Below are 115,343 nucleotides of genomic sequence, written 5' to 3' on the forward strand. Positions count from 1 at the left end.
GCTGTGGTTCCGCCCCGGGGGGGGTGGGGGGCTTTTTGCACACCGCCTCAAAATCTCCCCGGGGGGGGCCCCCCCTTGGGGGGCGCCCCTCGACTGCGTTAGCGTTTCTGGCGGAAACGCCATCAGGAAGGATGCACCTGTGAGCTCTGGACCGCAGGGCGGGGACCGCCCCCGTCGCTACGAGGATCGCGCCGACCGTGGCGAGGGGCGCGGCGACGCCCGCCGCGATGATCGCCCCTCGTACCGGGGCGGTCGCGACGACCGCGCCGGCGGCACCCGTGGTGGTGACCGTCGTGAGGGCGGCTTCCGCCGCGATGACCGTGCCGGTGGTGCGCCGAGCGGCGACCGCCGTGAGGGCGGCTTCCGTGGCGGTGAGCGCTCCGGTGGTTTCCGGGGCGGGGACCGTGACAGTGGTTTCCGGGGCGGGGACCGTCGCGAGGGCGGGTTCCGTCGCGACGACCGTGCCGGTGGTGCGCCGAGCGGCGACCGCCGTGAGGGCGGTTTCCGTGGTGGCGAGCGCTCGGGTGGTTTCCGGGGCGGCGACCGTGACGGCGGCTTCCGTGGCGGTGAGCGCTCCGGTGGTTTCCGGGGCGGGGACCGTGACAGTGGTTTCCGGGGCGGGGACCGTCGCGAGGGCGGGTTCCGTCGCGACGACCGTGCCGGTGGTGCGCCGAGCGGCGACCGCCGTGAGGGCGGTTTCCGTGGTGGCGAGCGCTCGGGTGGTTTCCGGGGCGGCGACCGTGACGGCGGTTTCCGCGGTGGTGACCGTCGTGAGGGTGGTTTCCGCGGTGGCGACCGTGACAGTGGTTTCCGGGGTGGTGACCGTCGCGAGGGCGGCTTCCGCCGCGATGATCGTGCCGGTGGTGCGCCGAGCGGCGACCGTCGTGAGGGCGGTTTCCGTCGAGACGACCGTGCCGGTGGTGCGCCGAGCGGCGATCGTCGTGACGGCGGCTTCCGGGGTGGTGACCGTCGTGAGGGCGGTTTCCGCGGCGGTGAGCGCTCCGGTGGTTTCCGGGGCGGGGACCGTGACGGTGGCTTCCGGGGCGGGGACCGTCGCGAGGGCGGCTTCCGCCGCGACGACCGTGCCGGTGGTGCGCCGAGCGGCGACCGTCGCGAGGGTGGCTTCCGAGGCGGCGATCGTCGTGAGGGTGGCTTCCGGGGTGGTGACCGCGAGGGCGGTTTCCGCGGTGGTGACCGTCGCGAGGGTGGCTTCCGCGGTGGCGACCGTGACGGTGGTTTCCGGGGCGGCGAGCGTCGCGAGGGCGGCTTCCGCCGCGACGACCGTGCCGGCGGTACCTCCGGTGGCGACCGCCGTGAAGGTGGCTTCCGGGGTGGTGACCGCGAGGGCGGTTTCCGCGGTGGTGACCGTCGCGAGGGTGGCTTCCGCAGTGGTGACCGCGAGGGCGGCTTCCGTGGCGGGGACCGTCGTGAGGGCGGCTTCCGCCGCGACGACCGTGCCGGCGGACCCACTGGTGAGCGTCGTGAGGGCGGCTTCCGCGGTGGCGAGCGCTCGGGTGGCTTCCAGGGTGGCGAGCGCTCCGGTGGTTTCCGGGGCGGCGACCGTGACGGCGGCTCCCGGGGTGGTGACCGTCGCGAGGGTGGCTTCCGCCGCGACGACCGTGCCGGTGGTGCGCCGAGCGGTGACCGTCGTGAGGGTGGCTTCCGTCGAGACGACCGTGGGGATGACCGCCGGGAGGGCGGTTACCGCGGTGGGCGTACCGAGCGGGATGGGGAGCGCCGTGGCTACGGCGACCGGCCGGACCGGGACGACCGTCGGCCGGGCGGCTACGGCCCGCAGCGCGAGCGTCAGGACGAGCGGGGCGAGGGACGTACCGGAGAGGCGCCGGAACTGCCGGACGACGTGGTCGCGAGCGACCTCGACTCGACCGTACGGGCGGAGCTTCTCTCGCTCGCCAAGCCGGTGGCGGAGACCGTCGCCCGGCACCTGGTCGCGACCGGCCTGCTGATCGACGAGGACCCGACGCTGGCGTTGGCGCACGCGATGGCGGCCCGACGGCTGGCCTCGCGGATCGCTGCGGTGCGTGAGGCGGTCGGGCTGGCCGCGTACCACTCGGGGGAGTGGCAGACGGCCATCGCCGAGCTGCGGACCTACCACCGGATGACCGGCCTGCAGAGCCACCTCGCGGTGCTGGCCGACTGTGAGCGGGCGCTGGGCCGGCCGGAGCGGGCAATCGACCTGTTCCGCGGTGCGGATCAGGCCAAGCTCGACCAGGCCGTCGCCATCGAGCTGCTGATCGTGGCCGCCGGCGCGCGTGGCGACCTGGGCCAGAAGGACGCGGCCGTGGCGATGCTCCAGGTCCGTGAGCTGACCGCCGAGTCGGCCGAGCCGTGGGCGGCCCGGCTGCGCTACGCGTACGCGGACGCGCTGCTCGCGGTGGGTCGGCGCGAGGAGGCGCGCGAGTGGTTCTCCCGCGCCTCCGACATCGACTCCGACGGTGAGACCGACGCCGCCGAGCGGCTGCTGGAGCTCGACGGCGTGGTCATCGAGGGCGACGACGAGGACGACGAGTCGGACGACGATCCGACCGGCGCGGACTCCTCGGCCACGCACGGCGACTCCGACGACGAGGACGACCTCGACGAGGACGACGAGGACGAGGACGACCTCGACGAAGACGAAGACGAAGACGAGGACGAGGACGACGACCTTGACGAAGACGACGAGGACGACCTCGACGAGGACGAGGACGAGGACGACGACCTCGACCGAAACGGTGACGCCGGCCCGAACAGCGACCGCGCCGACACGTCCGGTGCCGGCGACGCGGCTCGGGCCGGTTACCGGGACCGCGACGCCGCCGACCTGACCGACGACGAGCTGACCGACGACGAGGCCGGTTCGCTCGCCGCCACCGGCGACGCCCCCGCCGACCAGGCGGAGAACCGGCCGACGGCCGGTGGGCACGCGCCGGGCGGGGACGAGGCGGCGGAGCGCCGGTGAGCGGGCACGCCGGGGACACCGACACCGGTTCCGGGGTGGAGCGGGCTCGTGCCGACCACGCCGGGGCGGACGGGCGGCTGGTCGACGGGTACGCCCTGGTGGTCTTCGACCTGGACGGGGTCATCTACCTGATCGACCGGCCGATCCCCGGCGCGGTCGAGGCGGTCGGCCGGCTGCGGGCCGAGGGGCGGGCGGTCGCGTACGCGACGAACAACGCCTCGCGCCGGTCCAGCGAGGTGGCCGACCTGCTCACCGGCATGGGTGTGCCGGCCGAGCCGGTGGAGGTGCTGACCTCCGCGGCCGCCACCGCCGAGCTGCTCCGGGACCGGTTGCCGGCCGGCGCGCCGGTGCTGGTGGTCGGCGCGGAGGCGCTGCGGGCGGAACTGCGTGCGGTGGGCCTGCGGCCGGTGTCGACGGTCGACGAGGAGCCGGCCGCCGTGGCCCAGGGCTACGGTCCGCAGGTCGGCTGGTCCGAGCTGGCCGAGGCGTCCCTGGCGGTGCGGGCGGGCGCGCCCTGGTACGCCACGAACACCGACCGCACACTGCCCAGCCCGCGTGGGCCGTTGCCCGGGAACGGCTCCCTGGTGGCGGTGCTGCGTACCGCGCTGGGCCGGGATCCCGACGTGGTGGTGGGAAAGCCGGAACCGGCGCTGTTCGCCACCGCCGCGCGCCGCGCCGGAACCGGGCGCACGCTCGTGGTGGGCGACCGGTTGGACACCGACATCGAGGGGGCCCGCCGGGCCGGGCTGGACAGCCTGCTGGTGCTGACCGGAGTGAGCGACGCGGCCGAGTTGCTGGCGGCGCCCGAGTCGCGCCGGCCGGCGTACGTCTCCTTCGACCTGGCGGGGCTCTTCGACGCGGCGGCCGTGGTGGCGGTGCCCGGCCGACCCGGGACCGGCGGCTGGTCGGTGACGGCGACCGACGGGGAGCTGGTTCTCGACGGCGCGGGACGGGCGTTGGACGCGCTCGCGGCGCTCTGCGCGGTGGCCTGGTCGACGGCGGCCGACCCGCGGGTGCGGGCCGCGTCCCCGGCGGCGGCGGAAGCGCTCGCCGCGTTCGGGCTCGACCGCGCCGACGGCTGAGCCGGGCGGCCGGGACCCGGCTGCGGGCGAGCGCCCGGCGACGGCGTCGTCAGAGCAGTTTGCGGAGTTTCATCAGGTCGAACGGGTTCGCCTTGACGGAGACCCGGCGGGACGCCACCGCCGACATGATGTCGAGGTTGCCGTGCACCAGGGCGATCAGGTCGTCGCCGGCGATGCTCAGCGCGATCTTGGCCTTCGGGTCGTCGCCGTCGGTCAGCCCGACCAGCCGGCCGCCTTCCAGCCGACCGTGGAACGCGGTGCCCAGGTCGGTGATCCGGCAGGCCAGGGTGCGGTCGAGATCGATCTTGCCCTGCGCCTCGGCGTGCCGGTCCAGCCGGTCGGCCAGGTCCTGCAACGCCTGCCGGCATTCGTCCACGCTGGCCACATCGTCTCCTCACCATGAGCCATGCCGTTCCCCGGCACCGTACCGCAATGGTTCGTCCCAGGTGCCCGGTAGCGTGGCACCTGCACACCTCGCCCCGTGGAAGGACTCAGGCATGCAGGACGCGTGGCGCGCCTACCTCTCGCTGGCCATGGGCCTGACGGAGGCGCCCCGGAAGAAGGCGCAGGACGCGGTGATGCGCGTCGTCGGTCAGGGCGGCGCGACGGCCGGTCAGCTCCAGTCGCTCGCCGAGGAACTGGTCGCCACCGGCCTGGCGAACCGGGAGGCGCTGACCAAACTGGTCCGCTTCGAGGTCGACCGGGCCCTGGGCGCGGTCGGGCTGGCCACCGCCGACGAGGTCGCCGAGCTGACCCGGCGCGTGCACGACCTGGAACGGCAGTTGCGCGAGGCGCGCACGCCCGTCGAGCCGACGACCACGTCCGCCCCGGCGTCGACCGCGTCGGCGTCGACCGCGCCCGAGCCGCCCGCACCGGCGTCGACCGCGTCGGCGTCGAGCGGGACCGAGCCGACCGAGGCCATGCCGAGTGCGGCCACGCCTGCCGCGGCCACGCCCGGCGGCACCACGGCGACCAAGGCGGTCGCGAAGAAGGCGGTGGCCAGGAAGGCGGTGGCGCGCAAGCCCGCGGCCACGGTGGCGCGCACACCGGCAAACGAGCCGTCGGCAAACGAGCCGTCGGCCGCGTCGGCCCGACCGGCGCGGAAAGCCACCGGTCGTCGGGCGGACGGCTCGTGAGCGCGCCGTTGCGGCCCGGTCCGCCCCCGGGTCCGCGGCCCGGTCCGCCCCCGGGGGTACGCTCCGCGCCGGTCGAGGAGGTCGGCGAGGCGCGGCACCCGGCGGTGGACGCCGCGGTGCGCGGCATGGCGAACGCGGAGGCGCTCGCCCCGGCGGACCAGATCGCCCAGTACGAGGCGGCGTACGAGACGCTGCGCGAGACCCTGGCCGGCATCGACCAGGCCTGAGCAGAGGCGGAGAACGGACACCGATGGCTCGTCGTACCCGACTGGACGCCGAACTCGTCCGCCGCGGTCTGGCCCGCTCCCGGGAGCAGGCCGCCGCGCTGGTGGAGGCCGGTCGCGTCCAGTTGCGCGGGGTGCCGGCCCGCAAGCCCGCCGCCATGGTCGACCCCGCCGATCCGCTGCTGGTCACCGGCGAGGACCCGGCCGAGGAGTACGTCTCCCGGGGCGGCCACAAGCTGGCCGGCGCGCTTGCCGCGTTCGCCCCGGGCGGGCTGGTGGTGACCGGCCGGCGCTGCCTGGACGCGGGCGCCTCCACCGGCGGCTTCACCGACGTGCTGCTACGCGCCGGCGCGGCCGAGGTGGTGGCCGTGGACGTCGGCTACGGGCAGCTCGCCTGGCCGCTGCGCACCGACGAGCGGGTCCGGGTCCTCGAGCGCACCAATGTGCGTACCCTCACGCCGGAGACGATCGGCGGTCCGGTCGACCTGACGGTGGCCGACCTGTCGTTCATCTCGCTGCGTCTGGTGCTGCCCGCGCTGGCCGGCTGCACCGGGCCCGACGGCGACCTGGCGCTGATGGTCAAGCCGCAGTTCGAGGTGGGCAAGGAACGGGTCGGCGCCGGCGGGGTGGTGCGGGACCCGGCGCTGCGCGCCGAGGCGGTGCTCGACGTGGCCGCCGCCGCCGCGCGACTCGGTCTCGGCCTGGCCGACGTGGCGGCCAGCCCGCTGCCCGGGCCGAGCGGCAACGTCGAGTTCTTCGTATGGTTGCGCCGGGACGCGCCCGCCGCCGACCCCGACCGGGTACGCGCGGTGGTGGCCGCGGGTCCGCAGGGAGCCGCCGCGACGGCGGCCACGACCGAGGAGGTGTCCGGGTGAGTCGCACCGCGCTGCTGGTGACGCACACCGGCCGTCGACGCAGCACCGAGCACGCCCGGGCGGTCGCCGCCGACCTGATCGCGAACGGGTTCGAGGTCCGGGTGGTGGCCGAGGAGGCCGACGACCTCGACCTGCCGGGCGTGGTGCCGGTGACCGGTCCGGAGGCGGCCGAGGGTGCGGAGATCGTGTTCGCGCTGGGCGGGGACGGCACGTTCCTGCGCGCCGCCGAGTTGGCCCGTCCGGCCAAGGCGCCGCTGCTCGGCATCAACCTCGGCAAGGTCGGCTTCCTGGCCGAGGCGGAGATGAACGACCTGGACGCCGCGGTGCGGGACGTGGTCGCGCGTAACTACACGGTGGACGAGCGGTTGACCCTCGACGTGACCGCCGAGTTCGACGGTGGGCCGACCATCGAGTCGTGGGCGCTCAACGAGATCAGCGTGGAGAAGGGCGAGCGGGCCCAGATGCTGGAGCTGCTCGTCGACGTCGACGGTCGGCCGCTGTCCCGGTACGGGTGCGACGGTGTGGTCTGCGCGACCCCGACCGGCTCCACCGCGTACGCGTTCTCCGGTGGCGGGCCGGTGGTCTGGCCCGAGGTGGAGGCGCTGCTGCTGGTGCCGATCAGCGCGCACGCGTTGTTCAGCCGCCCACTGGTCACGGCGCCGACCTCCACGTTCGTCATCACCGTCGATCCGTTCACCACGCTCGCGGTGCTCTGCTGCGACGGCCGGCGGGTCTACGACCTGCCACCCGGCGCCCGGGTCACGGTGCGTCGGGGCGCGTTGCCGGTGCGCATCGTGCGGTTGCGGGACCGCCCGTTCACCGATCGGCTGGTGGCCAAGTTCGACCTGCCCGTGCAGGGCTGGCGCGGCAACCGCCGCTGATCGACGGCTCAGCTTCGGTGCCCGGTACGCCGCGGCGCGTTACGGTGGGCGGGACGGGCCGCGTCGAGGTGAGTCCGGGCGCGGCGGTGAGGCCCGCCGACTCGGAGGTGGCGTGGCCCGACGGTCGCGGGTTCGGCCAGGGGGTGGTCGGAGCCGCGACGGTCGGGGTGCCGGAGCGCCGTGGCCGGCCGCGGCGGGCGGACCGGCACGTCCGGCCCGGTCGGGTGTCGACCCCGGTCGGGCCGACAGGTCGTTGAGCCGCCGCCGGAGGAAGCGGCGGCGCACGAGCTGGCCGACGCCCGGCGCCCCGACTCCACACCCACCCCCCATTGCCGAACGCGCTGTTTCCCGGAGAGAGTGGCTATCCGGCGCCGGATAGCCACTCTTTCCGGGAAAGCGCAAAGCGACCGTCGCCGGTCACCGTGCCGGCTGGTCAACTGTCACCCGGCGGGGCTACTGTCGGGTGCTGTGCTGGAAGAGCTGCGCATCACCGGACTGGGCGTCATCGAGGACACCACGCTGCCGCTGGCCGGGGGGATGAACGTCATCACCGGCGAGACCGGCGCCGGCAAGACCATGGTGGTGACCGGCCTCGGCCTGCTCTTCGGCGGCCGGGCCGACGCGGGTCGGGTGCGGGCCCAGCCGGGCCGCGCGGTGGTGGAGGGGCGGCTGCGGCTGCGGGGCCGGGTGGCCGAGGCGGTGCACGCCCGGATCATCGACGCCGGCGGCGAGCCCGACGAGGACGGCTCACTGCTGCTCAGCCGCACCGTCACGATCGAGGGGCGCTCACGGGCCCACCTGGGCGGGCGCAGCATGCCGGTGGCGACGCTCGGCGAGGTCGGCGAGCAGGCGCTGGCGGTGCACGGCCAGTCCGACCAGTTGCGCCTGCTGCGTCCGGCCGAGCAGCGGGCCGCGCTCGACCGCTTCGCCGGCGCCGAGCACGAGAAGCTGCTGGACGCGCTGCGCGAGACGTACGCGCGGTGGCGGGCGGTGGTCGACGACCTGGCCGACCGGCGGCGCAACGCCCGGGAGCGCAACCAGGAGGCCGACCTGCTCCGGCTCGGCCTCGACGAGATCACCCGGGTCGATCCGCAGCCGGGGGAGGACGACGAGCTGAAGGCGGAGGCGCAGCGGCTGGAGCACGCCGAGGGGCTGCGCACCGCGGCGCAGGTGGCACAGCAGTGCGTGGCCGGCGGTGTGGAGGCGACCGACGACACGCCCGACGTGGCCGTGCTGCTCGGCACCGCCCGTCGCACGCTGGAGGCGCAGGCCGGCACCGACCCGGCGCTCGGCGAGCTGGCGGCCCGGCTGGAGGAGGTCGCCACGCTGGTCACCGACGTGGCCGCCGAGCTGTCCACCTACCTGACCGCGCTGGACGCCGATCCGGCCCGGCTGGAGACGATCTACGAGCGACGGGCCGCGCTGCGCGGGCTCACCCGCAAGTACGCCGACGACGTGGACGGCGTGGTGGCCTGGGCCGAGCGGGCCCGCGTCCGGCTGTCCGAACTGGACACCTCCGACGAGTTGCTGGACGAGCTGGACCGGGAGGCGGCCCGCCTCGCCGGTGAGGTGGCCGACCTCGCCGGTCGGGTCTCCGCCTCCCGGCAGGAGGCCGCCGGTCGCTTCGCCGAGCAGGTCACCGTCGAGTTGGCCGGGCTGGCCATGCCGCACGCCCGGATCGAGGTGGCGGTGCTGCCGCGGGCGGCCGGGCGGTCCGAGCCGAGCCTGCCGGTCAACGGCGTCGAGGCGGGCGTCGGCGCGGACGGCGCCGACGAGGTCGAGCTGCGGCTGCTGGCGCATCCCGGCGCGCCGTCGTTGCCGTTGCAGCGGGGCGCCTCCGGCGGTGAGCTGTCCCGGGTGATGCTCGCCATCGAGGTGGTCTTCGCCGGTTCCGGCGGTCCGCCCACGCTGGTCTTCGACGAGGTCGACGCCGGTGTCGGCGGGCAGGCGGCGGTGGAGATCGGCCGGCGGCTGGCCCGGTTGGCGCGCAGCCACCAGGTGCTCGTGGTGACCCACCTGCCCCAGGTGGCCGCGTTCGCGGACCGGCACCTGGTGGTGGCGAAGGACACCGGGGGCGCGGTGACCACCAGCGGCGTCCGCGTGGTGGAGGACACCGAGCGGGCCCGGGAGTTGGCCCGGATGCTCGCCGGTTTGCCGGACTCCGATCTGGGTATCGCCCACGCCGAGGAACTCCTGGCCGTGGCGGCCAAGGAACGGCGTCCGTGATACCCCGATTGTGAGCGCAAGCACACCGGGGCGCGTCCCGGTGTGCTTCCCTGGGTAGGCGGCCCTGCTCAGGCATGTCGCGACAGCAGAACCTGCCCCACATGCCAGGATGGTCACGATGCGTCTACCCACATTGCGCCGGACCCGGAACGCGGAACCGGGCTCGATCCTCGGCACCGCGCGCCTCGACCGCCGGACGAAACGGCTGGTCGGCCGCCTGCGTCCAGGTGACATCGCGGTCATCGACCACGTCGACCTGGACCGGGTGGCGGCCGACTCGCTCGTCGCGGTCGGCGTGGCCGCGGTGCTGAACGCCAAGCCGTCGGTGTCCGGGCGCTATCCCAACCTCGGCCCCGAGGTGCTGGTCTCGGCCGGCATCCCGCTCCTGGACGACCTCGGCGAGGGCGTCTTCGAGCAGGTCCGCGAGGGCGATCTGGTGCGCATCGAGGGCAACACCGTCTTCGTGGGCACGGATCCGGTCGCGCACGGCGCGCTCCAGGACGCGGAGACGGTCGGCAAGTCGATGGCCGACGCCCGGGAGGGCCTGTCGGTGCAGTTGGAGGCGTTCGCCGCCAACACGATGGACTACCTCCGGCAGGAACGCGACCTGCTGCTCGACGGCGTCGGCGTGCCGGAGATCCAGACCCAGATGCAGGGCCGGCACTGCCTGATCGTGGTCCGGGGCTACGACTACAAGGCCGACCTGGACGTGCTGCGGCCCTACATCCGCGAGTTCAAGCCGGTGCTGATCGGCGTGGACGGCGGGGCCGACGCGCTGGTCGAGGCCGGCTACACCCCCGACATGATCATCGGCGACATGGACTCGGTCACCGACGACGTGCTGCGCTGCGGCGCCGAGGTGATCGTGCACGCCTACCCGGACGGGCGGGCCCCCGGTCTGGCCCGGGTCAACGGCCTGGGCGTGCCCGCGATCACGTTCCCGGCGGCGGCCACCAGCGAGGACCTGGCCATGCTGCTGGCCGACGAGAAGGGCGCCTCGCTGCTGGTGGCCGTCGGCACCCACGCCACCCTGGTGGAGTTCCTCGACAAGGGCCGCGGCGGCATGGCGTCGACATTCCTCACCCGGCTGAAGGTGGGCGGCAAGCTGGTCGACGCCAAGGGCGTCAGCCGGCTCTACCGGCAGAGCATCTCCGGGTCCTCGCTGCTGCTGCTGGTCCTTTCCGCGGTCGCCGCGATGGCCTCCGCGGTGGCCGTCTCCACCGTCGGGAAGGCGTATTTGGGCGTGGTCTCCGAATGGTGGGACAATTTCGTGTTCCAGCTCGGCCAGCTCTTCTAGCTTCCCCGACGATCAAGAGGCTGCAAGCGTGATCAACTTCCGCTACCACGTGGTGTCCCTGACCGCGGTCTTCCTCGCGCTGGCGATCGGCCTGGTGGTCGGCACAGCCGCCCTCAACGGCCCGGTCGCCGACTCGCTCCGGGAGAACGTCAACGGCCTGCGCAAGGACAACTCGCTGATGCGCCAGTCGGTCAACGACATGCAGAAGCAGTTGGAGACCGAGGAGGACTTCGTCGGCGAGATGGCGCCGCTGGTCCTGACCGGCAAGCTGACCGGCCGGCGGGTGGTGGTGCTCACGCTGCCCAGCGGCCGGGACCAGACCGAGGGCGTGGTGAAGATGCTCCGCACCGCCGGCGCGGACGTCACCGGCCGGGTCACCGTGCAGGACAAGTTCGTCAACCCGGACAGCAACAACAACCTGCTGGAGTTGGCCGTCACCGCCGCCCGTCCGAACAGCGCCCCCACCGCCAACCTGCCCGGCAACGGGCACGGCGTGGAGACCTCCAGCGCGTTGCTGGCCAACGTCCTGCTGGAGCGCCCGGCGGGCAGCCCGACGGTCAGCGAGGCCGACCGGCGCAGCGTGCTCCAGAAGTACGCGGAGGCCGGCTACCTCACCCCGGAGGACCGGATCACCGGCCCCGCCGAGGCGGTGGTGCTGGTCACCGGCCAGCCGTACGTGGACAAGGACTCGGCCAAGAAGGACGAGTCGGTGGTGAAGGTCGCCGAGCAGTTCGACCGCGCCGGCGCGGTCGTGGTCGCCGGCATGGGCTCGACCGGCGGCAACCTGGTGGCCGTGGTCCGTGGCGACCCGGTGCTGTCGCAGACCATCTCCACCGTCGACAACGCCAACACCGTGCAGGGACAGCTGGTCACCAGCCTCGCCCTGGCCGAGCAGCTCACCGGGAAGAAGGCCGGCCAGTACGGCGTGGGCGACAACGCCGCCTCCCGGCTGCCTAAACTGCCCGAGTGATCGCGCCCGGACCGTCCGGTCCGTGCCGCGCCGCGTGGGAGATCCGGATCGGAGGGGTCGCGTGAGACTGGGTCGGCTGCTGACCGTGGGCGCGGGGGTGCTGGCCGCCCGCTACGCGCTTCGGGAGGTGCGCACGTCACCGAGCGCGCCGGCGCTGGAGCGCACCAACTTCCGGGGCCGCACGGTGACCCTGGCCGCCGGCCCGGCCCTGGCCGTGGGCGCCGCCACCGCGGGCGCGCTCGGCGCCGGCAGCGCCCCGGCCGGTGCCGCCGCGCTGCTGGCCGGCGTCGGCGCGGGCGCGGTCGGCCTCTACGACGACGTGGTCGGCGCGCGCCCCGAGCAGAAGGCCGCCAAGGGCTTCGCCGGTCACCTCGCCGCGCTGCGCGAGGGCCGGGTCACCGCCGGGCTGGTCAAGGTCGCCGGGGTGGGCGCCGCCGGGCTCGGCGCCGCGGCGCTGCTCGCCGCCGACCGGCGGGTCGCCGCCCATCCGCGCCGCCAGCGGGCCGGCGCGTTCGGCCGCGGGGTCGACGTGCTGCTCGGCGCCGGCGTGGTGGCCGGCACCGCCAACCTGGTCAACCTGCTCGACCTGCGCCCCGGCCGGGCGCTGAAGTCCGGCCTGCTGCTCGGCGCGCCGCTGTCCACCGGCCCGCACGGCGGCATCGCGGCCGGCGCGCTCGGCGCCGCGGCCGGCCTGCTGCGCGACGACCTGGGCGAGCGGGTGATGGTCGGCGACAGCGGCGCCAACGCGCTCGGCGCGCTGCTCGGCGTGAGCCTCGCCGCGCGTACCGGGCCGCTCGGGCGGGCCGGGGTGCTGGCCGTGCTCGCCGCGCTCACCGCGGCCAGCGAGAAGGTCAGCTTCACCCAGGTCATCCACCGGACACCGGGGTTGCGGCACCTCGACGAGCTGGGCCGGCTCGCCGACTGACGTGACGAAACCGGCACCCCTCGCCGCCGTCGGCCGTGTCGCCGGGGCGGCAGCCCTCATCGCCGTGCTCACCGTGGTCAGCCGGCTCGTCGGCTTCGGTCGCACCGCGGTGTTCACCTGGACGCTCGCCCCCACCGACCTCGGTGGCGCCTACCTGGTGGCGAACTACGTCCCGAACGTCATCTTCGAGATCGTCGCCGGTGGGGCGCTGGCCAGTCTGGTCGTACCGCTGCTGGCCGGCGCCGTCGCCGCGGGTGACCGGCGGGCGGTGGCCGCCACCACCGGGGCGCTGCTGACCTGGACGCTGAGCCTGCTGGTCCCGCTGGCGGTGCTGGTGGCGCTGCTCGCCGAGCCGCTGACCGGCCTGCTCGGGCACGGCCTGGACCCGGTCCAGCAGGCCGCCGGGGCACGGATGCTGCGGGTCTTCGCGCCCCAGTTGCCGCTCTACGGCGTCGGCATCGTGCTCACCGGGGTGCTCCAGGCGCACCGCCGGTTCGCCTGGCCGGTGCTCGCGCCGCTGCTGTCCAGCGTCACCGTCATCGCGGTCTACCTCGCCTTCACCGCCGCCGAGGGGCGGCGGGCCGGCATCGGCGAGGTGGGCCGCGGCGGGGAACTGCTGCTCTCCGGCGGCACCACGCTCGGCGTGGTGGTGCTCTCGCTGTCCCTGCTGATCCCGCTGCGCCGCCTGCGGCTGCGACCCCGCTGGGGCTACCGCTTCCCGGTCGACGCCCGGGCCCGGGTCGGCGGCCTGGTGGCCGCCGGGGTGGTCACCGTGACGGCCCAGCAGATCGCCCTGGTCGTCACGCTCAACCAGGTCACCTACGGCCGGGTCGCCGACGTCGGGGTCTACAACCTGGCCCAGACCGTCTACTTCCTGCCCTGGTCGGTGCTGGCGGTGCCACTCGCGGTGGCCGCGTACCCGACGTTGGTGGCGGCCCGGGCCGGCGGCGACGAACGCGCCTACCGGGACACCCTCGCCCCGGCCGCACGCGGGGTGGTGCTGTTCAGCCTGCTCGGCGCCGCCGCGCTCGCCGGCACCGCGATCCCGGTCGGGCACTTCTTCTTCCCCGACCCGGTGGACGCGCGGACCGCCGCGGCCGGCATCGCCGGCTTCGCCCCCGGCCTGCTCGGCTACGGCCTGTTCGCGGTCCTCACCCGGGCGCTCTACGCGCGCGGCGAGACCCGCGCGGCCACGGTCGCCACCGCGCTCGGCTGGCTGAGCGTGCCCGCCCTGGCGGTCCTGGCCGGCCAGGCGTTGCCGCTGGCCGACCGGGTGCCGGCGGTGACGCTTGCCACGTCCGCCGGCATGCTGCTGCTCGGCGCGCTGCTGGTCGCCGCCGTGCGGCGCGCCGCCGGCCCGGAGGCGCTGGCCGGCATCGGCCGGGCCGGCGCCGCCGGGCTGCTGGCCGCCGCGGTCGCCGCCGCGGGCGGGGTGGCCACCGCCCGCTGGCTGGAGCGGCTGGGGGACGGGACCCCGACGACGCTCGCGGCCCTCGCGCAGGGCATGCTGTCCGGGGTCGTGGTGGGCGTCCTGTTCCTCGCCGTCGCCTGGCTGACCGACGCCCGCGACCTGCGGCCGCTGCTCGCGGCCGTGACCCGCCGGCTGCGTCGTCGGCGACCGGCCGACGACCCGCCGGCGGACCAGCACCCCGGCGAGCGGGGCGACGGAAAGGAGATCGTTTCCTCATGACGGACGCCTCGCCGGCATCGCGCTGGCCCGGGTCGGTCGCGCTGGTGCTCGCCTCCAGCACCGGCGGGGTGGGGCAGCACGTCCGCTCGGTCGCCCGCGGGCTGACCGGGGCCGGCGCGTCGGTGCTGGTCTGCGGACCGGCCGCCACCCAGGAGCAGTTCGACTTCACTCAGACGGGCGCCCGGTTCACGCCGGTGGAGATCCCGGCCAGCCCCACCCCCGGGGACGCGCGCGCGGTCGGCGCGCTGCGCCGGGCGCTGGCGGAGACGCCTGTCGACGTGGTGCACGCGCACGGCCTGCGCGCCGGCCTGGTGGCCGCGCTCGCCCGGCCCACCGTCCCGCTGGTGGTCACCTGGCACAACGCGGTGCTCGCCGGCGGGTTGCGCGGCGCCGCGTCCCGACTGGTGGAGCGCGTCGTCGCCCGTTCCGTACGGGTCGCGCTGGGCGCCTCCGCCGACCTGGTCGAGCGGGCCGCCGCGCTGGGCGCCGCCGACGCCCGGCTGGCGCCGGTCGCCGCGCCGACGCTGCCCCCGCCGGGCCGCCGTCGCGCCGCGGTGCGGGCCGAGTTCGGCGTCACCGCCGACCGCCCGCTGATCCTGTCGGTGGGCCGGCTGCACCCGCAGAAGCGGTACGACGTGCTGATCGACGCCGCCGCCCGCTGGCGGACCCGGGTCCCCGCCCCGGTGGTGGTGATCGCCGGCAGTGGGCCCGCCTACCTGCCGCTGGCGGCGCGGATCTCGGCCGCCCGCGCGCCGGTGACGCTGCTCGGGCACCGCACCGACGTGGCGGACCTGCTGGCCGGCGCCGACCTGGCGGTGGTCACCAGCGACTGGGAGGCCCGCCAACTGTTCGCGCAGGAGGCGCTGCGTGCCGGTGTGCCGCTGGTGGCGACCGCGGTCGGTGGCCTGCCGGAGCTGGTCGGCGACGCCGCGGTGCTGGTCCCGGCCGGCGACGTGGACGCGGTCGACGCGGCGGTGCGGGAGTTGCTCGACGACGCGGCCCGCCGGGCCGACCTGGGCCGCCGGGGCGCGGCCCGCGCCGCGACCTGGCCCACCGAGGCGGATACCGTGGCCACGCTCGCCGACCTGTACGCCGAGCTGACGCCGCAGCATTCTCCGGGGAACCGCTGATGCTGCGCAGACTGACCCCGGTGCTGCTGACCCTGGTGGTGGTGGCCCTGGGCATCACCGCGTTGGCCGCCCGCCCGGACGACGGCGGGCCCCGGCGCAGCGCCGACTTCGTGGTGCTGGTCGGCGCGGCGGGCCTGCGCTGGGACGACGTGGATCCGCAGAACACGCCGACGCTGTGGCGGATGGCCGAGCAGGGCGCGATCGGTTCCCTCTCGGTGCGTTCCGCGCACCGCCCCACCTGCCCGGTGGACGGCTGGTTGACGCTCGGCGCGGGCAACTTCGCGGCCTGGAACGGCAGTCGTCCCGGCGGCTGCCCGGCCACCGGGGTGACCGTCGAGCAGCCCGACGGGATCGGCGCGAACCTGCCCGACCAGCCGGGCGTCGTCGCCCACAACCAGGAGAAGCTGGCCTGGGGCGCGGTGCCGGGCGCGCTGGCCGAGTCGGTGCGCTGTTCGGTGGCGGTCGGGCCGGGCGCGGCGGTGGCCGCCGCCCGCCCGTTCGGCCGCGTCGACAGGTACGAGCCGGCGCTGCCCGACGACCCGGCGGAGCTGCTCGGCTCCTGTGTGCTGAGCATCGTCGACGTGGGCACGGTCGACGACGACGACCCGGCCGTCCGCGCCGCCCAGGCGCGCCAGGCCGACGCCCGGCTCGCCCGGGTGCTCGCCGCCCGGCCGCCGCGCTCGCTGGTGCTGGTGGCCGGCGTCTCCGACACCGACACGCCGGCGCGGCTGCACGTCGCCGTCGCGGACGGTCCCGGCTGGGACGGCGGCTGGCTGACGTCGCCGAGCACCGCCCGGGCCGGCTACCTGCAACTGGTCGACCTGGCCCCGACCGCGCTCGCCGCGCTCGGCCGGCCGATGCCGGAGCGGTTGTTCCTCGGCCGGCCCGCGGTGACCGTCGACGACCGGCCGGACGACCTGCCGGACGCGATCACGGCGCCGGCCGACGCGGACCGGGAGGCGGCCGCCCAACGCCGGGTCGCCGGCTGGTTCTTCACGCTGCTCGCCGCCGCCCAGATGGCGCTCGCGGTGGCGGTGCTGCCGCTGCTGCGGCGGGCCCGCCGGCTCGCCGGGCCGCACGGGCCGGAGCCGGTGTCCCGGCGGGTGGTCGCGGTGGTGGAGCTGCTGCTGGTCGCCGCCGCGTTGGCGGTGCCGGCGGCGTTGCTGGCCGACGCGGTGCCCTGGTGGCGCGGGACCCACGCGGGCTGGTGGTTCGCCTCGGTGACCGCCCTGCTCATCGTCGGCGGCACGGCGCTGGTCCGGTTCGCTCCCGGGCACGACCGCACGCTCGGGCCGCTCGGCGCGGTCGCCGGGCTGGCCACGCTGGTGGTCGGCGTGGACGTGCTGACCGGTTCCCGGCTGCAACTCAACGGCGTGGTGGGCTACTCCGCGCTGGAGGGCGGCCGGTACGCCGGCCTGGGCACGGTCGGTCTGGGCGTGTTCATCGCCGGGTCGCTGCTCTGCGGGGGCTGGCTGGCCCAGCGGGTCCGCCGTACCTGGCGGCCGACCGTGATGGTGGCCGTGGCCGGCACCGCGGTGGTGATCGTGGGCAGCCCGTACCTGGGCGCGGATTCGATCGGCGCGATCGCGCTCACCGCCGGGGTGAGCGTGGCCGCGGCGATCTGCGGCGGTGGCTGGCTGACCGTCAGCCGCCTCGCCTGGGCCACCATGGCCGGGCTGGCCGTCACCATCGGCTTCGCGCTCGTCGACCTGGGCCGGCCGGCGGCCGAGCGGGGCAGCCTGGGTCGTTTCCTGGCGGCGCTCGGGGACGGCACCGGCGGCCTGACCGTGCACCGGTCCAGCACCTCGAACTTCCAGACGCTGGTGAACAGCCCGCTGACCGTGCTGGCCCTGGCCGGGGCCGCGCTGGTCTGGCTGGCGCTGCTCCAGCCGTGGGGCGGGCTGATGCGGCTGTTCGGCATCTATCCGGCGATCCGGGCGGCGATGGCCGGCACCGGGGTGGCCGCCGGGCTGGGCGGCGTGCTGGGCGGCTCCGCGCTGGACGTGGCCGGCGCGGCCGGCGCGCTGGTGGTGCCGATGGCGGCGTTGGCCGCGCTGCGGGTGCTCGACCACTCCACCGACCGCACGCTGCCGGACAGCGGCCGGCCCGGGGGAGAGGGCGGCGCGGCGTCGTCGGACGGGTCCGGTCCCGGTGGCGCGGGCCCGGCGGGTCCGGGGGCGACCGCGGTGGCCACGGCGCCGGGGGCAGCCACCCCCACGCACCGGAGTTGATCACGGGCGACGGGGCCCGACGTGCGCCGACAGCGGGTGCGACGCCGGCTCACGGTTCGGATGGTGTTACCGTGGAATCCCGTGGATCGCGTGATCACTTGTCTGATCGGCACGGCGGTTCGCACGACCGCTACGGACGACACGGGAGCAGGCCTTGGCCCCTTCAGCACGGACGACCAGGCACATTTTCGTCACCGGGGGAGTCGCCTCCTCGCTGGGCAAGGGCCTCACCGCCTCCAGCCTCGGCAACCTGCTGACCGCGCGCGGACTGCGCGTGGTGATGCAGAAGCTCGACCCGTACCTGAACGTCGATCCCGGCACGATGAACCCGTTCCAGCACGGCGAGGTGTTCATCACCGAGGACGGGGCGGAGACCGACCTCGACGTCGGCCACTACGAGCGGTTCCTCGACCGTGACCTCTCCGGCAAGGCGAACGTCACCACCGGGCAGATCTACTCGGCGGTGATCGCCAAGGAACGGCGCGGCGAATACCTGGGCGACACGGTCCAGGTCATCCCGCACATCACCAACGAGATCAAGGCCCGGATCCTCGGCATGGCCGACCCGGACGCCGACGGGCAGGTCCCCGACGTGGTGATCACCGAGGTCGGCGGCACGGTCGGCGACATCGAGTCGCTGCCGTTCCTGGAGTCGATCCGCCAGATCCGGCACGACCTGGGCCGGGACAACTGCTTCTACCTGCACGTGTCGCTGGTGCCCTACCTGGCGCCGTCGGGCGAGCTGAAGACCAAGCCGACCCAGCACTCGGTGGCGCAACTGCGCAGCATCGGCATCCAGCCCGACGCGCTGGTGCTGCGCTGCGACCGGGAGATCCCGGAGAAGGTCAAGGAGAAGCTCTCGCTCTACTGCGACGTGGACCGGGAGGCGGTCACCGCCGCCCCGGACGCGCCGAGCATCTACGACATCCCGAAGGTGCTGCACCGCGAGGGCCTGGACGCGTACGTGGTGCGCCGGCTCGGCCTGTCGTTCCGCGACGTCGACTGGACCCGCTGGGACGACCTGCTGGAGCGGGTGCACCAGCCGCGCCACACCATCACCGTCGCGCTTGTCGGCAAGTACGTCGACCTGCCCGACGCGTACCTGTCGGTGAGCGAGGCGATCCGGGCCGCCGGGTTCGGTCACCGCGCCCGGGTGCAGCTCAAGTGGGTGCCGAGCGACGAGTGCGTCACCCCGGCCGGCGCCGCCGCCGCGCTGGCCGGCGTGGACGGCATCGTGATCCCCGGCGGGTTCGGGGTGCGCGGCATCGAGGGCAAGGTGGGCACCGCCCGGTACGCCCGGGAGAACGGCGTCCCGCTGCTCGGCCTCTGCCTCGGCCTCCAGTGCATGACCATCGAGGTGGCCCGCCACCTGGCCGGTCTGGACGGGGCGAACTCGCTGGAGTTCGACGAGGAGGCCGTGCACCCGGTCATCGCCACCATGGCCGACCAGGAGGACATCGTGGCCGGCCGCGGCGACCTGGGCGGCACCATGCGGCTCGGGGCGTACCCGGCGACGCTGGCCGAGGGGTCGATCGTCGCCGAGGCGTACGGCAGCACCGAGGTCAGCGAGCGGCACCGGCACCGGTACGAGGTGAACAACGCCTACCGCGACCAGCTCACCAAGGCCGGCCTGACCATCTCCGGCACCTCCCCGGACGGCCGGCTGGTCGAGTTCGTCGAGCTGGACCGGGACCTGCACCCGTTCTTCGTGGCCACCCAGGCGCACCCGGAGCTGAAGAGCCGCCCGACCCGTCCGCACCCGCTGTTCGCGGCGTTCGTGGGCGCCGCGGTCGCGTACTCCGAGTCCGACCAGCTCCCGGTCGACCTGGACGGCCCGGCGGACGCCGCCGCGGCGAAGAAGGCCGGCCGCAACGGCGGCACGAAGGCGGCGGCGAAGTGAGCGGCGTCGAGCACCGGTACGAGGTGATCGCGCGCCGGGACGTCTGGTCCGGCCGGATCTTCTCGGTGGTCAGCGACGACGTGACCATGCCCGGCGGCGGCACCGCGGCCCGCGACTACGTCCGGCACGTCGGCGCGGTGGCGGTGGTGGCGCTCGACGACGCCGGTCAGGTGGTGCTGATCCGCCAGTACCGGCACCCGGTCGGTCGGCACCTGTGGGAGTTGCCCGCCGGGCTGATGGACGTCAGCGGGGAGGATCTGGCCGCCGCGGCGGCGCGGGAGCTGGCCGAGGAGGCCGACCTGACCGCGGGGCGCGTCGACGTGCTCGTCGACCTGCACAGCTCGCCCGGTTTCTCGGACGAGGTGGTGCGCGTCTTCCTGGCCCGCGACCTCGCCGACGTGCCGGCGGCACAGCGGCACGACCGCCGCGAGGAGGAGGCCGACCTCCAGGTGGTCCGGGTCGACCTCGACGAGGCGGTCCGGATGGTCCTGGCCGGGGAGATCACCAACGCGGCCTGCGTGGCCGGGCTGCTCGCCACCGCCCGGGCCCGGGAGACCGGCTTCACCGAGCTGCGTCGCCCGGAGGTGCCGCTGCCGCGCTGATCGGAACCGACGACGAAGGGGCCGCGCGGCAGACGCCGCACGGCCCCTTTCCGGTTCGCCGTTCAGTCGCGCAGCGGGCGGCCCTGGCCGTCGACGCCGCCGTTGACCAGGATCAGGATGCCGTCGACGAGGCCCCAGATCGCGCCGAAGCCACAGGTCACGAGTGTGACCACGAGCTGGATGACGCCGGTCTTGGTGTCGCCCATGTAGAACCGGCCGATGCCGAAGCCGCCGAGGAGGATCTGGAGGATGCCCGCGACGACCTTGCTCTTGTCCGAGACGCCGTACGGGTGCTGCTGGTAAGGAGTGGTCATGAGCGGACACCATAGTGATCCACTCGCGTTCCGCGCGCGCCGGCACCCCACCGGTGGGAAGATATTTACCGAAGTCTGTCCTGTCGGCTGATGGCGTCTCCACCGGGCAGCCCGGTCCATGCCTGACACTCCGTCAGCACCACCGGGCACCGGATGTCACAGTGTCGGCGTCCCCGCGCCGTCCGCGCGCCTAGACTGCCGCCGGCGGGACCTGACCGCGTCGGCAACGGAGCCGTCGCGGCGCCGCGCTGTCGGGGGTGAGCCGTGCCCCGGAGGAAGGTGTCTGCATCGTGAAGGTCGGAATCCCCCGCGAGGTCAAGAACCACGAGTACCGGGTGGCGATCACGCCGGCGGGCGTCAACGAGTTCACCCGGCACGGTCACGAGGTCTTCGTCGAGGCGGGCGCCGGGGTCGGCTCCAGCATCACCGACGAGGAGTTCGCCGCCGCCGGCGCGAAGATCCTGGCCACCGCCGACGAGGTCTGGGACACCGCCGAGCTGGTGCTCAAGGTCAAGGAGCCGATCGCCGAGGAGTACCCCCGCATGCGCGAGGGGCAGGTGCTCTTCACCTACCTGCACCTGGCCGCCTCCCGGGAGTGCACCGACGCGCTCGTGGACCGCAAGGTCACCGGCATCGCGTACGAGACGGTCGAGCTGCCGGACCGGTCGCTGCCGCTGCTCGCCCCGATGTCCGAGGTGGCCGGCCGGCTCGCCCCGCAGGTCGGCGCGTTCTACATGATGCGCACCGGCGGCGGCCGGGGCGTGCTGCCCGGCGGCGTCTCCGGCGTGTACGCGGCCAAGACCGTGGTCATCGGCGCCGGCGTGTCCGGCCTGAACGCCGCCGCCATCGCGCTGGGCCTGCAGTCCGAGGTGCTGCTGCTGGACAAGAACGTGGCCCGGCTGCGTTCCGCCGACGCCATCTACCGGGGCCACCTGCAGACCGTGGCCTCCAACGCGTACGAGATCGAGCGGGCCGTGCTCGACGCGGACCTGGTCATCGGCGCGGTGCTGGTGCCCGGCGCGAAGGCCCCGAAGCTGATCTCCAACGAGCTGGTCTCCCGGATGAAGCCGGGCAGCGTGCTCGTCGACATCGCCATCGACCAGGGTGGCTGCTTCGAGGACTCGCGCCCCACCACGCACGCCGACCCGGTCTACAAGGTGCACGACTCGATCTTCTACTGCGTGGCGAACATGCCCGGCGCGGTGCCGAACACCAGCACCTACGCGCTGACCAACGTCACCCTGCCGTACGCGCTCGAACTGGCCAACCAGGGCTGGCGCACGGCGCTGCGCGGCGACCCGGCGCTGGCGCTGGGCCTGAACACCCACGACGGGCGGGTCGTCTACGGCCCGGTCGCCGAGGCGCACGGCATGGACGTGCTGCCGCTGGCCGAGGTGCTGAGCTGACCGACCCCGAGGCGCACCGGGCCGGCGCGACACCCGCGCCGGCCCTGCGCCGCGCGGTCCGGAGCTACCTGGACCACCTCACCGTCGAGCGTGGCCTGTCCGGGAACACGCTCGCCTCGTACCGCCGGGACCTGGACCGCTACCTCGACACGCTTGCCGCCGCCGGGGTGAGAGACCTGGCCGCCGCCGGCCCGGCCGAGGTCGAGTCCCACCTGGCCCGGCTGCGGGCCGGCGACGACGACCACCCGCCGCTCGCCGTCTCGTCCACCGCCCGTGCCGCCAGCGCGGTACGCGGCCTGCACCGCTTCGCGCTGCGCGAGGGCCTGGCCGGCGGCGACCCCGGCCGCGACGTCCGCCCGCCGACCCCGCCCCGCCGGCTGCCCCGGGCGCTGCCTGTCGACGCCGTGCTCCGGCTGATCGACGCCACCGGCCCGGCGACCGCCACCGGCGACGACGCGCCCCGCGCGCTGCGCGACCGGGCGCTGCTGGAATTCCTGTACGGCACCGGCGCGCGCGTCTCCGAGGCGGTCGGCGCGGTCGTCGACGACCTCGACCTGGACGCCGGCGCCGTGCTGCTGCGTGGCAAGGGCGGCAAGGCCCGCCTCGTGCCGGTCGGCGGGTACGCCGCCGACGCGGTGCGCGCCTGGCTGACCCGGGGCCGACCGACGCTGCTCGCCGCCGGGCGGGGCACCCCGGCGCTGTTCGTCAACGCCCGGGGCGGGCCGCTCACCCGGCAGGGCGCCTGGGGTGTGCTGCGCGCCGCCGCCGACCGGGCCGGCCTGCCGGTCGACGGGCCGGACGCGGTCTCCCCGCACACGCTGCGCCACTCGTACGCCACCCACCTGCTCGACGGCGGCGCGGACGTGCGCGTGGTGCAGGAACTGCTCGGCCACGCGTCGGTGACCACCACCCAGGTGTACACGTTGGTCACCGTGGACCGACTGCGCGAGGTGTACGCCACCGCGCATCCGCGCGCCATCGGGTGAGCGCGAGGAGTGAGCCGGGGTTGCGAGCCCCGCAGTCGCGAACGGAAGGTGGCTCGGGTGAGCGCGAGGAGTGAGCCGGGGTTGCGAGCCCCGCAGTCGCGAACGGAAGGTGACTCAGCCTGACGGCCGGCCGACACGCCGACCCGCTGCCGAACGTGCTGCTCGCCCGTGGCGTACAGTCGGCATCGGCGCGGGCCTCCAGGTGCGACGGACCGGGGGTGCGCAGCGGCGCCGCGAGGGACGTCGGACGGCTCCGACGCCGGGTTGGTCGTCGGGAGGGGGCAACGAGGACATGGCAGGAAACGGTGACCGTGCCGAGACCTGGACGTCGGAGCTCCGTGAGCAGCAGGCGACGCTCGGCGCCGACCTCGGCCCCGCCGACCCGGCCGCGTACACGATGCGCAAGCCGATCCCGGAACCCATGCCGACCGACCGGCACGGCCCGGCGCGGATCATCGCGATGGCCAACCAGAAGGGTGGCGTCGGCAAGACCACGACCACCATCAACCTGGGCGCCGCGCTCGCCGAGTACGGCCGCAAGGTGCTGCTCGTCGACTTCGACCCGCAGGGCGCTCTCTCCGTCGGCCTGGGCGTCAACCCGCACAACCTCGACCTGTCGGTCTACAACCTGCTCATGCAGGACGACGTCACCGCCGAGGACGTCCTGATCAAGACCGACGTGGCCGGGCTGCACCTGCTCCCGGCCAACATCGACCTCTCCGCCGCCGAGATCCAGCTGGTCAACGAGGTCGCCCGGGAGATGGCCCTGGCCCGGGTGCTGCGCACCATCCGCAAGGAGTACGACTTCATCCTGATCGACTGCCAGCCCTCGCTGGGCCTGCTGGCGATCAACGCGTTGACCGTGGCGCACGGCGTGCTCATCCCGCTGGAGTGCGAGTTCTTCAGCCTGCGCGGCGTCGCGCTGCTGCTGGACACCATCGACAAGGTGCGCGAGCGGCTCAACTTCGACCTCGAACTCGAAGGCATCCTCGCCACCATGTACGACAGCCGCACCACCCACTGCCGTCAGGTGCTGCAACGGGTGGTCGAGGCGTTCGGCGACAAGGTCTACCAGACCGTCATCACCAAGACGGTGAAGTTCCCCGAGTCGACGGTGGCCGGCGCGCCGATCACCACGCTCGACCCGGCCTCCTCCGGCGCGCGCAACTACCGGCAGCTCGCCCGAGAGGTGATCGCCGCCGAGACGGACCGGTAGGGCGTCCACCACCCGCCCACCGCGTCGACTACGGTTTCCCGGTGACCGCGCCGCCCCTCGACCCGCCGCACAGCGTCGGCGACCCCGCCGAGGTCGACACCGGGCCCGCCGAGACCAGCGGTTTCACGGTCCGGCTGGACAACTTCACCGGCCCGTTCGACCTGCTGCTCCAGCTGATCAGCAAGCACAAGCTGGACGTCACCGAGGTCGCGCTGCACAAGGTCACCGACGAGTTCATCGCGTACCTGCGCGCCATGGGCGACCAGTGGGACCTGGACGAGACAAGCGAGTTCCTGCTGGTCGCCGCCACCCTGCTCGACCTGAAGGCGGCCCGGCTGCTGCCCTCGGCCGAGGTGGAGGACGAGGCGGACCTGGCGCTGCTGGAGGCGCGGGACCTGCTCTTCGCCCGACTGTTGCAGTACAAGGCGTACAAGGAGGCGGCGGCGTACATCGCCGGGTTGGAGGCGGTCGGCGGCCGGCGCTACCCCCGGGCGGTCACCCTGGAACCCCGGTACGCCGAGGCGCTGCCCGACCTGGTGCTCGGCATCGGCCCGCAGCGGCTGCTCCGGCTCGCGGTCAAGGCGATGAGCCCGAAGCCGGTGCCCGAGGTGTCCATCGCGCACGTGCACATGGTCCGGGTCAGCGTCCGGGAGCACGCCGGCATCATCGCCGAGCGGCTGCGCCGGGCCGGTGTCGCCACCTTCTCGCAGCTCTGCGCCGACTGCGAGATCACGCTGGAGGTGGTGGCCCGGTTCCTGGCGCTGCTGGAGCTGTACCGGCAGGGCCTCGTCGCGTTCGTGCAGGAGCAGGCGCTGGAGGAGCTGACGGTCCGCTGGACCGGCCCGGCCGAAGGCGACGCCGAGCTGACCGTCGACGAGTACGCCGGCGCCCCGGAGCCGGCCACCGCCCAGGCCGCCGCCCCCGGACCGGATGCCGCGTCCGCCTCCGGCGTGCCCGACGACGCACTCGCTGACGCGGCTCCCTCCGGCGGCACCGTCCGACCCGCTGACGCCGGCTCGCGCCGCGAGGCGGCGGACACGACCGCACCGACGCAGGAGTGACCTGATGAGCGACGAGGAGCGCGGCGACTCCCTGGCCGACCAGGCCGCCGCCTGGATTCCCCCGTGGGAGCGCATTCCGCCCAGGCCCGACCCCACGGACGAGCCCTCGGGACGCGCCGATCGACCCGAGCCCGAGATCTTGGACACTGACCGGCCACCGGAACCGGAAGCTGCCCACGATCTCGATCCCTCCACAGATCTTGGAAGCGATGGGCCCCCCGAGGGGCCGAATTCTTCCAAGATCTCGTCCGTGGGCGAGCCGCACCGAGATCTTGGTACCGGGGCGCCCCTGGAGGGGCGGGACCGTATCAAGATCTCGGGGGAGACCTCGCACGGCGACGAGGAGGGCGCTTCCGGCGTACCTCCGAAGCGTTCACGGCGGCGGGCGGCGCCGGAGCCGGTGCCCGCGCCCGTCCTGGACGACGCGGAGCTGCGCGGCGCGCTGGAGGCGATCCTGCTGGTGGTGGACCAGCCGGTCAGCGAGCTGGTGCTGGCCGAGGTGCTGGAGCAGGCCCCGGAACGGGTCGGCGCGATGCTCGACGAGATCGCCGCCGGCTACACCTCGGCCGGGCACGGGTTCGAGCTGCGCCGCGCCGCGGGTGGCTGGCGTCTCTACACCCGGCCGGAATACGCCACCTACGTCGAGCGGTTCGTGCTGGAGGGGCAGTCGGTCCGGCTGACCCAGGCCGCGCTGGAGACACTCGCCGTGGTCGCCTACCGCCAGCCGGTGACCCGGTCGCGCATCTCGGCCATCCGGGGTGTCAACTGCGACGGGGTGCTCCGTACCCTGGTGGGTCGCGGCCTGGTCGAGGAGTGCGGCACCGAAGCGGACAGCGGTGCGTTCCTCTACCGGACCACCACCATGTTCCTGGAGAAGCTGGGGCTCAACTCGGTGGACGACCTGCCGCCCCTGGCCCCGTTCCTGCCCGACGACGTAGAAGAGCTTGCCGATGCGACGCGATGACCGTGCCCCGAAGCCCGACGCCCCCGTGTACGAGAGCGCCGAGCGCCTCCAGAAGGTGCTCGCCGCCGCGGGGGTGGGCTCGCGGCGGGCCTGCGAGGACCTGATCTTCCGGCGGCGGGTCACGGTCAACGGCCGGGTCGCGCAGCTCGGTGACAAGGCCGACCCGGCACGCGACGTGATCCACGTCGACGGCGAGCGGCTCCAAGCCGACGTCCGCCTGGTCTACGTGGCGATGAACAAGCCGCGCGGGGTGGTCACCACCATGGCTGACGAGAAGGGCCGCACCGAGCTCGCCGACTTCATCGGCGCGCGGCTGGAGCAGCGGGTCTACCACGTCGGGCGACTGGACGCCGACAGTGAGGGCCTGCTCCTGCTCACCAACGACGGCACCCTCGCCCACAAGCTCATGCACCCGTCGTACGAGGTGCTCAAGACCTACCTCGCCGAGGTGGCCGGGCCGATCCCGCGCAACCTGGGCAAGCGGCTGACCGGCGGCGTCGAGCTGGAGGACGGGCCGGTGAAGGTCGACGGGTTCAAGGTGGTCGACACGCTGGGCAAAACCGCCCAGGTGGAGCTGACCCTGCACGAGGGGCGCAAGCACATCGTCCGACGCCTGATGGCCGAGGTGGGACATCCGGTGTCCCGGCTGATCCGTACCTCGATCGGTCCGATCAAGCTCGGCGACCTGCGCACCGGGCGGCTGCGGCGGCTGACCAACGCGGAGGTCGCCGCCCTGTTCAAGGCCGTGGGTGACTGACCCGACGATCGGGGTAGGGCGCGACCGGTAGGCTTCGACGCGGTCCGCGGGCCGGCGCGCACGCGCCCCCGACGGTCGCCCGCGCGGCGCGGGCATGATTGACGACGAGAAACCATCCGCTCAACGGCGTCGCTCCGTGACGACCTGCGAGGTACGGGCTGAGGAGGACAACGGTGGAGGAAAAGGTACCGGCCGGGCGTTGCGTGGTCGCGGTGGACGGGCCGTCCGGTTCGGGCAAGTCCACCGTGTCGCGGCGACTGGCGGTGGGCCTCGGCGCCCGCTATCTCGACACCGGCGCCATGTACCGGGCGCTGACCTGGGCGGTCCTGCGCTCGGGCGTCGAGCTGACCGACACCGAGTCGGTGGCCAAGGTCGCCGGCGAGGCCGACCTGCGCATCGGCACCGACCCCCAGGGGTACGCGGTGACCGTCGACGGCACCGACGTGTCCACCGACATTCGCGGCCCGGAGGTGACCGGCGCGGTCTCCGCGGTGGCCGCCGTGGGCGCGGTCCGGGAACTGCTGGTGGACCGGCAGCGGCGGCTGGTCGCCGAGGCGGGCCGGATCGTGGTGGAGGGCCGCGACATCGGCTCGGTGGTGACGCCCGACGCCGACCTGAAGGTCTACCTGACCGCCTCCGAGTCGGCGCGCGCCCAGCGGCGCAGCGCCGAGGACGCCGCCGACGTCTCGGCGACCGCCGCCGACCTGGCCCGCCGGGACCGGCTCGACTCGACCCGCACGGTCAACCCGCTCCAGCAGGCTCCCGACGCCGTGGTGCTGGACACCACCGAGCTGGGCATCGACGAGGTCGTCGCCCGCCTGCGTGACCTGCTCACCGAGCGGGGTGTGGCATGAACGGGTTCTCGCGGGCGCCGCAGGCGCGCACGAAGGGTGACTCGGCATGACCGACGACTTCGGTGGCTGGGTGGAGCTGCGTGAGCCGGAGGTCGAGGCCGACGAGCCGACCGGCCCGCAGCCCGTGGTGGCCGTGGTCGGCCGCCCCAACGTGGGCAAGTCCACGCTGGTGAACCGCATCATCGGCCGCCGCCAGGCGGTCGTCGAGGACATCCCCGGCGTGACCCGGGACCGGGTGCCGTACGACGCGCAGTGGAACGGCCGGGCGTTCACCGTGGTGGACACCGGCGGCTGGGAGCCCGACGCCAAGGACCGGGCCGCCGCCATCGCCGCCCAGGCCGAGGCGGCCGTGGCCACCGCCGACGTGGTGCTGTTCGTGGTGGACGCCATGGTCGGCTCGACCGACGTGGACGAGGCCGCGGTGAAGATGCTGCGGCGCAGCGCCAAGCCGGTGATCCTGGTGGGCAACAAGGCCGACAACACCACCATCGAGATGGAGTCGACCGCGCTGTGGTCGCTCGGCCTCGGTGAGCCGTTCCCGGTGTCGGCGCTGCACGGCCGCGGCTCCGGCGACCTGCTCGACGCCATCATGGCCGCGCTGCCCGAGGCGCCGCCGATCGTGGAGAACCGGCCGCGCGGACCGCGTCGGGTGGCCCTGGTCGGCCGGCCCAACGTCGGCAAGTCCAGCCTGCTCAACCGGTTCTCCGGCGAGGAACGGGCGGTGGTCGACTCGGTCGCCGGCACCACCGTCGACCCGGTGGACAGCCTGGTCGAGATCGGCGGCGAGACCTGGCAGCTGGTGGACACCGCCGGCCTGCGTAAGCGCGTCGGCAAGGCCAGCGGCACGGAATACTACGCCAGCCTGCGTACCGCCTCGGCGATCGAGGCGGCCGAGGTGGCGGTGGTGCTGCTGGACTCCAGCGAGGTGATCAGCGAGCAGGACCAGCGGATCCTCACCATGGTGGTGGAGGCCGGCCGGGCCCTGGTCATCGCGTTCAACAAGTGGGACCTGGTCGACGCCGACCGCCGCTACTACCTGGACAAGGAGATCGACCGGGAGCTGCGGCGGATCCCGTGGGCGATCCGGCTGAACCTGTCCGCGCAGACCGGCCGGGCGGTGGACAAGCTCGCCCCGGCGCTGCGCAAGGCGCTCGCGAGCTGGGAGACGCGGATCCCCACCGCGCAGCTCAACCAGTGGCTCACCGCGCTGGTCCAGGCCACCCCGCACCCGGTACGCGGCGGGCGCGCCCCGCGCATCCTGTTCGCCACCCAGGCCGGGGTGGCGCCGCCGCGGTTCGTGCTGTTCACCACCGGCCCGCTGGACGCCGGGTACCAGCGGTTCGTGGAGCGCAAGCTGCGTGAGGAGTTCGGCTTCGAGGGCAGCCCGATCGACATCTCGGTGCGCCCGCGCAAGAAGCTGGGCCCGGGCGGTCGCGGCAAGGCGCACGGCTGAGCGGTGCCATGGCGAAGCCGCCGGGGCCCCTACCCCGGCGGCTTCTTTCCTAGGATGCTTTAGGGGGAGTGACGCCGACCCGTGCGTCGCCGAGGGGCCTGTGCGTACGGTGCGAAGATCTTGCGCTAAGCTGTACCGGCTGCCGCGGGGAACGACGCGCGGGGGCATCGGGACGTGGCGCAGCTTGGTAGCGCACTTGACTGGGGGTCAAGGGGTCGTCGGTTCGAATCCGGCCGTCCCGACAGCACGCAAAAGAGGCCACCGGCCGGGCATCAGCCCTGGTCAGTGGCCTCTCTCCTTTGCTGAAACAATGGGGAGTTGGTCGCCTAGACCGCGCGTAGCTGGGGACCAGATGGGGACCGGCGGGCCTTCAGGTGGGCGCTCAGCGCCGTTCCGGCATCCGTGATCGACTGCCGGTCCGGGTGCAGGTATCGCTGGGTGGTGGTCAGTGATCCGTGCCCGGCAATCTTGCGGAGAACGTGCACCGGCACCCCTGCGTCTGCCATCCAGGTCAGCCCGGTGTGTCGCAGGTCGTGCCGGCGCAGGTGTTCGTAGCCCAGCTTCGTGACCACCTCGTCCCAGTGCGTCGCGTCGCGCAGCACGGCGGTGCTGATCCGGCCACCGCGCGGCCCGGTGAACAGCCGGGAGTGCGGTTCGGCGGCGGCGTCCAGGCGGCGGGCGATGATCGGCTGCACCTCTTCGATCAGGGGAACACGCCGCGCTCGCTTGCCCTTGGTGCCCTTGTCGATCAGCCCACCGGGGCCGGTGGTCGTCTGCCGGCGGACCGTCCACAACCAGGTGTCCCGGTCGATGTCCTCGGCGCGGACGCCGGACACCTCACCGATGCGGGCGGCGGTGCAGGCAGCGAAGATGACCACGTCTCCCCATCCGGTGAACTCGTTCGCGGACCGCTCGACCAGGGCGGCGGCGAGCCGGGTCAATGCCGACCAGTCGGGCAGGGCGAGCGTGCGCGGGTCGTCCAGCTCGTCTTCCGCGCGCTGGTAGGAACGCTGCCACCCCGTCACCTGGGCAGGGTTGCGGGCAATGATGCCGTCGCGGACGGCTTGCTCCATCACCCGGACCAGCACGGCAAGGCTGTTCTTGACCGTCGACCGGCTGCACTCATCGGCAATCCAACCGTGGACGGCGCGGTCGACGGCACCATTGCTGATCATCCGGAGCGGGATGTGCCCGAGCGTCGGCACCACCCGCTTCCGCCAGCCGGCCAGGTACGGGTCGAGCGTCTTCCGTTCCAGGCCACGCAGGGCCAGCGTCATCACGCTCTCGCCGTACTCGGACAGGCGCTTGGTGGCGGCGAGCGGGTCGACGCCGCCTTGCGCGGCGCTGACCATGGCACCGATCCACTCCTGCGCTGCCTCGGGAGTGGCGACGCTTGTCGACTTGGACAGCCGGCGCCCGGTCGCGGGGTCGACCCACCGCACGCGCGCCCGGTAGGGCCGCTGCCGGCCCGGCCGGTGCTCCACATCGGAAGCGAGGCGCACGCCGATCGGCGGTTGCTGGGCGGTCGCCATCACGCTGCCCTCGGAACGACTCGTCGGCCGGTCAACCACTGCTCGACGTCGGCAGTCGCGTATTTCACGACCCGGTCGGAGATCTGGATGAACGGCGGACCCTGCACGGGCGAGGCGGTCCGCCACCGCCGGATGGTCGACGGGTCGACGTCGAGCAGTTCGGCAAGTTCCTCGGTGGACATGAACGGCTTGGCTGAGAGCCGGATGACGCGGTCTCCTTCCAGGGTGGTGGACGTCTCTGGCGAGTGATTCTGCGTCACGAGTCGCACGGTGAGCGCCTTTCCGGTGTCGAGCGGGTCCGGGAGGGGTGTAGGGGAGGCGGGTAGGTAGAGGTCGTCAGAGCGGGCCGCTGAGAGCGCCGTAGAGGCAAGATCTTCAGCTCTCTGATGTCTTGGGAAGGATGTGCGGCCAAACATCGGGATATGCCTCTGTTTCAGCAGGTTTGGTTGGGTAATGAGACCGGTACCGCTGTCACCGGAGATGGCCAGGGGGTCTGAGCCGTTCAGAGCCGTTGCGGGGACTCCGGTGACTCCGGTGACAGCGGAGACACCTAGCAGGGCACGCGGTAGCGGCCCCCGGGCTCACAAGCGAGCTGGCCGGCGGAGAGCATCCGGCCGCAGGTCTTCTTGACGTTGTCCGCGCTGAGGCCGGTGCCCTCGGCGATGGCCTTCGGGGTGCTGCCGGGGAAGGTGCGCAGCCACCGCAGGATCGCGGCGCGGGTGTCGCTCACCTCGTGTTCGGCGGCCGGACCGTCGAGCATGGTCCACGCCCCAACGGTCGAGTCGAACGCCAGCGCGTACTCCGATTCGTCGACGTCGCGGCCGGTCACGTGCAGCACCCCGTCGGCCGAGCCGCGCGGGCGTCGCAGCACGAGAGTGGCATCGGCGGCGCCGGCCAGCCCGTTGGTCCCGGACACGGCCTCCAGGAAGTCATCCGACCCGGCCTTGCGGACGTGGTGCACGAGCACCACCGCCACGCCGTAGGCATCGGCCACCTTCTTGGCCCGGCCAACGGCGGCGTAGTCGGCGTCATAGGCGGACATGCCGGGGGCGGACAGGCCGCGCAGCTTGGCGAACACGTCGATGATGACCATGCGAGCGTCGCGGTTGCGGTCCAGCCACGCCGCGATAGCTTCGTCGCCGCCCTGGGGGAGCGGCGGGCAGGTGGTGGCGAGAGTCAGCCCGGCCGGCGCGGCGCGTCCGGCGAGGATCTTTCCCATCCGGGACTGCAACCGGCGCGGGGTGTCCTCCAACGCGAGGTAGAGCACCGGCCCGGGATCGGTGTCGATGCTGCCGAACGCCTTGCCGCCTTCGGCAACGGTCAGGCCGAGGCCGAGGGACAGCCACGACTTGCCCACCTTCGGCGGTCCGGCGAGCAGGTTCACGCCCTCGGACAGCACACCCGGCACCGCCCAGCGGGGTGGCGGGAACTCCATCGCCATCAGGTCGGCGGCGCTCCACGAGGTGCGGATACGCCCCGGCTCCCGCCGGATGGGGGCGATGACCTCGGCGGCGGTGTCGTCACCCGGCTGCACCACGCGCAGGTCGGGTCGCTCGGCCGGGGCACTCATGCCGCCACCGTCCGGGGACGACGCGCACCGGCACGCAAGCCGGATGCAATGGTGCGGGCGGTCTCGGCGGCCCGTAGGCCGGCGGTGCGGGCGGCGTCGGTGAGTATGGCGGTGGCGTCATCCTCGGCGAGCGCGCCACCGGCCACGAGCTGGCCAAGGGCCACCGCGGATCGGTAGAGCGCGTGGTTACGACTACCGGACGCAGCGCCGGTGACCTCGGTGACCTGGGCGCGGATCGCGGCGTCGACGTAGGCGGCGCGGCGGCCGGTGCCGAGATTGACCACGACGGGCCGTTGCGGCGGTAGCGGCGCGGGCGCCAGTAGCGTGGCAAGCCAGTCGGGCAGCGGCTTTGGCTCGCAGTCCAGGGAGACGGTGTAGGGGCGGCCGGCGACGGTGGAGCCGGCGGCGACGACGTAGCCGCCGTGGGCACGGGTGTCGACCTTCCAGCCGAGGCCGCCCCGGTCGCCGGTGGTGTTGCGCAGCGCCGGTCCGCTGGCGGGGTGGCGGTAGTAGAGGTGGCTACCGCCGCTGGGGGTGTCGACGGTGTAGGTGGCGTCGATGCCAGTGCGGGGGCCGGCGTCCGGGCCGATCCCGTCGAACATGTCGATCGGGGTGCCGTGCCGGTCGGCGAGGGTGGCGAACACCGCCCACCCATCGCACGCTCCCTGCCATTCCGGCGGTGGGCTGTCGTCGGGATGCTTCGGGGTGTCGAGGTCGACCACCACGAGGCCGGATGGCCCGCAGGCTATGCCGATGCCGTAGGGGCGGGTCGACCACGCGCGGCGGATGCGGTCCGGGTCGCAGGTCGCGCGCTGTTCCCACCCCAGGTGGCGGCCGGCGGCGGCGCAACGCGGGTCGCGGCCGGTGCAGTCGTCGGCGGTGTGGTCGGGGAATGCAGGTCGCTTGTCGTCGGGGCGTAGCGGGAAGACATGCCAGCCGCGTGCGGCGTGGCCGAGGGCGGCGGCGAGCAGGTCAGGCATAACGGTTCTCCTAGGCGGGTCGGCGGCCGGCGCGGGCGGCGTCGAGGTCGATCAGTGCGCCCGTGGCGGTGTCCTGGGTGCGGGTGGGTCGGCGTGGGGCGGCGGTGATGGTCAGGCGCAGGTAGAGCCGGTGGCGGCCAGCGTCGGCACCGGTCAGAGGCCACCGGGTGCCGTGCTGAGCGAGGTGGCCGGCGGCGGTCAGGGAGGCGGTGGCGGCGTCCAGCTCGGCCGGCGTCCCGGTCAACCAGACTTCGAGACCGCCAGTGAGGTGCGGGTCGCGAGGCGATGCGCCGTCGCGGCGCGGACGGGGCGTCACGCGGCCCGCCTCGGTCGCGGCCGGGCGGCGATGGCGGCGCGGGTGACGGCCTGGCGCAGGTCGTCGAGCAGCCCGACCAACTGCCGGCGGGCGGCCACCTCGCCGGGAGCGAGGGCGACGCGGAGGCGTACCTCGGCGTGTTCACGGCCGGCGGCGGTGCGGACGCGAATCAGGACGGCGCGTGCTTGGCCGGGGATGTCAACGACGATTTCGGGTGACCGGTGCTCGCCGAGGCCGCATCGGTGGTCCCTGCCGCACCAGTCGGTGTGCTCGCTGGGGCGGGTCACGGCTTGCCGGCCCGGTATTCGGCGCGGATGTAGTCGATGAGGCGGCGGCCGATGCGGACGCGGATGCCGGTGCCGTCGCAGCGGAGGCAATCGCGTCGGGTGCCGATGGCGGTGCGGTGGAAGCGCCGGCCGTGGCAGCGGCGGCAGCGTCCCCACGGGGAGACGGTGCAGACGGCGAGGTAGCACAGTGTGTAACCGAGGAAGGTGAGACTAGCTAGCAGCAGGATGGGGGTCACGAAATGCCTCCACGAGCCGGTTTGAGGGTGCAGAGGGCTGGCGCCGCTAGTTGTTAGGGCGCTGGCCAGGGTTGGGATGGGTTGCTAGCGGGGGTGCTAGGTCTAGCGGGGGGTGCCGCTAGACCTAGCGACCCATCGCTGTCCGGGTTAAGCGGCTTTGTCTCCCCGCCGCTTGTTACGTTCCGCTACCGCGTCGGTGATGTGCTGGCGTTCGATGCCGCGCCGGTTGGCGCCCTTGCCCGTGGTCGAGTCGGTGCCCCACACCTGCCCGGTGGTGATGCCGTAGGGCTTGAGTGCGGCGGTCAACTGGTCGCGGGTCAGGTCGGCGTACGCCTGCGGGTTGAGGTCGGCGAGCCGCTCGGTGAGGGTTTCGGCCCACACCTTCGCCTCGGTCGCGGGGACGACGGTGAGGATGTCGTCGAGCAGGGTGTCCCGGCGGGCCGCCGTAGTCGGGGCGGCCTGCCCGATGGCGTGGCCAGTAAGGGTGCCGGCCGCCTCGCGCAGGGCGCGTGCCCGGTCGGTGATCTTCTCGGCGGTCGGTCCGTCGACGTAGAACGTCCGGACGATCTGCGCGTCGTCGGCTGCGCCGACCAGGTAGCCCACGCCCTTGTCCTTCTTGGCGAACATGGTCGCCCGGATGCCGTTCTTGTACGCGCTGGTACCGAGGATCATGTCGTTTTCGATTTGGCCCATGACCCGCAGGCAGAATCGCGTGCCGGCGTTGGCGCTGACGCCGGTGGGCAGGCTCTTGGCGTCGGGTCGCTGGGTGGCAACGACGAGGATGACGCCCAGGGCGCGGCCGAGCTTGATGACCTTCTCGGCCAGCTCTCCAGCTTCCTTGCCGAATTCCGCGTGCGAAAACAGTTCCTGCACCTCGTCCAGCGCTACGACGAGCCAGTGCAGGCCCAGCTTGCGGCGGCGGGCGAGTTCCGGGGTGACTTTGTTGTCTGGGCAAACCGTCTTCGGTAGGCCCTTGATGACGGCGGCACGCCGCTGGCATTCCTTGCGCAGCTCCCGCAGCGCCAACAGCCCTTGCTCGGCGGTGTCGTCGTCCTGCCCAGACGCGTACCGGGCCGACACCTTCTCCAGGGGGTCGAGGCCGCCGGTGCCCTTGAAGTCGAAGCACCACAGTTCGGCGTAGGGGTCGAGGGCGGCGGCGAGCATCGGGACCTGGGTGGCGGCGGTCTTGCCGTAGCCGGGGATCGACCCGATGAGCAGGTTGGTGTAGGGCAGTTCGATGGAGATGACCCGACCTCGCGGGTCGGTGCCGAATGGCACCGGCCGCCCCAGGTCGAAGCCGCCCGTGGTTTTGAGCAGCGGCCACGGCTTGGGTGGGGTGGCGGCCATGTCCTGGTCGCCCACCCACAGCAGCAGCCGGCCCGGGTGCACCTCGGGCTGCCCTTCGGGCCAGACGCAGCCGAGGGGGCGGGTGAGGCCGGCGGCGAGCCGGTCCCGCCGCTCGATCACGTCCCCGGCGGTCACGCCGGGCGGCAGGTCGATGTCGGCCCGCCAGCCGGGGCCGTCGCGGGTGATCGGCGCGGTGAACGCGATGGCCTTGGTGCCCTGCTTGCCGATGGCCTGGGTGATGCCGGCGATGCCGAGCACGGCCAGGGCGCGCACCACCACGTCCGAGGTGAGCCGGGCGACGCGGGGGATGACCACGGCGGTGTCGAGCAGCGGCTTGTCGGCTGGCTGACCGGCCAGCCCGCACAGGGTGACCAGCAGGGCGGGGATGGCCCACTGCGCCCAACTCGGCGCCCATGCCATCGCGGCCCCGCCGACGAGGGTGAGGGAGAGGGTGAAGGTGGCGACGATGCCGCGCCACCGCACGCGGCGGTCACGCTGGCGGGACAGCTTCAGGTACAGCTCACCGTCGCGGGTTTCCGAGGTGACCTGGCGTAGCCGCTCGCCTTCCCAGTCGAACACCCACCGCACCGCCCCACCGGCGAGGCGTGCCGCGCCGCCGGGGGCGCGTAGCGCCACCTTCCCGGCGTACTTCGGTGCGCGTGCGGCGTGGTAGGCGGTGGTGTGCAGCAGGTGTCCGACCGCCCATCGCATCACGTCGACCAGCTCGTCACGCGAGCGCAGCCACGCGGGCAGGATCGGCCGACGTTGCCCCGCGCGAGCACCGTCGAGGGTGAACCGCGGCGAGCGCTGCGCGAGGGGCGAGTCGACCAACGCCGGCCCACCGTCGTCCGGATCGGGGTCGGTGTTGCGGGCGGCGCGGGCGGCGTCCAAGTCGACCACGTCGGCGTCCGGGTTGTTCAGGTCGCGTTCGGCGGCGTGCCAGTCGAAACGGTCGCCGTCGTCGTGGGGGTTGGGGCTAACCACGGCGGGCCTCCTTGCGGGTGGCGGGGATGCGGGAGGTGGGGCGGTGCTCGTTGTCGTTCCAGGTTCGGCCGTTGCCTTTGGCGGTGCCGGTGAAGCCGCCGCGTGAGGTGCGGAAGCCCTTGAACACGTCCTCGCTGGGTGAGGGCTTGGCGGCGGCGGACCGCTTGGGGGTGCTCATCGGCGGTCACAGTCGGCGCAGGTGGCGGGCGGGGTGGCGTTGCCCCAGAGGGTCATGGAGTGCCGGCCGCAAGGGAGCAGGACGGTGCGGGAGTGCGGGTGGGGTGCGCGTCGGGGGATCATGGATGTCTCTCCTGAGGTCGTCAGGCTGATGGGGAAGGGCTGGCGGCGCGGCGAAGGTCGGGAAGCCGGGTGCCGCGCCGCCGGGCCAGCGGGGGACAGGGGGCGAGGGTCAGCGGCGCTTCTTGCGGTCCTTGCCGCTGGTGCTGCCGATGGCGGTCGCGCCGTTGCCGATCGCGGACTGGCCGGTGACGGTGATGCGGCCGGTGGTGACCGTGCCGCCGCTGCTGGCGGTGGCGGGGTCGAAGTTGTAGTGGCCGGCGGTGCAGATGGCGAGGGTGCCGGTGTCGTCGATCGACACGCTCTTGAAGCCCTTGCCGCACTGGTTGCAGGACGAGATAGCCACGGGGATTCCTCCACAGGTGTGAGCGCCGTCAGCGGGTCTGGCGGCCTCCGCGCCCCACCGGACCGCCGGGCGGTGGCCGGGCCGGTGGGGGCGGGGGTGGTCAGACCGCGCAGAACAGAGCGGCGACGAGCAGGAAGCCGTAGTGCCAGGACTGGTCGAGGGCGTACATGCCGCCGCCTCGGGTCAGCCAGTGCGGGTCCTTGCCCAGCAGGTCGGCCAGCCGGCGCAGCGGGGTTCGCCGGTCGGCGATGTAGTGCGACACCGCCGACACCGCCAGCCCGATCCCGACGCCCCACGGATCCAGCCGCAAACCGGTCGCGAGCACGACAGTGGCCAGGGCGACGGCGGCGGTGAGGGTGTAGGTGGTGACGTGGGCGGCGCAGGCGAGGCGGCCGAGCCATCCCGCCTCGGCCTTGTGGTCGGCCTGCCACTGGGTCTGCACCCAGTGGTCGGCGACCTGGTGCGCGACGTACAGCGCGGCGAACACAGCGGCGAACGTGGCGGCGTGCGCGCCGGTCGGATCTGCGAACATGGTGGTCTCTCCCGAAGTCGTTGGCTGAGGGGTTGAGGGCCGGCGGCACGGCATCGGTTTCCTAGGCCAGGGGCCGTGCCGCCGGGCGGAACTAGTCGTGCGTGCGGACCAGGTGGGCGAGTGCGGCGCCCATGCCGAGCACAGCGACCGGCAGGCAGGCCACGGCGGTGGTGATCCACCAGGGGGCCGAGGTCACGCCGGCGGCTTCCAACAGGTGATAAGCGACCTGGCCGAGCGCCCCGACCGCGAGGGAGCCGAGGGCGGACCACTTGGCGAACCGGCGGGCCGGGCCGGGCACCCGGCCGGACAGCCACACGTAGAGCGCGTACGCGCCGTACGTCTCGACCCCGATCGGCAGGGTGATCGCGGAGTTGATGGAGAAGCTGTCCCAGATGCCCGGCAGCGGGTGCACGATGCCGAACCCGGTGAGTCCACCGAGGCCGACCCACCCGGACCAGATCGCGACGAACGCCGGCAGCGCCAGCAGCACCACTGGCCACGCCACCGCCGCCCGTACCGGCGCGGCCGGGGTGGGCGTGCCCGGGTGTCCGACCGTGCTGGCCTCGGCGTCCGCCTCGGCCGGCGTGATCTCCACCGGCTCAGCGGTGTCAGCGGTGGCCTCGGGTACGTCCGGGGCGGTGGCCGGGTCCGGGCCGGGCTCGTCGTCGTCGGTGGGGAACAGCTCGACCGGCTCGGCGAGGCTGCCACGCTTGACCATGTACAGGTGCAGCGCGTCCGCTCGGTCCTGTTCGGCGCGCTCGTCACGCAGCCGCGACAGCAGCTCGTCGGCCTTCGGTGCGCCGATGTGGAACTCGCGCATCAGCCGGTTGCGGCTCGGCAGGTCGTCGAGGGACTTGGTGAGATTGCGGGCGGCCGGCAACAGCGCGTCTACGGGCTGCGGGTAGCGCGTGCCGTTGATGGTCGGGGCGGTCATGCTGCGTCCTCCAGGGGGTAGGCGCACGCGAGGCATTCGCCCAGCGAGCGCGGGATGTAGTAGGGCCGGACCGTGCCGCAGGTCGGGCAGGTGCGGCGGGCGGTCAGCGCCTTGCCGATGGCGGCGCGTTGGGCGGGGGTGGCGGTGCGCTTGGGGCGGGCCATGTCGACCCGGTAGAGGTAGGCGGTGCGGGTGCCGCCGACTCCGTGCCAGAGGATCTGAGCGGCGATCGGCTGACCAGCGGGCCGTAGACCGGCGGCGGTCAGTTGGCGGCGGGTGGCGTAACCGGGCGGGGCACCCCGCCACCAGTAGGTAGGGATGCCGTACCGCGTCCCGTCTGGATCGAAGTAGGCGGTGCGGATGCGGGACATCAGGCCGCGCGGTGCGGGTCGGTGCGGGTGGTCAGGTCGGCGGCGGCGCGGGTGACGCGGGCCTCGGCCCGGCGCAGCCGCCGCCAGTCCAGCGGCGAGGGTCCGCCGTGGTCCTCGGCGTTGAGCATCGTGATCTCGGCGTCGAGCACGTCCAGCTCAGCGGCGATCAGCGGCCATTCCGCTTCGATGGCCGCCAGCTCGACAGCGGCCGGTTCGGCCGCTGCGATGGCGAGACGCTTCAGCACGGGAAACCTCCGGTGGTTGACGTGGTGGGTTCGTCGTATACAACGTGACGTTGTATTTATGCTGCGGACATTACAGCTCGACGTTGTATTCACGCAAGGCTTGGAACCTTGATCAGCGCGGCGTGTTGGGTGAGGGGGTGGCGTACCCTCGCTGTTGATGTCTGAGACGACGGGTGAGCTGCCGACCGACTGGTGGACGACTGCCGACGTACTGGCGTTCCTCAAAGCTGCGGGAGCGCCGGTGAGCCGCGCTACCTGGGCGGCCTACGTCTCACGAGGGCAGGCGCCCGCCCCTGACCGCATGTTCGGCCGGTCGCCGGCCTGGCGGCCGGCGGCGGTTCGCGAGTGGCAGGCATCCCGCCCCCGCCGAGGCTCGATCGAGGTCTGATCTCCACTCAGCCTGCTTCGTTTCCTGCTCGAAAGGCGCTGGCTGCTTCATGGCTCTAGTCAACGTGAGCAGCCGCCGGCTTCCCATGAACCTCATGGAACTGCCGATGCACCACTATGGAACTCAGACGGTGACCGTCATTTGACGCACCGCTAGACTCCGGGGAAACACAGCCTGCGGGGGAGGTGGGCGCATGCACGTCGTCACGGCGTGGACGGGGCGCCACGCGCGGGCGCTTCGGCTGGCGTCGCGGATGACGTTCGACGACTTCGCCGCGCACCTGGGGGTGTCCACCCGGGGCGTGACGAAGTGGGAGGCGCAGCCCGACGCGGATCTGGCGATGCGTACGCAGCAACTGCTCGACGTAGCCCTGAAGCGAGCTGACGATGACGCGCAGGTGCGGTTTACGCAACTCCTTCAGGAGCCGCCTCCGCCCGCTGCCGCGTCGGATCCTGAGCCGCCAACGTCCTTGTTGCTGCCGTCGCCTACCAACCGCACAGCACGCCGGGTGACGCCGGACCTCCTTCAGTTCCTTCGCCGTTCCCTACGTGACCACTACACGGCAGACAACCTGCTCGGTCCCCGCGCCCTGCTTCCAGCCATCACTGCGCATGCCGACTCCATCGAGCAGATGGCGCGGGATGCGTCCGGTCAGACGCTCGACGACTTGCTGCGGGTGGGCGCTGGTTACGCGGAGTTCGCGGGCTGGCTCCACCAGGACGCGGGAGACACGGACGGCGCAACAGCCTGGTACCGCCGCGCCTTGGAGTGGGCCGAGGCTGGCCAGGATGACCGGATGGCTGCCTTCGTGCTCACTCGCCGTGCCGTTCAGGCGATCAGCGCTCGGAACGGCGCCCACGCCGCGCGGCTTGCCAGCGCAGGCCAGCGGGATCGGGGACCGGAGTCGTTGCGGGTACGCGCCATTGCTGCCCAGACGGAAGCGCTCGGGCACGCCGTGTACGGGGAAAGCGGTGCATCGGACCGCGCGCTAGACCTGGCCGAGCGACTGCTCGACGACGGCGGTTCAGCCATCCCGCTACAAGGCGACCCGTCCGATGGCCGGTACTGCGACCTGCGGTTGTACCTAGCGATCTCCCGCGCCAAGTGCCACCTTGAACTTGGCCGGGCATCCGATGCCGTGTCGGCCTTTACGACCGTGCTCGACACCCTTCCGCCGGACTACCATCGCGACCGTGGCCAGTACCTGTCTCGCCTCGCCCATGCCTACGTGCTCGCGGGTAGCCCGGAGCTGGCGTGTGCGTGTGCTGAGGAGTCCTTCGCCATCGCCAGCACTACCGGATCGTCCCGCACGCTCAACGACCTTCGGAACCTGCTCAGCCAGCTACGGCCCTGGGCATCATCTCCAGCAGTAGCAAAGCTGCGCGACCTGCTGACCACCGCCGCCTGACCAGAGAGGCCAACCGTTGTTCTCGCTCGCAACCGATGCCGCGCCCGGCCGTCCCAACGAGGATTTCGTAATCGCCTCTGCCGATTTGGCGGTTGTCGTCGACGGGGCGGGCATCCCCTACGGCGGCTGTCACCACGGCGTGGCGTGGTACGCGCGCCAGCTCGGTGTACGGACGATGGCCGCACTGGTCGCCGCTCCGGACATGCCGCTTGCCGATGGGTTGGCCGAGGGAATTGCGGCGGTCGCTTTTTTGCACGCTGACACCTGCGACCTGACCAACGCGGGAACACCCTGCGCGGCGGTCGGCATCCTGCGGGTGGGGGCGGATCAGGTTGATGCCTTGGCGCTCTCCGACGTGAGCGTGGTTGTCGATCTCGATACTGGACCAGAAGTGACATGCGACCTCTCCATTGAGGAGATCAGCGGCACTGAGCCGGCAGCGGTCGCGGGGATGCGCTTCGGTAGCCCGGAACATGCCGAGGCGCTGGCCGCGCTAGTGGCGCGCCAGACTGCGGCCCGCAATCGCCCGGCAGGGTGGTGGGTGGCTGCAGCTGACCCGAACGCTGCCCAGCACGCCCGGACCGCCAGCTATCCAACCGATGCCATGCGTCGGGCTGCGGCGTGCTCGGATGGCGCTACCCGGCCTGTGGACCAGATGGCGCTGTACGGTTGGTCGGAATACCTTGATCTGCTTGACAAACTCACACCTTCTGGCTTGCTTGATCACGTGCGGGCTATCGAGTCGGACGATCCCCACGGGGATCGCTACCCCCGGACGAAGCGTCACGACGACGCTTCGCTGGCGCAGTTCCTGCGTGACTGATGAGGGAGTCACCGCAGTCACTCGTGTCACCCACACCCTGAGGGCTGGCCGAACCAAGATCGCTCATCGGTGACACTGGCGGAGATCGTGGGTAGTCGACAGCTAGCATGGAGTGACGGCCTGCCAATCAGCCGTCTAGACCTAACTGTTGGCCCCTTGCCTTCCCGGGAGTTGCCTGAACGGCCGGATGTGAGAATGCCGGCGAATCGCTTGAAAAGATTCATACGTTGGCCCTCGTCCTCCCCTAGACTGCCGACTTGCGAGCAAAATCGATCATAGGGGACGAAGCATGGAGATGCCCGTTCGTATCATTGCGGCGAATATCAACGAGCAGGGCGACCTCTTGACGAGGCTCGCGGCAGACTTGATCTTCACGTTAGGTTACGACAATTGCATCTTCGACACGCACAAGACAGGGCGTGAGCTAGACCTAACGGCGACTCACCGGTTCGAGGCGCGGAACGTAGTGGCAGAGTTCAAAAGTGGAGCAACCCCTGCTGGTGGAGCCGACCTGAACAAGTTTTACGGCGTTCTTGATGCCGAGCGTCGGCGACGGGAAGGGCGCGAGGTCCACGGCTACTTCATTTCGCTCGCCGGATTCCGGTCGTCTGCTATCGCCCAGGAAGAAGAGCTTGGGGGGCGTTTCGCCTTACTGGATGGTAGGCGTGTTCGCGATGAACTCGCTGAAGGTAAAATCATAGTTGGTCCGGTCCGCGCGATGGACGCGGCTCGCCAAACGGCGGGATCCGGAAATGATCTAGAATTGGAAGAAAATCCAGACCTAATCGGCCATGCGATCGGATGGATCTGGGCAGTATATTTCAGCCTTCACGGGCAGCGCGCGGCCGTTTGCCTAGTGCACGCGGACGGCACCCCGTTGAGTTTAACTATGGCCAAGCAAGTAGCCGCGACTGCGAAGAACGCCAAGGATTCTCTGGGGATGCTGAGACTCCTTAACAAGGCACCTCAGCCCGACAATCGGGCGACGGTCAAAAGGCGATACCTGAGCTTCTTAAAGCAGGAATTTGGTGGCATCACCCTAGAAGGTCTGCCCGTTGATCAGACGATGGGTTCGGGTCAATTTAAGTTAGAAGCTCTTTATGTGCCCCTCCAGCTTGTAGAAACAGGGATTGTCAGAGGCAATGGCCGAGTTTCCCAGACGACTCAAGGCGACCCGGCGGTCGAGTCTTCGCTGGAGGAGGAGGAGCAGGCTCCATCCCATTACAAGCTCGGAGAGGTGCTAGAGACGCATCAGCATCTCGCGATTCTTGGTTTGCCTGGCTCGGGAAAGACCACGGCGCTGAAGCGCATTGCTGTCGCCTATGCTGATAAGTCTAGACTCGGGGAAAGCGCTGATGGTCTCCCCAAAGCGTCTTGGTTCCCAGTGGTAATTAAATGTAGGCACCTTGCCGGAAGTGTCCGCAAGACCATCCTGCAGATAATCGCTGAGCAGGTCGAGCGCGCTGAAATGCCGGAGTATCGCGATGACTTCGTGAGGCTTGTGTCTGGCGAGCTTCGGAATGGCAACCTTATGTTGCTTGTCGATGGGCTTGATGAGATTGCCTCATCTGCCGACCGCCTTGCTTTCGTGGGCCAGCTTAGGACATTCATCGGCGTGTACCCGAAGTGTAGGCTGATCGTTACATCCCGCGAGGCGGGATTTAGGTCGGTAGCTGCCTCAGTAAATTCTATTTGCCATCAAATGAAGGTGGCCGACCTATCTGAAGAATCCATCCGTACACTCGTAGTTGCCTGGCATAGCGAAGTTGTCGGGAAGTCTGCTGGAATTAAGAAGAAAGCTCTCGATCTAGCTGACTTCATCGTGGAGACGGACCGTGTGCATAGCCTCGCAACGAACCCCCTTCTCTTAACAACTCTCTTGCTAGTGCAGCGCTGGGTTGGTCAGGTTCCACGACGCCGAAGCGTTCTATATGATAAGGCGATTGAAGTTCTCCTTATGACTTGGAATGCTGAGGGGCATCTTCCCCTCGATCCGGAGGAAGCGATTCCGCAGCTCGCCTATACCGCCTACGCGATGATGGCGCAGGGAAAAAAGACGGTCACGCTTGACGAGCTTTCTGACCTTTTGGCATCCGCCCGGAGAGACGTTCCGGAGGTATTAGCCTATGCCGTCACCCCGGTTCGCGACTTTGTGGACAGAGTTGAGGAAAGAAGTAGCCTCATGACTCTGAGCGGGCATGAAGTTGTGGGCGGTAAACTTAAGCCAACCTACGAATTCAAGCACCTGACCTTTCAGGAATATTTGGCGGCTCAGGCGATTGCGGAGAGGCATCTGGATGCGGCATCGAGAGGTAAGTCAATCGTAGAAATACTTGAGGATCGGCTTGATTTGGAAGAATGGCAGGAAGTCGTTACGCTCACTGCTGTTTCATCCAAAATGGAAGCTGCTCAGATTGTGGCGCGGCTATTGGAAAGAGTTCGTGCGGCTTTACTTGATCGAAGGCGGGAACGCTTCGCGGTACAGTTAGATAGCAGCGAGAGCCAGCTGACCGCCAACTTGATCGGATGCCTTCGTGATGAAGTCCAGATCGCTCCAGACCTCGCCCGCGAAGCTATCGAAGTAGGCGTCGTCGCGTTCCGGTACTTTGGCGGCATTGCAGCTGACTCTCTAGTGGGTCAGCTCCATGGAGGACGGTACGACGCCCTTCTGCGTCGTGTTTGTCTGGACAAGTATCGCCTTGACGATGAGGATCTCACGATCTTTGGTTCGGCCATCGCAGATATCACCTACATGGACTACCGCTTGTCAGGTAACAGCGTTCCTCTCGATGAGTGGATCCTTCAAAGGCTTGTCTCAAATGATGAGAAAGTCGCTATCGCGGGCTCTCTTGCGCTTATGGTTACAGCGTTTCGTCAGAGCACTGCAGTCCGAAGCAAGAGCCGATCTGGTCGAGAAGCGGTCACCCGGGTCGATGCTTCTATCGAGAGGCTTATAGCGGGGCTTATTGGGGAGCGGTTGCACCGATGTGACCGCCTCTACTTCTCAAAGATGTGGGCCGCTGCATGGGCCCTTTCTCAAGTGCCAGACTATGATCCTGATATCATCAATGCTCTCCAACTGAAGATGATCCGAGTATGGCGTAATGCGGCGAATGGAGAAGTCGCTCGAATGGCAGCCTGGGTTCTGACGTCGTGCCCGCTTGTGGGATCTTGGAAGCTTGACGAAGTGGAGCGCGCACGAATGATGGCCTTCGCTCGTTCTCAGGTGGGCGCTCGTGGTCAGTTCAAGGATTTTCGTCGACGGGCTGGTCTCGTGATCCATTATTATCTTGACGACTCGTCTGTTGGAAAATCCTTGATTATTGAGGCGCTCACTTCCGACTACTCTAGAAACTCGCATGTTCTGAGAGAATTTTCGGAACGCATGCTTCTTGCACTGGGGGCCGAAGGGCAGCGCGTTTTGGAGGAGCTGCAGCAGCGCTCAACCCGTCGTGCTCACATGACCCGATAGGCGGAATCTGCGGCCAAGCCCGCGAGGTGGCGGTGATCGGAGCTTGTCGTCGTCGGCACTATCACTGCGGTGACGGGCAGAGGCGTCCAACTTGCGGTCGAGTCGGTCGAGAAGGGCAGTCGTCAGTTACCACGCTTAGGCTGGCCGTGAGCCGCAGCGAGGACAGTTGGCGGCTGCGGCTTTCTCGCTCGCGCACGATATCGGGTGAATTAGGACCAAGGCGCAGTCACGAACGCGTTGGCCAGCCACGGGTCAGTAGCTTGGTTCGTCGAACGGGTGACCAAGCGGCATCACCGGGTACCCGAGCGCGTAAGCCCCCGGGGACCACGTGGGGACCACACGTCATGCTTGATGGTGGACGTTGAGCCGTCGGCCGAACAGCTTGATCATGGGAATAGCGTCTGTGACGTGCGGGCACGCTCACCAAATCGTCCTGGGGGTCAAGGGGTCGTCGGTTCGAATCCGGCCGTCCCGACAAAGAAAAAGCCCTGACCAGCGGGAACGTTGGTCAGGGCTTTGACTTTCTTCTATGGAGATTTGAACCGCCCCCCGAAAACCCCCCGTTTACGTGGTGCGGCAACCAAATTCGTCATCGATGTGCATCGTTCTCTCTTGATGATGATCCTTGGTTGCTCGGGTGGCTGCCGAGACGTTCGAGGATGCCGGACACGTCTGGGGCTTGGACCGGCTTGGCGATGTAGTAGGTGTCCGTGACCTCCTCGCTGGAGTGCCCGAGCTGCGCCGCCGCGCTCTTGGTGTCGGTCTCCTCCTTGATCAGGGTGGCGACGGTCTTTCGGAAGGTGTGCGGGGTGACCCAGTCGAGGTCAGCTTCGGCGCGGGCCTGGCGCCACTGACGGCGAACGTTGTTGGGTGAGAGCCAGGTGCCTCGTCGGGAGGCGAAGATCGCGTCGTGCTGGTTGTCCGCGGCGGTGAGTTTGCGGGCCATCAGCATGCCGACCGCGAACCGGGGGAGGACGATCCTCCGGTAGCCGGCGTCGCTCTTGGTCCAGGGCTGTCGGAAGAAGCCTTGCCCCTTGATGAAGACCAGCGTGCCGCAGATCGTGAGGGTCGGTCGTTCGGCGGCGAGGTCCAGGTCCTCCCAGCGGAGGGCGAGGATCTCGCCGATACGGGCGCCGGTGGCGAGCATGAGGTCGACGACATCGGCCAAGTCGCCGCTGTGCCGAGGCCCGGGCTTGCCAGGGATCGGCCGCTGCCATTCGCGGATGGCAGCGCGGACGGCTTGGAGTTGCTCGGGCGAGAGGACGACGACTGTGCGGCGAGGTTTGCGGAGTCGGCCGGTGTCGCGGACCGGGTTGGTGGGGATGGCGCCGTGGCGTACGGCCAGAGCGAACATCTGACTGAGGACGACCTTCACGCCTTTGGCGGCTGAGGGGCGGTCCTTGGCGATGCCGCGCAGGAACCGGTCGAGACGTCCGACGCTAGCTTCCCGGACTCGGAGGTTGCCGAGGGCGGGCAGGATCGAGGTGCGGACGCTGGTCGCGTAGCGGTGGATGGTCTGCGGCGCGATGCGCTCCTCGGCGGTGATCTCTTCGACCCACAGTTCGGCGAGGGCGCTGATGCGGGTTTCGCGGGTGATCTCGTCGTCGGTGGGGGTGGCACGGTCGCGGAGTTTGGCCTTCAGGGTCCGTTCGGCGGCCGGCCCGGTGGTGTCGGTGGCTTCGATGTCGCGGGTGATGCCGTCGTAGTCGCGGAACCTGGCGCGTGCCCGGAATCTTCCTGGGCCGAGTTTCTCGATCCGGATCTTTCCTGAGGTGCCGATGGCCAGCTCAGGTCGGGCCATTGTTCACCGCTCCGCGTCGGTGTGGTCTTCGAGCCAGCGCTCGACCTCGCTGCGCCGGTAGCGCAGGGTGTTGCCGACGCGGATGGCGCGAGGCCTTTGCCTCGGCTGTGCCAGGCGTAGAGCGTGTTCTTGGGCTTGCCCAGCCAGGCCGCGAGGTCGTCGATGGTCAGGAGCGGGTCTGGCCGCCATTCGGTGGCGGCGGGGCCGTTCATCGCCTGTCCAGGATGCTGGTCGAACCGGGCTGCTTGTACTGCGTCGTGCGGCTGGCAGTTGGCCGGCGGTTGTCGGCGCCCGGTCTGAATTCCGGGCCGGGTCGGGGTCGGGGCGGGCATGGGTCGTGCTTCCTTTCGTTGGCCCGGCGTTGCTGGGGCCGGGGGTGAACAGGGTCGTCGCTACGACCCGTGGACGCGGCATCTGACAGCTGTGGCCGTCTATCCATCCGTCGCGTCCGCCAGGGGTCAAGCCAAGGGGCTGGACCACCAGCCGACGGCAGAGCTTCGCCAACGACCTGACCCGCCCGCAACTGATCGCCGTGACCGACAACGTCAACCAGTCCAAGGGCGACCAGGACCCGTCGACGTGGCAGCCGCCGCTGTCGTCGTACCGGTGCACCTACAGCAAGATGTGGATCACCGTGAAGTCCAGCTGGGGACTGAGCCTGCAGTCGTCGGAGAAGTCCGCCCTGCAGAGCATGCTGAACACCTGCAGCTCCTAACCTCACCCACCCGCCTCGGAGCCTGACCCCCGCGAGCGCCGACGATCGGCAAGGCCTGAACCGCGAGTTGCCGCCGCGCCAACGCATCCCGCGAAACGGCGGTACCGACGTGCCGGAGGGCGGGTCGCCATACGGGCCCGGCCTCCAGCGTCACTCAATCGGTCGAGCCGCTAATGGCCGCCAGTTGGGCCGTCACCTCGGTGGGGCAGCGGCACCGTTGCGGGCCCACGGGCTGCCGTCGGCCCAGACGACCGCCGGCTCGTCAACGGCGTGCAGCAGGCCGTCGTCGGTGAGCTGCAGGACGGTCGGGCGCTGCGTCATCACGGCCACCGTGGACAGGAGCCACCACGGTCCGGCCGAGACGTCACATCTCGGCACCCTTCCCAATGGGGCCGGGCGTCGTGTCGAGTGCCCGCTGGTAGGTGCGACTCTTGCGCCTTAGAGGGCGTCTGATCTTGGTTGGCGAGGTTGGTCCGATTAGGTGGTTTCGTTTCGCCAGGTTGGGGTGGATTCTCGGGTGAGGTAGCGGCTCATTGTGTTAGCCATGGCCCAATGGATCATTGCCCTCGTGCGTTGAGGGAGAGTCTCGTAGTCGCGGACGAGTCGTCGGTGCTGCATTAGCCAGCCGAAGGTTCGTTCGACGACCCACCGGCGTGGCTGACGTGGAAGCCCTTGCCTGCCCGGGCGGTGCACCACCTCGGCGTCGATGCCCAGCCGGGGCGCCGTGCGCCCGGACCGCGGTGTTGTAGCCGCCGTCGACCCACGCCTTGACCACGCTCGGATGGTCGGCCGAAACGGTGTCGAGCAGGTGTCGGTCGCCGGCGGACCCGCAGATACCGCAGACCCGTCGCCCGCTGATCCGACCGCCGCAACCCCGCGAAGATCCCCGCCGCGAAGTCCTCCAACAGCGCCCGCACCCGAACCAGATCCCGCTCATCCACGCACCGCAGCCAAACACCGCCACGATCCCCGTACAAGCGACACGCCACAACGACTTAACAAAGCACTACTAGGTTTCTCCCGCAATCACACCGACGGTATTCCTTGCCCACCGGTCCACAAAGGCAACCCAATCCTCCGGCCAGATTTGGCTGCCCAAGGCATATCGGAGCTGCGGGCCGCCGGGCCGTCGCGCAGCCAGAGCCACTGCGAAGTATTGATTTGATTTGAGCTTCCACCATCCCACGTCGAGCTCGGCTTCAGTCTCGATGTAAGGGAGCATCAAGACCAACAGGGTCGCGAGGTGGATCCGATTGCTTGTCGCTTCCAGCACCTCTTCTCCGAGTTCCCACGGAGCGCCGTCATCATTGTTCGCAATCGTTCCAACTTCATCCAACCAACGCCTTCTGTCGATCCAGGGGATCGGCATAGAGATTAGTCGGCTTGCAAGAGCACTGGCCGCCGATTCGGCGCTATCGTTGTTGCCGCCCTCGCCAAGGATGACAGCAGCCGGAAGCCTGCCTCTACCCATGAACACGTATGACATGTAAAAGGGCTCCACGCCAAAGCTTTCCAGAACAACAGTCATCGCAGCCGTATCGCCTGCCATGAATTCTATCAACCCGGACCATGGCTCTAGCGCTCGCCACAACGCGAACTTCTCAAAGCAGTCTTCGAGAAGCTGCTCTCTCGCTTGTAGCCAATGGCTTCGCCGCTCGGCTCGCGCTATACTTCCGCCCAATATAGACGTAAGAACGAGATCTGAGGTCGACTCGCTCTCCTTGATATCCTGCGCCAACTGCTCACGGAGTGCGCGGATTATCAATGAGTAGTTACTGTTCAAGCTTGAGTTCATTAGGAAGTCAAGGGGGGAATCGGCGGACATGGACCGCTTGACCGAATCGGCTCCGTTGAAGAAGCGAAAGCGCTGTGACAGGTTGAATGTGCGGACCGACTCGAGCGCTGTGCTGACGATTCGTCCGATCGCCACGGGTGAAAGCGTGACTTGCCCCGTAGCTTCGGCCAGGAAGAGTGTCAGTAATTCTTTCTTGGAGTCTTGGGCGGCGTTATGTTGTTCCAGCGCGGCCTCCACCACCTGATCCGCCCCATCATCAGTGTTCCGATCTAGTAACTGCAGTGCCAGGTGAGCGACCACTGACCATTGCCCTTGGCTGACGCGGGGGGCGAGGTAGGCCCAAATTGCGTTTGGAGTCGGGTTGTGCCGGACAAGATACTCCGCCGCGAAGTACTCCATGAATGTCCGATGCGCAAAGCCGTAAATGCCTTCTGTCTCAGTGGAGCCGACCTCCGTCAACACCCAAGCCCGACCGGCGCAAAACTCCAAAAACTCCTCTGCCAACGCCCGTGCCTCGTCCTCCTCAAAGCGCTTGGCCTTCAGGTATTTAGCAAGGGACCTCGACACGTGATGCCTTGGCAATTCCGAGACATCGAGCTCCGCGAACATTAACCAGGCCAAGGACTGTATGGCTCCTCGAACGCGACCATCGAACTCGGTCGTCGACTGCACGCCGCGAATCCGGTCCCAGCGGTCGAACACCATGACTGCGCACCGCTCGTAAATTTGAGCGCGGTTGCGCGGGAGGTACTGCTCTGATGCGTACATTGCGCAGAGCAGCGAGAGAAGTAGAGGATTCTCGCGAAGGTCAGGGATTCCTTGGCTTTCACTTAGGAAGGCGTTGCTCAATCGATGGCTCTCGGCGGATTCCCCTTCCTGGTCAAGCTGAAACCATTTGCCGGAGTAGTCGATCACTTGGTTTTCGCCGAACGGCTCAATGACGTAGGACTGGAAGAGTGCTGGATCTAACGGAGCTTCAAAGTAGCCCACCTGCCGCGATGTCGCGATGACTGGCGTGAGTGGGTATAGGCGAACGAAGGCCTCTACCAGTTGAACTACGCGACGGCGCAACGCCACGTCAATTAACTCATCGAGCCCATCTAGGATAACAATTCCGCGACCGTTAAGTAGGTGATATTCCACGGTGGCACTGGACATTTCGATGTTGTACGGGTCCCGCGCCACATTGGTTAACTGTTGAACAAGTGTGCGTTCTCCCAGTCGTAATGCCTCCGATAGGTCCCGCAAGACTACGAGATATGGAACTTGTCCACAATCGGTCGATGCGACATCGTGTGCGAGCTTCGAAGCTAGCGTAGATTTTCCAGCACCCGGGTTGCCAAGAATTACCGATCGCTCGCCGATTCTGGTTAGCCGCCCGAAGGCAACATGCTCGCCAGCCTTTTGATTGGAGGATAGACTTGGTGCAACATACAGCTTTTCCCATGAGAATGTGCGACTCATGCCAATGTGTGCGAGCCGGATAGTGGCATGCGCAGCGGCAACCTGCGATCGCAGACGATCTCCCTGCTCGTGGTGGAGTGATAATTCTTCGATGTCCTTTAGTAGCCGACCATTGCGAGCGCCCATAGCGGCCACGTGTGCACGGCTCGCTACCTCTATGACGCTCAGCTGATCAAGACGTTTCAGCTGGGCTAATGCCGATTCGCAGGCGACGACCAGTGCGTCCATGACGACAGACGCAACCCCATAAAGCACGTCCGGCTCTGGTCGCATGGCATGATGCAAGCTTTGTCGGAGCTGCTCGCGCACCTCAGAGATGATCTCACTCTGATAGGACCCCTCGCCTGCCCGGTGGGCCAATAGTAATTGGAGGGTCAAATGCTCGAACTGTGGTGAGCCTATAAAAGCGGCCAATCCGCTGAGCTGTTCCGGTTTCAAACGCTCAAACAGGGAGTCCGCCACCTGTGTCGATACTACTGGATAGGCTGCCCACCGTAGCTTCTCTCGTCGCCTAACCTCGAATGCTTTGCCGGTCAACTTTGTCAGAAGTTGCCCTGCGGCTCGAGCCGTTTGCCCCTCCAACGTCGTAAGCACTCACAGAAGGTATCGGTGCCACTAACTTTGTGTCATCACCCACCTGGCCTCTTCAGGGGGGCTGCCTGGAGGGGTCCACTGGCAGCTTGATACTCCAACGTTAGCTGTCCTCTGAGCTGATCTATAACTCCGAGGGTCCCGTGGCACCCCTGGCGGCTGGAGTACTAGAACTGCGTGCTCTGCTGTGCGAGCAGCTCGGCCAAGCCTGCGTAACGACCTGGCGCACGGGTTGCTCAACGACTCCAAGTCGTGGAGTGCTGCAGCGGTCTACGCGTGGTGGTTGTGCCTGCGACTGGTGGTCGTGCCCTACTACGGCATGCTCATGAACGCGCTGGCGCCGGCCATCGTGGTGCTGACCAGGTGCAGGCAGAGAACGGTTTTGCGGGTGAGACAACGGACGGGGCGCCCGCTCCGCCGCCGGCATCCCACCCGGTGTAGCCGTGTGCGAGTAGCGCGGCCAGGAGCTGCCTGTCCCATGTCCGCTCATCGGCGTTGTGCCATCGGTGTTGCCGTGGGCACTGCCAGTTCGGTACCGGTTTTTCGGGGAGGAAGCACCCGCCGAGCGCAAGCTCGCCTGCGGCTGCGGCCTCCCTGGCTTGCGGCGCCGGGAGGCCGAAGAGCAGAGGGACGCCCGCCGCGTGGCAGTCGGGACAACACGGAATCACCTTTCCACCCGTACCGAGCCCACCTCAATTCGAAGCTAGCAGCGCTCGCTTCCTCTGCCTGCCCTGCGGGTTGTCGTCGATTTCTACGGTGTGGTTGCGGGCGTACGGCAGGGGAGGGACAGCCATGAGCATCTGCGTCGTGTGCCGGGCGGATCAGCGCACGGTGGTGCTCATCAGCTGCTGGGGCGTCCCGCACGGTGCCTCGGGGCATCAGGTCAACTACCGCTGGAGCAGCGTGGTGGCCTGCACGGAGTGTGGTGCTGGACTTCTGGTGCGCTTTGATCACGATTGCTTCCACCCGCCGTGGGAGGAGTCGTGGGACATGGACTGGTCGTGGCCGGTCGACGCCGACGGGGTCCAGCGGCTGATGTCTGCCATCGTCGGGTGCCCGGACCCGCTGCAGCCGTCCTGCGAATGTCCCGCGCACCGCAGGTTGCGGGACACCACCGAGAGACCGCCACCGCGTGACGTCCCGGTGACGGTCGTGTTGACCGAGGACGGGCTGCCGCAGGTCCGGTCGGTACATGATCTATGAAGCTGGCAGGACCGGTTGATAGACGGTCCAGACGTGGCGGCCGTTCAACCTTGGCCCCCGTTTACCCCCCGAAAACCCAGGCCAAATGTTGGCGAAGAGTGACGAGAGTCGGTGAGGCTTTGGGCGACGTCCTTGCAGCTCAATGACCACCTCAGGCAAGTAATGACAAGCCCCGCTTCGGCTACTTTCCGTTACAAGGGTTTTGGCAACCAATGACAAGTCCTGAGAGGACTCGACAAGAGGTCGTTTTGGGTTCAAGTCACTCGTTTCCCTGAGCGCTTGATGCCGGGTAGGCGCCGCGGAAGGCGCGTCGCGACGAGCTTGGCCGCAGCGGACTGCAGCGAGCGAATGCCGCAGCCCAGCTTAGATGGGCCGCCGGGATGCGGTTCAGGTGCTGTGCTGCCGACGTAGCGAGCAATCTCGATGGGTCGTCTTCGAAGGTGGATGAGGCTGGCCACCGCCGTATCTTTGGTCCACACAACCACGAGACTCAGCGGTGGCTGCTCCATGCCCACGGACAAACCACACCGCCACAGCAGGTCAGAACGGATCTCCTGCTGGGAGTACTAGCTTTCCTGCCCGCCGTCAAACGGGCGGAGACCCGCCAGCGGAAGATCGGCGAGTTCGTCGCGATGCTCGCCCGGCAGGAGACGATCCACCCGCAGAAGGCCAGGACCGCCACGTCGCAGTGATCGACCGCCGGCCGGGCCGGGCCGGGCAGGGTGCCTCGGCCACTGCGCGGCGAACCGTCCGGGCTGGCGGTCACCGGCCGGCCCGGGCGGTCCGCCGCCGGGCCTACTGCTCCAGCGTCGGGTAGTCGGTGTAGCCACGCGGGCCCGGCGTGTAGAAGGTGCTCTGGTTCGGCTCGTTCAGCGGCGCGCCGATCTCCCACCGGCGGGGCAGGTCCGGGTTGGCCAGGAAGTTCCGGCCGACCGCGACCAGGTCTCCAAGGCCACCGTCGACGATGCGCTCCGCGTCTGCCCGGGTGGTCACCGAGGCGAAGCCGTCGTTGGCGATGAACGGACCCCCGAACCGGCGCCGCAGGTCGACGATCAGGTCGCTCGTCGGGTCGGCCAGGGCGTGCAGGTAGGCCAGGCCGAGCGGCGCGATTGCGTCGACCAGCGCGCCATAGGTGGCGGCCACGTCGGCCGCGTCCTCCTCCACCACGCCCTGGATGTTGTGCGAGGGCGAGATCCGGATGCCGACCCGGTCGGCGCCGACCGCCTCGACGACGGCCCGGGTCACCTCGATCACCAGCCGGGCGCGGGCCTCCGGGGAGCCGCCGTACCCGTCGGTCCGCAGGTTGCTCGACGGCGCCAGGAACTGGTGCAGCAGGTAGCCGTTGGCGGCGTGCAGCTCCACCCCGTCCAGGCCGGCATCGACGGCGTTGCGCGCCGCCCGGACGAACTCCTCGACGATCCCCGGCAGCTCGTCGCCGCGCAACTCCCGCGGCACCGGGTACGCCTTCATCCCGTTGCGGGTGAAGATCTCGCCCGGGGCGGCGATGGCACTGGGCGCCACCGACTCCAGGCCGTCCTTGTTGTCGGGGTGGCCGATCCGACCCACGTGCATCAGCTGCATGACGATCTTTCCGCCGCCCGCGTGCACGGCGTCGGCGACGGCCCGCCAGCCCTCGACCTGCTTGGCAGAGTGGATGCCCGGCGTGTTCGCGTAGCCCTGGCCAACGGCACTGGGCTGGGTGCCCTCGGTGATGATCAGGCCGGCCGAGGCGCGTTGGCTGTAGTAGGTCGCGGAGATCTCCTGCGGCACCTGACCCTCGCCCGCGCGGTTGCGCGTCAACGGTGCCATCACGATCCGGTTGGTCAGTTCCAGCTTGCCCAGGCTGAACGGGCTGAACAGGGCTGTCATCGTGTCTCCGCTTCGTCGTCGAACGGACGTCTCGCGTACGCTGGCGTCCCGGCATTGATCAACTGGATAGCTCGGCCGACGATTCCCGGACGCGCCGTGACGCACGTCTCGGACCCTGGCCCCGTCGGTCCCAGGATGGGTGGGACCTGGTTGCGCAGGCCCGAGGCGGGCACCGTACGAGGTGCCGGCGGGCGCTCCGGCCGGCGGAGGAAGAACCATGATCGGCGACAAGCTGCCGGTGGCACCTACCGGATGGGTGACCTCGCCGTCACCCGGTTCGGCTACGGCGCCATGCAACTGGCCGGCCCTGGCGTCTTCGGGCCACCCAAGGACCGGGCCACGCCGTCGAGTGCTGCGCACGGCCGGCGAGTTGGGTATCCGGCACATCGACACGTCGAACTACTACGGCCTGTACGTCACCAACGAGATCATCCGGGAGGCGCTCGCGCCGTACCCCGACGACCTGCACATCGTCACCAAGGCCGGTGCCCGCCGTGCTGAGGAGGGCGGCTGGCCGCCAGCGCGGACGCCGGCCGAGCTCACCCAGCAGTGCACGACAACCTGCGCCGCCTCGGCCTGGACGCGCTCGACGTGGTCAACCTGCGGGTCGGAGGCATGAACTCGCCCGAGCCGGGCTCGATCGCCGAGCAGCTCGGCACGCTCGCCGAGCTGCGCGAGCGGGGCCTGATCCGGCACCTGGGGCTGAGCACGGTCACCGCCGAGCAGCTCGCCGAGGCGCAGTCGATCGCCCCGGTGGTGTGCGTGCAGAACTTCTACAACCTGGCCAACCGGCACGACGACGAACTGGTCGACGGCACCGCCCGGCAGGGCGTCGCCTTCGTGCCGTACTTCCCGCTGGGCGGCCTCTCCCGCTTGCAGTCGGACGTCCTGGAACGGGTCGCGGAGGGCCTCGGGAGCACGCCGATGTCCGTCGCGCTGGCGTGGCTGCTGCACCGCTCGCCGAGCGTCCTGCTCATCCCCGGCACGTCCTCGGTCGGGGCCTGGTGCGCCTCGCCGTGGGCACTGACCCCGACGCCCTGGTCAGTGGCCGTTACGCCAGCGAACGCGACTGGCGCCGGCGCGCTCGCGCATCGAGCGGTTGGCGGACGAGTTGCTCGACCGTTGCGGCGCGCTCACCGGCGTCGAGCTGACCGGGGGCCGTCCGCCGCGTTGCCGGCGGATGACGGAGGTCTGCGCGGCGGACGGTGGTGTGCGGGGAGGTCATCCGGGCCGGGCTCCGCTCCTCGCCCGGGCGTACGCCATCAGCGCCATCGAGAACCGGCGGTCCCGCTGGATCGCCGGATCCGTGCGGGCCAACTCCCGGTAGATGCCGACCGACTCCTCGGCCGGAGCCAGGGCCTCCGTGCGCCGTCCCAGCTCGGTCAGCCGGAGACTGAGGTTGCACAGCGCCTGCGCGGTGGCGGGCAGATAGACGGCCGGGTCGGCTTCGGCCAGGTGCCGGTACAGGTCCGCGGCTTCCCGGCAGGCGGCGAGAGCGTCTTCGTGCCGGTCCACCATCGACAGGTAGACACCCATGTTGTTCAGTGACTGCGCCAGTTCGGGCAGGTACGCGTTGGGAGGTGCGCCGGCCAGCTGTCGGGTGACGGCCACGGCTTCCTCGGCGAACCCGATGGCCTCCTCGCCGCGCCCCACCAGGGCCAGGAAGCCGGCGAGATTGTTCAGCGACTGGGCCAGGTCGGGCAGGTGGCTGGCGGGCTCGGCCCGGACCAGTTGCCGGGCGATGGACACGGCTTCCTCGGCGCAGGCCAGGGCCCGCTCCGGCTGGCCCAGCCTGTCCCACACCAGGCCGAGGTTGTGCAACGCCCTGCCGAGGTCGCCCCGGTGCGCGGTGGGGTTGGCCGCGGCGAGCCGTCGGTGCGCGTCCATGGCTTCCTGGAGGTGGACGAGCGCCTGTTCCTGCCGACCCAGCTCCGTCTGCGCCAGGCCGAGGTTGCCCACCTGCCTCGCGAAGTGCCCCAGGTAGGCGGTGGCCCCGGCCTCGACCAGCCGTCGGCCGATGGCCGCGGCTTCCCCGAAGAGCGCGAGGGCCTCCGTCCACCGACCCGACCCGGCCTGCACCTGACCGAGGGCGTTCAACGACCTGGCCAGTTCGGGCAGGTACGCGGCGGGGTTGGTGTCGGCCAGTTGTCGGAGCACCTCCGCGGCTTCCTGGCTGGGGGCGAGGGCCTCCATCGGCCGGCCCAGTTCGACCAGGGTGTTGCCGAGCGCGGTCAACGACCTGGCGAGTTCGGGCAGGTATGCGGTCGGGTTGGTGTCGGCCAGTTGTCGGAACGTGTCCGCGGCCTCCTGGCTGTGGGCGAGGGCCTCCTCGGGCCGGTGCAGGTGGACCAGGCTGTTCCCGAGGTTCTGCAGCGATCTTGCGAGTTCGGGCCCGTGGGCGGCGCGGTCGGTGTCGGTCAGACGGCGGCCGATGGTCACGGCCTCCTCGGCGAGTACGAGTGTCTCCGCGTGGCGGCCCAGCTCCGCCAGGAGCTTGATGGCGTTGTTCAGCAGCCCGGGGAGGTCGGGTAGGTAGCCGGTCGGGTCGATGTCGGCCAACAGGCGGCCGATGGTCACCGCCTCCTGGGCGTGGTCTAGGGCCTCGTCCCACCGGCCCAGGCTGCCCTGCACCGTGCCGAGGTTGTGCAGGGTTCTGGACAGGTGCGACAGGTAGGTGGCGGGATCGGTCCGGGCCAGCCGGCGATATGTGTCCGCGGCTTCCTGGCTGTGGGCGAGGGCCTCTTCCGGCCGGCCCAGTTCGGACAGCACCTGCCCGAGGTTGTGCAGCGATCGCGCCAGGGCGGGCAGGTGGGTGGCGGGGTCGGCGTCGGCCAGTCGACGGCGGATCGCCACGGCTTCCCCGACGGGTGCCAGGGCCTCGGCGTAGCGGCCGGCGTTGGCCAGTCGCCAGGCGCGGGTGGCGTGCAGGCGGGCCTGTTCCGCCGGATCGTCGGACTTGGTGAGCCGGCGCGTGGTGAGGATGTCGACGATCGCGGCGGCGCCGACGTCGAGGTCGACGTGTCGGTCGCCGGGCAGCAGCGCCTCGACCGCTTCCAGCGCGGTGACGTCGACGTCGGTCATGCCGGCCAGGGCGCTGAGGGTGGCGCTGCCGGCGATGATCGCGAGCTGTGGCCGGTTGCGCAGGAGTGGGTAGAGGTGGGCGGGCCCGAGGTGGGGCCAGCGGGCCGCGGCGGCGGTCAGGAAGGTGACGGCCCGCGCGGCATACGTCGCCGCTGTCGCCGGCGGCGGGGAGTGCCCCGACGCCGGCGACGGTTGCTCGTGCAGCAGTTCGTCCAGCCGGGTGGGGGCCCACGGGTCGGCCGGGTGATCGGAGCCGGGCAGGGTGTGCGCGATGAAGTCCTCGGCCAGCCGGTCCGGGTACAGCGGTTCGAGCACGGTGGCCCGACGGGGGTCGGCGGCCGGGTAGCAGCGGCTGTGGTCGCTGATGATCCGTTCGGCGGGCAGGTCCCGCTCGACCCGGCGCAGCAGCCCGGCGGCCTCGGGGTGCGGGAGTGGGCCGGCGAGGGCGGCGGTGAAGACGGTACGGGCCATGACATCGTCGGGTGTGCCGTGGTTCAGCCCGCGGGCGCGGCCCTCGTACAGATGGGTCCAGTGTTGACGTTCGCGGTCGAGCAGGTAGCGGGTCAGCAACTCGACCTGGGTGGGCGGTTGGGCGCCGGTCGCGCGGGTGTCGACGGCGACCAGCGCGGCGACGTGCACGGTGAGGGTGAGCCCGAACTCCGGATCACCCAGGTCGAGGAGTGGGGGGACGGCGTCGGGACCGGAGAGTCCGTAGACGGCGGCGAAGCTGTCGTGGGCGGCGGTGAACATGGCCCGCCGAGCGTCCTCGTCGTCGGGAAGCGGACCCAGGTAGTGCTCGGACGTGCCGGCCCGGACGCGGGGATCGTCCAGGTTGGCGCGCAGTGCCGGCCACGTGGACGCGCTGCGTGCGACCATCAACACCCGTGCTGGTTTGTCGGCCCGATGGAGCAGGGCGTTGCGCAGCAGCCAGAGCAGGCTGGACAGCGGGTACCGGTCGGCGTAGTCGACGATCAGCAGCACTCCCCGGTGGCGGTCCGGCCGCAGGTCCTCGCTGCCCAGCAGGGCGCTGGGCGTGCCCACGTGGGGCACCGCCGTGACGACCTTCCAGCCCTCGTCGGCGGCCTGGGCGGCGAGGTGGGCGGCCAGCCGGGTCTTGCCCCGACCGCCCGGGGCGTGCAGCCAGCGCACCGCCAGTCGCGGCCCGGTCTCCCGCCAGGTGCGCAGCTCGTCCCGTTCGGGCTCGCGGCCGGTGAACGGGACCACGCGGGCGTGCGCGTTGAGCATCCGGGAGGGCATCTCGCGCAGCCAGCTCCAGTCCGGCGGGTCGGGCCGGCGGTGCTCCTCCAACAGATACAGCGGCGTCCCGTCACCGAAGACGTGCAGGTCGGCGCCGATCACCCCGTACGCGGTGCCGGCGACGGCGGAAACCTGCTGCTGGACGAGGAGGGGGTCAACGGTCATCGGGCTGACCCGGGTCGGGTACCGGGCCGCTCGGGTCAGCTTCCGGCGGGGTGGGGTGGTTGACGATGCTGCCGAACATCACTCCCTGAGCGGTCGCGCCGGAGGCGGTCGCGGTGATGTGCTGGATCCACTGCTGCTGCGCGGTGGGTAGCCGGGTCACCAACTCGTCACGCAGGTCACGCACGCCGTCGGCGGTGACCGGGTCTTCCTCGACCAGGTCTGACAGCCGCGTCTGCCAGGCCGGCAACAGCCGTGCGCGTACCTGGTCACGCTGGGCGGGAGGGGCTTGTTCCACCTCCGCGGCCAGGGCGTCCAGCCGCCGGACCGCGGCGGTCTCCCGTCGCGGGTCACCGCGGCCGAGGAGCCGGGCGAACCCGGAGCGTGCCCCCTGCCACACGTCCGTCGCGGCCGCCTGCACCAAGACCGCCGCCGCGGACGCGCCCAACCCCGCCAGCCAACCGAGATCCACGTTCTCCTCCTCATCCGAAGGAATCGAGGCGTTTCCACGCTAGCAAGCCGGCGCGACGCGGGGTCCGGGCTCGGGCTCCGGGATGAGTCGGGAATCGGTCGGCGCGCTATGCCGGCTGCCGAGGCCGGAAACCCCCAGCCGATCGGCTGGGGTTTCCGGCACGTGCGGGCTCGCTCGACGGACGGGTAACCGCCCTCGCCGAGGAGATCACTACCCTCGACCGGCGGCTGGCACCGCTGGTCCGCCAGACTGCACCCCGCCGCAGCGCCCTATTCGGCGTCGGCGCAGGTTCGACAGGACAGTTGGCTAGCGAGCCCTGTCGTGGCCGCCCTTCTTGTTATGTAGGTATGCGTCCGACTCGGCGAGAAATTGTTCGTAGCTCGCCCGCGCCACCCGTTCGGTATTAATTCGGCTCGCGACGGATCCGCCACCACCCACGCAGTCGTCAAGAAAGCGCGCTAACTGTTCGATGGCTTCGAGGAGCATTCGGATGCGATAGAGTTTCTCGCCCCGCCCAGTCTCAAGGTAAACCTGGATCAAGGGGTCGAACCAAACCCGGGTACTCGGCTTGGACAGCAGGTCGCAGAACTCTCGATAGCTCCGCAGTCGTTGCTCCTCGCGATGCCAAAGATCGTGACCGATGCTGTTCTGCAACACGTATGGAACTCCGCGGCCCTTGAGGAATCCGATCTGGACTCGCAGCAGCAGTTCCGCGAGTCTTGTGTCCCCCGACGCGGTTAAGCGCAGGTGCGGCACGTTGTCCCGAACTCTTCCCGTATGCACGAAAAGACACGCACCTAAGTAGACGGCTGAAATCAGGCGTGCGCCTTCGCCCGTAAACCAGCTTGCAGTCTTGCTGGAAACCTCCTCCGGTAAGGTCACGACGTCCAACTCGGTGAACCGGCCGTCTGCCGCCTCGACGCGTTCTAACGTGTCGGCCAAACGGAAGTGGTTCTCGACAAGATGGAAGCGCAACGGATTTAGGTACGTCTCACGGAGCAACCGGAGCTCGGCGTCCAAGGCGCTCCGTCGTTGTTGGCGAGCAGCCAGGTACGCCGACAAGATCGCGACGGCTAACGATGCGGCAGCGCCAACCGTTGCAGGGACGATGACGTTCATCATGCGTCCTCCCTATGCCCATCGGCCGCCGCGTCTACTCGGCAGCAGCGACGATGACGTTCATCATGCGTCCTCCCTATGCCCATCGGCCGCCGCGTCTACTCGGCAGCAGCGACGACGCTATCGGCCAGACGCAACCGCAGTCGGCGCACCACAGGGCCCCGCTTCTCCTCCCACCCACCGGCAGCGAGGGAAGCGACCATGGCAGGCTGAGGCGGGAAGCAGGCATCAAACGATGTTGCCGCACCGACGTCGTCGGTGTGTTCCCCAACCCCGAAGCTCTGCTCCGCCTCGCCGGCGCCGTGCTGGTCGAAGCCCACGACGAATGGCAGACCGGCGACCGCCATTACCTCGCCGAAGGCACCATGGCACTGATCACCACACCCACACCCACCGTCGCGACAACCGAACTGGCAGCCGCATGACCACCATCGCCTGGCCCGACCGCAGGGCCGACATCATCACAGCCCTGTCCATCCTCGCGACCCTCCGCCCGCACATCCCGACGCCGTGGCCCGGCCTGAACGAAGCCGTGCACTGGCTCATCGACGACACCTTCTGGGACCAGCGCTCACCCAGAAGTGATATCGGCACCATCGTCGGCGACGCCAAGGAGGCCGACGCGATCACCGCAACACTCAAACCCCTGTCCGCCATCCTCGACGAACTCGGACCCACCGCAGCCGACGACGACTACCTCACCCACCCCCGATGGCACGAGGTCACCCACGCCGCAGCCGACGCTCATCAACTCATGGCTGGCCAAACGCCAGCTCGACCCGAACATTGAACAAGGAGCAGAGACTCACGCTCTACACCACGCCACGGGACGTGACGCCATGGCCCCCCGAAAACCCAAGCCAGATGTCGACGAAGAGTGACAAGGAACGGCGAACGGCTAGTGACGTCGTTGCAGCTCAGCGAACACATCAGGCAAGTGATGACAAGGCCGCTCCGGCTACTTTCCGTTACAAGGGGTTTTGACAACCAATGACAAGTCCTGAGGGGACTCGACAAGAGGTTGTTGTGGGTTCAAGTATCCTCGGTCCCAGGCGGGGTGGCACTGGCAAGTGCCGCGTTGCCACGTTAGTCGATACGCGTAGGGGGAGTGAATGCAGCGAGCGTGCCCCTTGAATACCTTGGCGGGCCCCCAGCGGCGACCCCGAAAGGCCTACTAGCTGCCGGGGGACCTCAGGGCCTGGCAACCCCTCGATCCAGGTGGGCACCGGACCGTTCCCGGTCGAGTTCATCTCGGCGGTAGTAGGTGGGGGAGTGGCTGCACAGTTGGCAAGCGAGGACCAGTGGCTGATCGATCCGCCCGGGCGGCTTCTCGCCGCAGCACAGGGGCAGGCTTTCGATCTCGGGCGCTTTCGCCTGCGCGACGACTGCGTCGTATCGCCGCTCGCAGGCTCGTTCTGCAGGCCCGTCGCGGTGCGGGGCGCTTCCGGTCTCGGCCAGGTCGAGGGTTGCGCCGCGTTCGGCCGTGACGGTGGCGTGGGCGTCGGCGGGGATCCAACTGACGCGGTCGCGGTGCCGATACGGCAACCAGGTCCCGTAAAGGATGCCCTCCAGGAGATGGTCCAGGTGAGGGCGTGGGCCGCAGGGGAACATGGCGGTTGTGGCGGCCTTCTGCCGGCTGTAGCTGTGCGGGTTCAACGTCGGGTACAGGTGCAAGCGGCCACACGGCCGGGCCGTGCGGGTGACCGGGCAGCGAGTGGTCCCGGTCCAGAGGTCCGCCCAGCCGCACCGGTGCGGTTCGAACGTGATGGCGCCGGCGCCGATCTCCAGGCGGGTCTCGGATAGGTACATGCGGTGGTCGTCGAGGGCTGGCACGGACAGGTGCGGCACCGGGTGCAGGAAAGCGATGTCGCCGGCGCCGCGGTCGGTGGTCCACACCACCCGGTCGCCGGCCTTGCGGAGCGCTCGCTGCCGCGCTCGGATGGTGCGGGGGGTCTCTTTGGAGTGCTGGATCTCCCCGGCCACGGTCAGGACCGGACCGATGGCCAGGACGTCCGGGCGGCGGCGGGCGCGTGGCCGCCAGACCTCGACCTCGACGGTGCCGCCGACGGACTCCCATGTGCGGGCCTTGCGCTCCTTCAGCGCCTTGTGGGTGTCGGTCTCGGGCTTGTGCTCAGCGTGGGGTGAGCGGCCGTTCTCGTGGCGGAACATCGGCCCGTGCTGTCCTTCGACGAAGGTCAGCCAGACCGGTGCGCGAGGGAGCCCTCTTTGGGCCTGATGGCGCATGCAGAGCAGGCAGAGCAGCTTTTGGCCGCCTGCGCCGTGGGGGCGGTCGTTGGCGAGCCGTTCGCGCAAACCGGGTTGATCGGGGTGTCCCCAGAGCGCGAGCCGCGGCTGCAACTCGACCATGGCCGGCACGTAGAACACACCGTCGTTCAAGGCAAGTGGGTCGAGTTGCTCCCAGACTGGTCGGGTCACGCGTCCCCCGGACGGTAGTCCTACCAAGCAGCCGTTCGAGTCGCTGAGTTACGGATTGCATACTCAAGGTATCGGTCCGCGGCTATCTTCGACAGCGAAGTGAGGGAGCGGCTGTTCGGGCTACAGACGAGCCGGTTGGTACTGTGCCGACGGAGGCTCCCGCTATGTCGACCGATGATTCACCGCAAGAAGCGACCGAAGCTGCCGTCGCCGAGCTGCTGCGTTTAACCTTCCTGTGGATCCGCGCAATGTCTGCGCAGCCGACCGAGGGCCAATCAACGGAAGAGCTCATCAAGCTCCACGATCAGATCCATGATTTAGCGGACATCTGCCACAACTTGCCGGCTCTGCTCATGCCGAGCAGGCGGCACAATCTTATGGCAGGGCTTCGCTACCAGTGGGGCGTATCCGCGCAACGCGAGCGTGACTGGATGACCGCCTGCTGGGATCGTGTCGGTTATGACTACGCCTGGCTAAGTGATCTGGAAGCGGAACAGCCGGCCGCCCGCACCGACAACGGCGCCGCCGGCGAGTAGGGCCCTGAGTCCTACGATACGGGGATGGCCTCCGGTGGCCAGGGCTACTCGCCCCGGGACTCTCGGCAACTCTTGGGATGCCCCGGCCAGTCCGGTGCCCCCCGTTCCGCCGCTCGCCGCACCGGATGGCCGTCGATCAGCCTTCCAGGAGTGCCCTGCCACGAACCGTCGGATTGATGTCGTTTGACGGGCAATGCATCGGCTTTTTGATGGTTGAACGTCTGCGTGAGAGTGACGCTGTGTCGATCGTCGTGCCGGGTTTGGCTGATCTTGGCTGAGTCGTCCTTGCAGTTTGTGCTGCCCCTTGCTCTGGTCCGTTAGTGATCTTTACTGTCAGCGCACTCTGCTGACCTTGAGGAGACTGCGGTGGCCGGTGCGTTTCGTGGATCCGCCATGGGTGTTGCGGCTGTGGGCCGTTGGGCTCGACGCAGGTCCTCCCTCGCAGGCTTGTTGACGTTCAGCATGATGGCGTCGCTGCTGTCGGCGGTGCCCCCGCAGCCGGCGATGGCATCGCCGGCTGCCCCGGCGGGTGCCAGTGCGGTGAAGCCTTCTCAGCGCGCCGGGTCGGCGACGTTGCCATCGCACGAGGCGCCGACCGCGCGGACGTCGTTTGCCGGATCGGCCGGGGGCAGTGCGTCTCGGCCGCCGGTTCCGGGCGCGGTCGGCGCCGAGAAGACGTTCCCTGCGGTGAAGGTGCCTGGGGAGGGTAAGTCTGGGCAGGAGGCGTCGTCTCTTCGAGAGGTGGGGGGCGCTACCGGTGGTGTAGTCGCAGGCCGGTCGGTCGAGCGGTCGGATGCCCGTACGGAGCGCACGACCGAGTTCGCCAATCCAGACGGTACGAAGACGCTGCGGGTCTATGACGGTCCGGCGTTCATCCGAGACCGGGCTGGAGCATGGAAGCCCATCGACAACCGGTTGTCTCGACGGGCCGATGGACGGTACGCGCCCGCGTCCGCCGCGGATGTGACTGTCGCATCGCGTAGCGATGATCCGCAGGTGGCGACGTTGTCGTTCGGCGATGACGCTTCGGTGTCCTTCGCGCTCGCCGATGCGACCCGGGTGTCGTCCTCGGTTGAGGAGTCGACAGCCACGTTCGTTGGTGTGCGTGCGGCGTCGGACGTGAAGCTGACGCCGATGGAGTGGGGCCTCAAGGAAGAGATCGTCCTGCACTCCGCTGCCGCACCGACGACGTGGACCTTCCCGCTGACCGTCAACGGCGTCACTCCGGCGCTTAACGACGCCACCGGTGAGGTGGAGTTCACCGACACCAGCGGCGAGGTGCGGGGTGTCATTCCTCCCGGTTTCATGGTTGATTCGAACGTTCACCCGCGTCGGGGTACGGGGGAGCGGACGGACAACGTCCGGTACTCGCTGCAGCGTCAGGTCTCCGGGTGGACGTTGCAGGTCGACCTGGATGCCCAGTGGTTGCGGGATCCGGCGCGGGTGTTTCCGGTCATCGTCGACCCATCGTTCACCGACAACGCGGAGACCGACGACACGTATGTGTCGAAGCGTGATCACGCGAACCGCAACAACTCCGCCGAGGGTGACCTGTTGGTGGGTACCTACAACGGTGGCACCGAGCGGGCCGCGTCCTACCTGCACTTCAACGATCTGAAGGCGTCGAGGCCGAACCGGTACGTCCTGGGCGCGACGTTGCAGCTGTGGAACTTCTGGTCCTACTCCTGTAAGTCTCGCAGCGTCAACGTGTACGCGGTGACCAAGTCGTGGTCGGGGTCGACGACCAAGACGTGGGCGGGGCCGTCGTACGACTCGGCGAGCCGGGTCGGTACCGGCTCGTTCGCTTACGGCTACTACGACTGCCCGAGCGGGAACTGGGCGGGCTTCTCACTCCCGCCGGACCGGGTGATGAAGTGGCTGCACGGCACCGAGTCGTTCTACGGGCTGACGGTGCGGGCGTCGGAGACCGACAGCTACGCCTGGAAGCGGTTCGCGTCGGCGAACTTCACGAACTCCACGGCCCGCCCGTACATCGACCTGAACTACTCCGACCAGGGCGCCAAGTACTCCCTGCCCTCACCGAGCTTCAACCCGCCGGTCACTGCCGCGTCGGCCGGAAAGATCACCGCACGGGTAACGAACTGGGGCACGACGACCTGGACGCCGACCAACGGCTACCGGCTGACGTACAAGATCCTCAGCGCCGGTGGGACCGTCCTGCGCAACGGGCCGCTTTACACGATGCCGAAGAGCGTCGGCTCGCACCAGTACGCCGACGTGCCCATCCAGGTCGAGTCGCTCGGGTTGGGCACCTACACCCTCCGCCTCGACATGGTGAACCCGTCCGGCGCGTCCTTCAACAGCACCTACGGCATCCCATTCGGCCAGAGCACCTTCACCGTCAGCAACGGCGCACCGACCATCGGCGACGGCGGGGTGTTCCCGCCGCACAACGGCTTCACCGACTCTCTCACCCCGAGCCTGTGGGTGGACTACCTCGACCCCGACAACACCCCGGCCGGCGGCCGGCAGGTGAAGTTCCGCATCTGCAAGGGCACCCCCGCGGCCCCGTCCGGCTGTCAGAGCACGGCGTGGCGGTCATCGACGGCGTGGGCGGTGCCCACCGGGATGCTGACATGGCAACAGCCCGCCCACTGGTACGTCACCCTGTCCGACACGCAGGCCTCCACCCCGGAACTCGGGCCGTACGTGTTCACACCGACAGTGGCGCAGCCAGAGGTGTCTAGCCATCTCGCCTCCGCCGGCAACGACCCGGAGGTAGCCGGCCTCAACCCGTACGTCGGCAACTACTCCACCACGGTGACCGACGCCGCCGTGCCGGTCGCCGGACCCGCATTGACGATGACCAGGACTTACAACTCGCAGGATCTGCGGGCATCCGGGGCGTTCGGCGCGGGTTGGAGCAGCCCAATCGACCAGCGGCTGAGCACCGACTCCGACGGCTCGAACAACGTGCTGGTGACGCTCGCTTCCGGCGGACAATTGCGCTTCGGCCGCAACCCGGACGGCACCTACGCCTCACCACAGGGATCACCCCTGACCCTGGTCGCCGCCGGCAGCCCGACCGTCTGGACCCTGCGCGACTCCACCGGGACCCGGAGAATCTTCGACGCCGGCGGCAGGCTCACCTCCGTCGCGGACGCCGACGGCCGTACCCAGACCTACACCTACAACAGCAACAACGAGCTGACCACGATCACCGACAACGGCAGCAACCGGGCGCTGCACCTGACCTGGACCGCAGGGCACGTCACCTCCGTCGCAACCGACGCCCCCGCCAACGGCCAGCCCGCCCCGACGTGGACCTACACCTACACCGGCGACAGCCTGACCCAGGCCTGCACCCCCCTGTCGGCACAAGCGTGCACCACCTACACCTACACCACGTCGTCGCACTACCGCTCCGTCGTCACCGACGACAACCCGGCCGCCTACTGGCCCCTCGGAGAGCCAACCGACACCCCCGACGCCACCAACGTCGTCGCCACCAAAGCCGGTGACCGCGACGGCTCCTACCAGGACGTCACCCTCGGCGCGGCCGGGGCACTGGCAGGCTCTCCGGACACCGCCGCCGACTTCGGCGCCACCAGCACCACCGCCGTCGAATTGCCCAGAAACCTGACGAACACCTCCATGGGTGTGGCCGTGGAACTGTGGTTCAAGGCCGGCACCGGCGAGAACGGCGTGCTGTTCGGCATGCAGAACACCGACCTCAGCCACACCCCCTCGCAGACACTGCCCATGCTCTACGTCGACACCAACGGCGTCCTGCGAGCCAAGATCTGGACCACCACCCAAAGCCAGACCCAGATGACGTCCGCGGCCCGCGTGGACGACGGGCAATGGCACCACATCGTGCTCTCCGGCGCCGTCGACGCCCAGCAGCTCTACCTCGACGGCGTCAAGATCGGCCAACTGACCGGCCAACTGATCGACTACCGCGACATGGCCCACGCCTCCATCGGCAACGGCCGCGGCGGCAGCGGCTGGACCGGCACCCCCACCGGAAACTTCCCCTTCACCGGCCTCATCGACGAAGCCGCCTACTACAAGCACCCCCTCGGCGCCAGCCAGATCTCCGCGCACTGGGCCGCCCGCACCCCGACCCAACGGCTCACCGCCGTCACCGATCCCGGCGGCCACACGGCCCTCACCGTCGCCTACGACGGTCCGAGCGGCCGCGTCACCACCCTGACCGACCGCAACGGCGCCACCTGGGACCTCGGCAACCCCACCCCGGACAACGGCAACCGCGTCGTCGTCCTCGCACCGGACAACGCCGAACCCATCACCTACCGCCACGACATCGACCACGGCGGTCGCCTCGTCAGCCGCGAGGACACGTTCGGCGAACAGAAGTGGACCTACAACGCCCGCGGATTCGTCTCCAAATACACCGACGCCAACAACAACACCACTACCTACGACACCGACACCCGCGGCAACGTCCTCGGCCGCACCACCTGCAGAACCAGCACCGAATGCAACACCAGCTACGCCGGCTACTACCTCAACGCCACGAACCCACTCGACCCGCGAAACGACGTGCGGACCTGGACGGCAGACGCCCGCTCCGCATCCGCCACCGACACCACCTACCGGGTCACCCACACCCTCGACGCCATCGGCCACATCACCGCCGTCAGCTACCCCGCACCCGCCGGCTACTCCACCTCGCCCACGGAGTCCTACACCTACTCCACCGGCACCGAGGCCGCCGAACCCGCCGGCACCGGCACCATCCCGGCCGGACTGCAACTGACCGCGACCGCCCGCAACGGCAAGACCACCAACAGCTACTACAACTCCGCCGGCGACCTCGTCCGCACCGTCGACCCGGTCGGCTTAACCACCACCTACACCCGCGACGCGCTCGGGCGCATCACCACCATGACCATCGGCCCCGCCACCGGCAACGCCTTCAGCACCACCAGCTACACCTACAACCCCCTGTCCCAGGTCGCCACCACCACCGGCCCACCCGTCACCAACGCGGTCACCGGCATCATCCACCAGGCCAAGACGACAAACACCTACAACGACCTCGGTCTACGCACCCGACAGGTCATCGACGACATCGCCGGCGACGACCCCGACCGCACCTGGACCTGGACCTACGACCCCGCCGGCCGCCCCGACCTGACCACCACCCCCGACACCAGGACGGTCGACCAGGACTACGACAGCAGGGGAGACCTGACCAAGGTCACCCAACCCAGCGGCCTGGCATACGAGTACACCTACGACGAAGCCCACCGCCGCACCGAAACCGCCGCCGTCGGCACCGGCGTCGACCCGATGGACCCCAACGCCACCCGCCTCGTCACCGACGCCCGCGCCTACGACCCCGGCGGCCGCCTCGCCTCCGTCATCGACGCCATGGGCCGCGAAACCGCCTACACCTACTACGGCGACAACCTGCCCGCCACCAGCAGCAGAGTCCGCCGCAACGCGGCCGGCGACATCATCAGCGAAACCCAGCTCAGCAAGAGCGACTACAACGCCGCCGGACAACCCAACCTGCAGATCGCCATGGGCGGCATCAGCACCACGACGATCTATGACAAGGCCGGCTACATCAAGGAAGAACACCTCGACCCCACCGGCCTGAACCGCGCGGTCACCTACAGCCGCAACCTCGACGGCACCATCGCCACCCTCACCCGCACCGGCGCCGCCTCACCGGGCCGAGCCGAATCCACCAGCTACACCTACGACGACATCGGTCGAGTCCTGACCGAGACCGTCGCCAATACCGGCGGCACCCCCGCCACCCTCACCACCGCCTACCAACGCGACACCCGCGGCCTCGTCACCCAGACCACCGACCCTGCCGGCGTCACCACCACCATCACCTACGACCCACTCGGCAACCCGGTCACCACCACCGGTGCCACCCGCACCGTCTGGAACAACGGTGCCAGCACCAACGCCGCACCCGTCACCACCATCGGCTACAACACCTTCGGCGACACCACCCACACCCGCGACGCCAACGGCAACACCACCACCACCAGCGTCGACCCCGCGGGCCGCCCCACCACCGTCAGCCTGCCCACCTACACCACACCAGGCGGCGTCGCCCTCACCGGCACACACCACACCACATACAACAACCAAGGCCTGGTCGACCACACCACCGACCCCCTCGGCCGGATCACCGCCTACACCTACAACCCCTACGGGCAGCCGCTCACCCGCACCCTGCCGGACCCCGACGACGACGGACCCAAAACCACACCAGTCTGGACCTACGGCTACGACCGAGTCGGGGAGCTGCTGTCCGCGGTCGACCCCACCGGCGGATCGGCCTCGGCAACCTACAACGACCTCGGTCAACAGATCACCTCCACGATCAGCGACCGCACCACCGGCAACACGCTCTACCTGACCACCAACCTCGGCTACGACCCGGCCGGAAACCTTACCACCGTTACCACCCCGCTGACCTACGTCACCACGACCGCATACAACGCCGCCGGCGAGCCACTCAAAGTCACCGACCCCACCGGCCGGTTCACCCAGTACACCTACGACATGGCCGGCCGGCCACTCACCTCGGTGAAGGGCAAAGACACCACCTACGTCGACCCGGTCACCACCCAGGCCTACGACCTCGCCGGCCGCCTGACCGCAACCACCGACTGCACCACCACCACAACCGGCGCCTGCGCCACCACCCTTCGCAACGCGACCGCCTCTTACAACGGCGCCAGTCAGCCGCTCACCGTCACCAGCGGCGAAGGACGCATCAACCAGTACGGCTACGACACCGCCGGTCAACTCGCCGCCATCACCCAACGCGTGAACCCCACCGACGCGGCCACGGCCGTGACCGTCGAACTCGGCTACGACCTCGTCGGCCAACGCACCCGCATGGTCGACGGCAACACCAACGCCACCACCTACACCTACACCCCATGGGGCCAGACCGCCTCCGTCATCGAACCCGCCACCACTGCACACCCCGACCTCGCCGACCGCACCTGGACCACCACCTACGACGCTGCCGGGCAACCCGTCACCTACCGACTCCCCGGGAACGTCAGCCGAATCCTCACCTACGACAAACTCGGCAACCTCACCCAGGAAACCGGCAGCGGAGCAGAAGCCACCACCGCCACCCGCCAACTCGGCTACGACCAGAGCGGTCGCATCATCAGCGTCGGCGGACCCAACGGCACCACCAACTACGCCTGGAACGACCGCAACCAGCTCACCAGCGCCACCGGCCCGGCGGGCGACGCCTCCTACACCTACGACGGCGAAGGCAACCTCACCAACCGCACGGACTCCGCCGGCACCGCGACCTTCACCTACAACACCGCCGGCGCCCTCGCCACTGTCGCCGACCCCCTCACCGGAGTCACCGCCACCAACGTCTACAAGAACAGCGGCCAACTCGGCCAAACCACCTACGGCACCGGCGGGCCGACCCGCGCCTACACCTACGACAGCCTCGGCCGCCTCGCCACCGACACCTACAAAAAGCCCAACGGCACCACCACCGCCTCCACCACCTACACCTACGACAAAGACGACCTAGTCCTCACGAAGACCACCACCGGCGTCGCCGGCGCAGGCACCAACACCTACGGTTACGACGGCCTCGCCCGACTCACCAGCTGGAAATCACCAACCAACCAACAGACCACCTACGGCTATGACAACGCCTCCAACCGCACCACCGTCACTAGCCCCGCAGGCACCCGGACCACCGCATACGACTCGCGCAACCGCGCCTCGACCGCCAACGGCGCCGGCCAAGCCGCCGAATCTTGGACCTGGACCCCCCGGGGCACTCTCTCCACCCACACCACCGGCGTCACCGTCGACACCAACATGTTCGACGCCTTCGAACATCTCACCCAAGCCAGCAGCACCGGATACACCGTCAACTACACCTACGACTCCCTCGACCGCCTCGCCCAACGCAACAGCCTGCCCTTCCTGTACAACGACCTGACCAACCAGCCCGTCCGCACCCCTGACACGCCCGGCCAAAACTCCGCGATCCTCCACGACCCCTACGGGCAGCCACTGTCCGATAAGGGCAGCATCGTCGCTGCACGGAACCTGATAGCTGACGGCGTACACGACGACCTCACCGCCGCCACCAATCCCACCACCGGCGACCTCGCCGCGTCTCGCACCTACCAGCCCTACGGCCAGACCACTGCGGCCACGGGGACGCTGCCGCTCGGTTACCAAGGCGGCTGGACCGACCCCGACACCACTCAGACCAACGCCCATGCCCGCTGGTACAACCCAGCAAGCGGAACCTTCTCCAGCCGTGACACCTGGACTCTGGCCCCCACTTCTCCGTCTGCCGTCAATCGGTACGCATACGGTGGCGACGATCCCGTCAATACGACGGACAAGAGCGGGCACTGCATGGATGGCGACCCGATCTATTGCTTCATTGAAGGCGTCGGCACCCTCGGTCAACTGATCTACGAATTTTGGGAGGGTGACCCCGCAGGCGACCCGTGCTACGGACGTAACGGAGCCCGCCCGGATGCCCCAGCGTGGTGTCGAGGAAACGCAGGGGCATCCATCAGCCTCCCCAGCATGCACTATTGCGAAAGGAATCGACACTCGGCGTCATGTAGGTCCTACTACGAGCCTGCGTTGACTGCTCCTGGTCCTGGTCCTGGTTATAGGCCAGGTCCGGGCGGGCGCGGACCGTGTAGCCGCAACTGCACGTCCCCACCAACCGTTCCTCCCTGCGTAACGGCCTCGAGGGCGGCAGGACTGAACAACGGAGAACTCTGCCGCACCCCATGGCTGGTAGATGTCGATGACCGACCCGCTCCAGGCGGCAGTGCCCGACCGGGCACCGAGCCAATGCTTCCGCCCGGTAGTCAAATCGGCAACGATCCGAGCAGTGGCCGGTCCCCCTCCGTGCGCGGTGACGAGCACCAGGAGAGCGCGCCAAATGGAAGTGGATCAAGTGGGCTGACTCCGCACTCGGGTTGGCCCGAAGAACCGATTCCGACAGATTTCTCGCCGAACATCGTTTACCGTGCGATCCGGACCAATGAGGACCCGAGTGTTGGGCTGCGTGCTAAAGGTGAGGGCGACGTGCCTCCTTGGCAACACATCCTAGCTGCACCACAGGACTCGCCATGGATCTCGACCACCAAGGACCCCAAGGTCGCCTTCGGGAAGTATGGTGGTAAAGACGCAAAGAAGAGTAGAGGGGTGGTCAGGATTGACTTGACCAAGATTGACTCCCGCTACGTAGACGCGGCAAACGGTTTGTACGTGCCGGATGGTTACCAATGGCATGGCATAGGCGACACTGCTTTCCGCGATCGGGAGGTTTTGATCCATGGCTACATTCCGCCGGAGGCCATCACTGGATACTGGCCAGCGAGTTGATGTGAGGACGGCGTGGATATCGAAGACGTATCAGAGCGGTTGCGATTCGAGTGGTCTGCTGAAGGCGGATTCCTCTATGGATTGCGATTCGGGGGATTCGAAGAGGAATCCGCGGAACGATTCCTCAGGCTCCTGAGGGAGATTAGTAGCGACGGTCCGGATCGATTCGACCCAAGGGTTGTCGGTAGGGTTTGGATGATCCCTTACTACATGTTGTCACACATCACAAACTCAAGGAGCCTCGGCATGGATGTCGCAGATAGGGAGGGGGTGCTCCGTCAGGCGAATGACATTCTTTCCGTTTTCTTTGGCGGCCCGGTAAAGTAAAATTTTTCGATGCTAATTCGCTATCAGCGCCAGCTATCATATTGGATTTCGGACTGTGATATTGAGGAGCCTGTCGGCCCACTTGATCTGAAGGCTTGAGCCGGAAACCCGTGGGACCAGCTTGTCCATCAAGCTTTCCGCGTAGGAGCGAGACAGATTCGTCGCCACGCACACCGGCCCGGCAGGAGGTCTGGACCTCCTGCCGGGAAGTACCCGGAGTCACGGCGCTTCGGTCCGCGCCTTCGGCGCCGGGGGATGGCGACCGCGGTGTCCTCGCGCTCGGCCACGAGCGGTGCCGAAGCCCCGCACCTGCTGGCGCCCGCGCCCGCTCTCGCTGCCGGCTCAAGTGTCGGCAGTCCACCCGGTGTAGCCGTGTGCGAGTAGCGCTAGGAGCTGCGTGTCCCATGTCCGCTCATCGGCGTCGCGCTATCGGTGCTGTCGCGGGCACTGCCAGTTCGGTACCGGTTCTTCGGGGAGGAAGCATCCGCCGAGCGCGAGCTCGCCTGCGGCTGCGGCCTTCCTGGCTTCCGGTGCCGGGAGGCCGAAGAGCAGAGGGACGCCCGCGGCGTGGCAGTCGGGACAACTCGGAATCACTTCGTCACGGTACCGAGCCCACCTCGTCTCGACCCCTCACAGCGCTCGCTTCCTCCGCCCGCTCCGTGGGGTGTCGTCGATCTCTACGGTGTGGTTGCGGGCGTACGGCAGGGGAGGGGCAGCCATGAGCATCTGCGTCGTGTGCCGGGCGGATCAGCGCACGGTTGTGTTCATCAGCTGTTGGGGCGTCCCGCACGGTGCCTCGGGGCATCAGGTCAATTACCGCTGGAGCAGCGTGGTGGCCTGTCCGGAGTGTGGGGCTGGCCTTCTGGTGCGCTTTGATCACGATTGCTTTCACCCGCCGTGGGAGGAGCCGTGGGACATGGACTGGTCGTGGCCGGTCGACGTCGACGGGGTCCAGCGGTTGACGTCTGCCCTCGTCGGGTGCCCGGACCCGCTGCAGCCCTCCTGCGAATGTCCCGCGCACCACAGCTTGCGCGACACCACCGAGAGACCGCCACCGCGTGAGGTCACGGTGACGATCGTGCTGACCGAGGACGGGCTGCCGCAAGTCCGGCCGGTACACGACCTATGAAGCTGGCAGGACCGATGGATAGACGGCCAGACGTGGCGGACGTTCAACCTTGGCCCCCCGTTTACCCCCCGAAAACCCACGCCAAATGTTGGCGAAGAGTGACAAGAGTCCGTGAGGCCTTAGCGGCGTCCTTGCAGCTCAACGACCACCTCGGGCAAGTGATGACAAGCCCACTTCGGCTACTTTCCGTTACAAGGGGTTTTGACAACCAATGACAAGTCCTGAGGGGACTCGACAAGAGATTGTCTTGGGTTCAAGTCCCTCGTTCCCCTGAACGTTCGATGCCGAGTCGGAGCCGCAGAAGGCGGGCGCGGCGAGCTCGGCCGTAGCGCACTGCAGCGGGCGAACGTCGCGGCCCAGCTTAACTCTGCAGCCTTGCCCTGTGCGGATCTGCGCTGGTGTGTGACGCAAAGTTGCGAGTGCGGTTCAGCCGGGTCAGGTTCCGGTGACCAGGTGATCGAACTGGCACCCGCCGGTGGTGGTTGACTGACCGGGTGGCGTTGGATCGGGAGTTGCTGGTGGCTCGCCGGCCTCGTGATGTTGTCGATGTTGCCGGCCGCTGGATCGCCGAGGCGTTGGGGGAGCACGGTTTCTGCTGGCTCGTGAAGACTCGGACGTGCATCGGCAGGTCGGTGGCGTGGTGCAGCAGGTTGCCTTGCAGGCCGGGTCGTACAACCGTGTCGGGGGGCTCATCTCGATCTCCACTCATGTGGCGGTACGCGACCTGGCAGTGCGGACGTGGCGGCTGGCGCACCCGCAGGTGGTAGCCGAACCCGTCGACCGCGACTTTGTCTGCGGACACCTGCTGGGCTATGCGTCGGGCCGGGCCAACGGGTACGTGTACGGCGATGCTCAGGACGGCGACCTCGACCTGACCGATCCCGCGCAGCGTGTTGGGCACCTGGGGCGGTTCGTGGCGATGGTGCGAGAGGGCGTGCTGCCGTGGTTCGCCGAGGCCAGCGAGCCCGACTCGATCGTCAGCTCGCGCGCCGGCGACTACACCGTCGACCCGGTGGCAGTTCTGGAGTGGCTCGCTTACCACGGCCGATTCGATCTCCTCCACAGCTACGCCGAGCGGTACCGAGCACGCCATCCTGGTACCGAACGACGGTGGGTGGACGGTGCCGCAGCCGCACGTGAGGGACGCCCGTGCCAGCACGCGGGTGACTCGGTCTGGGCCCTGGCGTGGTCGACGACCACGCTCACACGAGCCTCGGTGAACAGCGGCTGAGTGGGTGATCGGTCGCGGCCGGTGAATTTGGCCGCTTGGAGGGCGGCACGCTCCCGCGTTTTCTGATCCGCGCGGCAGTGTGCCGGGGCCTGCATCGGCGGTTACTCTGCGCCGGTGGTAAAGCTACCGGGACGTGGAGCGTTCCGGTGGCACGAGCAGACTTCACCGATGACGCCGTCTGGAGCCGGATCAGGCAGTGGATCGCGGAGCCGACCGAGGAGGGCTTCGGCGCGGATGTCGACTTCGTTGAGGACCGTGCGTTAGACGGCATGGACGATGCCACGATCATTGCCGGCTTCCTACCGACGTACCCGCACGAGTACCGGCATCTGGTGCTGTTCGTGATTGATGCTGTTCACGCCAGAGCGCCGTGCTGGATATCAGCCTTAACTCCGGGGTGGACGCGTGACCGTTCCGGGCACTGCCATGACGGGCGCAGGTGATCCAATACCCTCGATTGAGGGGCATCGAACGCCCTCCCGGGAGCCGGTGAGGCCGCGGTCGACGTCCTCGCAGAACCGCTCGCCGGGCTGCCCACGCCAGTGGACGCGGGCTCTGCCGTCGAGTTCGTGGAGCGCGTTCCCGCAGAATCTCAACCTGTCGGGTAGAAGGTCCAGCCGCCGCGCTTCGCTCCTTGCGTGTCGGGAGCCGGGTGGAGGTATCCGTTGTTGTCACGGAACCACCGGCGTCCTGCGGCGTCTCGGAACTCCACAGCCACGGCGACCTCGTCGCGCAAGGTCGCGTCGGACAGGTTCTCCGTGAAGTCGTTTGGCGCCTTGACGACTCGTGGCTGCTCCAGTGGTGGCACGACACGGCGGGCTTTGACCCTCCGGACCCTCACTGCATCGCCGCCGCCGGTCATCAGCGAGAAGTAGACCGTGAGGTCGTAGACGGGCAGGCGAGAAGCGTTAAGGACCTGCGCAGCCCAGATTGAGCGCCTCTCACCGCCGGTCGCCGGGGTCGAATTCGAGACGATAGTGCCCGACGTCTGTCCGAACCACACCGAGATCAGCTCGGCCTGGCTGCGCCTCTCGTCCTCGGCGTGTTCTCGCCGATCCGCCTCTGCCTGGTCGTCACGGCGGGCCTCGATCTTGTAGACGCGGAAGCTGACGACGCCCGCGAGGAGAGCGAGACCGAGGGTGGCGATGTTCGCGAGCGCACCGACCCACGTCGCGAGGTCGCCGAGCTCGACGCGGGTCACCCAGACCGCGAGGCAGGCGGAGAGCGGCAGCACAGGCTGAGGGTACGGAGCGGGAGCCACCTTCAGGCGCCCGACAGCGTGAGCTGCGGCGTACCGGCCGGGCACTGACCGCGCGACCCACCGGTGCGCCTGGAGGTGAGCCGGTGCCGACCGCTGACGGGAACCTGATGGCCGCCGAAGTTGCGCAGCTCTATGCCCTTGTCGACACGCTGTCGAACATGCGGGAGCAGCTCACTGTCCTTGCTGTGAGTGGGGCGCTCCTCCCTCTGTGCGCCTTCGCCGCCTGGTACGACAACACTGCCGTCGACCTGGCCATGTCGCAGGTTCTCCGTGTCGTGCGACCGGCACAACGGCGCATGGCAGAGGCCACGGATCCACTGGAGAGGTTGGCGCACGTCGAGTTCCAGGTGCGAGTGATGGGCCCCATGCCTACCGCAGCCGTTGCAGCCTTCCTGGGTCGGCTATCTGACGGTAGGTGAGCGGTTGGATACCTGGGTGGGTCCTGTTGGTGGGACTTGTTGGCTGAGTGATCGATGTTGAGATGTGGCTGTGGGGCTAGCGTCAGCGGTTCATGCGTGACACGTAGGGGAATGATCTGTGTCGTACCGTTTCAACGCTCCGCCGAATTGGCCGACGCCGCCGGCGGGCTGGGTGCCGGGCCCTGGTTGGAAGCCCGATCCGGCGTGGGGGCCGCTTCCGCCGGGATGGCAACTATGGGTTGCCGAAGCGCCGCCTGTCGTTACGGTCGCGTCGCAGCAGCCGCCCGCCGCTCCTGTGGTGGCTGCCCCCGTGCCTCCGTCCGTTCCGACGCCACGGGCCGACGACTCTGAGATTCCGCTGTTCGGAGCGCGGGGCAAAGCACGGGAGTTGGCTGCGGAGGTGACGCAGTTGCGGGCGGAGCTGGAGCGGCTCCGTGGGGAGATGAATCGTCTTGGTGTGCTGTCCGCGGTTGAGCTGGAGCAGTATCGAGAGCGGTTGAGGCGCGAGACCGGCGGAGCAGGCTGCGGCGGTGCAAGCGCAGAAGGCGGATCTCGACCGCCAGTTGCGTGGTCTCCGTGAGCAGGTCGTGGTGACTGACGCGAGCGCGCCCGCCTCGACAAGGAGCGTCAGCACTACGCCAACGCCCTCGTCGCGCTGCAGGCCAAGGGCGACGTCGACGGTGCCGCCCAGCTGCAGGAGCGGCTGGCGCAGATCGACACCGCGATCGAGGACGTGGACTACCGGGCCGCCAACGTGCGCGCCGGCTACGTGTACGTCATCTCGAACCTGGGAGCGTTCGGCGAGAAGATGGTGAAAGTCGGCATGACCCGGCGCCTCGACCCGCTCGACCGGGTGAAGGAACTTAGCGACGCCTCCGTGCCGTTCAACTTCGACGTGCACGCCCTGTTCTTCTCCGAGGACGCCATCGGCATCGAAGCCAAGATGCACGCCCGTTTAGCCGACCGGAGAGTCAACCTCATCAACCAACGACGCGAGTTCTTCTATGCCACTCCCCATGAGGCGAAAGAACACCTGCTCGACCTGGCCGGCAGCCTCCTGCAGTACGAAGAGACTCCCGAGGCGCTCGAATACCGGCAGAGCCTGACCCAGGCCAAGGGCCGATGATGGCGACGGTTAAAATCCACACCGGAGCTTAGGAGCTACCTTGACGACCAACCGCATCGGCCGCCTCGCCGTCCTCGGCGGCCGCCGAGGACGGCCCCGTTGACGCCTCCGTCTCGGTCCGGCCATGGACCAGCAGCGCGTGAACACAACCCGGATGGCCGAGTTCGGGAGAGTCAAGCTGACCTCTAAGTTCGATCAGATCTCCATGAACGATGACATCATTCTGCCCAGACGTTGCACGGTCGTGCGCCGCGATCGAAGTACACCCCGGGCATACCGCGGGCCTGCATTCCCGAACGGCATATGGAGCATTTGACCCTCGACGTACGCCAGCGCAGCGGCGCGGTACCAAGATCTGAAACGTGCAGCGGGATGGAGAAAACTGAATGGAAAGCAGCGCTGGCATGAACGAGAACTATGCGGCGCGGGATCGGCTACTGCAGGCGACCATCCGCCAATGGCGTGACAGCCTCATCAACCTCTCCGGCACGAACCGGCTCCTCAACTTCCGACTGAGCAAGACGGGGTCGGTCCGGGTGCTCGACCCCACAGCCGCGGAAATCCTGGCCGGGCTCAGCGCGGGACGTAACTTCCGGTTCCTGCCCTCAGCAGAGGCCGGAGACGAGATCGAAGGTCCGCCGGCCGGATCGAAACCGGCACTCCCCTCACCTGACGGTGCCGCTCCGACCAAAGGTTCTCGGGTCGAGGTACTCCGGACGGACAAGCCGATCAATGACCTGGGTGCGGCGCTCCGCAACCTGATGCGCCGGTCGAACCAGGAGTTTTTGGACCGCGGCCTGTGGATTCTCTATCTGGCCTTCGGTTCGCTCACCTGGACCGACGGCGACAAAACGCGACACACCAGTCCGTTGCTGCTGGTTCCGGTCCGGCTCGACCCTGCCGGACCTCGGCAGCTCCCGTTGTTGCAGCGGGCGGATGAAGACCCCGCCGTCAACCCGGCGCTGACGCTCAAGCTCAACCAACTCATGGTCACGTTGCCGTCCGTTGACGATCTCGACGATGTCGCCTATCCCGACTTCCTGGCCGAGGTGCGAGCTTCCGTGGCGGGACAGACCGGCTGGCGCGTGAATGACGAGGTCACGCTCTCCTACTTCTCGTTCGCGAAGGAGGCGATGTACCGCGACCTGCTGGACAACGAAAGCTCCATCGCCAAGCATCCGGTGATCCAAGGGCTGGCGACAGGCGGGCGAGGCTCCGGTGGCGGGGATTTCCTCTTCGAAGAGCTGACGGAGGACCAGGTCGACCGCGACATGCCGGCCGAGCAAATCCCGCTGGTGCTCGACGCCGACTCATCTCAGCGAGCCAGCGTCGCCGCCGCACTGGCAGGCCGCTCGTTCGTCATGGACGGCCCGCCCGGTACCGGCAAGTCGCAGACCATCGCCAACATGATCGGAGCGCTGCTGCACGCCGGCAAACGGGTCCTATTCGTCTCCGAGAAGGCGGCGGCGCTCGAAGTCGTCCGCAACCGGCTCCACGATGTCGGCCTCAGCGCTTACCTGCTGGAACTGCACTCCCACAAGGCGACGCGAAAAGAAGTCGCCTCGGCTCTGGGTCAGGCATTGGAGGCGGTTCCGGTCGCCCCAAGCGGCATGACCGGCCTCGATCTGGACAACGCGCGGCGCCGGCGAGAAGAGCTGAACGCATATGCCGAAGCCATGAATGCGCCGCGGGCGCCGCTCAACTACTCGCTGCACGACGTCCTCGGCATGATCGCCAACCTGCACAAGGTCCCCGCCGCCCCGATGAGCGGCATCGCGCCGGTCGATCTGACCGTGGAGATGTTCGGGACCATACGGGTCACCGCTGCGGCGCTGGCCCGGGCCTGGCGGCCGGCCGTGCAGGGACGGTCGTTTGTCTGGAGAGGCGTTGCGTATCGCGGTTCCCTAGACGCTCGCCTGTACGCAGCGGCGTCGGCGCTCGATGCCTTGCGGGGCGTCACCGCGGTGAACGCCTTGCTGGCCGACGCGTTCGACGTCAACCGGTTGGGGCAAGCATCTGCTCTCGCGCGTATCGTCGATCACGCCGCCACGTGGCCGGAGGGCCTACCGCAGCAGTGGCTCACTGCTGGCCAGCTCACCTTCGCCAAGGAGTCCGCGGATCGGCTCACCACCGAACTGCGCGAGCTTGCCACTCTGCAGGAGGCTGCCAGTCGTACCGCCGGTGTTTCGTGGTCCGAGCTTCCCACTGCGGACAGCACGCCGGAGCTCGACACCTCTGCGCTAGAACATCTCGCAGTTGCACCTCTGCACCTCGCATCGCTGACCGCGGAGCAGGCCACGGTCCTCGCCGACACGTTTCAGGGCGACGCTGAGACACTGCAGACGGCCAGCCGATCGCTCAGCGGGGTGGCCGTCATGCTGGGCCTGCCGCCGGTTGTGTCGTTCGACGACGCTGCGGCGACGCTGGCCACAGCCGCTCTCGGCTCCAGTGAAGACCGCCCCGAACGTGCGTGGCTGTCCGCCGAAGGCCACGCTGCCGCGACTCGGGCCGCGCACATCCTGCAGCAGGCCATCGCCACCCTGGTGGAGGCAGAGATGGCGGCGGTGGCGCACTACACCGAGGCCGGACTTATCGCGGACGTCGAAGGGATGGCGCACCGCTTCGCGCAGGAACACCGCGGCCTGAAGAGGCTGCGCGGCGCCTACCGCGCCGACAAGCGCACCTTGGCGACGATCACCTGCGCGGGCGTGGAATGGCGGTCGGCCCGCGACCAACTGCCGCTAGCGATCACCTGGAAGCAGGCCGCAGCCGCGCTCCAAGAGGCGGAGACCCAGCACGCAGCGGCCCTCGGCAGCTACTACGACGGCCGCTCGACCGACTTCAACCTCATCACCCGGGCATTGGCGACCGCGGACACCGCGATCCGCCGAGCCCGTACCACTGACTTGCGCAAGCTCGCCGATCACATCGCTCGCGACGCCACCCCCAACGCCAGCGTGCTTGCCGTCGCGGACGAAACACGAGCCAAGCTCCAGGACTGGCAATCCCGCCTGGCGCCGGAACCGCTGCACGCTGCACGACCGGAACTTGTCCTGCTTCCGATCACCGACGCGGCCGGCTGGTTGCACAGCCACGAGGCCCCGCTCAGGACAGCAGCCGTGCTAGCCGGATCCGTCAGCAAAGCAGTGAACCGCCAGTTGACTGTGGCGGAGTCTGGCCATTTGCTTCAGCTGCGTGCGGCTGTCGATGCGGCCTACGCCGCGCTGTCAGCACACGACGATTTCTTCCTGTCGAATCTCGGTCTGCTGTACGACGGGGAAGAGACCGATCTGCCGGCCGTGTACGCGGCCCTGGACTGGGCGACGCAGATGCGTGCCTGCCGAGTCGGTCTCGATCGACGCCTGACCGACACCCAGGTCGAGGCGCTGGGGAGCATCGTTCCAACACCGCAACTATGCGAGATCGAGCGACGGTGGGCCGCAGCCCGTGCCGACCTACTGGCCGCCTTCGATCCCAGCCGGCACGCGGAGCTCAAGGCCGAACTCGACGACTACGCAGAGGCTGACGATCTCATCGCGGCATTGCGTGAGGACAACGCTGGGCAACAGGAGTGGTTCGCCTATCAAGGCGCCCGTACTGATCTCGTCGCCGTGGGACTCGAGACCGCTATCGACTTTTGCATCACCGAGGGACTGAGCGCCGACCAGGTGCCGCTGGTTCTCGAACGCGCCCTGCTGCAGGAATGGGCCGACCATCACCTGCAGCAGGATCCGGCCCTGCGTGTCGCGCGAGCGGAAGATCGGGACTCACTAGTAGCCGAGTACCGCGCTCTCGACCGCGGTCTCATTTCGGCGGCAACCTCACAGATCATCACCTCCTGCAATGCGCGTCGGCCCCGCAACAATCTGGGTGAATCGGGCGTCATCCGCCGCGAAGCCGGCAAGAAAAAGAAGCACATGCCGGTACGGCTGCTGCTGGAGCGCACTCGTCACGTCACCCAGGCGATCAAGCCGTGCTTCATGATGTCTCCACTGGCAGTCAGCCAGTATCTCCCGTCTGACATGCGGTTCGACGTCGTCATCTTCGACGAGGCGAGTCAGGTCGCACCGGCTGACGCGGTCAACTGCATCTACCGGGGCGAAGCCCTGATCACTGCCGGCGACCAGAAGCAGCTCCCGCCCACCAGCTTCTTTACGGCAGGTGTTGCCAACGATGGTGACGAGTGGGACGAGGAGGCTGAGGACGGTGTCGACTTCGAGTCTGTCCTCGATCTCATGAAGGGCTCCGCCGAGTTCCGGGCGCTCACGCTGCGCTGGCACTACCGATCCCGGCACGAGGCGCTCATCGCCTTCTCGAACTCGTCGTTCTACAAGGGCCGGCTGATCACGTTCCCCGGCGCCGAGGATGTCGGGCCCGACGTCGGCGTGGAGCTCTTCTACGCCGCCGGTGTCTACCGGCGAGGATCGTCGCGAGACAACCCGGTCGAGGCAGCCAAGGTCGCCGAGCGGGTCATCCACCACTTCACCACCCGCCCACACCTCACCCTCGGCGTAGTCAGCTTCTCCGAGGCGCAGGCCGCAGCAATCGAACATGCGGTGGAACAGGCTCGCGAGGACCGGCCGGAACTGGACAGGTTCTTCACCGATGACCGGCTCGACGGCTTCTTCGTTAAGAACCTGGAGTCGGTGCAGGGCGACGAGCGCGACGTGATGATCTTCTCGATCGGGTACGGCCCCGACGAGGCCGGCAAGACCACGATGAACTTCGGCCCGCTCAACCGGGCCGGCGGCTGGCGGCGCCTAAACGTGGCCATTACCCGGGCGCGCTACCGCAACGAAGTCGTCACCAGCGTGCGAGCGTCCGACATCGTCGCCTCTGCCGGCAGCGAAGGGCTGCGGCATCTGCGCCGCTACTTGGACTACGCCGAACGCGGCATCGCGGCGCTCGCCCTGAACACCAGCACGGGTGGCGACGCCGAGTCACCGTTCGAGGAGTCGGTCATCTCCGTAATCCGTTCCTGGGGTTACGAGGTGACCCCGCAGGTCGGCGCGGCCGGCTACCGGATCGACATGGGTTTACGCCACCCGGACCGGCCCGGCGTCTTCGTCCTCGGCGTCGAATGCGACGGATTCCAGTACCACTCCTCGAAGGTCGCCCGGGACCGGGACCGATTGCGTGAGCAAGTGCTGCGTGGCCTCGGTTGGAACTTGCACCGCATATGGGGTACAGCCTGGTATCGCAACCGGCTCGGTGAGGAGGAACGACTGCGCGCCGCAATCGAGAAGGCTGTAGCGGCGCCGGTGCGGGGGCTGCTGTCCCAGGTCGAGGACGTGATCGAGCGTCCGGCCGTCACCACCGAGGTAGCAGCGCTCGACCTACAGCCAAGTTGGGTGACGCCGTACCGGACAGCGATCGTTGATCGCCTACCGTACTGGGTCGATCCCGGTGAGCGCGGCACCGCCCACGTCATGAAGATCGGTGTCGCCGAGGTCGTAGCCGTTGAGGGGCCGGTGCACATCGCTGTCCTGCACCAGCGGTTGCGTGACAGTTGGGGCATCGGCCGGATCGGGGCGAGGATCCGCGAGAACATCGATCTCGCGATCCTACAGGCCGGCCTTGACCGTGAAGGCGACTTCGTACGCGTGCCTGGCGTCGTGGTCAGCGAGATCCGCCGCCCTTCCGACAAATGCAGTCGGACTGTCGAGCAGGTCCACGACGAGGAGTTGATGCTCGCGCTGGTCAACCTGGTCCGCGATACCGGTGGTGTGGGCCGCGACGAGTTGAGCGCCCAAGTTGCCAAACTGTATGGCTGGACGCGAAGGGGCGCTGATATCTCCCGCCGGCTCGAGACGCTGATCGACCGGCTGATGTCCAAGGGCCTTTTGGGCGCCAACGGGCCCAGCTTGTCGGTCAATCCTCTCGCCCTTTCTGAGCCCGGATTCTGAGTCAGGTACGGCTGGAGTACTAAACCGGACACACTGGACCGCCGACCGATCGCGAGCTGACGGCTCAGTACCTTGATTGGCATCAGCGCTGGCTCCCGCAGTTGCATCGTTGGATTGGGGAGCACGCCCACGATCGCTGCCCCTTGTCAGCGGCATATGAGGGCGCGCTGCTGCGGCGACGCGAGAGTGCCTCCGGCATTCAGAGGGCGGCGATTAAGGTGGGAGCTCGTTCTTGCAGAGCCAGTAGGCGTGGATTGGACATTCAATTGACGCAAGTTGCCGGTCAACCTGCTGTCGCTCTCGAGCTGACCTGCTCATGGCGACAGGCCGAGCCGTATGGCGAAGAACGCGGACCGCCCGACGGCGACCAGCGTGTCGCCGGCCCGGGTCAGGGTCGTGACCTCCGTGTCTACCGCGAGGTTGGTCGTCTCGTCGCGATCCACATCCCAGATCTTGATCGTCTGATCGTGGCTAGCGATCGCGAGCTTCGTCCGCCCGTCCGGGGCAGGGAGCGCCGCCAGAGCCGAGATCTCCAAGTTCCGGTCGGTTCGGAACTTGCTGACCACGCCGCCGCTATCGAGATCCCACACTCGCACGGTGCCGTTGTCGCTGGCGGACGCGAGCCGATCCCCGCCGCCGGGCCGTGGTAATGCAGCCAGCGCGCTGATCGAACCTCGGTTCCCGGTTAGCGGCGGCGCGGCCGGCCTGCCAGTCTCGAGGTTCCAAAGCAGGATAGTGCCGTCGTTTCCGGCTGAGGCGAAAGTAGCCCTGCCGTTACGGTCGCGTACCACTGCAATCGCGCGGATCAAATCTTGGTGGCCGATCAGCGATTTCCCGGCGCCACGTGCGGAATCGAGGACCCGGACCCAGATCTTGGCGGAATCGGCGACCGCCAGGATGGTCTGCCCGTCGGGGCCGACGAGCGCCGCCATCGCCCTGCAAGGGCCCGATCCGACATGCCACGAGTTGTACATCCGCCAGGCGGGGTCCGGCCTCCAGATCGCAACGTTGCCCTCATTGGTGACGGATGCGAGCCCTGTAGGCCCGGGCGAGCCCGGTAAGGCCGTGAGCGCATGGATCGAGCTGTCCCGGCCATGGCCGTCCCACTCCGCCGCGACGGTCTCGCCAGTGTCGGCCCGTATGATCTGTATCCGGCCCTTGTACCCGGCGAACGCCACCTCCACACGCCGGTCAGGGCCGGGAAGCGCAGCGAGCGCCAGCGGGGGCCTCGTGGCACCGTGCCACGGTTGATCGACCGGCACGGTGGCGTCGATGTGCCAGAGTCGGATGATGCCGTCGTTACCGGCGGACACCAGTTGGGCACGCCCGTCCGGGCCGACGATCCCCGCTAGCGTGCGAATCGGGCCGGTGTGGACCAACCAGGACCGGACGTTGTGCCAACTGTCGTCCGCCCGCCGGATCAGGATCCCGCCGTCCTCGCCGGCCGAGACCAACCGGAGCTCCCCGGAAGCGCCGGCCAGCACCGCCAGCGCCCGCACCGGCCCCTTGTGTCCTACCGAGCCGGCCAGCCAGTTCCCGCTGTCGGCGTCCCAGACAGACACCGTTCCGTCGTAACTGGCGGATGCCAATTGAGGGCGCCCATCGGCATCGTGCAACGTCGCCAGCGCTTGGATCGGACCGTCATGGGCCTGCCACGGATTTCGTACGCGATCGCCGGTCACGCCATCCCACACGAGAATCACACCTTGCCGATCGGCGGAGGCCAGCCGGACCTGACCGTCGGTGCCACGGAACACCGTCAGTGCCCTGACGGCGCTCGTATGACCGACGCAGCTGGCGATCGGCCGCCGGGAATCGACATCCCATAGCAGGATCTTCTTGTCGTATCCGGCCGACGCCAGCAGAACCCGCCGGTCCCGGTCCCGCCAGGTCTTCAAGGTCAGGATGCCGCCGCTATGGCCGGTCAAGGGAGGACAGATCTGGGTGCCCGTGTCAGCGTCCCAGATTCTGATCGTGCAATCGTCTCCTGCGGAGTACACCCGAACGCCCCGGCCAGGCTCCGCCGATGTCGCGAGTGCCCACACACCGCCGACGTGGCCAGTCCAGGGATGGCCGAAGGGCTGACCGGTTGCCACGTCCCAGATCCGAATGGCGCCGTCGTTGCCGGCGGAGGCCAGCAACGGACCGCCGGTGGCGTCGCTCAGCACGGCAAGAGCCTGGATCGGCGCGGCGTGCCCCCGCAGGATCGCGTGGACGGGGTGGTTCTCCAGCAGCGCCCAGCGGAGATGCCAGGCGGAGCCGGGCGTCACTGGCTCACCCGTGAAGGACCTGCGGCCAAAGTACCGAGCCTCCGCCAGTTGGCGCGTGGCCTGACGATGGGCTGGCGGCGTGGCGATGATCTGCGCCCGGGTGACAACGATTCCGGCAAGCGGTGACGGAAGATTCTCCATCGGCACGGCACCCGCCGCGATCACCAGGCTGACCGGATCTAGCCGATCGACGACGTGCGGGTACTCGGCCAGCCTCCGGAGGCCCTCGATGCCCACCACTCCGGCGTGCTGCGCCAGGTGAAGCCGAACGTACGGGTTGAGCCGATCAGGCTGCCGGTCGGCATGACGCAGAAGCGCGTCGAGGACGTGTGCGCGCTGCGCGCCGTGATCGAAGTCGGTCTCGCTCTGGAAATGTTCCTGAAAGGTCCGGTGCGCCAGCCGGTAGACGGACTGTTCTGCCTCGGCATCGACCATGAGGTACGGTGCCGCGTCGCGCAACAGCCCGGCGACGGTGGCGTCGGTTACCTTGTTCACGGCTTCGATCGCCGTGCACACGAGCGCCCAAATCCCGTCCCGGATCGGCAGACCACGTCCCAGTCCAATCGCCAGCGCCCGCAGCAGCGCCGGATACGCCCGATTTCGCTGCCCGATCCGCCGCACCGCAGTAGCGAAGAGGTTCCTGTGGTCGCCGTTGATCAGCCCGTCGAGCTCACCAGCTCGCTCGGCGCCCAGCAGTTCGGGGCGTGCCGCGATCTCGTGGACCGCGAGACGGGCGAAGAGGAACTGCGGCACCCGGGATGCGACGGCACTCGCGATCCTTTCGACATCCGCCGTCGGGGCGGCGGCACCGGCCAGACCGGACAGCCGGCGGGTCACGTACCGGCCCAACGCAGCGGGGTCGCGTTCGACAGAGACGACGACGGCAGAGAGGCCACCCGCGCGAAGGGCGTTTAGCAGGTTCTCGTCGGGCGCTCGAGGAAGGTCGGGACCTTCGTTTGTGGAGCGGCGGGTCCCTACGACCAGCCGCACACCAGGTACGCGCGCCGCGGCGAGCAAGGCTTGGGTCACCTCGAACGGCTGCTGCGCCTCGTCGAGAGCGTCGGCGAGCACCGTACGCGGACCTGTGGCCGTCAGGGCCGACATCAGCCAGGCGATCCGGCCGGCGAGCGTATCGGTCCCGGCCGGCGGTGCGCCCAGCCCGAGGTCATCGGCGAGGCGGACGACGACCTGCTCGACATTGAGGCCGGTGAGAAGGATTGCCGCGTCGAACACGTCGGCCGGCGGTCGCTGGTCGGCGGGTATGCGGCCGGCGAGGCGGTGGCGTTCGAGCGCGGCTGTCAGCCGCGGCTGCGACTGTGTGAGCACCTGGCCAAGCAGCGCGGACTTGCCGCTCCCGGGCGGCCCCGTGACTACGAGCATGCCGGTCTCGCTCGCCCGCAGCCAGGCGGCGACGCGCCGCTGCTCGTCTGCGCGGCCCTCGAAGTACCACGGGAGCTCACCGGTTTCCGCTCCCTGCGCCTTGGGCAGGAAGTGCCGTCGTTGGTCCTCCGTCAGGTCGGCCAGGAGCAGCTTGAGCTCGTCGTCGATGTCGACGGTGATCGGCGGCGCGGCAATGGGCGGGAGGTCCCGGATGAGTACGTCGGTTGCCGGGATCCGGCGGTAGACGACATGGCAGCCGGGCAACACGCGGTCGAGCTCGCGGCCGAGGCTGAACAGCTCGATTTCCCGCTGGACGCGGAAGGTGTTCTCGAGGCTGCGGCTCAACGCGTCCGTGAACCGGCCGAGATCGGTGGCACCTTCGCCGGAGACGCCTACCAGCAGCAGTCGCCGCGGGCTGTGCGGCATCGAGGCCAGCTCGGACTCGACCAGTTCGATGAAGCGGGCCGAGTGGCAGGCCTCGACAACGATCATTGACCAGCTTGCGCTGCGCGCCTGTCGCTCGGCGACCTTGTCCGCGAGGACCGGCGGCTGGAGCCCGTCAACGCCGACCCGAGCGGGACTGGACCAGTGCGCCAGCGAGGCACTCACCGTGTCGGACCAGCCGTGGCCGACCCAGTACAGCACTGTGTTGCGGTCCGTGTCGGTGCTCGTCCATTCGTTAAGGCGGTCGCGTATGGCGTCGGCGCCGCGCTGGTCCATCGGGACCGGCCAGGCTACGTCGCGCCCGCCGAACGCTGTGAGGATGCGGACCAGTCGTTCGATCTCAGCGTCGACTCCCGGCAGATCTGGCAGGCCGGAATCCCGGTAGGTGGCGAAACCCATCGCGAACACCGCAAGTGGCGGCGCACTCTCGGTCATGAAGGATCGGCCACGAGGAGCAACTGGGTCACGGAGCCGTACCCGCCGCCGGCGAGCTCGACCCGGTAGAGACCGGGCCCGGCTAGGGCGAGGATGGCGTGCCAGCGGCCGTTGCGGGATTCGATCGGGGCCATGCCGATCATGCGTCCGGTCGCTGCTTCGAGGACGCGACATACGGCGTCGCGGGGCCCATCGATGCCTGTCACCCGGGCCGCAACCAACTCGCCAGGAAAGACAATGTCTGGCAGCTCCAGGCCGAGCGCGCCGCCCGCGAGCGGCGGCCCGAGCCGGTCGAGATCCTGTTCGGAGATCACTCCGCGAACCAGCGTGCAGGCCTCGTCGGTGCGCGCCAGCGCCCCGTGTTGCTGCGGCAGGTACGTATGGGCCGGCCCCGAGGCGTCGAGCGAGGCCGCGCGGCGATAGACTGTGCCGTCGCCGCCCTCATCGACCCACCGGACGCCGTCGGCCTGGTCGATCCACAGGCCCTCGTGCGCGGTAATCTCGCCGTCGTCCAGCCGGATGCTCTGCCGGGTGGGCTGGAACGCGCCGACCACATTGCGGTGACCGGGTAGCGGCACGTCGCGCATGTCGTGGTGCATGGCGAACGCGGCCCGGGTCAGCTCGGCGTCCGCGCCCAAGGCTACGGCGTCCGCCTCGGTCAGCCGGCGCCCGGACGTACCTTGGTCGACAGACCGATAGGTGGGCAGCAGGTCATGTAGCCCCGGAAGCGTGGACGCTAGGTGGCGTACGCCCTCGTCAGCGTCGCTCCGCCAAGTTCTCGTGAGTGGCCGCCGAGCCGGCAGTGGCGTACCCCGGCCGCTATTGAGCAGCACGGCGGCCTTGACCGATCCGTAGAACGGAGTGCCGAGCGTCACCGTTGCGCGCACCTCTGCCGCAAGCCCTTCGTCACGGGCGAGCCAGCGGGCGAGCAGGCCGCCCATCGAATGCGCGACGACGACGAGTTGGGCCGCTCGCCCGGACGGGTGCCCGCGGCGCGTGCGGTCATGGCGGGGATCGGCGCGCCACGCCGTCAACGCCTTGCTGGCCTCCTCCGCGAGTCGCCCGCCATTGTGGGCCACCGGAAGTCGCCAGTCATAGCCGAACTCGACGATCTGCGCGTCGGGGAAGTAGACGGCTTCGCGGGCCGCGTCGATCAGTCGCTGATACGGTTCGAAGCCGGCGAAGACCCGCGCGAAGGCGGGAAAACGCAGCATCCGGCCGGGAACGACGCGGCCGTAGCGCCCTTGCCGTTCATCGTCCGTTAGGCTCAGCGCCGCCAGGCCGGCCCCGGTGCTCCACGCCCGTACGTACCAGCGGAGGTCGCGTAGGCCCCAGAGCGTGGCACCGCTGTCCGCATCGAGCAGCTCGCTGCCCATGATCCCAGGCACAAGAATCACGACGTCGTGCGTGCGGACGGTCATGACATCGAACATAACGGCCCAGACGCTCGGGATCCCTCGCCCGGACGGGCCTGAGGTTTCCCCGGTTTGCCGGAGGGCTGGCTACCTGGCGCCGGTGGGCTCAGGCTGAGCGGTAGTCGTCTCGTACTGTCGGGCCTGGCGGGCGTGCCAGGCGGTTTCGTACTCGTCTGGGGATCGCCAGCCGAGGTTTTCGAGGCATTGACGACGATCGGGCAGCCCCGGGCAGCCGGCGAATTGCTGGACACGGCTGAGGTCTCGCGCGCGATACACCCCACGAGTCGCTGCGAACCCCGCACCTGCTAGAGCTGGCCGACCTGACCGCTGCGCTGAGGAACATCGAGCGGGCGGAGGCCATCGCCCTTACGGCGGAGCGGCTCGCCGTGGAAATCCTGGATGACGATTCCCGGACCTCTATCGTGATGAGAATCATCGATCAAGCATGTGAGACGGAGAATCTTGATCACGCCGAGCAGATCGCTCGGACGATCCCCGCATCGGTCTGATAGTTCGATTCGATCGATCCCCTCCGGGACTTGGTCTTCGCCGAGGTTGCTGGGGAGCTAGGACGGGCTGGAGAACTCGACCGTGCCGAACGTCTCGTTCGCGAGGTCGACCGGGATTTCGAACGGATGGGCGATGGTGCAGCTGGTCGATGATGACGCGGAGGCCGACGACCTCGGTCGCGCCGAACGCCTCGGGCAGGACATCTGAGGGCCGCTGCCGCGAGATGGCGACCGCGCACTTGGCGACACCGCGGCCCAGCGGCGCCAGAGCGTCCGGTCAAGGCCGGACTCCGACCAACCTCACCTCGCAGATCCGGATCTCAGGCGAGACAGACCGGAGATCGGCTCGGCGCATGCTCACCCAGTCCTTAGCGAACGAACTCTGGGCCAACGTGGGGCTGATCGTCGGTGAAGCATTCCCTACCGTCGTGCGCGCCCTCGCGGACCAGATCCGACGGTCCCTGGCTGACTGAGCTGAGCCCTTCGCCTTCTACTGCGCGGCGGATGAGCAGCTTGGCTGCCTGAGTCCGCCCGCCGGCACGCCAGTCTTACGACGGCGTGGACGGATCTGCTGGCAAACTCCCACACGGACAGGCTGGACAGCATGTATGCGAGTCGCTACTACTAGCTCATGGAGCACTTGTACTGGGATCTCGGATCTGTTGCTGGCGGTGCCCAGTTCGAGGTAGGCCTGCGCGGCTCGACGGCGAGGGTCTGTCTCATGGACAGTGAGCACTATCAGGCATATCTAGACGGTGACGAGTACGAGTACCACGGCGGCTTTGGGACGTCAGCCCTGTCGTGCTTGAGGTGCCTTACGACGAATACTGGTATCTCGTCGTCGACAGCAACGCCCGGCGGATCAGCGTCGAAGTCGCCCAGATCTTCGACTGACCGCCTGGATCACCCGGTGCCGCATCAACAGCTACCGACGATCGGTGGCCATCCTGACCCTCAGGCGTCTGCTGCGTTGAACAGGTCGGCTAGCTGTCGTGAGCGCCCTGCCCGATTGACCTCAAAGCAAGGGTGGGCGTTACGGGACATCCGTTAGTGGCCACAGGCGGATGGAGTACTGCTCCAACGCGTCCAGGCCTTGCCATGCCTCGGTCGTTGCCGTCAACCCTTGCCTGAGCGCTTCTTCGGCTACCTGTCGTGCTGCCTCTTGAACGTCGGCGCGCCCGAGGTGACCGACGGCGACGCCGTAGGTTCCTGAGCCTGCGGGGAGTCGGAGGTGGGGCAGGTCCGGCATCGTTGCGGGATCAGCGTCGAGAGCGACGACGCCGGTGGGAAGGAGGAGCCGCACGTGTTCTTCCCATTGCCAGGGCCCGTCGGCGGTCGGGGCCTCGGCTAGGGCTTCGACTCGTACGTGGGGTCGTGTGTATTGGTGGGCGCAGCGGATCAGTAGCACCGACCCGGCGGCGGAAACGCGTCGGCCGGCTCGGCTGCCGGGGATGCGTGATGCCTCGAAGGCGGGTCGCTGGTGTGGCGGCGTGTCCGCGGCGACGTCCCGTAGGAGGAAGAGGCCGTTGTCGGTGGGCAGTACGGTCTCCAGCGTCGTGTCGTCATCCCGCTCGGTGTAGCCATGTGCGAGTAGCGCGGCCAGGAGCTGCGTGTCCCATGTCCGCTCATCGGCGTCGCGCCATCGGTGTTGCCGTGGGCACTGCCAGTTCGGTACCGGTTCTTCGGGGAGGAAGCACCCGCCGAGCGCAAGTTCGCCTGCGGCTGCGGCCTTCCTGGCTTCGGGCGCTGGGAGGCCGAAGAGCAGAGGGACGCCCTCGGCGTGGCAGTCGGGACAACTCGGAATCACCTCGTCACGGTACCGAGCCCACCTCATCTCGACCCCTCACAGCGCTTGCTTTCTCTGCCCGTCCCGTGGGTTGTCGTCGATCTCTACGGTGTGGTTGGGGGTGTACGGCAGGGGAGGGGCAGTCATGGGCATCTGCGTCGTGTGTCGGGCGGATCAGCGCACGGTTGTGTTCATCAGCCGCTGGGGCGTCCCGCACGGTGCCTCGGGGCATCAGGTCAACTATCGCTGGACCAGCGTGGTGGCCTGCCCGGAGTGTGGGGCTGGCCTTCTGGTGCACTTCGATCACGATTGCTTCCACCCGCCCTGGGAGGAGCCGTGGGACATGGATTGGTCGTGGCCCGTCGACGCCGGCGGGGTCCAGCGGCTGACGTCTGCCATCGTCGGGTGCCCTGACCCGCTGCAGCCGTCCTGCGAATGTCCCGCGCACCGCAGGTTGCGCGACACCACCGAGCGACCGCCACCGCGTGAGGTCCCGGTGACGATCGCGTTGACCGAGGACGGGCTGCCGCAAGTCCGGCCGGTACACGACCTATGAAGCCGGCAGGGCCGGTCGATAGACGGTCAGACGTGGCGGACGTTCAACCTTCGGCCCCCCGTTTACCCCCCGAAAACTCAGGCCAAATGTTGGCGAAGGGTGATAGAGGTCGGTAAGGCTCTAGTGACGTCCTTGCAGCTCAACGACCACCTCGGGCAAGTAATGACAAGTCCACTTCGGCTACTTTCCGTTACAAGGGGTCGTCGGTTCGAATCCGGCCGTCCCGACAGCGAGAGGGTTTCCACAGGTCAGCGACCTGCGGAAGCCCTCTTTTCATTGCTCGGCATGAATGCCCGGTCTAGCACGCCGCTGTTGGACTCCTTGACTCGGGCAGGTTGTCATGCCGCTACTGGATCTTCAGAAGCTCACCTCGGGACTGTCCCGGAACTGGGCTGGGCTCCTCCGCGATCGAGACCCGGTCCGCGTCGACCGCGTTGAACAAGCACAAGGGACTGCAGCAGTTCTTCAGGAGGCTGTTGGTCGACGAGCAGGCCATCGACCGCTCGCCGATGGAGCGGGTACGGCAGCCGAAGACACCCCGCAAGCTGATCCCGGTCATGCGCGACGAGGACACCGGCAAGCTTCTCGATGCGTGCAAGGGCAAGAGCTTCGCCAACCTCCGCGACGAGGCGCTGATCCGGTTGTACTGCAACGCTGGCGGGTCTCGACGAGGTCACATTCCGGAGGTATCCCCGGGCGGCGCCGTCGCTCTTGGACATCCGGTTGGCCTTGGCCGAGGGAGTAGCCACGGCGTGCATACACCGGGCCATCCTGCCCGACCCGCCACTGGAAGTCATGCCGCCCTCTCATCCACAACAGACCTTCTTGAGGACGATTACCTGGCCGTCGACCTGCATGTCCGGCATGGTTCGGTATCAACAGGCGGATGCCGGTAGGCCAGCTAGTTCACTGGGGGTCGAGGGGGCGTCGGTTCGAATCCGGCCGTCCCGACAGCACGAAAGGAGGCCGTCGACCGGGATATGGCCGTCGCGGTCCTCGTGACACTCGGCGCGGCCGTCTCGACCCGGCTGCGGCAGCGCACCCGAGCCTGACCGACCGAAGGGCTGCAAGCCGGCGCCCCGGGTGAAACTCGGCGTTCGCTCCACGACGCCGGGGACCGAAGAACGCCATCGACGCATCGTCACCTGCCGGTGGCCGGCGTGCCGAGCGCGGCGAGCAGGTTCTCCACCGCCGCCTCGGAGGCCCGCCGGACGCTCTCGGTGGTGGCCGCGCCCAGGTGGGGCGTGGCCACCACCCGGGGGTGTCGCAGCAGCTCCGACGGCTCCGGCGGTTCACGGTCGAAGGCGTCCACCGAGTAGAGCGCGATCCGGCCGGCGGTCAGCTCGACCAGCAGCGCCGCCTCGTCGACAAGCGTCGACCGGGCGGTGTTGAGCAGCACGGCGTCGTCGCGGAGCAGGGCGAGTTCGGCCGCGCCGAGCAGGGGGCCCGCCGGGTCCGGTGGCACGTGCAGCGACACCACCTCGCTGGTGCGCAGCACTTCCGCCAGCGGCAGCAGCGCGACGCCCTCACCGTCGGTGACGAACGGGTCGTGCGCCACCACCCGCATGCCCAGGCCCTGGGCCAGGCCCGCCAGGCGACGGCCGATCGCGCCGAAACCGACCACGCCGAGGGTACGGTCGGCCGCCTCCCGCCCGGTGTGGCGTCGCCACTGCCCCTCCCGCAGTGCGTCGGCCGCCTCGGGCAGGCCACGCAGTCCCATCAGGGCCAGGGCCAGGGCGAGTTCGGCAACTCCCTGCGCGTTGGCGCCCCGGGCGGTGAGCACCCTGATCCCGGCGGCCTCGGCGGCGGCGGTGTCGATGGCGTCGCTGCCCGCGCCGTTGCGGCTGATCGCCCGCAGCGCGTCGGCGTGCGCCAGCACGTCGGCGCCGATCGGCTCCACCCCGGCGATCCATCCGACGACGCCCGGTACGGCGGCGGTGAGTTCCCCGGTGGTGGGCTGCCGGCCGGGGGCGGGGGTAACGACGGTGTAACCGGCCGCCCGGAGCCGGCGAACCGCAGGCGCGTCGGGCACCGACATCGAGCGGGGAGTGACCAGCACTCGGGGCGTGGTCACGACAGCGCCGCCGTGGTCTGCGGGCCGAGCAGCCGCAGCAGCCGCTCGACCTCGGCGGCCATCGCGTCCCGGGCCGGCGCGACGTAGGCGCGGGCATCCAGCAGCTTCGGATCGGCGTCGAGCCGGTCGCGGATCTCGCGGGTGAAGACCTTGTTCAGGTGGGTGGCAATGTTGATCTTCGTCATGCCGCGGATGACCGCGGTGCGCAGCGTGTCGTCGTCCACCCCGGAGGAACCGTGCAGCACCAGCGGCACCGGAACCGCCTTGGCGAGCGCGGCGACCAGGTCCAGGTCGAGGACCGCGTCGCGGGAGGCCATGGCGTGCGCGGTGCCCACGGCCACGGCCAACGAGTCCACCCCGGTGTCGGCACAAAAGCGGCGGGCCTGGGCGGGGTCGGTGCGTACCCCGGGCGCGTGCACCCCGTCCTTGCCGCCAATCTCGCCCAGCTCGGCCTCGACGGCGACCCCGTGCGCGTGGCAGAAGGACACCACCTGCGCGGTGGTCGCACGGTTCTCGTCGTCGGGCAGGCGGGAGCCGTCGAACATCACCGAGGTGAAGCCGAGGTCGACCGCCTGGTGCACCAGTTCGACGCTCTCCGCGTGGTCGAGGTGCAGCACCACCGGCACGGCCGCCGACTCGGCCAGCGCGAGCGAGGCCAGCGCCAGCGGGCGCAGTCCGCCGTGGTAGCGGACGGCGTTCTCGCTGATCTGCACCACCAGCGGTGCGTCGGCCGCCTCGGCGCCGGCCACCAGGGCCTCGGTGTGTTCCAGCAGGGTGGTGTTGAAGGCCCCGACGCCGTGCCGCGCGGAACGCGCGGCAGCGAGGATGGGTCGTGGATCGGCGAGGGGCATGGTGTATCTCCCTAGGGTGTTCGGTGCGGTGTTTCTTGGGCGGTCGGTGTGGTTGCGGCGTGCGCCCGGGTGGCGGCGCGGGCGGCGTCGAAGCGGGCCCGGGGCAGGGCGTACGCCTCGACCAGTTCGGGCCGGGGTGCCACCCGCAGCGCCGGGCGCCGGGCGGTGTGCAGGGGCGTGCTGTCCGGCCAGCCGCCGACGCCCAGCAGCGCCAGGGCGGCGGCGCCGAGCGCGGCGCCGTGCTGGGCGTCGTCCGGACGGTGCACCGGTCGGCCGATCAGGTCGGCCAGCACCTGCAACAGCAGCCCGGCCCGGGCCCCGCCGCCGGTGGCGCTGATCGGCGTTCCGGCGGGGGCCGGCGTGAGCATCCCGGCGGCGGCGTCGGCGAGGCTGAACCCGATCCCCTCGACCAGCGCGCGGACCAGGTCGGCGGGGGTGTGCCCGAGGTCGAGCCCGAGGAACGCCCCGCGCACCCCGGGTCCGCCCTCGGCGACGGTGCCGCCGGCCAGGGTGGGCACGCAGGTGAGACCGTTCGCGCCGACCGGCGCGGCGGCGGCGTCGTCGAGCAGCCCGCCGAGGTCGCCGTCCCGGCCGAGCAGCCCGGCCAGCCAGGTCAGGCTGCTGCCTCCGCCGAAGGTGGACAGGGCCGAGACGTAGAGGCCGGGCAGGACGTGGTCGAAGACGAATGGCCGGTTGGACGGGTCGAGCACCGGCTCGCTCCCGGCCACGGTGACCCAGTTCGAGGAGCCGAGCGAGAGGTACGCCTCGCCGGGGCGGTCCAGCCCGGCCCCGAGCGCCATGCAGGAGTTGTCCACCCCGCCGGCGACCACCGGCACTCCGGCCGGCAGCCCGGTGACAGCTGCCGCCTCGGGCGTGACCCGCCCGATCACCGTGGCGGCCGGCACGACCTCCGGCCACCAGTCGGCCGGCAGGTCGAGGGCGGCCAGCACCTCGGGCAGCATGCGACGCTCCCGCAGGTCGTAGGCGCCGCTGCCGGAGGCGTAGCTCGCGTCGGTGACCAGGGCGCCGGTGAGCCGGGCGTTGATCCAGTCCTTGCTGCCCAGCACCCGGGTGGTCCGGCCGGCGACGTCCGGCCGCGCCGTACGCAGCCAGGCCGCCTTGAACACGGTGTACATGCCGCGCGGGAAACCGTTGCCGGTGCGGGCGTACCAGCTCGTCTCGTCGGCGGTGGTGAAGTAGCCGGCGGCGGCCTCTTCGCCGCGGGTGTCCGACCAGATCGGCACCGCCGGAAGCAGCGGCTCGCCGGCCGCGTCCACCGGCACCATGGCCAGGCTGTGCCCGGAGAGTCCGACCGCGACCACCCGGTGCCGGCCGGCGTCGGCGGTCAGCAGCTCCCGGGCGGAGGAGACGACCGCGTCCCACCAGTCGGCCGGGCGCTGCTCGTGCCGGCCCGGCGCCGGATAGGACGTGGGGTACGCGGCGAAGGCGGTCCGCACCACCCGGGCGTCAAGGTTGACCAGGGCGGCCTTGCAGCCGCCGGTGCCGAGGTCGAAGGCGAGCGCGACGTCGGTCATGACCGGCCCCGCCGGTTCGGGTCGAGGATCATCTCGTGGTGCAGCCCGGAGCGCATTTGCGACAGCCGGGTCTTCATGGTCCGGATGTCGGACAGCGCCGGCTCACCCCGGCGCAGCAGCACCATGGTGGCCAGGGCGTCGATGACGACGAGTTGTGCCAGCCGGGAGATGGTGGGGGTGTAGACGTCGGTGTTGTCCAGCGACTCCACCACCAGCGCCACGGTGCTCAGCTCGGCCAGCGGTGACGGGCCACCGGTGATCCCGACGACGGTGGCGCCCCGTTCCCGGGCCACCCGGACGGTGTCCAGGATGGAGACGGTGCGGCCGGTGTTGGAGATGGCCACCAGCACGGTCGACGGGGTGCTCACCGACGCGGCGAGGAACTGCTGGTGGGTGTCGATCGGCGCGGAGCAGGCGGCGCCGAAGAGCGGGAACTTCTGCTCGGCATCCATCGCCACGATGCCGGAGGCGCCCAGGCCGATGAAGACGATCCGGTCGGCGGCGGCCAGTGCCTCCGCCGCCGCCTCCAGCGCGGCCAGGTCGAGGTGGCGTCGGACGTGGTCCAGCGAGGTGATCGAGAAGTCGAAGATCTTGCTGACCGTGGTGGCGGTGTCGTCCCGCGCCTCGATCACCGACTGGGTCGCCGGGATGCCGAGGGCGACGCTCTGCGCGAGCGCGATGCGGAAGTCGTGGAAGCCGTCGCAGCCGATCGCGTTGGCGAACCGGACGATGGTGGGCTGGCTGACGCCGACCGCCTCGGCGAGTTCGGCCAGGGTCATCCGGACCACCGCGTGCGGGTCGGCCAGCACCACGTCGGCGACCTTCCGCTCGGAGCGGCGCAGGTTCTCCAGGCTGTTGCTGATCTTGGCCAGGACGGGTCCGTCGCTCATCGTCCACCCGCCCGGGTGCCGGTCAGGTCGAGGTCGCCGCCGTGCTCGGGTACGCGCACGGCCACCCCGCGCCGGGCGGCGGCATGCTGGTCGAAGGTGCTCGGATCGACGGTGTTGAAGGCAAACATGCCCCAATGATGTGGGACGAGGGTGCGGATCCCGGTACGGGCGCACAGGTCGACGGCCTCGCGGAAGGTGAAGTTGCCGGGCACCCCGTTGGCCAGCCGGTGTGCGTCACGGCCGTTGACCGGCAGCAGCGCCACGTCGATGCCGAGACCACGCAGCCGGTCGGCCTGACCGGGCCAGGGCGCGCAGTCCCCGGAGTGGTAGACGCGCACCCCGCCGGCCTCGATGACGTAGCCGAGGAAGTGGTCGGCGCCGTCGGCGTCGCGTTGCCGCTGCTCGTGCGCGGCCGGCACCGCGGTGACCGTGAACGGGCCGTACCGGACGCGGTCGCCGTCGGCGAGACCGTCGAGGCGGGACGGGGCCACGCCGCCGCGCTGGACCGCCTCGGTCAGCACCGGTCGGGGGCAGGCCAGCCGGAGCCGGGGCTGGGCGGCCAGCAGCGGGGTGAGGGTGTCCGGGTCCATGTGGTCGGTGTGCGCGTGTGAGCAGAGCACGCCGGCCAGCGCCGGCAGGCCGGCCACGTCGACCGGGGCCGGTCGCAGCCGCAGGTGCGGGAAGACGGTGCCGGCGTACTTGGCGGCCAGCGAGTCCGACAGGTACGGGTCGACGAGCAGGTGCGCGTCGGTGCCCGCCTCCCGGTCGTCGGCGAGGGTGAGCCAGAAGCCGGCCTGTCCCAGCCAGCGCGCCCGCAGGGTCACCGCACCCCCTGCGCCGCGTCGTCGAGCCGGTCGAACTCGGGCCCGCTGGTCGGCAGGCCCAGGTCGAAGACCGCGTCGATGGCCCGGGTCCAGCCGTGTACGAAATAGTGCCAGCCGTCGCTGACGGTCAGCGCGTCGGCCTGGGCGCGGGCCCGTGCCTGGCGCAGGAAGTCCAGCTCGCCGCGGTAGTTGAACTCCCAGGCGTACCCGCCGTGCGGGAACCGCGCCGCGTCGCTCAGCGGTGAGCCGGGGCGGTCCTTGCCCATGCCGGTGGCGTTGACCACCAGCGCGCCCGGGGCCAGCTCGGCCAGGAGCGCGTCGTGCACCTCGCCGAGGGCGAAGCGACGGGTCTGCCAGGAGATCGCCGGGTCGCCGGCGCCGACACCCTCGGCGAGGGCGGCGAGCCGGTCGGCGGAGATGTCGGTGACCACCACCCGGGCGGGCGCGGCGGCGCCGGCCCGGTGGGCGAAGTAGTCGCAGAGCGCCAGCGCCGCTCCGCCGGCCCCCATCACCAGCACGTCGCGTCCGGCCAGGTCGGCGACGATCGCCTCCAGCGCGAGCCGGCTGGTCACGGTGTCCAGGGCCAGCCCGTCGATCGCGCCGTCGCGGGCCACCAGGGCACTGACCTCGCCCAGCCGGGCGGCGTCGTCGTTGACCGTGCGCAGCAGGTCCCGGCAGGAGGCGTAGAGGTCGATCTTGTGGGTGGTGACCAGTGCGCCCCGGGACAGCTCGTCGTCACGCAGGTGCGCGACCACCCGCCGGTAGGTCTCCGGGTCCGCACCGACCGGCACGTCGATGCCGACCAGGTCGACGTCGTCCAGGCCGAGCAGGGGACGCCAGGCGGCGAAGACCCGGTGCACCGCCGAGGACCCGGTGCTGACCCCGATGAAGTACATGGTGGGTCGGCGTGCCGGCCGCAGCGTGTCCGGGGTCAGGGTCTCGCGGGTCACCGTCCCGCCTCCCCGGCCTCGCCGACCAGCCGTACGGCGTGGGCGGTGTTGATGCCGAAGCGGGTGGCCCCGGCGGCGCGCAACGCCTGGATCTGGTCGAGCGACCGGATGCCGCCGGAAGCCTTGATCTCCCGCTCCGGCCCGCCGACCTCGCGCAGTACGCGCACGTGCTCCTCGGTGGTGGCGACGCCCTGCCAGCCGGTGCCGGTCTTGAGTGACTGCGCGCCGGCCGCGACGGCCGCCCCGGCGGCGGCCCGGAGCTGATCGGCGTCGAGCAGCCCGACCTCCAGGATCACCTTCACCGGCACCCGCCCGTCGACGGCGTCGAGCACGGCGGCGACGTCCCGGGTGGCGGCGGCCAGTTCGCCGGAGCGAAGCAGGCCGATGTTCATCACCACGTCCATCTCCTGGACCCCGGCGTCGAGCAGCCAGCGCGCCTCGGTCACCTTGACCGGGGTGGCCGAGCCGCCGGAGGGGAAGCCGACCGGGGAGCCGGCGTTGGTGGTCGAGCCGGTCAGTAGTTCGCGGAGCAGGGGCAGCCATGAGGGGAGCACGTGGGCGGCGATGAAGTCGCCGGACAGCGCGTGCCGGGCCAACTCCTCGACGTCGGCCCGGCCGTGCTGGGCCTGTACGGCGCTGATGTCGACCATCCGGGCCAGCGCGTGCCCGGTCAGCTCAGCGGGGGACATAGCCGTCGTTCTCCGCCAGCCGCCAGCCGTCGCCGTCGGCGTCGGCGACCGCCCGGTGCCGCATCCCGCCGGCGCGGGCGATGATGTCGTAGTCCTGCCCGGCGTCGGCCGGGTAGCAGAAGAGGGTGACCAGGTCGGTGTCGCCGACGTTGACGCTGCGGTGGATGTGCACCGGCGGCACGTATGCGACGACGCCCGGCCGCAGCTCGGTCACCACGGTCTGTCCGTCGAGCGTCTCCATCAGCATCAGCCCGTGCCCGGACAGGCAGTGGTAGATCTCGGTGCGGTCGTGTTGGGCGTGGATGTGGCCCCGGGTCATGTGGAACTCCGCGCCGACCCGACCGGGGGAGAGCGTCGAAATGCCGGTGATCAGGTCGCCGTCCGCGGTCGAGGGTCGGAACTCGTCGACGTGGTAGACCACCCGGTCGGCGTCGGTGGTCAGCCGGGCGGCGAACGCCGTCTCGTCGGCGAAGAGCCCACCGAGGTCGGCGAGGCGCTTCTCGTACCGGCCGGTGCGGCCGGTCAGGCCCTCGGGAGTGATGACCAGGCCGGGGCCTGGCTGCGGGTTGGTCACCGTGTTCCTCCTGCTCGCCGGAGACGTCGGCCCGAAGTGGCACGCCGCTCGGATTGCTTTGTAGCAAATCTACAAGCTTTTGTCACCCTCTCGCGGTGAGGGTGCCTGCGACATGTAGTAAACCTCCTATCCGGGCAGCAAGTACGCAGTCACGGCCCAGGTATCAGTCGGTCATAAAGAGCAAAAAGCGTAAACGGGAGTAGCCAAGCTACCTGCTGTGTGTGCTCAGGGGAACGTGCCAGAAACTTCCCGTTGACTTTGCGAAACCCGGATGTAGTGTTGCTCCCCAAGCTGGGTGTGCCAAGTCACCGGACCGCACAGCTGATGTGGGAACCCACCGCGCTCGCCGGAAGGAGGCGTCGCAATGAACCCGGCCGACCGACGCCTGGAGATCGCGGACCTGGTGCGTGTCACCGGCCGCGTCGACGCGGCCACGCTCTCCGCGCGCTTCGCGGTCAACGCCGAGACCATCCGGCGGGACCTGAAGGTGCTGGAAAACGCCGGTGAGCTGCGTCGGATCCACGGCGGCGCGGTCGCGTACGGCACCCTCGCCGTCGAGGACAGGGTCGCCGGTCGGCTCTCCCAGCGGCGCGTGGAGAAGCGGGCCATCGCACGGGCGGCCCTGGCCGAGATCCCCCCGTTCGGTGCCGTCTTCATCGAGGCCGGCTCCACCACCGGTCACCTTGCCGGGCTGATCCCGGACCGGGGAGACCTGCTGATCGTCACCAACGCCCTGCAGATCGCCCTCGAACTGACCGACCGGTCGCGCTCCACCGTGATGACGATCGGCGGTCGGGTGCGCCCGGCCAGCTACGCCGAGGTCGACGCCTGGGCCCTCGCCCGTCTCGCCGACCTTCGCTTCGATGTCGCCTTCGTCGGCACGAACGCCCTCGACCCCGGCTGGGGGCTCTCCACGCCGGACCCGGCCGAGGCCGCCGTCAAGGCGGCGGTGCTCGCCTCCGCGCAGAAGGCGGTGCTGATGGTCGACCACACCAAGTTCGGCCTCCGGGCCGCCTGCCGATACGGCGCGGTCGAAGACGTCGACCTCATCGTCACCGACTCCGGCGTCGACGACGCGAGCCTGGCCGACCTGCGTACCCGTGGGGTCGCCGTCCGCCTCGCCGAGCCGCACGCCGCCGATGTTCGCCCCGTCCCTCGTCCCACCCCCCTGGAGGAACTGTGAAATACCGGACCCGCGGCAGGGTGCTCAGCCGCAGCGTCGCCGTCCTTCTCGCCGTCACCCTCGCCACCGCGGCCTGCGGGGGCGGCGGTGACAACGCCGCCAGCGGCGAGCCGACCGACCCGATCGAGGGCCGCCCGGTCCCGACCGACCAGGCACCGGACAAGGAAGTCCGGATCGCCATGATCGGCTTCGCCAACAACCCGTACTGGGTGTCGGTCAAGAGCGGCGCCGACTACGCCAACCGGGTGCTCGCCAACCGCAAGGGCAAGGTCGACTGGATCGTCGCCGGCGAGAACATCGACGTGCAGACCGTCTCCGGCGCCATCCGCGCCGCCGACGCCCAGGGCTACGACGGCGTGGGCTTCTTCATCGCCGGCGAGGGCAACTGCACCGACATCAAGACGCTCTCCGGCAAGGGCAAGCAGATGGGTGCCTACAACACGCTGTTCGAGTGCGTGGAGACCTCCGGCGGCACCGTCGCCTACGCGCAGGAGCAGTACAAGGCCGGCAAGCTCGCGGCCGAGGAGATGGTCAAGGCAGCCGGCGGCAAGGCTGGCAAGGTCGGCATCATCGTCAGCCAGTTCACCGCGCCCGGCTCCGAGCAGCGTCGGCAGGGCTTCGTCGACGGCCTCCAGGGCTCCTCGCTGACCCCGATCAACCAGGGCGTCGAGGCCCGCGACTCCGCGTCGAACACGTTCGCCGCCGCGCAGAACTACCTGCAGTCCAACGCCGACCTGGTCGGCATCTACGCCACCGCCGGCGGCCCGTTCGGCGCGGCCCAGGCCGTCGCCGCCGCCAACAAGCAGGACAGCGTCAAGGTCATCGGCTACGACATCACCGCGGAGAACATCGAGGCGATCAAGAACGGCTCGATGTACGGCGTGATCGGCCAGGACGCCTTCGGGCAGGGCTACAACGTGGCGATCCAGCTCTACAACGCCGCGGTGACCGGCGACAAGCCGAGCCCCGTCCTGCAGGAGGCCAACGCGCCGTTCGTGACCAAGCAGAACCTGGCCCAGCACGACCCGTCGGAACTGTCTCCCGGCGCCCCCGGCGCCTCCTGATCGGGATCCACTCATGACATCCACGTCCCCCGTGGGCGACGTCCGGTCGGCGGCCCTGGTGGCCGCCGGCCTGACGAAGTCCTTCGGCGCGGTCCGGGCTCTGCGCGACGTGTCGCTGGAGTTCCCGGCCGGCCAGGTGACCGGGCTGCTCGGCGAGAACGGCGCCGGGAAGTCCACCCTGATCCGACTCTGCTCCGGGCAGATGCAAGCGGACAGCGGTCGGCTCGTCCTCGACGGCCGGGAGGTGTCCTTCGGCTCTCCGTTGGAGGCGATCGCCGCCGGTGTCGTGGTGGTGAACCAGGAACCGCTGCTGATCGGCGAGCTCACAATCGCCGACAACCTGTTCCTCTACGACCTCGGTGAGCGGCCCGCCTACGGCCTCGCGCAGCGGGGACGCAACGTGCAGCGGGCCCGGGAGCTGTTGGCCCGGCTCCAGATGGCCGACTACCTGCCCGACCCGGCGACCATCTGCCGGGACCTCTCGGCCGCCTCCCGACAGATGGTGGACATCGTCCGGGCGCTGTCCCGGCAGCCGAGGGTGCTCTTCCTGGACGAACCGAATTCCAGCCTCACCCACGAGGAGTCCGAGCGGCTCTTCGCGGTGATGGGCCGGCTGCGTGACGAGGGCGTGGCGGTGGTGCTGGTCAGCCACCGGCTCGCCGAGGTCTACTCGATCGTCGACAACGTGATCGTCCTGCGGGACGGCACTTTCGTCGCGGCCGGTCCGCCCGCCGAGATCGACCAGCAGCGCGCGGTGGCCCTGATGGCCGGCGAACGCAAGACCAAGGTCGTCTCCGAGGTGGTCGCCGACCGCGCCCCCGCGCCCCGCCAGGCCGAGGTCGCCCTCGAACTGGCCGGCCTGACCGGCGAGGGCTTCACCGATGTCGGCTTCGCCGTCCGCAAGGGCGAGATCGTGGGCATGGCCGGGCTGGTGGGCGCGGGGCGTACCGAGATTGCCGAGGCGGTCGTCGGGTTGCGTCCGATCAGCCGGGGCGGGATCAGCCTCGGCGGTCGTCGGGTGTACATCGGCAACCCCGGCCGGGCGCAGCGCCTCGGCGTCGCCTACGTCGCCGAGGAACGACGTACCGAGGTCTTCCACGCCCAGGACGTCGGCTACAACCTCGTCGTCCGGATCCTGTCCAACCTGGGCCGTCTCGGCTGGGTCTCCGGCCGCCGGGCCGCCGCCCAGGCCCGTGAACTGGCCCAGCGCTTCGGGGTCAAGGCCGCCTCCACGGAGGCGCCGATCACCTCCCTCTCCGGCGGCAACCAGCAGAAGGTGCTGCTGGCCCGGGCCCTGGCCGCCCGACCCAGGGTCCTGATCCTCGACGAGCCGACCCGGGGCGTCGACGTCGGCACCAAGGCCGAGATCTACGCCGCCCTCCGGGCCCTGGCCCACGACGAGGGCCTCGCCGTCTGGTTCATCTCCTCCGAGTTGGAGGAGGTCGTCGAGTTGGCCGACCGGGTGGTCGTCATCCGGAACGGCCGGCTGACCCTGGACGCCCCGAACACCGCCGGACCCACCCCCATCGTCGCCGCCGCCATGGGCGCTACCGAAGGAACAGAATGAAGGCCACAGTCGCGCAGCGGCAGGAGCGTTCCTGGAAGGACGGCGCCCTGTCCCTGGTCAAACGGCAGGAAACCGGGCTGCTCGGTGTCATCATCGTGCTCGCCCTGCTGGTCAGCCTCGCCAACGAGAACTTCCTGCGCAAGGACAACCTCTACAACGTCCTGCAGACCGTCGTCGTGGTCGGCATCATCGCCGTCGGCCAGACGTTCGTGCTCATCGCCAAGGAGATCGACCTCTCGGTCGGCTCGGTGCTGGCACTCTCGGCGGTCAGCGCCGGCGCGGCCTACGGCAACGGGGTGAACCCGTGGCTGGCGATGGCCATCGGCATCGGCGTCGGCGCGCTCTCCGGCTTCGCGGTCGGCAGCGTCGTCGTCCTCGGCCGGGTGAGTTCGTTCATCGTCACCCTCGGCATGCTCTCCATCGCCCGAGGACTGACCCAGCTGCTCACCGGCGGGCTACCCCAGTCCATGCCGAGCGAGCTGTCCTTTATCGGGCAGGGCCGGGTCTTCGGCGGTATCCCGATCAGCGTGATCATCTTCCTGGTGCTGGTCGTCCTCGGTCAGCTCCTGCTCACCCGTACCGTCTTCGGCCTGCGGGTCACCGCGATCGGCGACAACGACGCCGCCGCGCGTACCGGCGGCATCCCGGTCGGCCGTACCCGGATCCTCACCTTCGTCCTGATCGGCACCCTGGCCGGCGTCGCGGGCATCGTCTTCGCCACCCAGGTCGGCGTCGCCGAAGCCCAGGCCGGCATGGGGTACGAGCTGGACGTCATCGCCGCGGCGGTGATCGGTGGGGCCAGCCTCTCCGGCGGCCGGGGCTCGATCATCGGCGCCTTCCTCGGCGCCTGCCTGCTCGGGGTGCTGCGCAACGCCTTCATCCTGCTCGCCCTCTCGCCGTTCCTCCAGCAGCTCAGCATCGGCCTGGTCATCGTGCTGGCTGCGCTGTTCGACCAGTGGCGGCAGGGCAACCTGCGGCACCTGAGCCCGGCCCGGCTGCGCCAGCGCCTCGTCGCCCGGCAGAAGGCCTGACCACCACCCTCGACCGTCAAGGACACGCCGTGAAACCACAACCCTTCCGTCAGTACGACCAGCGCGTCGTCCGCGCCTTCGTGGAGGCCCGCCGGGCGCACACCGAGAACGAGCCGCGCCTGAAGTTCGGTTGGAGCAACTGGGGCTTCGGCACCGAGGAACTGGGCGTCTCGGCGGCCCGGTTGGAGCACCACGGCGTGCGCCACATCGAGCTGCACGGCAACCTCTACTCGCCCGACCTCGGCTACCGGCCCGAGGAGACCCTCCGGGTGCTCGGCGACCACGGCATCACCGTCTCCGGCGTCTGCGGCATGGTCACCCCCGACCAGGAGTTCGCGCACAACCTGCCGCACGTACGGGCCCGGGCGATCGAGTACTTCCGCCGCCAGGCGCAGTTCACCCAGGCGGTCGGCGGAAGCTACCTGCTCTTCGGCGCGGCCTCGGTGGGGCGCCCCGGCGCGCTGGACTCCTACGAGACGGAGCGCTCCGCGGCGACCATGCGTCTGGTCGCCGACGACTTCGCCGCCGCCGGCATCCGTGGCGCAGTGGAGCCGATCCGGCCCGAGGAGACCAGCATCGTGCACACCTTCGCCGAGGCGCTGCACCTGCTCGACCTGGTCGACCACCCGGCGATCGCGCACCTCAACGGCGACCTGTACCACATGCTCAGCGGTGAGCTGCACATCGGCGCGACCATCCTGGAGCACGGCCACCGGATGCTGAACCTGCACCTGGCCGACACCAACCGGCGGGCCCTCGGGCACGGGCTGCTCGACCTCGACGTGGTGATCATGGCGTTGTACGCCGTCGGCTACCAGCGCGGTGACAACTACTGCTCGGCCGAGCCGCTCGGCGCCGGCGGAAACCCGTACGCGGCGATGAACCTGCCGCCGGAGCCGGAGCGCCTCGACGAGCTGGTCGGCGTCACCGCCCGCACCTTCCGGGAACGGGAGGACGAGGTGCTGGCCGCCAGCGACGAGGAGCTGTACGCGCTCTACCAGATCGACTCCGAGTAACCCATGTCCTCGTTCACCCTGCACGTGGTCTGTCCCAACCCGGCGCTGGACCGGCTCCAGGTGGTGGAGCACTTCCACCCCTTCGAGGTCAACCGGGTCACCGCGGTACGTACCCTGCCCGGTGGGAAGGGCATGATCGTCGCCCGGGGCGCCCGCCGGCTCGGTGCCACGGTCACCGCGTACGGCTTCCTGGGCGGCGCCAGCGGCGAGGTGATCCGGCGGGGCTGTGCCGATCTCGGCGTCCAGGACCGACACGTCGAGGTCACCGGGGAGACCCGGGTGACCCCGGTGGTGATCGAACGCAGCACCGGCCGCTCGACCGTGCTGAACGAGCGCGGTCCGGAGGTCACCGCGCGTGACACCGAGCGGCTGCTGGCCGTCCTGGCGACCGAGGTGCAGCCCGGTGATGTGCTGGTCAGCACCGGCAGCCTCCCGCCGGGTAGCGGTGCCGACCTGCACGCCCGGATCGCCCGGACGGCCCTGGCCCGGGGCGCGACCGTCCTGGTCGACGCGCACGGCGACGCCCTCGTCCGGGTTCTGGACGACCTGCGGGCCGAGCCCGTGACCGGACGGTTCGTGGTCAAACCCAACGCCGACGAACTCGCCGGCGTGCTCGGCCATCCGCTGCCCGACCGGGACGCCACCGGCGCGGCGGTCCGGGAGCTGCACGCTGACACCGGCGCTACCCTGGTGGTGACGCTCGGCACCGACGGGGCGGTCTTCTTCGACGGCACGGTCGAGCTGACGGCCGACACCCCGACGGTGGAGACGGTCAACGCCACCGGATCCGGGGACTCGTTCCTCGCCGGCCTCGCGGTCGCCCTGGGCGACGGCGAGCCGCCTGCCACCGCGCTGGCGCTGGCCGCCGCGATGGGCGCGGCCAACGCCGCCTCCCTCACCCCCGACATCGACCCCGAGCTGGTCGCCCGGCTCCGGCACCTGGTGACGGTCGAGCGGGTCGAACCGGGCGCGGTGGCCTCCCGATGAGCCAGTTCATCGGCGTCGACATCGGCACCACCCGGACCAAGGTCGGCTGCTACGACGCCGCCACCGGCCGGCTGGTCGCCCTACGCCACACCCCCACGCCGGCCGAGGCCGACCCGTGGGGCGGGCGTCGGGACGCCGGGCAGGTCACCGGCACGGTCGTCGGGCTGCTGCGTCAGCTCCTGACCGATCCCGCGGTGCGTCCGGCCGCGCTGGCCGGCGTGTCGGTCGGCTCGGTGGGGGAGGAGGTCGTCCTCCTCTCCGGCGCCGGCCGGGTCACCGCGCCGGTCCTGGTCTGGCACGCCCGGCACGGCCGCTCGGCCCGGGAGACCGATCCGCTCGCCGGCCGGTGGCCGGAGACCGACGACACGTTCTCCGTCTTCAAGCTGCGCTGGTTGGCCCGGCACCTGCCGGAAACGGTCGCCGCCGCGCGGAGCTTCACCTCGCTCGCCGACCACGTGGCCCGGGACCTGCTCGCGGACCGCGCCGCACCGGTCTTCCTCAACGTCTCGCACGCCTCCCGCACCGGGCTGCTGGACCTGCGCGCCGGCGCCCTGCGCGCCGGCGCCCTGCCCGAGCTGGGACTGCCCGGGCTGGCCGCTCCCGAGCTGGTCGACAGCGCGACCGTGGTGGGGCGGGCCTCGGGCGCCGGGGTGCTCCCCGCCGGGGTCCCGGTGGTCACCGGCGGGCACGACCACATGTGCGGCGCGTTCGGCAGCGGCGTCCGTCGCACCGGCGACGTCTACGTCTCGGCCGGTACGTCCGAGGCCCAGCTCCTACTGTTGGAGCAGTTGCCGGCGAACCTCGCGCCCGGTGTGGACGCGGGCGTCTTCGTCGCCGGCGGGCTGCGGTTCGTGCACCGGGCCACGCCGTCGGGCCGGTACTACCAGGCCTGGCGGAACCTGCTGTACGCCGACGTCGACGACGCGACCATGTGGGACGAGCTGGCCGGCGTCGCCGACGAGACCGGCCCGGCGGAGATCGACGCGGACCAGCAGCGGGCCCAGCTCGCCGCGTTGCCCATGGAGATCACGCGGGCGCACGCCATGGCCAGTCTGCTCAAGGGCCTCGCGGTGGAGGCCGAGACCACCACCGCCCGGCTCGGCCAGCTCGCCGGCACCGCGATCGCGGATGTCACCATCGGCGGTGTCGCCGCCGCCTGGCGGACCTGGCGCCGGCTGCGCCAGGCGGCCACCGACCGTAGGCTGCGCTTCGTCACCGAGCCCGAGCCGACCGTGCTCGGAGTGGCGGTCCTCGCGCAGCTCGGCGCCACCGGGGCCGCCGACCTGCCAGCTCACCTGATCACCGCCGACAACGAGGAGACGACCGCGGATGAGCATTCCTGACCTGCTGGGCCGGCACCGGATCGTGCCGGTCGTCGTGCTCGACGACGCCGCGCACGCCGAGCCGTTGGCGGACGCGCTCGCCAGCGCCGGCCTACCGCTCGCCGAGGTGACCTTCCGGACGCCGGCGGCGGCCGAGGCGATCGCCCGAATGTCCGCCCACGGCGGGGTGACGGTCGGTGCCGGTACGGTGACCACCGTCGCCCAGGTCGACGCGGCAGTCGAGGCGGGCGCCCGGTTCGTGGTCTCGCCCGGGCTCAGCGCGGCGGTGCTCCGACGCTGTGCCGAGCACGGCGTCTTCGCTCTGCCCGGCGCGGTCACCGCGACCGAGGTGATCACCGCCCTGGACGCGGGCGTCACGGTGCTGAAGTTCTTCCCCGCCGGCACCTCCGGCGGCCCTGCGGCGATCTCCGCACTCGCCGCGCCGTTCGGCCAGGTCCGGTTCGTGCCCACGGGTGGCATCGACGCCGCGTCGGCCGGCGACTACCTCGCCCTGCCGTCGGTGCTGGCCGTAGGGGGGAGCTGGATGGTGCCCCGGGCTGCCGTCGCGGCCGGGGACTTCGACCGGATCGCCGACCTCACCACCGCCACTGTGGCCGCCGTCGCCGCTGCGTGACGCGTCCGACCGGGTTCGGGCGGATCAGCCGCTGACGGCGGAGGAGTTGCCGACAAGCGACGCCACCCCGGACCGCGGCCAGAGTTGTGCGTGCTTCATGGTCGCACCGAGGGTTATCTGCGGTGGGGTGGCGTGGGTGGACCGCTGATGGAGACCCGGCCACCAGTCCGACGCCTGGGCCAGAGCGCACCGGCCGGACCAGCGGGCGTTGGGGGCGCACTGCCGCGACCACTGCGTTGAGTGACGACTTCTGCAGCCGACCGACCTCGGAGGGTGCGGTCGACCGCGGGGCGGTACCTACGAAGGGCACGCACGGGAACCTCCTGATCAGGGCTGTCAATCCATGATCAAAGTCCGAGCTGCCGGAGGAACCTCACTTCCTGCCTTACGCGGGCCGGCAGAGTCACCCGAAAGTCAGTCGACAGACGGGGCGGGGGACCTGGAACCGGACCGCCTCGTCTGTCCGGCGCCGTGGGTGCTTTCCTGGCACCGGCAGGGCTGGGTGTGGTGGGGCGCTGATCACCAGGCGCAGGGCGCGTAGTCCTTGAGGAAGCAGCCGTAGAGGTCTTCGCCCTGTTCGCCGCGGACGATCGGGTCGTAGACCCGGGCCGCACCGTCGACCAGGTCCAGCGGGGCGTGGAAGCCGGCGTCCGCCAGTCGCATCTTCGTCGGGTGGGGCCGCTCGTCGGTGATCCAGCCGGTGTCGACGCTGGTCATGAGGATGCCGTCGGCCAGCATCTCCTGGGCGCTGGTTCGGGTGAGCATGTTCAGCGCGGCCTTGGCCATGTTGGTGTGCGGGTGCCCGGGCCCCTTGTAGCCGCGGGCGAACTGGCCCTCCATCGCCGACACGTTCACCACGTACTTCCGGCGGGCGGTTGCTGCGGCCATCGCCGGTCGAAGTCGACTGACCAGCACGAACGGCGCGGTCACGTTGCACAGCTGCACTTCGAGCAGTTCGACCGGGTCCACCTCGTGCACCCGCTGCACCCAGCTGTTGACCGGGTCGAGGTCCGGCACCAGACCGCCGGCGTCGATGGCGGTGGCCGCGGCGATCCGTTCCGGCGAGGCGGAGCCGCTGGTCAGCGCCAACGCGGTGAGCGCCTGCGGGGTGACCGTGGCCGACTGCGGCGGGGCGATACGGCCCGCCGGGTCGCCCTGGCCGGTAGGTTTGGCGAACGTGACCAGCTCCGGCAGGGGGCCGTCCGGCAGGGCCGCCGCCTCCGCGGCGACGAGCTGCGCGTATGCCCCGGGCGTGCGGCGGACGGTCTGCGCCGCATTGTTGATCAGGATGTCGAGTGGTCCCTGGGCGCTGACCGAGTCAGCGAGGGCGATCACCTGGGCGGGGTCGCGTAGGTCGATCCCGACGATCCGTAGGCGGTGCAGCCAGTCCCCGCTGTCCGGCATCGCGGCGAATCGTCGGACCGCGTCGTGCGGGAACCGAGTGGTCACCGTGGTGTGTGCGCCGTCGCGCAGTAGCCGCAGCGCGATGTACATGCCGATCTTGGCTCGGCCGCCGGTGAGCAACGCGCGCCGGCCGGTCAGGTCGGTACGGGCGTCGCGGCGCTCCCGGTTGAGCGCGGCGCAGGGCGGGCAGAGCTGATGGTAGACGGCGTCCACCTCGTGGTAGCGCTGCTTGCAGACGTAGCAGCCGCGCGGATTGTGCAGGAAGCCGGCCGTGGCACCGACGGTGGGGGAGGCGAGCGGGATGCCCTGGGTCTCGTCGTCGATCCGGCCCGGGGCGCCGGTGGCGGTGGCCGCCGTCACCGCGCGGTCGGCCGCCGCGATGGCATCCCGCCGTTCCTCGCGTCGTCGCTGCTTGATCACCTTGTAGAGCTTCGCGGTGGCCCGTTGCACCCGCACCACGTCGGGGTGATCAGGAGGCAGGTGCTCCAACGCCTCGAAGACGCTGAGGCAGGTCTCCAGCCGTTCGCGGTCAATGCCGTCTTGACCGTTTTCGGTAATGTTGTCTGCCGTCATGCGTCGCTGTCTCGTCCCGTTCCCTGCGCCGGATCCACCCGGCCCACCCCAAGTCCGACCCGGAACTGTACGCACCGCACGGCCTCCGACGCATCCCGCCTCTGTTCGACAGCCCACGAGGCGACGACGTCGACGGGGTGATCTTCCACTCCGTGTCAGCGGGATCCGTCGGCTCAGCGGGGTTCGTCGTGGGGTCGGTGGTACGGCTCCTCCCAGCCTGGAGCGTACCGGCCGCAGCAGTCGAAACTACGGGGCCGGTGGTGCGCAGGAGCAGCCCGCGCATCACGGATCGCTGCACGACCCACCGGGGGCGGAGCCGGGACCGACGCCAGTTATTCGACGCCGCTTCGCCACACCTGCCACGCGGATGAGAGCTACAGGCCCCTGACGACTCTCCGCTCGGCTCTTCGCTGGCGCGTCTACGACGCTCCGCGCGAGGGTTCGGCGAAGCCCGAGGACCCGCCACTCCTGACCGCGATCCGACGCCCATCACAACCAGAGCGAGTTGTCCGCCGGGCTGGCGGCTCTCCCTGCCTTCGGCAGATGCCGTCCCGGAACGGGATGGGCTCGCCCCGGACCCGGGCGCATGCAGGGCAGCGTCAGGAAGGCGAGGGTGACCATCGGGACGTCGCCGAAGGCGTCGGCAGCGCCGACGGCCAGCGTCCGGCACTGCGGGTCAGCAGAACGGGGTCCCGAGTTCGAAGTGGCCCGGGTTCTGCACCTCGTCGATGGCTCCCGAGGCGCTGCTCCGGGCCAGGATCTTCTGGTAGCTGGCGTGTCCCTGAGAGATCAGCGCTCCATCGGCGTCCAATGTGCTGTGGTCGGCGCACCGCATCGGACTGATTGAGAAGGGATGACCGCCGTCGTCTATGACGATGTGTCGGGCCTCGTCCCCGATGTGGTAGTCGATCTGGATTTCGAAGGACACCGCCGATCGGGTGGTCATCGACCGGATGACCACGACGTCCTGGGCGGCGTCTTTGATCGTGAGGGTCTTCTTCAGGAAGTAGGGCTCGCCCGGTTTGTAGCCTCCGTTGTCGTCGTCGAGCGCGATCCGTGCCTGCGGTTCGACGTCGTCGAAGTTGAACACCATCTCGGCGGTGTTGCCGCCTTCCTGCGGGGGGACCAGCAGCAGCGTGCCGTCGTACGGCTTCTGGTGGTGGATGTTGACGGGCTTGATGCTGTCTACTCGGATCGGCTGGTTGCGGTGGCCTTCGACGGTCAGCCGCAGCGTCTGCTGCGGGACCTCGGCGCCGCCGACCGCCCGCAGTTCGCCGGCGAGCCGGTCCAGGGTGTACCCGTCGACCTCCGGGGCGGTGTACGACGACTTCGCCAGGAAGCTCCTCTGCGCGGGGGTCAGGGCGACTCCTTCGGGCAGTGCGATGATCCAACCGTCATTCTCATGGGTGATGGTGTAGCGGACATCGTCCTTCGCCCGCGTGACCTCACGGATCCAATCCTTGACGGCCGGGCCGTCGACACCCTCGCGCCCCACCCACGCCAGGAGCGTGGTGAGAACACCGGTGACCACCACGGTCGCCACGCCGGCGATCCAGGCGGCCGGCTTGCTCAGGCGCCGCCACCACGGCACGGGAGGCTGTTTCTTCGGTTGCCTGTTCGGCGGGACCGCCTTCGTCGTACGCGCCGTTGCCTTCCGCTTCTTCCGCGACATCCTGCCCTCTCCTCAGAACCCGCATCCCGCCCCACGTCGGGCGCCCACAACTGCCGGGCGACATCCCGACAGCGCAGAGTACAGAGGCGATCACGCAGACCGAGGCAAGGTGGCTCTTGTCCGCTATGAGCGTTTCGCGGCGCAGCCGTTCATCGAGCGAGCCGCTCCTGCTTCGCAGCCGGCACCGAGCTGTGCCCGCCACCGCTCCCGGCGACGGCGGACGAGGTGCGCCACGATCTACCCTGGACAACGCGTTGATGGAGTCCACCCCCGGCCTCTACAAGGCCGAGCTGATCAAACCTCGGGGCCCGTGGCGCAGTCTCGCCCAGGTCGAAGGCCACCGCCGAGTGGGTCGGCTGGTACAACAACCAGCGCCTGCACTCCGCCGTCGGGCATGTCCCACCGCGCGCCCAGTGGCGACAGTGCTCGCCTGGTCTACGCCACTCGGGTCAGCAAGGGCCAAGGGTCGGCCGCGCCAGCCACAGCGGGGACCGACCGTCGGACATGACGTCCACATCGGCTGCTGCCGCGGCCATCGCCGCCACGACTGCGGCCGACGAGTGCTGAGCCGCGACGGGCAGGGCCGAGTCATGCCCGAGCGGCATGCAGGGGTCGACTCCCGCTGCCAGACGAGCCCGCACCTCATCCTCGCAACCACCAGCCCACAACGGCACTCCATCCCGCTCCGTCATGACCAGCCCTCCCGTCGCCGGGCAACGACGCGACGCTAAACGACGCATACGACACACTTCGCGGGAGAATGCCGATAGCTCCACCAGAGCAAGGGCAAATGTGAATCGAGCCAAAACGCGCCGGCCGCGCCGCGTGCGCGTTCGGCTAAGGCGTGTTTCATAAATCGGTCAGAGCCACTCAGTGATGATCGTGATGGTTAGGACGGGCCTGCGCATCGCCCGCGGCCTGCAATGCCGACAGGGTCTTGTCCCAGGTCCCGTCACGCTGCCACCGGCGGAACAGGCCGTAGACGGTGGGCCAGGGCGCATACTCAGCCGGGATGTCCCGCCATGGGGCGCCGATGCGGATCCGCCACCGAATCCCATCAATGAGCTGTTGTTTCTCCCACTTCGGCGGACGGCCTGTCCTCGGCGCGGCAGGCGGCAGCGGAGCCAGAACAGCCCATTGCCCGTCGGTCAGGTCATGCCGCCTCGTCAGCCGACCTGGCGGCCTGCTCGATCTTCGCGCAGTAGGCTGCACGGGCTTCCTCGTCGATCTGG

Annotated in this window: 86 protein-coding genes, 1 tRNA gene and 10 pseudogenes (1 of these 97 running past the window's edge); 55 read left to right on the plus strand and 42 right to left on the minus strand. The window is 69.8% G+C overall.

The genetic code is table 11. The features are described from left to right. The coding region (locus ACLQ2W_RS28815) for a hypothetical protein (protein WP_425790376.1) at positions 1-1,945 on the minus strand (1,945 nt) is incomplete at its 3' end. Between the two features lie 57 nt (positions 1,946-2,002). Here ACLQ2W_RS28815 and ACLQ2W_RS28820 point away from each other — a divergent pair. Both ACLQ2W_RS28820 and ACLQ2W_RS28825 read left to right on the plus strand, forming a co-directional pair. Beyond that, positions 2,003-2,962: a Replicase polyprotein 1ab gene (locus ACLQ2W_RS28820; RefSeq protein ID WP_425790607.1), complete on the plus strand. Its 960-nt coding sequence runs from the start codon at positions 2,003-2,005 to the stop codon at positions 2,960-2,962. Between the two features lie 35 nt (positions 2,963-2,997). Then, the gene (locus tag ACLQ2W_RS28825) at positions 2,998-4,044 is read left to right on the plus strand and encodes an HAD-IIA family hydrolase (RefSeq protein WP_425790609.1); all 1,047 of its coding nucleotides are present in this window, start codon (positions 2,998-3,000) and stop codon (positions 4,042-4,044) included. Between the two features lie 49 nt (positions 4,045-4,093). Here the strand turns inward: ACLQ2W_RS28825 and ACLQ2W_RS28830 are convergent, their stop codons facing one another. Continuing rightward, positions 4,094-4,429: an SCP2 sterol-binding domain-containing protein gene (locus ACLQ2W_RS28830; RefSeq protein ID WP_425790378.1), complete on the minus strand. Its 336-nt coding sequence runs from the start codon at positions 4,427-4,429 to the stop codon at positions 4,094-4,096. Between the two features lie 112 nt (positions 4,430-4,541). Here ACLQ2W_RS28830 and ACLQ2W_RS28835 point away from each other — a divergent pair, with 112 nt between their 5' ends. From ACLQ2W_RS28835 to ACLQ2W_RS28895, 13 genes are all read left to right on the plus strand, one after another. Next, positions 4,542-5,180 carry a hypothetical protein gene (locus ACLQ2W_RS28835; protein ID WP_425790380.1) on the plus strand — a complete coding sequence of 213 codons (639 nt, stop codon included), beginning with the start codon at positions 4,542-4,544 and terminating at the stop codon, positions 5,178-5,180. After that, on the plus strand, positions 5,177-5,407 hold the full coding sequence (locus ACLQ2W_RS28840; protein ID WP_425790382.1) for a hypothetical protein: 231 nt from the start codon (positions 5,177-5,179) through the stop codon (positions 5,405-5,407). Before ACLQ2W_RS28835 ends, ACLQ2W_RS28840 begins: the two co-directional genes overlap by 4 nt. 23 nt (positions 5,408-5,430) lie before the next feature. Next, positions 5,431-6,279: a TlyA family RNA methyltransferase gene (locus tag ACLQ2W_RS28845; protein ID WP_425790384.1), complete on the plus strand. Its 849-nt coding sequence runs from the start codon at positions 5,431-5,433 to the stop codon at positions 6,277-6,279. After that, positions 6,276-7,160 carry an NAD kinase gene (locus ACLQ2W_RS28850; protein ID WP_281939834.1) on the plus strand — a complete coding sequence of 295 codons (885 nt, stop codon included), beginning with the start codon at positions 6,276-6,278 and terminating at the stop codon, positions 7,158-7,160. Before ACLQ2W_RS28845 ends, ACLQ2W_RS28850 begins: the two co-directional genes overlap by 4 nt. A 468-nt stretch (positions 7,161-7,628) precedes the next feature. Further along, a complete protein-coding gene (gene recN, locus ACLQ2W_RS28855) occupies positions 7,629-9,386 on the plus strand; it encodes a DNA repair protein RecN (RefSeq protein ID WP_281939836.1) in 1,758 nt (585 codons plus the stop codon). Between the two features lie 118 nt (positions 9,387-9,504). Then, positions 9,505-10,683: a putative cytokinetic ring protein SteA gene (steA, locus tag ACLQ2W_RS28860; RefSeq protein ID WP_425790387.1), complete on the plus strand. Its 1,179-nt coding sequence runs from the start codon at positions 9,505-9,507 to the stop codon at positions 10,681-10,683. Between the two features lie 28 nt (positions 10,684-10,711). Further along, positions 10,712-11,653 carry a copper transporter gene (locus ACLQ2W_RS28865; RefSeq protein ID WP_425790389.1) on the plus strand — a complete coding sequence of 314 codons (942 nt, stop codon included), beginning with the start codon at positions 10,712-10,714 and terminating at the stop codon, positions 11,651-11,653. A gap of 61 nt (positions 11,654-11,714) precedes the next feature. Then, the gene (locus tag ACLQ2W_RS28870; RefSeq protein WP_425790391.1) at positions 11,715-12,578 is read left to right on the plus strand and encodes a hypothetical protein; all 864 of its coding nucleotides are present in this window, start codon (positions 11,715-11,717) and stop codon (positions 12,576-12,578) included. Position 12,579: 1 nt separating this feature from the next. Beyond that, entirely contained in the window at positions 12,580-14,268 is a 1,689-nt protein-coding gene (gene murJ / locus ACLQ2W_RS28875) for a murein biosynthesis integral membrane protein MurJ (RefSeq protein ID WP_425790393.1), read from the plus strand. Further along, complete coding sequence (locus ACLQ2W_RS28880; protein WP_405093677.1) at positions 14,265-15,398, plus strand: glycosyltransferase family 4 protein; 1,134 nt, start codon at positions 14,265-14,267, stop codon at positions 15,396-15,398. The genes murJ and ACLQ2W_RS28880 overlap by 4 nt, the downstream gene beginning before the upstream one ends. Then, positions 15,398-17,629, plus strand: a complete 2,232-nt coding sequence (locus ACLQ2W_RS28885) for a hypothetical protein (RefSeq protein ID WP_425790395.1) — start codon at positions 15,398-15,400, stop codon at positions 17,627-17,629. The genes ACLQ2W_RS28880 and ACLQ2W_RS28885 overlap by 1 nt, the downstream gene beginning before the upstream one ends. A 154-nt stretch (positions 17,630-17,783) precedes the next feature. Beyond that, a complete protein-coding gene (locus tag ACLQ2W_RS28890; protein ID WP_425790397.1) occupies positions 17,784-19,529 on the plus strand; it encodes a CTP synthase in 1,746 nt (581 codons plus the stop codon). Continuing rightward, positions 19,526-20,131: an NUDIX domain-containing protein gene (locus ACLQ2W_RS28895; RefSeq protein WP_425790399.1), complete on the plus strand. Its 606-nt coding sequence runs from the start codon at positions 19,526-19,528 to the stop codon at positions 20,129-20,131. Before ACLQ2W_RS28890 ends, ACLQ2W_RS28895 begins: the two co-directional genes overlap by 4 nt. Before the next feature lie 62 nt (positions 20,132-20,193). On the opposite strand, the gene ACLQ2W_RS28900 is transcribed toward ACLQ2W_RS28895, so the two are convergent. Further along, a complete protein-coding gene (locus tag ACLQ2W_RS28900) occupies positions 20,194-20,565 on the minus strand; it encodes a TM2 domain-containing protein (RefSeq protein ID WP_425790401.1) in 372 nt (123 codons plus the stop codon). Positions 20,566-20,735: 170 nt separating this feature from the next. Here ACLQ2W_RS28900 and ald point away from each other — a divergent pair, with 170 nt between their 5' ends. The 9 genes from ald (at position 20,736) to ACLQ2W_RS28945 (ending at position 29,384) form a co-directional block, all read left to right on the plus strand. Beyond that, positions 20,736-21,851 carry an alanine dehydrogenase gene (ald, locus tag ACLQ2W_RS28905; protein WP_425790403.1) on the plus strand — a complete coding sequence of 372 codons (1,116 nt, stop codon included), beginning with the start codon at positions 20,736-20,738 and terminating at the stop codon, positions 21,849-21,851. Continuing rightward, on the plus strand, positions 21,848-22,837 hold the full coding sequence (locus ACLQ2W_RS28910; RefSeq protein ID WP_425790611.1) for a site-specific tyrosine recombinase XerD: 990 nt from the start codon (positions 21,848-21,850) through the stop codon (positions 22,835-22,837). Before ald ends, ACLQ2W_RS28910 begins: the two co-directional genes overlap by 4 nt. Positions 22,838-23,129: 292 nt before the next feature. Next, the gene (locus ACLQ2W_RS28915) at positions 23,130-24,053 is read left to right on the plus strand and encodes a ParA family protein (protein ID WP_091657002.1); all 924 of its coding nucleotides are present in this window, start codon (positions 23,130-23,132) and stop codon (positions 24,051-24,053) included. A gap of 41 nt (positions 24,054-24,094) precedes the next feature. Continuing rightward, positions 24,095-25,114 (plus strand): segregation and condensation protein A, encoded by a 1,020-nt coding sequence (locus ACLQ2W_RS28920; protein WP_425790405.1) that lies wholly within the window; start codon positions 24,095-24,097, stop codon positions 25,112-25,114. A 4-nt stretch (positions 25,115-25,118) separates the two neighbouring features. After that, positions 25,119-26,078, plus strand: coding sequence for an SMC-Scp complex subunit ScpB (scpB, locus tag ACLQ2W_RS28925; protein WP_425790407.1), 960 nt, complete (start codon positions 25,119-25,121; stop codon positions 26,076-26,078). Beyond that, a complete protein-coding gene (locus ACLQ2W_RS28930) occupies positions 26,065-26,835 on the plus strand; it encodes a pseudouridine synthase (RefSeq protein WP_107160811.1) in 771 nt (256 codons plus the stop codon). The genes scpB and ACLQ2W_RS28930 overlap by 14 nt, the downstream gene beginning before the upstream one ends. A 173-nt stretch (positions 26,836-27,008) precedes the next feature. Then, complete coding sequence (cmk, locus tag ACLQ2W_RS28935) at positions 27,009-27,689, plus strand: (d)CMP kinase (RefSeq protein WP_405093682.1); 681 nt, start codon at positions 27,009-27,011, stop codon at positions 27,687-27,689. A 46-nt stretch (positions 27,690-27,735) separates the two neighbouring features. Further along, complete coding sequence (gene der / locus ACLQ2W_RS28940) at positions 27,736-29,142, plus strand: ribosome biogenesis GTPase Der (RefSeq protein ID WP_425790410.1); 1,407 nt, start codon at positions 27,736-27,738, stop codon at positions 29,140-29,142. A 168-nt stretch (positions 29,143-29,310) separates the two neighbouring features. Beyond that, positions 29,311-29,384 (plus strand) — tRNA-Pro (locus ACLQ2W_RS28945). Positions 29,385-29,468: 84 nt separating this feature from the next. Here the strand turns inward: ACLQ2W_RS28945 and ACLQ2W_RS28950 are convergent. The 14 genes and pseudogenes from ACLQ2W_RS28950 to ACLQ2W_RS29015 all read right to left on the minus strand — a co-directional run bounded on the left by ACLQ2W_RS28950 (position 29,469) and on the right by ACLQ2W_RS29015 (position 39,119). After that, on the minus strand, positions 29,469-30,674 hold the full coding sequence (locus tag ACLQ2W_RS28950) for a tyrosine-type recombinase/integrase (protein ID WP_425790412.1): 1,206 nt from the start codon (positions 30,672-30,674) through the stop codon (positions 29,469-29,471). Then, entirely contained in the window at positions 30,674-30,934 is a 261-nt protein-coding gene (locus ACLQ2W_RS28955; protein ID WP_425790414.1) for a helix-turn-helix transcriptional regulator, read from the minus strand. Before ACLQ2W_RS28955 ends, ACLQ2W_RS28950 begins: the two co-directional genes overlap by 1 nt. Positions 30,935-31,230: 296 nt before the next feature. Continuing rightward, positions 31,231-32,244, minus strand: a pseudogene (locus ACLQ2W_RS28960) (AAA family ATPase); the annotation flags it as partial. Continuing rightward, entirely contained in the window at positions 32,241-33,224 is a 984-nt protein-coding gene (locus tag ACLQ2W_RS28965) for a bifunctional DNA primase/polymerase (RefSeq protein ID WP_425790416.1), read from the minus strand. The pseudogene ACLQ2W_RS28960 and the gene ACLQ2W_RS28965, both read right to left, overlap by 4 nt. 10 nt (positions 33,225-33,234) lie before the next feature. Continuing rightward, the gene (locus ACLQ2W_RS28970; RefSeq protein WP_425790418.1) at positions 33,235-33,468 is read right to left on the minus strand and encodes a hypothetical protein; all 234 of its coding nucleotides are present in this window, start codon (positions 33,466-33,468) and stop codon (positions 33,235-33,237) included. A 68-nt stretch (positions 33,469-33,536) separates the two neighbouring features. Then, positions 33,537-33,827, minus strand: a complete 291-nt coding sequence (locus ACLQ2W_RS28975; RefSeq protein WP_425790420.1) for a hypothetical protein — start codon at positions 33,825-33,827, stop codon at positions 33,537-33,539. Beyond that, positions 33,824-34,063, minus strand: a complete 240-nt coding sequence (locus ACLQ2W_RS28980) for a hypothetical protein (protein WP_425790422.1) — start codon at positions 34,061-34,063, stop codon at positions 33,824-33,826. Before ACLQ2W_RS28980 ends, ACLQ2W_RS28975 begins: the two co-directional genes overlap by 4 nt. Positions 34,064-34,210: 147 nt before the next feature. Next, positions 34,211-36,394 (minus strand): cell division protein FtsK, encoded by a 2,184-nt coding sequence (locus ACLQ2W_RS28985; RefSeq protein WP_425790424.1) that lies wholly within the window; start codon positions 36,392-36,394, stop codon positions 34,211-34,213. Beyond that, complete coding sequence (locus ACLQ2W_RS28990) at positions 36,387-36,572, minus strand: hypothetical protein (RefSeq protein WP_425790426.1); 186 nt, start codon at positions 36,570-36,572, stop codon at positions 36,387-36,389. The genes ACLQ2W_RS28985 and ACLQ2W_RS28990 overlap by 8 nt, the downstream gene beginning before the upstream one ends. Before the next feature lie 231 nt (positions 36,573-36,803). Beyond that, positions 36,804-37,037 (minus strand): hypothetical protein, encoded by a 234-nt coding sequence (locus tag ACLQ2W_RS28995; protein WP_425790428.1) that lies wholly within the window; start codon positions 37,035-37,037, stop codon positions 36,804-36,806. A 100-nt stretch (positions 37,038-37,137) separates the two neighbouring features. Continuing rightward, positions 37,138-37,569 (minus strand): helix-turn-helix domain-containing protein, encoded by a 432-nt coding sequence (locus ACLQ2W_RS29000; protein ID WP_425790430.1) that lies wholly within the window; start codon positions 37,567-37,569, stop codon positions 37,138-37,140. Between the two features lie 91 nt (positions 37,570-37,660). After that, positions 37,661-38,503, minus strand: a complete 843-nt coding sequence (locus tag ACLQ2W_RS29005; RefSeq protein WP_425790432.1) for an ABC transporter permease — start codon at positions 38,501-38,503, stop codon at positions 37,661-37,663. Then, a complete protein-coding gene (locus tag ACLQ2W_RS29010) occupies positions 38,500-38,874 on the minus strand; it encodes an RRQRL motif-containing zinc-binding protein (RefSeq protein ID WP_425790434.1) in 375 nt (124 codons plus the stop codon). Before ACLQ2W_RS29010 ends, ACLQ2W_RS29005 begins: the two co-directional genes overlap by 4 nt. Next, positions 38,874-39,119 (minus strand): DUF6284 family protein, encoded by a 246-nt coding sequence (locus ACLQ2W_RS29015; protein ID WP_425790436.1) that lies wholly within the window; start codon positions 39,117-39,119, stop codon positions 38,874-38,876. The genes ACLQ2W_RS29010 and ACLQ2W_RS29015 overlap by 1 nt, the downstream gene beginning before the upstream one ends. A gap of 581 nt (positions 39,120-39,700) precedes the next feature. Between ACLQ2W_RS29015 and ACLQ2W_RS29020 the strand changes: the two genes are divergently transcribed. The 3 genes from ACLQ2W_RS29020 to ACLQ2W_RS29030 all read left to right on the plus strand — a co-directional run bounded on the left by ACLQ2W_RS29020 (position 39,701) and on the right by ACLQ2W_RS29030 (position 45,210). Then, complete coding sequence (locus ACLQ2W_RS29020; RefSeq protein ID WP_425790438.1) at positions 39,701-40,915, plus strand: hypothetical protein; 1,215 nt, start codon at positions 39,701-39,703, stop codon at positions 40,913-40,915. A 16-nt stretch (positions 40,916-40,931) separates the two neighbouring features. Continuing rightward, on the plus strand, positions 40,932-41,738 hold the full coding sequence (locus ACLQ2W_RS29025) for a hypothetical protein (RefSeq protein WP_425790440.1): 807 nt from the start codon (positions 40,932-40,934) through the stop codon (positions 41,736-41,738). Positions 41,739-42,027: 289 nt separating this feature from the next. Continuing rightward, on the plus strand, positions 42,028-45,210 hold the full coding sequence (locus tag ACLQ2W_RS29030) for an NACHT domain-containing protein (RefSeq protein WP_425790442.1): 3,183 nt from the start codon (positions 42,028-42,030) through the stop codon (positions 45,208-45,210). 589 nt (positions 45,211-45,799) lie between these two features. On the opposite strand, the gene ACLQ2W_RS29035 is transcribed toward ACLQ2W_RS29030, so the two are convergent. Beyond that, positions 45,800-47,011: a tyrosine-type recombinase/integrase gene (locus ACLQ2W_RS29035; protein WP_425790444.1), complete on the minus strand. Its 1,212-nt coding sequence runs from the start codon at positions 47,009-47,011 to the stop codon at positions 45,800-45,802. A gap of 3 nt (positions 47,012-47,014) precedes the next feature. Beyond that, positions 47,015-47,223 (minus strand): annotated as a pseudogene (locus ACLQ2W_RS29040) (helix-turn-helix transcriptional regulator). Positions 47,224-47,483: 260 nt separating this feature from the next. On the opposite strand from ACLQ2W_RS29040, the pseudogene ACLQ2W_RS29045 reads away from it, so the two are divergent. Next, positions 47,484-47,726, plus strand: a pseudogene (locus ACLQ2W_RS29045) (hypothetical protein); the annotation flags it as partial. Between the two features lie 192 nt (positions 47,727-47,918). Here ACLQ2W_RS29045 and ACLQ2W_RS29050 read toward each other — a convergent pair. The 3 genes from ACLQ2W_RS29050 to ACLQ2W_RS29060 form a co-directional block, all read right to left on the minus strand. Next, positions 47,919-48,104 carry a DUF6745 domain-containing protein gene (locus ACLQ2W_RS29050; RefSeq protein ID WP_425790446.1) on the minus strand — a complete coding sequence of 62 codons (186 nt, stop codon included), beginning with the start codon at positions 48,102-48,104 and terminating at the stop codon, positions 47,919-47,921. A gap of 99 nt (positions 48,105-48,203) precedes the next feature. Further along, positions 48,204-48,509, minus strand: a complete 306-nt coding sequence (locus ACLQ2W_RS29055) for a transposase (RefSeq protein WP_425790613.1) — start codon at positions 48,507-48,509, stop codon at positions 48,204-48,206. Between the two features lie 226 nt (positions 48,510-48,735). Next, entirely contained in the window at positions 48,736-51,447 is a 2,712-nt protein-coding gene (locus ACLQ2W_RS29060; protein WP_425790448.1) for an NACHT domain-containing protein, read from the minus strand. A 921-nt stretch (positions 51,448-52,368) separates the two neighbouring features. Here ACLQ2W_RS29060 and ACLQ2W_RS29065 point away from each other — a divergent pair. Both ACLQ2W_RS29065 and ACLQ2W_RS29070 read left to right on the plus strand, forming a co-directional pair. Continuing rightward, positions 52,369-52,779 carry a hypothetical protein gene (locus tag ACLQ2W_RS29065; protein ID WP_425790450.1) on the plus strand — a complete coding sequence of 137 codons (411 nt, stop codon included), beginning with the start codon at positions 52,369-52,371 and terminating at the stop codon, positions 52,777-52,779. Positions 52,780-53,354: 575 nt separating this feature from the next. Next, positions 53,355-53,471: pseudogene (locus ACLQ2W_RS29070) on the plus strand (YdeI/OmpD-associated family protein); the annotation flags it as partial. Positions 53,472-53,574: 103 nt separating this feature from the next. Here ACLQ2W_RS29070 and ACLQ2W_RS29075 read toward each other — a convergent pair. Beyond that, positions 53,575-54,648, minus strand: coding sequence for an alkene reductase (locus tag ACLQ2W_RS29075; RefSeq protein WP_425790452.1), 1,074 nt, complete (start codon positions 54,646-54,648; stop codon positions 53,575-53,577). 252 nt (positions 54,649-54,900) lie between these two features. Here ACLQ2W_RS29075 and ACLQ2W_RS29080 point away from each other — a divergent pair. Beyond that, positions 54,901-55,644: pseudogene (locus tag ACLQ2W_RS29080) on the plus strand (oxidoreductase); the annotation flags it as partial. A gap of 225 nt (positions 55,645-55,869) precedes the next feature. On the opposite strand, the gene ACLQ2W_RS29085 reads toward ACLQ2W_RS29080, so the two are convergent. The 3 genes from ACLQ2W_RS29085 to ACLQ2W_RS29095 all read right to left on the minus strand — a co-directional run bounded on the left by ACLQ2W_RS29085 (position 55,870) and on the right by ACLQ2W_RS29095 (position 60,742). Beyond that, positions 55,870-59,151 (minus strand): tetratricopeptide repeat protein, encoded by a 3,282-nt coding sequence (locus tag ACLQ2W_RS29085; RefSeq protein ID WP_425790454.1) that lies wholly within the window; start codon positions 59,149-59,151, stop codon positions 55,870-55,872. Continuing rightward, the gene (locus ACLQ2W_RS29090; protein WP_425790456.1) at positions 59,141-59,620 is read right to left on the minus strand and encodes a hypothetical protein; all 480 of its coding nucleotides are present in this window, start codon (positions 59,618-59,620) and stop codon (positions 59,141-59,143) included. The genes ACLQ2W_RS29085 and ACLQ2W_RS29090 overlap by 11 nt, the downstream gene beginning before the upstream one ends. Before the next feature lie 306 nt (positions 59,621-59,926). Further along, positions 59,927-60,742, minus strand: coding sequence for a hypothetical protein (locus ACLQ2W_RS29095; protein WP_425790458.1), 816 nt, complete (start codon positions 60,740-60,742; stop codon positions 59,927-59,929). A gap of 203 nt (positions 60,743-60,945) precedes the next feature. Here ACLQ2W_RS29095 and ACLQ2W_RS29100 point away from each other — a divergent pair. Both ACLQ2W_RS29100 and ACLQ2W_RS29105 read left to right on the plus strand, forming a co-directional pair. Then, positions 60,946-61,164 (plus strand): annotated as a pseudogene (locus ACLQ2W_RS29100) (transposase); the annotation flags it as partial. Next, positions 61,161-61,529 (plus strand): SCO4402 family protein, encoded by a 369-nt coding sequence (locus tag ACLQ2W_RS29105; protein WP_425790460.1) that lies wholly within the window; start codon positions 61,161-61,163, stop codon positions 61,527-61,529. The pseudogene ACLQ2W_RS29100 and the gene ACLQ2W_RS29105, both read left to right, overlap by 4 nt. A 401-nt stretch (positions 61,530-61,930) precedes the next feature. Here the strand turns inward: ACLQ2W_RS29105 and ACLQ2W_RS29110 are convergent, their stop codons facing one another. Next, complete coding sequence (locus ACLQ2W_RS29110; protein WP_425790462.1) at positions 61,931-63,136, minus strand: hypothetical protein; 1,206 nt, start codon at positions 63,134-63,136, stop codon at positions 61,931-61,933. Between the two features lie 203 nt (positions 63,137-63,339). Between ACLQ2W_RS29110 and ACLQ2W_RS29115 the strand changes: the two genes are divergently transcribed. From ACLQ2W_RS29115 to ACLQ2W_RS29135, 5 genes are all read left to right on the plus strand, one after another. Continuing rightward, on the plus strand, positions 63,340-63,711 hold the full coding sequence (locus ACLQ2W_RS29115; RefSeq protein WP_425790464.1) for a hypothetical protein: 372 nt from the start codon (positions 63,340-63,342) through the stop codon (positions 63,709-63,711). Positions 63,712-64,176: 465 nt separating this feature from the next. Then, positions 64,177-73,077 (plus strand): RHS repeat-associated core domain-containing protein, encoded by an 8,901-nt coding sequence (locus ACLQ2W_RS29120; RefSeq protein ID WP_425790466.1) that lies wholly within the window; start codon positions 64,177-64,179, stop codon positions 73,075-73,077. A 1,045-nt stretch (positions 73,078-74,122) separates the two neighbouring features. Further along, the gene (locus tag ACLQ2W_RS29125) at positions 74,123-74,533 is read left to right on the plus strand and encodes a hypothetical protein (protein ID WP_425790468.1); all 411 of its coding nucleotides are present in this window, start codon (positions 74,123-74,125) and stop codon (positions 74,531-74,533) included. Positions 74,534-75,170: 637 nt separating this feature from the next. Further along, positions 75,171-75,764, plus strand: coding sequence for a hypothetical protein (locus ACLQ2W_RS29130; RefSeq protein WP_425790470.1), 594 nt, complete (start codon positions 75,171-75,173; stop codon positions 75,762-75,764). 146 nt (positions 75,765-75,910) lie between these two features. Then, complete coding sequence (locus ACLQ2W_RS29135; protein ID WP_425790472.1) at positions 75,911-76,207, plus strand: DUF6924 domain-containing protein; 297 nt, start codon at positions 75,911-75,913, stop codon at positions 76,205-76,207. A gap of 149 nt (positions 76,208-76,356) precedes the next feature. Here the strand turns inward: ACLQ2W_RS29135 and ACLQ2W_RS29140 are convergent, their stop codons facing one another. Then, the gene (locus tag ACLQ2W_RS29140) at positions 76,357-76,998 is read right to left on the minus strand and encodes a hypothetical protein (RefSeq protein WP_425790474.1); all 642 of its coding nucleotides are present in this window, start codon (positions 76,996-76,998) and stop codon (positions 76,357-76,359) included. A 110-nt stretch (positions 76,999-77,108) separates the two neighbouring features. On the opposite strand from ACLQ2W_RS29140, the gene ACLQ2W_RS29145 reads away from it, so the two are divergent. From ACLQ2W_RS29145 to ACLQ2W_RS29155, 3 genes are all read left to right on the plus strand, one after another. Beyond that, complete coding sequence (locus tag ACLQ2W_RS29145; RefSeq protein ID WP_425790476.1) at positions 77,109-77,444, plus strand: hypothetical protein; 336 nt, start codon at positions 77,109-77,111, stop codon at positions 77,442-77,444. A gap of 733 nt (positions 77,445-78,177) precedes the next feature. Beyond that, positions 78,178-78,570: a GIY-YIG nuclease family protein gene (locus tag ACLQ2W_RS29150; RefSeq protein WP_425790478.1), complete on the plus strand. Its 393-nt coding sequence runs from the start codon at positions 78,178-78,180 to the stop codon at positions 78,568-78,570. 404 nt (positions 78,571-78,974) lie between these two features. Next, on the plus strand, positions 78,975-84,476 hold the full coding sequence (locus tag ACLQ2W_RS29155) for a DUF3320 domain-containing protein (RefSeq protein ID WP_425790480.1): 5,502 nt from the start codon (positions 78,975-78,977) through the stop codon (positions 84,474-84,476). A 314-nt stretch (positions 84,477-84,790) separates the two neighbouring features. Here the strand turns inward: ACLQ2W_RS29155 and ACLQ2W_RS29160 are convergent, their stop codons facing one another. Continuing rightward, positions 84,791-89,005 (minus strand): AAA family ATPase, encoded by a 4,215-nt coding sequence (locus tag ACLQ2W_RS29160; RefSeq protein ID WP_425790482.1) that lies wholly within the window; start codon positions 89,003-89,005, stop codon positions 84,791-84,793. After that, positions 89,002-90,426 (minus strand): esterase/lipase family protein, encoded by a 1,425-nt coding sequence (locus tag ACLQ2W_RS29165; protein ID WP_425790484.1) that lies wholly within the window; start codon positions 90,424-90,426, stop codon positions 89,002-89,004. The genes ACLQ2W_RS29160 and ACLQ2W_RS29165 overlap by 4 nt, the downstream gene beginning before the upstream one ends. A gap of 585 nt (positions 90,427-91,011) precedes the next feature. Between ACLQ2W_RS29165 and ACLQ2W_RS29170 the strand changes: the two genes are divergently transcribed. From ACLQ2W_RS29170 to ACLQ2W_RS29185, 4 genes and pseudogenes are all read left to right on the plus strand, one after another. Then, on the plus strand, positions 91,012-91,137 hold the full coding sequence (locus ACLQ2W_RS29170; protein ID WP_425790486.1) for a hypothetical protein: 126 nt from the start codon (positions 91,012-91,014) through the stop codon (positions 91,135-91,137). 423 nt (positions 91,138-91,560) lie between these two features. Then, positions 91,561-91,659: pseudogene (locus tag ACLQ2W_RS29175) on the plus strand (DUF1883 domain-containing protein); the annotation flags it as partial. Positions 91,660-92,860: 1,201 nt separating this feature from the next. Beyond that, positions 92,861-93,271 (plus strand): hypothetical protein, encoded by a 411-nt coding sequence (locus ACLQ2W_RS29180; protein WP_425790488.1) that lies wholly within the window; start codon positions 92,861-92,863, stop codon positions 93,269-93,271. 434 nt (positions 93,272-93,705) lie between these two features. Next, a complete protein-coding gene (locus ACLQ2W_RS29185) occupies positions 93,706-94,167 on the plus strand; it encodes a hypothetical protein (protein ID WP_425790490.1) in 462 nt (153 codons plus the stop codon). A 245-nt stretch (positions 94,168-94,412) separates the two neighbouring features. On the opposite strand, the gene ACLQ2W_RS29190 is transcribed toward ACLQ2W_RS29185, so the two are convergent. From ACLQ2W_RS29190 to ACLQ2W_RS29225, 8 genes are read right to left on the minus strand one after another with little or no spacing between them, the layout of a single operon-like run. Continuing rightward, positions 94,413-95,345 (minus strand): NAD(P)-dependent oxidoreductase, encoded by a 933-nt coding sequence (locus ACLQ2W_RS29190; RefSeq protein ID WP_425790492.1) that lies wholly within the window; start codon positions 95,343-95,345, stop codon positions 94,413-94,415. Then, entirely contained in the window at positions 95,342-96,196 is an 855-nt protein-coding gene (locus ACLQ2W_RS29195; RefSeq protein ID WP_425790494.1) for a class II fructose-bisphosphate aldolase, read from the minus strand. Before ACLQ2W_RS29195 ends, ACLQ2W_RS29190 begins: the two co-directional genes overlap by 4 nt. A gap of 11 nt (positions 96,197-96,207) precedes the next feature. Further along, a complete protein-coding gene (locus ACLQ2W_RS29200) occupies positions 96,208-97,731 on the minus strand; it encodes a xylulokinase (RefSeq protein ID WP_425790496.1) in 1,524 nt (507 codons plus the stop codon). After that, positions 97,728-98,621, minus strand: a complete 894-nt coding sequence (locus ACLQ2W_RS29205; RefSeq protein ID WP_425790498.1) for an SIS domain-containing protein — start codon at positions 98,619-98,621, stop codon at positions 97,728-97,730. The genes ACLQ2W_RS29200 and ACLQ2W_RS29205 overlap by 4 nt, the downstream gene beginning before the upstream one ends. Beyond that, complete coding sequence (locus tag ACLQ2W_RS29210; protein ID WP_425790500.1) at positions 98,618-99,445, minus strand: MBL fold metallo-hydrolase; 828 nt, start codon at positions 99,443-99,445, stop codon at positions 98,618-98,620. Before ACLQ2W_RS29210 ends, ACLQ2W_RS29205 begins: the two co-directional genes overlap by 4 nt. Continuing rightward, positions 99,442-100,395 carry a hypothetical protein gene (locus ACLQ2W_RS29215; RefSeq protein WP_425790502.1) on the minus strand — a complete coding sequence of 318 codons (954 nt, stop codon included), beginning with the start codon at positions 100,393-100,395 and terminating at the stop codon, positions 99,442-99,444. Before ACLQ2W_RS29215 ends, ACLQ2W_RS29210 begins: the two co-directional genes overlap by 4 nt. Next, complete coding sequence (gene deoC / locus ACLQ2W_RS29220; RefSeq protein ID WP_425790504.1) at positions 100,392-101,084, minus strand: deoxyribose-phosphate aldolase; 693 nt, start codon at positions 101,082-101,084, stop codon at positions 100,392-100,394. The genes ACLQ2W_RS29215 and deoC overlap by 4 nt, the downstream gene beginning before the upstream one ends. Continuing rightward, positions 101,071-101,658, minus strand: a complete 588-nt coding sequence (locus ACLQ2W_RS29225) for a glucose-6-phosphate isomerase family protein (RefSeq protein ID WP_425790506.1) — start codon at positions 101,656-101,658, stop codon at positions 101,071-101,073. Before ACLQ2W_RS29225 ends, deoC begins: the two co-directional genes overlap by 14 nt. Positions 101,659-102,022: 364 nt before the next feature. Between ACLQ2W_RS29225 and ACLQ2W_RS29230 the strand changes: the two genes are divergently transcribed. The 8 genes from ACLQ2W_RS29230 to eda are packed head-to-tail and all read left to right on the plus strand — an operon-like array spanning position 102,023 to position 110,462. Beyond that, positions 102,023-102,841: a DeoR/GlpR family DNA-binding transcription regulator gene (locus ACLQ2W_RS29230; RefSeq protein ID WP_425790508.1), complete on the plus strand. Its 819-nt coding sequence runs from the start codon at positions 102,023-102,025 to the stop codon at positions 102,839-102,841. Further along, positions 102,838-103,905 carry a sugar ABC transporter substrate-binding protein gene (locus tag ACLQ2W_RS29235; protein WP_425790510.1) on the plus strand — a complete coding sequence of 356 codons (1,068 nt, stop codon included), beginning with the start codon at positions 102,838-102,840 and terminating at the stop codon, positions 103,903-103,905. Before ACLQ2W_RS29230 ends, ACLQ2W_RS29235 begins: the two co-directional genes overlap by 4 nt. 13 nt (positions 103,906-103,918) lie before the next feature. After that, a complete protein-coding gene (locus ACLQ2W_RS29240) occupies positions 103,919-105,472 on the plus strand; it encodes a sugar ABC transporter ATP-binding protein (RefSeq protein ID WP_425790512.1) in 1,554 nt (517 codons plus the stop codon). Further along, positions 105,469-106,503: an ABC transporter permease gene (locus ACLQ2W_RS29245; protein WP_425790514.1), complete on the plus strand. Its 1,035-nt coding sequence runs from the start codon at positions 105,469-105,471 to the stop codon at positions 106,501-106,503. Before ACLQ2W_RS29240 ends, ACLQ2W_RS29245 begins: the two co-directional genes overlap by 4 nt. A gap of 29 nt (positions 106,504-106,532) precedes the next feature. Continuing rightward, entirely contained in the window at positions 106,533-107,519 is a 987-nt protein-coding gene (locus ACLQ2W_RS29250; protein ID WP_425790516.1) for a sugar phosphate isomerase/epimerase family protein, read from the plus strand. A 3-nt stretch (positions 107,520-107,522) separates the two neighbouring features. Continuing rightward, on the plus strand, positions 107,523-108,506 hold the full coding sequence (locus tag ACLQ2W_RS29255; protein ID WP_425790518.1) for a 1-phosphofructokinase family hexose kinase: 984 nt from the start codon (positions 107,523-107,525) through the stop codon (positions 108,504-108,506). Continuing rightward, positions 108,503-109,849, plus strand: coding sequence for an FGGY-family carbohydrate kinase (locus tag ACLQ2W_RS29260; RefSeq protein ID WP_425790520.1), 1,347 nt, complete (start codon positions 108,503-108,505; stop codon positions 109,847-109,849). The genes ACLQ2W_RS29255 and ACLQ2W_RS29260 overlap by 4 nt, the downstream gene beginning before the upstream one ends. After that, complete coding sequence (gene eda, locus ACLQ2W_RS29265; protein ID WP_425790522.1) at positions 109,836-110,462, plus strand: bifunctional 4-hydroxy-2-oxoglutarate aldolase/2-dehydro-3-deoxy-phosphogluconate aldolase; 627 nt, start codon at positions 109,836-109,838, stop codon at positions 110,460-110,462. The genes ACLQ2W_RS29260 and eda overlap by 14 nt, the downstream gene beginning before the upstream one ends. A gap of 519 nt (positions 110,463-110,981) precedes the next feature. On the opposite strand, the gene ACLQ2W_RS29270 is transcribed toward eda, so the two are convergent. Both ACLQ2W_RS29270 and ACLQ2W_RS29275 read right to left on the minus strand, forming a co-directional pair. Further along, positions 110,982-112,439 (minus strand): SDR family NAD(P)-dependent oxidoreductase, encoded by a 1,458-nt coding sequence (locus ACLQ2W_RS29270; protein WP_425790524.1) that lies wholly within the window; start codon positions 112,437-112,439, stop codon positions 110,982-110,984. 676 nt (positions 112,440-113,115) lie between these two features. Further along, positions 113,116-114,111 carry a hypothetical protein gene (locus tag ACLQ2W_RS29275; protein ID WP_425790526.1) on the minus strand — a complete coding sequence of 332 codons (996 nt, stop codon included), beginning with the start codon at positions 114,109-114,111 and terminating at the stop codon, positions 113,116-113,118. A 242-nt stretch (positions 114,112-114,353) separates the two neighbouring features. On the opposite strand from ACLQ2W_RS29275, the pseudogene ACLQ2W_RS29280 reads away from it, so the two are divergent. Together ACLQ2W_RS29280 and ACLQ2W_RS29285 are read left to right on the plus strand one after the other, a co-directional pair. Then, positions 114,354-114,474: pseudogene (locus ACLQ2W_RS29280) on the plus strand (integrase core domain-containing protein); the annotation flags it as partial. Continuing rightward, a pseudogene (locus ACLQ2W_RS29285) lies at positions 114,475-114,678 on the plus strand (hypothetical protein); the annotation flags it as partial. 327 nt (positions 114,679-115,005) lie between these two features. On the opposite strand, the pseudogene ACLQ2W_RS29290 reads toward ACLQ2W_RS29285, so the two are convergent. Together ACLQ2W_RS29290 and ACLQ2W_RS29295 are read right to left on the minus strand one after the other, a co-directional pair. Beyond that, positions 115,006-115,281, minus strand: a pseudogene (locus ACLQ2W_RS29290) (transposase); the annotation flags it as partial. Then, a protein-coding gene (locus tag ACLQ2W_RS29295; RefSeq protein ID WP_425790528.1) for a DinB family protein crosses the window boundary here: on the minus strand, positions 115,265-115,343 show its 3' portion. Its footprint extends 503 nt past the window's final position; the window shows 79 of its 582 coding nt (coding positions 504-582); its start codon lies beyond the right edge, outside the window — the gene reads right to left on this strand; its stop codon occupies positions 115,265-115,267. The pseudogene ACLQ2W_RS29290 and the gene ACLQ2W_RS29295, both read right to left, overlap by 17 nt.

The organism is Micromonospora sp. DT227 (assembly GCF_049841835.1).
Classification (GTDB): domain Bacteria; phylum Actinomycetota; class Actinomycetes; order Mycobacteriales; family Micromonosporaceae; genus Micromonospora.

Excerpts from the sequence above, each read along its gene's own strand:
- ACLQ2W_RS28820 (WP_425790607.1), top strand. The coding sequence starts at position 2,003 with ATGGCGGCCCGACGGCTGGCCTCGCGGATCGCTGCGGTGCGTGAGGCG.
- ACLQ2W_RS28835 (WP_425790380.1), top strand. The coding sequence starts at position 4,542 with ATGCAGGACGCGTGGCGCGCCTACCTCTCGCTGGCCATGGGCCTGACG.
- ACLQ2W_RS28845 (WP_425790384.1), top strand. The coding sequence starts at position 5,431 with ATGGCTCGTCGTACCCGACTGGACGCCGAACTCGTCCGCCGCGGTCTG.
- steA (WP_425790387.1), top strand. The coding sequence starts at position 9,505 with ATGCGTCTACCCACATTGCGCCGGACCCGGAACGCGGAACCGGGCTCG.
- ACLQ2W_RS28880 (WP_405093677.1), top strand. The coding sequence starts at position 14,265 with ATGACGGACGCCTCGCCGGCATCGCGCTGGCCCGGGTCGGTCGCGCTG.
- ACLQ2W_RS28885 (WP_425790395.1), top strand. The coding sequence starts at position 15,398 with ATGCTGCGCAGACTGACCCCGGTGCTGCTGACCCTGGTGGTGGTGGCC.
- ACLQ2W_RS28900 (WP_425790401.1), bottom strand. The coding sequence starts at position 20,565 with ATGGACCGGGCTGCCCGGTGGAGACGCCATCAGCCGACAGGACAGACT.
- ACLQ2W_RS28915 (WP_091657002.1), top strand. The coding sequence starts at position 23,130 with ATGGCAGGAAACGGTGACCGTGCCGAGACCTGGACGTCGGAGCTCCGT.
- scpB (WP_425790407.1), top strand. The coding sequence starts at position 25,119 with ATGAGCGACGAGGAGCGCGGCGACTCCCTGGCCGACCAGGCCGCCGCC.
- ACLQ2W_RS28930 (WP_107160811.1), top strand. The coding sequence starts at position 26,065 with ATGCGACGCGATGACCGTGCCCCGAAGCCCGACGCCCCCGTGTACGAG.
- der (WP_425790410.1), top strand. The coding sequence starts at position 27,736 with ATGACCGACGACTTCGGTGGCTGGGTGGAGCTGCGTGAGCCGGAGGTC.
- ACLQ2W_RS28950 (WP_425790412.1), bottom strand. The coding sequence starts at position 30,674 with ATGGCGACCGCCCAGCAACCGCCGATCGGCGTGCGCCTCGCTTCCGAT.
- ACLQ2W_RS28965 (WP_425790416.1), bottom strand. The coding sequence starts at position 33,224 with ATGCCTGACCTGCTCGCCGCCGCCCTCGGCCACGCCGCACGCGGCTGG.
- ACLQ2W_RS28990 (WP_425790426.1), bottom strand. The coding sequence starts at position 36,572 with ATGAGCACCCCCAAGCGGTCCGCCGCCGCCAAGCCCTCACCCAGCGAG.
- ACLQ2W_RS29000 (WP_425790430.1), bottom strand. The coding sequence starts at position 37,569 with ATGTTCGCAGATCCGACCGGCGCGCACGCCGCCACGTTCGCCGCTGTG.
- ACLQ2W_RS29005 (WP_425790432.1), bottom strand. The coding sequence starts at position 38,503 with ATGACCGCCCCGACCATCAACGGCACGCGCTACCCGCAGCCCGTAGAC.
- ACLQ2W_RS29010 (WP_425790434.1), bottom strand. The coding sequence starts at position 38,874 with ATGTCCCGCATCCGCACCGCCTACTTCGATCCAGACGGGACGCGGTAC.
- ACLQ2W_RS29020 (WP_425790438.1), top strand. The coding sequence starts at position 39,701 with ATGCACGTCGTCACGGCGTGGACGGGGCGCCACGCGCGGGCGCTTCGG.
- ACLQ2W_RS29030 (WP_425790442.1), top strand. The coding sequence starts at position 42,028 with ATGGAGATGCCCGTTCGTATCATTGCGGCGAATATCAACGAGCAGGGC.
- ACLQ2W_RS29035 (WP_425790444.1), bottom strand. The coding sequence starts at position 47,011 with ATGGCCCGACCTGAGCTGGCCATCGGCACCTCAGGAAAGATCCGGATC.
- ACLQ2W_RS29065 (WP_425790450.1), top strand. The coding sequence starts at position 52,369 with ATGAGCATCTGCGTCGTGTGCCGGGCGGATCAGCGCACGGTGGTGCTC.
- ACLQ2W_RS29075 (WP_425790452.1), bottom strand. The coding sequence starts at position 54,648 with ATGACAGCCCTGTTCAGCCCGTTCAGCCTGGGCAAGCTGGAACTGACC.
- ACLQ2W_RS29085 (WP_425790454.1), bottom strand. The coding sequence starts at position 59,151 with ATGACCGTTGACCCCCTCCTCGTCCAGCAGCAGGTTTCCGCCGTCGCC.
- ACLQ2W_RS29095 (WP_425790458.1), bottom strand. The coding sequence starts at position 60,742 with ATGATGAACGTCATCGTCCCTGCAACGGTTGGCGCTGCCGCATCGTTA.
- ACLQ2W_RS29105 (WP_425790460.1), top strand. The coding sequence starts at position 61,161 with ATGACCACCATCGCCTGGCCCGACCGCAGGGCCGACATCATCACAGCC.
- ACLQ2W_RS29115 (WP_425790464.1), top strand. The coding sequence starts at position 63,340 with ATGTCGACCGATGATTCACCGCAAGAAGCGACCGAAGCTGCCGTCGCC.
- ACLQ2W_RS29120 (WP_425790466.1), top strand. The coding sequence starts at position 64,177 with ATGGCGTCGCTGCTGTCGGCGGTGCCCCCGCAGCCGGCGATGGCATCG.
- ACLQ2W_RS29125 (WP_425790468.1), top strand. The coding sequence starts at position 74,123 with ATGAGCATCTGCGTCGTGTGCCGGGCGGATCAGCGCACGGTTGTGTTC.
- ACLQ2W_RS29155 (WP_425790480.1), top strand. The coding sequence starts at position 78,975 with ATGAACGAGAACTATGCGGCGCGGGATCGGCTACTGCAGGCGACCATC.
- ACLQ2W_RS29160 (WP_425790482.1), bottom strand. The coding sequence starts at position 89,005 with ATGACCGAGAGTGCGCCGCCACTTGCGGTGTTCGCGATGGGTTTCGCC.
- ACLQ2W_RS29165 (WP_425790484.1), bottom strand. The coding sequence starts at position 90,426 with ATGACCGTCCGCACGCACGACGTCGTGATTCTTGTGCCTGGGATCATG.
- ACLQ2W_RS29180 (WP_425790488.1), top strand. The coding sequence starts at position 92,861 with ATGGGCATCTGCGTCGTGTGTCGGGCGGATCAGCGCACGGTTGTGTTC.
- ACLQ2W_RS29195 (WP_425790494.1), bottom strand. The coding sequence starts at position 96,196 with ATGCCCCTCGCCGATCCACGACCCATCCTCGCTGCCGCGCGTTCCGCG.
- ACLQ2W_RS29200 (WP_425790496.1), bottom strand. The coding sequence starts at position 97,731 with ATGACCGACGTCGCGCTCGCCTTCGACCTCGGCACCGGCGGCTGCAAG.
- ACLQ2W_RS29205 (WP_425790498.1), bottom strand. The coding sequence starts at position 98,621 with ATGAGCGACGGACCCGTCCTGGCCAAGATCAGCAACAGCCTGGAGAAC.
- deoC (WP_425790504.1), bottom strand. The coding sequence starts at position 101,084 with ATGTCCCCCGCTGAGCTGACCGGGCACGCGCTGGCCCGGATGGTCGAC.
- ACLQ2W_RS29230 (WP_425790508.1), top strand. The coding sequence starts at position 102,023 with ATGAACCCGGCCGACCGACGCCTGGAGATCGCGGACCTGGTGCGTGTC.
- ACLQ2W_RS29240 (WP_425790512.1), top strand. The coding sequence starts at position 103,919 with ATGACATCCACGTCCCCCGTGGGCGACGTCCGGTCGGCGGCCCTGGTG.
- ACLQ2W_RS29245 (WP_425790514.1), top strand. The coding sequence starts at position 105,469 with ATGAAGGCCACAGTCGCGCAGCGGCAGGAGCGTTCCTGGAAGGACGGC.
- ACLQ2W_RS29255 (WP_425790518.1), top strand. The coding sequence starts at position 107,523 with ATGTCCTCGTTCACCCTGCACGTGGTCTGTCCCAACCCGGCGCTGGAC.
- ACLQ2W_RS29260 (WP_425790520.1), top strand. The coding sequence starts at position 108,503 with ATGAGCCAGTTCATCGGCGTCGACATCGGCACCACCCGGACCAAGGTC.
- eda (WP_425790522.1), top strand. The coding sequence starts at position 109,836 with ATGAGCATTCCTGACCTGCTGGGCCGGCACCGGATCGTGCCGGTCGTC.
- ACLQ2W_RS29270 (WP_425790524.1), bottom strand. The coding sequence starts at position 112,439 with ATGACGGCAGACAACATTACCGAAAACGGTCAAGACGGCATTGACCGC.
- ACLQ2W_RS29275 (WP_425790526.1), bottom strand. The coding sequence starts at position 114,111 with ATGTCGCGGAAGAAGCGGAAGGCAACGGCGCGTACGACGAAGGCGGTC.